The organism is Flavobacterium adiutor (genome assembly GCF_048282555.1).
Lineage (GTDB): Bacteria > Bacteroidota > Bacteroidia > Flavobacteriales > Flavobacteriaceae > Flavobacterium.
The window spans coordinates 4032014-4147356 of record NZ_CP182487.1 but is presented as its reverse complement, the minus strand read 5'-3'; the positions used below and the strand labels follow the sequence as shown (position 1 = coordinate 4147356).

The window sequence follows — 115343 nt, the reverse complement described above, 5'->3', positions numbered from 1 at the left end:
GGGAAAAAAAGTAATTTTTGTAAACTGTTCTGGTTCTGCTATTGCTTTAACGCCTGAAACTTCGAGCTGCGATGCCATTTTGCAGGCATGGTATCCGGGAGAATCAGGAGGTCAGGCTGTTGCCGATGTACTTTTTGGAGATTACAATCCGTCAGGAAAGCTTCCGGTTTCATTTTATAGAAATTCAGAAATATTAGGTGATTTTGAAGATTATTCCATGAAAAACCGTACCTACAGATACACTACAGATGTTTTATTCCCTTTTGGTTATGGTTTAAGTTATTCAAAATTTAATATTGGAGCAGGTAAACTGAGTAAAACAAATATAAAACCAACTGAAAACACACAGTTAAGTTTTCCAATACAAAATATCAGTAAGCGTGAAGGAACTGAAATTGTTCAGGTATATGTCAGAAAAGTAAAGGATACTGACGGTCCTTTGAAAACATTAAAAGCTTTTAAACGAATCAATTTAAAAGCAGGTGAAAAGCAGAATGCAACTATAGATTTGCCGGCATCTTCATTTGAATTCTATGATACAAAAATCAATCAGATGAATGTAGCTCAGGGCGAATACGAAGTTCTTTATGGGAATAGTTCAGATGCTAAAGATTTAAAAATACTAAAAATTTCAATTCAGTAAATTCAAATCATTAATCCGATTGTAAGAATTTATAAATATTAAAAAACGTTTGTTTATGAAAAAGGTATATTTCACATTACTGACCATATTTTTAATGAGCTTAGCAGCTAAAGCTCAATCTTATCAAAAAACACAATTAGGATTAAAAGCAGTCATTAATGCAACAGTTGTAGAAATTCAGATTTACAGTCCTCAAATTGTCAGAGTGATCAAATATCCTGAAAAAGACAATTTTCAGAAAAAAAGTTTGTCGGTAATTAAAAACCCGGAAAAAACAAGATTTAGCATTGACAAAAAAGCGGATAAGATTTTATTAAAAACGGATGCATTGCAAGTTATTCTCAATAGTAATTCCGGAAGTGTTTCATTTGCAAGTCATACAGGAAAAGCATTGTTGAACGAAAAAGAATCAGGTACCGTTTTTACTGATTTTAATGATAGTGGAAGCAAAACGTACACCGTAACACAATCTTTTGTTCTGGATAAAAAAGAATCTGTTTATGGACTGGGGATTCTGCAAAACGGAAAAATGTCCCAACGAAATCAAAAAGTACATATGGTGCAGAATAATACGTGGGATTTTGTCACTTTTTTTCAGTCTGATAAAGGATACGGATTGTTTTGGGATAATTATTCACCAACTGATTTTAGCGATAATCCGGAAGAAACTTCTTTTAAATCAGAAGTTGGAGACGGCATTGATTACTATTTTATGGGTGGCGGGAATGCTGACGGAGTAATTGCTAATATGCGTGACTTGACCGGTCAGGTACCCATGTTTCCCAAATGGACTTTTGGTTTCTGGCAAAGCCGTGAACGCTATAAAAGTCAAAATGAAACGGTTGAGGTAGTAAAAAAGTACCGTGATTTAGGAGTTCCTCTTGATGGCATTATTCAGGATTGGCAGTATTGGGGCGATAATTATCATTGGAACGGGATGAATTTTTTAAATCCTGAATTTTCGAAACCGCAGCAAATGGTTGATGATATCCATAATCTAAACGCACACCTGATCATATCAATCTGGTCCTCTTTTGGACCCAAAACACCTCAATTTCAGGAGCTGAAAGAAAAAAATATGCTGATGGATTTTCAAACCTGGCCACAGTCAGGAAAAGATGTCTGGCCACCTGATATGAACTTTCCTTCTGGAGTGCAGGTTTACGATCCTTATAACCCCGAGGCAAGAGATATTTACTGGAAATACCTGAATAAAGGATTGTTTTCTTTTGGAATCGACGGCTGGTGGATGGATTCTACAGAACCTGATCACTTAGACTTTAAACCAAAAGATTTTGATAATAAAACCTTTTTAGGATCATTCAGAAAGGTTAGAAATGCTTTTCCATTAATGACCGTTGGCGGAGTTTATGATCATCAGCGTGAGGTAACTTCAGACAAGAGGGTGTTTATTCTAACCCGTTCAGCTTTTGCAGGTCAGCAGCGTTATGGTGCCAATACCTGGTCTGGAGATGTTAATTCGTCCTGGGAAATGTTGCGCAATCAAATCCCTGCCGGATTAAACTTTTCTTTATGCGGAATTCCGTATTGGAATAGTGATATTGGAGGTTTTTTTGCAGGTGCCTACAACAGAGGGGGAAATGCAGGTTCTGGAGCAAAAAATCCTGCTTATCAGGAACTATATGTAAGATGGCTGCAATTTGGGGCATTTACTCCAATGATGCGTTCACATGGTACGGATGTTCCAAGAGAAATATATCAGTTTGGAAAAAAAGGAGAACCAATCTATGATGCTATTGAAAAGACAATCAATTTACGATATGCCTTATTGCCTTATATTTATTCAAATGCATGGAAAATAACCAATGGGCAATCGAGCATGATGCGCGCTTTGATGATGGACTTTGAAGATGATAAAGTAAAAGATCTGAATAGAGAATATTTATTTGGCCAGTCCATATTGGTAGCTCCTGTTATCAATGCACAATATACTCCTGAAACAATTGTAAAAACAAATGAAGATACCGGCTGGGATAAAAAAGACACTTCTGATAAACCTAAAACACTGGCTGTTGATTTCGCTCAGAAAAAATCGAAAAAAGTCTATTTACCGGCAGGTGCCATTTGGTATGACTTCTGGACAAATAATAAATACAATGGCGGACAGGAGATAGAACAGGAAACAACAATAGATAAAATACCATTATTTATTAAAGCAGGTTCCATCATTCCAATAGGACCTAAAGTGCAATATGTTAATGAAAAAAAATGGGATGATCTTGAAATTAGAATTTATGAAGGAGCGAATGGTGAATTTACTCTTTATGAAGATGAAGGAGATAATTATAATTACGAAAAAGGAAAATACGCAACTATTACATTTAAGTGGAATGATTCGAAAAAAATACTAACTGTTAGTAAGCAAAAAGGATCTTTTTCCGGAATGATAAAAGAACGAAAGTTTAAAGTTGTAAAAGCTTCTTCAAAAACAGGAATATCTGATACAGCAAGTGAACAAACTGACAAAGTTATCAGTTATAGCGGGAATGAGGTTTCAATTAAATTGTAAAGAAAAATATAATAAACAATGAATAAAAAAAATAAGATTACAACGCTTTGCATGTTTATTATGGCCGTTTTAAACGGAACTGCCCAAAGTAATATTAAGCAACAGCCTATTATTCAGACAAAGTACACAGCAGATCCTGCCCCAATGGTTTACAAAGACACAGTTTTCTTGTATACTTCACATGATGAGGACGATGCAAAAGGTTTCAAAATGATTGATTGGCAGCTTTATACTTCAACTGATATGGTGAACTGGACGGATCACGGTACAGTTGCTTCTCTGAAGGATTTTAGCTGGGTAAAACATGATAATGGAGCCTGGGCAATCCAGTGTATTGAGAGAAACGGCAAATTTTATCTGTATGCACCAATGCATGGACAAGGAATAGGTGTGTTGGTTTCGGATAGTCCTTACGGCCCGTTTAAGGATCCATTAGGAAAGCGTTTGATTGAAGACAATCACCTATGGAATGATATTGATCCGAGCCCATTTATTGATGATGATGGTCAGGCTTATTTATACTGGGGAAACCCTGATGTATATTATATAAAACTAAATGAAGATATGATTTCGACTTCAGGAGAAATTGTGAAAGAACCTACTAAACCAAAAAACTATCAGGAAGGTCCTTGGATATATAAACGTAAAGGACATTACTATATGTCATATGCGTCTACCTGCTGTCCTGAGGGTATAGGATATGCAATGAGTAAAACTCCGACAGGTCCATGGGAATATAAAGGAATGATTGTTGAAGCGAGCGAAAAAACAAGAGGCAATCACCCGGGAATCATTGATTACAAAGGCAAATCATATGTTTTCGGACATAGCTACGATCTAATAAAAAGAGAAACTTCTACTTTCTATGAAAGACGTTCAGTGGATATGGACGAAATCATTTACAATGAAGACGGAACTATTAAAACATTATCTTACTGGTCTGAAAACGGACCTGAAGCAGTTGGAACAATTAATCCTTTTAAACGTGTTGAAGCTGAAACTATGGCATGGAGCGAAGGAGTAAAGTCGGATAAAAATGATAAAACCGGAGTATTTATAACTCAGATAGATAATAATGACTTTGTAGAGGTCCGGGCTGTTAATTTTGAAAAAGCAGCGAAAAGCTTTCAAATAAGTGCGGCTTCTGTAGCTGGAGGAAAAATAGAAATTCGCTTAGATAACAAAGAAGGCGAGCTTATAGGCACATGCGATATAAAAAATACAGGGAATCTCGATACCTGGAAGGTTTTTAAATCCAAAGTAAAAAAGGTAACGGGTTTGCACAATGTTTTTTTTGTATTTAAAGGAAACGAAAAAATGTTCAATTTAGACTGGTGGAAATTTGAATAATCTTTTTACAGACAAAGCAATATAAAATTAAGTAATAAAATGCATTTAAATAAAATTCGATTTTTACTCTACATCATTCCGCTGTTTGGGTTTGCACAGAATCCAGTTATCCAAACCAATTATACAGCAGATCCGGCACCTATGGTGTATAACGGAAAAGTGTATTTATATACTTCTCATGACGAAGATGAATCGACCTGGTTTACCATGAACGACTGGAAGTTATACACCTCAGAAGATATGGTAAACTGGACCGACCATGGTTCTGTATTGTCATATAAAAATTTTGGCTGGGCAAAAATGAATGCCTGGGCGCCTCAATGCATAGAACGAAACGGAAAATTTTATATGTATGTACCAATAACTGATCGTCAGGGTAAAAACGGTATTGGTGTTGCCGTTTCAAATTCTCCTTATGGACCTTTTACAGACCCTTTAGGGAAACCATTAATACAAAACAGTAATGCAGATATTGATCCAACGGTTTTTATTGATGATGACCATCAGGCTTACTTATTATGGGGCAATCCGGAATGTCATTATGTGAAATTAAACGAAGATATGATTTCATATAATGACGAAATAAAAGTATTTCCCAATACTATAGAATCATTTGGAAAACGAACAGGAAAAGAAGATCCGCGAAGACCTACTACTTATGAAGAAGGGCCATGGCTTTATAAAAGCAACAAATTGTATTACCTGTTTTTTGCAGGAGGTCCTATTTCAGAACATATAGGGTATTCAACCAGCAAAAGTCCGGTTGGTCCATGGAAATATCAGGGTGTCGTAATGCCTACACAGGGCGGAAGTTTTACCAATCACCCTGGTGTAATTGATTTTAAAGGAAAAACTTATTTTTTCTATCATAATGCTGCTTTGCCAGGCGGCGGCGGTTTTACCCGGTCAGTATGTGTAGAAGAAGCTGTTTTTAATCCGGATGGTACCATTAAACAGATGAATATGACCGAAGGAATTAAAAAAGGCCTGACCACTTTTAATCCTTATGTTAAGTCAGAAGCAGAAACCATGGCCTGGTCAAAAGATGTAAAAGCGATGCAAAATGATGAAGTGGGAGTTTTTATCACAGCCATGAAAAACGATGCTTTTACAAAAATCAAGGATGTAGATTTCCGAAAAGAAGGTGCTTCAAAATTTACGGCACGTGTTGGTACTACTCATAATAGTGACGTATCAATGGAAATTAGGTTAGATGGCTCCGATGGTGAATTGATTGCCACAATAAAAGTCCCAATGACCGGAGGAAATGACAGATGGCAAGTTGTTGCCGCAGACGTGAAGAAAGTAACAGGGATACATGATGTCTATTTTGTATTTAAAGGAAAGGCTTCCAGCAAAATCATGTTTTTCGATTACTGGATGTTTTCTAAATAATAAAAACGGTTCAAACAATTAGATGTATTGACAGGTCTCTAATCATTAATTAACAATAAATTATATAAAATGCCAATTAACTATCAAACTATCATCAACTTCAAGTATATATTATGCCTTTGTTTATTCAGCTTTTTTGCCTCGAATGGACAATCGGTTCTAGAGAGTCCTGACGGGAAATTAAAAGTGTCAGTTTCGTTAAACAATGGAGAAGCTTTTTATAGTGTTGCTTATAACGGAAAACAATTTTTGGGAAATTCACCACTTGGTCTAAAAACGAATGTTGGCGATTTTAGTTCGGGATTGACTTTAGAAACAAACGTCAATCAAAATAAAATTGATGAGACGTATGAGTTGGCCAATATAAAACAAAGCAAGGTACATTATGCAGCAAACGAAGCAATATTTTCTTTTCTCAAAGAGGGTACAAAAGCTATTGATGTAATTTTCAGGATTAGCAATAATAATGTTGCTTTTAAGTACGAAGTACATCCTCAAAAAGAATCACGCTCATGTGTAGTGCAGGAAGAAGCTTCAGGGTTTTCTCTTCCTCAGGGAACAACTACATTTTTGTGTCCACAGAGTAAATCGATGGTAGGTTTTGCCAGAACAATGCCTAGTTATGAAACTTCTTATACACTTGATGGGCCAATGGGTAAAAACGGAACAGGAGAAGGATATACATTTCCTTGTCTTTTTAAGGTAAACGGCAATGGCTGGGTATTAATTTCTGAAACTGGTGTAGATAGTTATTATTGCGCAAGCAGGCTTATGGGGAAGGATAACGGCTTATATACAATAGGATTTCCGATGGCAGGTGAAAATAACGGGAATGGCACAACTTCGCCAGGTATTGCTCTGCCGGGCCAAACTCCATGGAGAACAATTACTGTGGGAGAAACATTGGCGCCAATTGTAGAAACTACTATTCCGTTTGATTTGGTCAATCCGAAATATGAAGCTTCAAAAAAATACGAATACACCAAAGGCAGCTGGAGCTGGATTATGAAAATGGATAGCAATACCACGTTCCCGGTTCAAAAACAGTACATCGATTTTAGTAATGCCATGGGATATGAAACCATATTAGTAGATGCACTTTGGGATACACAAATAGGTAAAGATAAAATTGCCGAATTGACGAAATATGGAGAAAGTAAAGGCGTAGGACTTTATCTGTGGTACAACTCTAATGGGTATTGGAACGATGCGCCTCAGGGACCAAGAGGGATTATGGACAATACAATCATTCGCCGCAAAGAAATGGCCTGGATGAAAAGCATTGGAGTTAAAGGAATCAAGGTTGACTTTTTTGGTGGTGATAAACAGGTAACTATGAAGCTGTACGAAGATATTTTAACAGATGCCAACGATTTTGGTATTATGGTTATTTTTCATGGCTGCACACTTCCTAGAGGCTGGGAACGTATGTACCCTAATTATGCGTCAAGCGAAGCTGTACTGGCTAGCGAGAATCTGCATTTTGGTCAGGGAAGTTGTGACAATGAAGCAAAAAATGCTTCTATACATACTTTTATCAGAAATACTGTTGGAAGTATGGATTTTGGAGGAAGCGCTTTAAACAAGTTTTATAATAGCGACAACATCCCTAATAAAGGTTCAAAAAGAATGACTTCTGATGTTTTTGCTTTGGCTACAGCTGTATTATTTCAAAGTGGGGTGCAGCATTTTGCTTTGGCACCCAACAATTTAACTGATGCTCCCGACTGGGCAATCAATTTTATGAAAGAAGTCCCGACAACCTGGGATGAGGTTCGTTTTTTAGAAGGATATCCCGGGAAATATGTAATTCTTGCTCGCCGTAAAGGAGCGAAATGGTATATCGCGGGTTTAAATGCTCAAAAAGAAACATTAAAAATTAAATTAAAATTACCAATGATTCAGGCTGGAAATGAGTTAAAAATGTATAGCGACGATATGCAGTTAAACGGAAAGATAAGCACTGTAAAAATGAATAAAAACCAACAGCTTGAATTGATAATACCTTGTAATGGAGGCCTGCTGGTAGTCAATTAAACAAAATATTTTTAATGTTATTTACTTAAAAAGCCATGATAAATTTTAGCTATTTTTCTCCGATAGTAACAGGATTGCTTTTAATCAACCATGTTTGTACCGCACAAAATCCGCTTATCAGAGATCAGTTTACTGCTGATCCTTCTGCTAGGGTATTTGGTGACAGGGTTTATGTTTTTCCTTCTCACGATATATTGGCTACCGAAGGGAAAGGCCGTGAAGACTGGTTTTGTATGGAGGATTATCATGTGTTTTCCTCAGTTGATTTAACCAATTGGAAAGATCACGGAACAATTGTCGAGCAAAATAAAGTGCCATGGGTGAAACCTGATAGTTATAGTATGTGGGCTCCGGATTGTATCGAAAGAAACGGGAAGTACTATTTCTATTTTCCAAGTATTCCAAAAGATACTATCAATTATAAAAAAGGGTTTACTGTAGGTGTAGCAATTGCCGATAAGCCAGAAGGGCCTTATGTTCCGGAACCTAATCCCATAAAAGGCGTTAGTGGAATCGATCCTAATGTTTTTATAGACAAAGACGGGCAGGCATATTTGTACTGGTCTGGAGGAAACATTTTTGCAGCTAAATTAAAGGAAAACATGACGGAATTAGATTCTGAGGTGAAGATACTCGAAGATCTCCCTGTAAAAGGTTTAAAAGAAGGACCGTATGTGTTTGAGAGAAACGGAATCTATTATCAGACGTATCCTCATGTCGAAAACAAAATTGAACGTCTGGAATATGCAATTGGTGATAATCCGCTGGGACCATTCAAAGTGGCAGGTGTTATTATGGATGAATCCACAACCGGTTGCTGGACAAATCATCATTCGATTATACAATTTAAAAAAGAATGGTATTTATTTTATCATCATAACGACTTTTCTCCTCAGTTTGATAAAGCCAGATCGATTAGGGCAGATTACCTGCATTTTAATCCGGACGGGAGTATACAAAAAGTCATTCCTACTTTAAGAGGAATTGGAATTACCAAAGCGACAGATCAAATTCAAATAGACAGGTATTCTGAAATAAGTAAAGAAGGAGTTTCAATTTCATTTTTAGACAGCCTGAATACTTTCAATGGCTGGAAAACGACTTTCAATACATCAGGAGCATCAATTCAATACAACGCTGTTGATTTTGGGAAAAAGAAATTAAAATCAATAGTTGTAAAAGCCTCTTCAGAAAAAGGAGGGATACTTCAAATAGCATCTAAAGGTAAAAAACAGACTATAATTGCTGAAGTGATTATTCCAAAAGGAAGTAATTGGGAAGAAATAAAATCACCACTATTAAAATTTGAAGCAGGGATTAAGGATTTGGCTGTTTTATCGAAAAATGAGAATCAGGTTGAGGTTGACTGGATAAAATTTGAATAGTTATTTTAAAAAATTACTCTCCAAAATTCAAAACAACACAAAGAAAAAAATATAAAATCAATAATAAATAAGAAATGAAAAAGAAACCATTAATTTTACTTTCGGTCGTAATGATGAGCTTGTTTTCCTTTACAGGCATAGATGATAAGGATAAACCTAAACCAAAAACAGCCAAAAATCCACCTGTTTTTTCTAAAGTAGTTTATCAGGGAGATGACCAGTTATACAAAAAATATCCATTAAAAGAAGGAGAATTTTATAATCCGGTTCTGCAGGGATGTTATCCGGATCCGGCAATTACAAGAAAGGGAGATGATTTTTACATGGTGTGCTCTTCGTTTGCAATGTTTCCCGGAGTGCCTATTTTTCACTCTAAAGATTTAGTAAACTGGACCGACTTAGGCGGAGTTTTAAATAATGTTAACGAATTTAATCCGCACGATACAGGTATCAGTGCTGGGGTGTACGCACCTGGAATAACTTATAATCCGCATAACGATACTTTTTATATGATTGTAACTGCCTTTACTGGCGGTCTTGGAAACATAATTGTGAAAACAAAAGATCCAATGAAGGGATGGGGAAGCCCTATTAAATTAGCTTTCGAAGGAATCGATCCTTGTATTTTCTTTGATGATGACGGAAAAGGGTATGTTGTGCACAATGATGCTCCTGATAAAGGAAAAGAATTATACAACGGACATCGTGTGATTAAAGTATGGGAATATGATCTTGTGAATGATAAAGTTATTCCTGGTACAGATAAAATCATTGTGGATGGTGGAGTAGATCTTTCTAAAAAACCAATCTGGATTGAGGCTCCGCATTTGTATAAAAAAGACGGTCATTATTATTTGATGTGTGCCGAAGGCGGTACAGGAGGAAATCACAGCGAAGTTGTTTTTATAAGTGATAGTCCAAAAGGGCCTTTTAAGCCATCATCGAATAACCCAATTCTGACTCAGCGACATTTTCCAAAAGACAGACCAAATAAAGTAGACTGGGCAGGTCATGCGGATCTTGTTTTAGGGCCGGATAATAAATATTACGGAGTATTTTTAGGCATTCGTCCTAATGATAAAGACAGAGTAAATGCAGGGCGCGAGACTTTCATGCTGCCTGTTGACTGGTCAGGGACATTCCCCGTTTTTGAGAACGGATTAGTTCCTATGGAGCCAAAATTAAAAATGCCAAACGGAGTTGAAAACAAAACCGGCAAGGATGGCTTTTTTCCTAATGGTAATTTCACTTTTGAAGAAAATTTCACCTCCAGTAAATTAGATTACAGATGGATTGGATTAAGAGGGCCTCGTGAAAATTTTATTTCAATAACTAAAAAAGGACTGCAGATTAATCCTTTTCAGGTGAATATAAAAGAAATGAAACCTACTTCAACACTTTTCCACAGACAGATGCATAATAATTTCACTTTTGCCACCACAATAGATTATAAACCAGCTTCTGAAAAGGATTTGGCGGGTATTACCTGTCTGCAAAATGAGCGTTTTAATTATGTTTTTGGCATTACCAAAAAAGGAAATGATACTTATATTTTGTTAGAAAGAACAGAAAAAGGACAATCTAAAATTATTGCAAGCACTAAAATAGACGTAAAAAAACCGCTTCGTTTGCAGGTCAAAGCAACAGGAGATAGCTATGAATTTAGCTATTCAACGGATGGAACAGATTTTAAAAACTTAGGAGGAGCGGTTTCTGGTGATATTCTTTCAACTAATGTAGCAGGAGGTTTTACGGGGGCATTGGTAGGTTTGTATGCAACAGCTGCCAATGATGCCAAGCCTGAGTAAAAGATAATAGAAATTCTTCAGCATGTTTTTGAAGATATTGCTATAGTACAGATCCTGAAGTCATTTAGATTTTGGGATCTTACACTATCATATATCCTTTATGAAAATGCAAAATAATAGTATAACCTGTAACAAATACCTTTATATATGAAAAATATTTTTTTTAGTGCTATCGCTTTGCTATTGTTTGGTTTTACAGATGGAGCCAAAGAACCTCTTACGACACAAATAGAGGTTAAACAAGGCAGATTATCAGGAATTGAAGAAGATGGATTATTAGTATTTAAAGGAATCCCGTTTGCTCAACCACCAGTTGGGATCCTTAGATGGCGCGCTCCTCAACCGGTAAAAAAATGGGATGGCGTGTTACAGGCAAATAAATTTGCACCTGGTCCATTTCAGGGAGGCAATCCCCCGTCTGGGAAAAGTGAAGACTGTCTCTACCTCAACGTTTGGACGCCGGCTAAATCTGCCAAAGAAAAAGTTCCGGTTTTGGTTTGGATTTATGGTGGTGGATTTGGAGCTGGTGCGACCTCAGAAACAACATATAATGGAAAAAACTTAGCTAAAAAAGGGGTGGTATTGGTGAGCATTGCATACCGTGTAGGGCCATTAGGATTTTTGGCACACCCGGAACTGAGTGCTGAAAATCCAAAAAAAGTTTCAGGAAACTATGGTTTACTAGATATGATTGCAGGATTACAATGGGTAAAAGAGAATATTGCTGCTTTTGGCGGCGATCCAAATAAAGTCACAATTTTCGGAGAATCAGCAGGTGGCATTGCTGTAAGCATGTTATGCGCTTCGCCTTTGGCAAAAGGTCTTTTTAATGGAGCGATATCACAAAGCGGAGGTTCATTTGGACCTACAAGGGCTACTACTTATCCAGGTGAAAACCTGAAAAAACTTAAGGTTGCTGAAAACGAAGGGCTGGATTATATGAAAAATGCCGGTGTCGCTTCAATTGAAAAATTAAGGTCAATTGAGCCTGACAAACTACCTGCAGGACGTGGATGGCCTATTATTGACGGATGGGTAATTTCTGACGAACAGTATAAGCTATATGAATCGGGAAAATATAATGACATTCCAATTCTTATTGGCTACAATTCAGATGAAGGGGCAAGTTTTACAAGAACGAAAGACCCAAAGGAATTCATCAGCAGTGTAGAAACGCGCTATGGTAAATTTGCTGAAAGCCTTTTAAAAGCTTATCCTGTAGGTGAAAATTCGGTTCCAAAAACAGCTCGTGATTTGTTGCGTGATGCAGCTTTTGGCTGGCATACGTGGTCCTGGGCCAGACTACAGGCAAAAACCGGAAAGTCAAAAGTGTTTTTTTACTATTTCGACCAGCATCCGGATCATCCTAAAGACTCACCATATTATGGTTTTGGTTCTTACCATGGACAGGAGGTGGCCTATGTTTTTGAGAATTTGGATAAGTCAAACCCTCAAACAAGCAAATCAGATTTAGAGATTTCAAATCTAATGGCAACCTATTGGACAAACTTTGCCAAGTACGGTGATCCTAATGGCAAAGATGTTCCTAACTGGCCAGCTTTTAGCAATTCAGATCCCAAGTTGCTGTATTTCAATAATGGTGCTTACACGGGGCCTGTTCCGAGTTTAAAATCACTTGAGGTTTTAGATTCTTATTTTTCTTGGAGACGTACACCAGAAGGTGAAGCCTGGGCAAAATAATGTGCATTAAATACAAAAAGGAGTATATAAATAAGGCACAAATCTGAAACGCTTAAACGATAAAAATGAATATGATTTTTACATTTAATCTGCCAAATAAGATTTCACGGATGGAAAGAACAAATAAAGTCTATCGTTACAGAGGCAAGGCAGGATTAATTCTTGTATTTCATTTTCTGATATTAGCTGTATCTCTTCATGCTCAGGAAAAGATTGTTTTATATTCATCTGTTATACCAAATTCAAAACCATCCGCTTTAAAAGAGTCCGGAACAGGTATGTATAAAGATGTAACGATTCCCACTCTTGAATACTTTAGACCCAATGCTGAAAAAGCTTCAGGAGCAGCGATTATCATCATTCCTGGCGGCGGGTATTCAGTCGTGGTGTATGATGGAGAAGGGGTAAGTACCGCTAAAGCTTTGGCTGAAAAAGGGATTGCCGCATTTGTGCTTAAATACAGACTGCCAAATGACGCTATCATGAAAGATAAAAAGACAGGTCCGCTTCAGGATGTTCAGCAAGCTATTAAATTAGTGAGAGATGATGCTGAGAAATGGGGATTAGACAAAAATAAAATTGGCATTATGGGATTTTCGGCAGGAGGGCATCTTGCTTCTACGGCAGCAACCCATTTTGAAAAATCGTACATAGATAATAAAGAGAACACAAGTCTTCGCCCTGATTTTCAAATTCTGGTATATCCTGTCATCAGCATGACAGCTGCTTTGACTCATACTGGCTCAAGGGATAATTTATTGGGCAAAAATCCAAATAATGAAGATGTCGATTTGTTTTCGAACGAGTTGCAGGTTCGGCAAGATACGCCACCGGCATATATAACACATACTGCTGATGATAAGACTGTAGATGTAGATAACAGTATTATTTATTTTGAAAAGTTGAGAAAATATAAAGTTCCGGTTGAAATGCATATTTATCCCAAAGGTGATCATGGTTTCATTTTCAGGCATCCGGGATGGATGGAGCCGCTATTTGGCTGGCTGCAAAGCAATGCATCGATAAAATAAATAATCATCTTATCAAAAAGGTACAATTTTAAAGTTATTTCGTTACTTGAAAATCAAATGAATCAGGCAAAGATTTGTTTTTCAAATGTTAGATTATATGATTGATTTTAAGATAATTACTTTAATGAAATAGTATTACATATTTATGCGTACTTTTGGATTGTAAAAAAACATTTCCATATGATAAGTTCTGAAAATTCATCCGTAAATAATAAAGATTTAAAAGAAAATGAGCCATTAAAAATTATATTGGCTGAGGATGATAATGATGATCAGGAATTATTTATGGATGCAGTAGATGCAACAAATGTTCCCGCTGAAATAATTACGGTTGGAAACGGTGAAGAACTGGTTAATATCTTGAAGGATGATTCCGAAACGAAACCTGATATTATTTTTATAGATATCAACATGCCTGTTAAAGGCGGTAAAGAGGCGCTGGCAGAAATAAAGAACGATAAAGAACTTAAAGACATTCCTGCAGTTATGCTATCGACTTCTAATAGTCAGAAAGATATAGAAGATACTTTGAATAAGGGAGCAGATCTTTATATACAAAAACCCAGTTCTTTTAAAGGTTTTATTCTCGTTTTAAAAAAAGTCTTCGTTCTCTATTGGACAAAAGCGCTGATAAATCCTTTAAAAAATATGTTTTTCATTTCTGAAAAAAATATATCCCCGGAGGATTAGTGACTGCTATCTTTTTCCTATTCGATTGTTTTATTAGATAATTTAATCGTACTAATCTTTTCTATAATAATTACAGCTCCTTTTTATTCATTGTAATTTAATTTTAGGGAACAGCTACTAACAATTAGCAACATGAAAAAAATATTTATAAAATTATGTGTGATATTTTGCTTTTCTTATTGATTATCAGCACAATAGATTGATAAACAAGATTACTCAAATAAGGTTTTGGGAGAGTGGATTCAATTAAATTTCGATGCGGAATCTGGAGATTATAGTCAATCACAAATAGTATATAATTTTAACAGTAATAATACTCTTGAAATCTTTTACAATAATGTTTTGAAAGCAACATATACTTATGAAATAATATTAACAACTAATTATCCAAATATCTTTGTTTCAACCAAAGATAATAAGCAACTCGCTGTATTGAAAGCTATTGATAAGGAAGATAACGATTATGTAGATGTTTATTCAATAAAAATGATATACAATGATTCGAATAAATTAATTATGGGCATGGAATTTCCACGTGGCACATACAATAATATGACTTTAGAGAAAAAATAAAAGAACATTGTGAATCGTACTAAAATTGGTGGACTTATTAATATTAATTTCCCGATTTACATTCAAACATGCCTTATGGATGAGGTAGATAAAGCATAGATAGTACATGAAAAATAATCATTAAAATTGATGCGGAAAAGACGAAAGTTTATGAAGTAATAAATTATACTTCCAGCTTCCATTAGCATGACAAGAATAGAAGCTGTACAAAACAAAAAAGCTCCAGATTTCTCTGAAGCTTTTGTCTTAGTAGCGGGAACAGGACTCGAACCTGTGACCTTCGGGTTATGAGCCCGACGAGCTGCCTACTGCTCTATCCCGCGATGTTTCGGGTGCAAAGATACAGCGTTTTTTTAGATTTCCAACGAAAACTTTAAAAAATGTTTTATTTTCTGTATTAACTTGATATGACTACCTTTGCAGCTTAAAATAATACACAAATGTCACATAAAGCAGGATTCGTAAACATTATCGGAAATCCAAATGTTGGAAAATCAACCCTGATGAACGCCTTTGTAGGAGAACGGTTATCGATCATTACCTCAAAAGCACAAACTACACGTCATAGAATTTTAGGAATCGTAAACGGAGAAGACTTTCAGTTGGTTTTGTCTGACACTCCCGGGATCATCAAACCCGCTTACGAAATGCAGGAATCGATGATGAACTTCGTAAAATCGGCTTTTGAAGATGCTGACATTTTAGTTTACATGGTCGAAATAGGAGAGCAGGACTTAAAAGATGAAGACTTTTTCAAGAAAATCATTCATGCCAAAATTCCGGTTTTACTACTTTTAAACAAAATTGACAATTCGAACCAGGAACAATTAGAAACGCAGGTCGCTTTCTGGAAAGAAAAAGTGCCAAATGCAGAGATTTTCCCAATCTCGGCTTTACAGAGTTTCAATGTTCCGGAAGTTTTTGGAAGAATCATCGAATTATTGCCCGAATCTCCGGCTTATTACCCAAAAGATCAGTTAACAGACAAACCGGAGCGTTTCTTCGTAAACGAAACCATTCGCGAGAAAATCTTGCTGAATTACAGTAAAGAGATTCCGTATGCAGTTGAAATCGTGACAGAAGAATTTCACGAAGATGAAAATATTATCAGAATCCGTTCTGTAATTATGGTCGAACGCGATACACAAAAAGGAATCATTATCGGTCATAAAGGTACAGCGCTGAAAAAAGTCGGAACCGATGCCCGAGCTGATTTAGAGAAATTCTTCGGAAAACAAATTCACATTGAGCTTTACGTAAAAGTGAATAAAAACTGGAGAAGTAATGCGAATATGCTAAAACGATTTGGTTATAATCAATAATAATATGTTATTTCTTTAGATCTGTAAATTCAAATATGAAAAAACTATCGTTGCTATTCATTTGCATCTTAATTTTAAATTCGTGTAAAGAAGAGAAGCTTCAGAAAAAAATCACGACTACAGTAAAAAAAGAAACTGTTAATGCTTCATTGTTAGAAAAGGATAGATTATCAGAAGCTGAGATAGAAGAAAAAAAGAAAGGAGTAAATCATTTGTTTGTTGCAAATGGCGGTTCGATCTTATATATGAAAAATGGAGATTTAAAGGGAGCTGCACGCTTTGATACAGATGGAGATTTCGTGGGAGAGTTATTGCAAATGGACACATACGGAAAGTATAAAGATTATGATAATTATGTGATTGGTCAACATGGCGACACAACTTATTTTTTTAATGAATCGGGCAGGATTATCTCTGATTGGGAAATTTTGAAAGGTGTAAGTGTAGAAAATGATATGCAGGTAATGTCTTTTATTTCTCCTAAAAATGAAAATTCTAATGACACAGAAATAATAAATACAACAAAGCTGATTATTTTTAGACCGGAAATAAAAACATTCACTAATGAAGATTCTCCGGAAGCTGAGGCTTATTTTACTGCTATGGATGATTGGAATTATTACAGTCATGAATTGAATGAATATTTCAAAAAAATGAAAGTAGAAACTTTATACGCAAAAAAAAGATATCTGAAGTTAGAAATCGAAGACGGTAAAAAAATTACAATAGATACAAAAGGTACTATTAACAATTATCACGCACATTGTATATTGTATAAAAAAAATAAAAGGCCTGTCTTGGTTTATTTATTAGTTGGAGATAATGAGGAAAGCGAAATTAGGAACTATTTAAATTAAAATAATTCAGATTTGTTATAATGAAAATTAAAAAGATTACGCTTCTGATTATTTCAGTTTTAGTTTTGGGTTACGCAGGAATAAAAGTCGTAAAAAAAGTAAATTTAAATAGTGATTATGTAATCGGGCAGGCACTTGATAGTTTAAACGGAGTCAAAGTGTATTACAATGGCGGTGTTGATCATGTTCTGGAAAGAAACGTTACAAAAGACAATTACAATTTAGGGCTAAAATACCAATGTGTTGAATTTGTAAAACGATATTATTACGAGCATTACAATCACAAAATGCCAGACGCTTACGGTCATGCAAAGGATTTTTTTGATCCTAAAATCAAAGATGGCGATTTAAACCAAAACAGAGATTTGATTCAATATACAAATTCGAGTAAATCAAAACCAGAAATTGGAGATTTAGTAATTTTTTCAGGATCGCTTTTAAACAGATTTGGACATGTGGCGATAATTTCTAAAGTTTCTGACAATGAAGTTGAGATTATTCAGCAGAACCCAGGACCATTTAGTAGTTCAAGAGAAGTTTTTGTTCTGAAAAAGCGGGAAGGCAAATATAAAATTGAAAACAGCAGATTGCTGGGCTGGTTAAGAAAAGAATAATCTGTTTTTAAAGGGAAACATTCTTAAAACCGTGATTTCCTAGCCCAGATGGGAACGATATCCTTTTGTGGCGGGGTTCGCCGCAAAAGATATAGTGGACAGCTGGAAATAGCTCCTTAAAAAAATAACAAGAGAGAATAAAAATCTTAGGTACTTAGAAACTTAGCATCTTAGCAACTTTTTTTAACTACCTTTGCACAAAATTTAAATAAGGTGTTTTAGATTTATAATTTATTGTGATTTAGTCAGAAACGAAATCTAAAATTGTAAATCCGGAATCTAAAATTCAAAAAAATGAATAACATTGTTGCGATAGTAGGAAGACCTAATGTGGGGAAATCAACCCTGTTTAATAGGCTGATACAAAGAAGAGAAGCTATTGTAGATTCAGTATCTGGGGTTACCCGTGATAGAAACTATGGTAAAAGCGAGTGGAACGGAAAAGAGTTTTCTGTCATTGATACTGGTGGATATGTTCGAGGATCTGATGACGTATTCGAAGGAGAAATCCGTAAACAAGTCGAACTTGCTATCGACGAAGCCGATGTTATTATTTTTGTGGTTGATGTTGAAGAAGGTATTACTCCAATGGATGAAACCGTTGCTAAATTGCTGCGTAAAGTAACAAAACCGGTTTTATTGGCTGTAAATAAAGTTGACAATGCAATGCGTGAAAAAGACGCTGTAGAGTTTTATAATCTTGGTTTAGGCGATTATTATACATTCGCCAGTATTTCAGGAAGTGGAACGGGGGATTTGCTTGATGCCTTAATTGAAGCATTTCCGGAAAAACCAGTAGTTGAGGTTAAAGAAGATTTGCCTCGTTTTGCTGTTGTCGGGCGTCCAAATGCTGGTAAATCGAGTTTTATCAATGCCTTGATTGGTCAGGATCGTTATATCGTAACGGATATTGCAGGAACAACCCGAGATGCCATTGACACTAAATTTGATCGTTTTGGTTTCGAATTTAATTTGGTTGATACAGCGGGAATTCGTCGTAAGGCAAAAGTAAAAGAAGATTTAGAATTTTACTCTGTAATGCGTTCGGTAAGGGCAATTGAGCATGCCGATATTTGTATTTTGGTTATCGATGCAACCCGCGGATTTGAAGGTCAGGATCAGAGTATTTTCTGGCTGGCAGAAAAAAACCGTAAAGGAGTTGTAATCCTGGTAAACAAATGGGACTTGGTAGAAAAAGATACCATGTCATCCCGTGATTACGAAGCAAAAATCCGTAAAGAGTTAATGCCTTTTACTGATGTGCCGATTTTATTCGTTTCGGCTTTAACAAAACAACGTTTGCTTAAAGCGTTAGAAACCACGGTTCAGGTTTTTGAAAACAGAAAACAAAGAATTGCTACTTCAAAATTCAACGAATACATGCTGAAAGTAATTGAATCTTATCCGCCGCCAGCAACAAAAGGAAAATATGTAAAAATTAAGTACTGTATGCAATTGCCAACAGCAACGCCACAATTTGTATTTTTTGCCAATCTGCCCCAATATGTTAAAGAACCGTATAAACGTTATTTAGAAAATAAGATTAGAGAAAATTGGGACTTCGCAGGAGTGCCGATTGATATTTATATTAGAGAAAAATAAATTTTTAAGTCCCGATTTTCGGGACTTTTTTTTATGTTTCTTTTAGTTGAAAACTAATCTGTATTTTATGGAATGGCATCATATTTGAATAAATGTGGAATTTACAATTAAACCATTTTGTTCTTAGGAAGTCTTATGGTTCTAACCAAACAGTTTTATGACCAGATTATATTGCTTTTTATTGCTTTTTGTTTTTGCTTATTCTGCTAATGCTCAGAATGATATTGTTCTTAAAGGTACTGTAATGGATATTAATACACAGCAGCCGATTGAACTTGCCACCGTTTATTTTACTACTGTTAAAGATTCCGCAGTTATTGATTATGCTACAACAGATAAAAACGGATTCTTTAGATTAAATACAAAAAAACTGGATAAACCGGTTTTTCTTAAAATAAATTATTTGGGGTACCAAACCTATACAGAAGAACAAAAAGGTCTTTTGGAAAGTAAAGATTTTGGAAAGTTATATTTGCTTGAAAGTATCAATACTTTGAATGAAGTTGTGGTAAAAAGTGAGGCTCCACCAATTCGCATGAAACAGGATACGCTAGAGTACAATGCTGGTTCTTATAAAGTCCGCCCTGATGCAAACGTAGAAACATTGTTAAAACAATTACCGGGTTTTGATATTGATGAATCTGGAAAAATTACGGTTAACGGTAAAGAAGTGAATCAGCTTTTGGTGAACGGAAAACCTTTTTTTGATAGAGACGGTGCTATAGCGATGAAAAATTTACCTGCCGAAATCATCCAAAAAGTACAGGTGTCTGACTTTAAAACCAAAAAAGAAGAATTATCCAAACAAGAATCTACCTCAGATTATTCGAGTATCAACCTTACTATTGATGAAAAGAAAAATAAAGGCTACTTTGGTAAAATTCTGGGAGGGTATGGCTCTGATGACCGTTATGAAAGCAGTCTGATCATGAATTTCTTTAATAACAAGCAGAAAATTAGTATTCTTGGAGCTTCAAACAATATTAATTCGACAGGTTTTGCACAGGATGAAGTATTTGACAGTATGGGAGGTGGAAGAACTGCCAGAGGGGGCAGGAACTCAGGAGGATCAGGTAAAGGAATTACACAGTCTAATTTGTTGGGGGTTAATTATTCTGATGACTGGACAGAAAAACTCATGGCTTCCGGAAGTTACAATTTTTCGAATACAATTAATAAAAACGAAAGTGAATCCAATGAACTGACTATTTTACCTTCAGGAACTAATTATACTGATGCAAATTCTAAAACCAGAAACGAGAATACGGGCAATCAGGCAAACTTTGAATTAGAATATAAAATTGATCCAACAACACGTCTTGTTATTACGCCAAATGTGGGGCAGACACGTTCAAATGGAGAATCTGACTCCTCGAGTAAAACTTGGCAGGATGATGAAAACGGTCAGCTTTTAAACGAAGGTACATCAGTATCGAACAAAGAAACAACCGCAACGAATTTTGCCAATACAATCAATTTTAATAAAGCTTTTGAGAAAAAAGCCCGAAACATGAGTTTTGTTTTTTCAAACAATAACACCAAGAATGATTCGGATGGGTTTAATATTTCACAGACTTTTTTTACTAAGGAACCAGATAAAAATGTTGACAGATACCAAAAAACAAGTGGTAGGAATGTTTCCGATTCCTACTCGCTGGATCTTGAATATACAGAACCGATTACAGATTCTTTAAGAGTACGTTTTGGTTCTGATTTAGATTGGCAAAGTTCATCAAATGACCAGAAAACTTACGATGTTGATCGTTCGACAGAAGAAATTTTAGATTTGAATTCTTCGTTAACAACTTATACAATGTCTTCACAAAATTCGGTAGCGCCAAAAGTTGGCATAACGCTGAGAAAAAGTAATTATACCTTAAATCTGGATTCGAAAACGACCATTGTCAATTTTGATAACTATTCGTTGTATATGGGGAACGAAACGCAGTTAAATAAAAAATATGTCCTGCCTTTTGCTTCTGCCCAGCTGCGATATAAATTCAGTAAGTCTAAGAATTTGACATTCAAGTACGATTACTCAAATGCAATACCTTCAGCCAGTTATTTAATGCCAATTGTTAATTTAAATAATCCATTAAATAGCATCGTTGGTAACCCTGATTTAGATCTTATTGAGAAAAATTCGATAAATTTTAATTTCAGAAATTTTGATTTCCGTACCCGTTCGGGTTATGCTTTTTCATTAAAAGGAGATTATTTTAATAATGATATTGTATCGACTTCTGTCTTTGATGCAAATGGAAAAAGAACAACAACGTATGTAAATATTTCAGGGAATTATTCCCTTTCTGCAGGAGCAAACTGGAATCAGTCGATCAAGAGGGATGCACATGTTTTACGATATGGAATTGGCTTAAACGCAAGTTATACTTTTGATAAAGGATATACAAATGAGGTTTTATATAATGCAAAATCATCAGCCATTTCACCTAAATTGTATTTTACTTATGAATATGGAGAACTGCTTACCATATCACCATCTTACGGATTGTCATTTAATGAAACACATTACGAAAATACTTCTGCAAATTCGACTTCAGCGGTTGTGCACAGAGCAGGTTTACAAACCACAACATACTGGCCGGCGAATTTAATTTTTGGAAATGATTTTAGCTATACTTACAATTCAAATATATCAGACACTTTCAAAAAAGATTTTTATTTATGGAATGCTAGTTTGTCGTATGGCTTTTTACAGAAAACATTATATGCTAAAATAAAAGTGTATGATGTACTGAATCAGAACCAAAGTGCTACAAGAACCATTTCTGCAACTTCGGTAAGAGATGAACAAAATACTGTTTTAAAACGTTATGTGATGTTTTCTATAGCGTATAAAATTGGAAATTTTGCGGCGGAAAAAGGTTCGAAAAGGAGAGGAGGAGAACGAGGTGATGGAGGCGAAAGAGGAGACCGCGGAGGAAGAGAAAGAGATATTTAATCAACCTCTTTAGAGGCAAATTTTTATTTGTAAAAGGTTAATTTCAAATAAAATAAAAATGATGCAATGAAAACTCTGGTTAATCCGGAGTTTTTTTGTTTGTTAAAAAGTCACTTATGATAATTAGAGTTTAGAATTTTCAATAATTAGAATTTAGTTTTACGATTTAATTTTTCTGTTAATTCGGTGATAAACGGTAAAACGAATAATATCACGATCGTAAAAATCGACACCACTAGACCGCCTCTGAAAGTTTTTTAAATAGCCCAATTCCAAACCCATATTTGGGTTGAAATGGTAACGCAGAGCTGTATAAAACCGGTTTTGGTCAAAAGTATTTTTCTTATTGTCTTTTCCGTGATTAAATAAAATTTCATCAGAAATGGTTCCTTTTAAGCTTCGTTTTTCTTTTTCCCAAAGTGTAAAAGTTGATTGTAACCGGTATCTGAATCGGAAAGAAAAAGAAAAATCATTTAACAGTTCCGTTTTAGTCGATTTTTGTATAAAACGTTCTTCAAGCTGAAAACGGATATGGAAAGTAATTTTTGCTAGATCATGAATAAGCGTGACATCCTGCTGAATACGATATTCGGGTATTGAAAATTCAGGATCAGACAAAGGGGTCTGGGTATTAACGTTAAAATAAGCAAATCCGCCACCTGTATCAATATGCTGACTGGCTCGATATCGTGCCTGTGTCCTGAAAACAAATACATTTTCATGAACAGGATTTATAAAGCTCCGGTTGTCAAGTTCGGAATGCAGTGACCATTTTTCGGATAGAGGAAAAATATTGTAATATCTAATCCATGTCAGTGTTTGGTGTTCGACGTTTTTTGTACTTTGCGCTAAACAGAATTGACCTAAAAATGCCCAAAAAAGAAAGAATCTGAAAAATTTCATCAGCGATATATAAATTCAAGCTGCGAATATATACAAATGAGTGATGATTTTGGGCAGAATAAAAAATGTTTTGAATGCTGTTTTGTGAATTTAAAACAAAAAAACGAGATGCACTTAATAAATACATCTCGTTTTAACCAAACTAACTTTCTTTAATTTTATTACAGCGAATATTTTAGAGTAATTCCATATGTTCTTTGGTCACCTAATACAGCTGCGTAATGTCCTGCATTTCCGCCAGATGGTAATAATTGCTCATAATAATCTTTATTTAAAATATTACGTCCCCAGAAGTGAACAGATAAACCATCAGTTGCACGGAAACCTAAACGGGCATTAAAAATAGCATAACCCGGAACGATTAAATATTTTGATGCAGAAGGACTTGATGAAAATTCAGATCTGGCGTAGCTATCAAGCGCTAAGAAAAATTTACCCGAATTCCCAAAGAATCTGGCGTTTTTAGTATACTCACCTCCTAAGCTCCCGGCCCATTTTGAAACACCAGGTAAATCAGATCCCGAAACATCTTTATAATTTACGGCTTTTCCATCCACAACAAGACCCGTTTCTTCCAATGGGAGTGGTGCATTTGTAAATTTAATGTATTTACCATCGCTATAAGTTGCAGCTCCGTAAACACTAAACTGTCTGTTAATTACAAAACTCGCATCTAATTCTGCTCCTCTTACTCTTACTTTATCAGCATTGGCTAGATATCCACGATTCACACCTAATTCAGCAGCCTGGACGTTGGTTTGAAAATCTTTAATGTCAGTATTGAATACTGTAAGATTTAGGATAGAATTTCTGAAAGGAGAAGTTTTGATGCCTGCTTCGTAATGATTAACGTCTTCAGGTTTAATTACTGCAAGATCACTTAATGTTTGACCAGCTGGTGGAGTAGGAAGCCCGGCAACATTTACACCAACCGTTTTATAGCTTTTTGCATAAGTACCATAAGCATTGATTTTATCGCTAAATTTATATGTCAAAGTCAAATTTCCTGAAAAATCGGTATCGTCTGTACTTGAGTCAAAAGCCTGATCTGTATAGACTAATTTTTTCAGCGCAATTAATGCAGGATCATTTGTCTGAAGCCCTCCGTATGTAGTACGCTTATAATTGGCTTCTTTTTTATCAAAGTTATATCGCAAGCCAGGTAATACATGCAGACGATCTGTTATGGCCCAGTCTAACTGTCCAAATACCGCAGCACTCGATGCTCTGATTCTTGCATCAGTTTTAATTCCGTAACCTTCAAAAAGACCTGGTGTTTTCCATAAATCGCTTGTTGTACTTTGAGAAAATCGCCATTGTGCACTTCCTGATTCTTCTGTACCATCTGTTTGTGATGTCTGGTCGATAAAGAATACACCTGCAACACCACTAATTTTTGACGAAAGCTGACCAGCATATCGAACTTCCTGTGTAATTTGAGTTTGTCTTGTAGGGTTTTGTGATTTTGCCAAAACCTGTAATCCTGTAAAATCCCTGTCATTTGATGGATCCCAGTTCCAAAAACGCCATGCAGTTGTTGATGTTAATGTTCCGCCACCAATTTTAGTATCAATATTTAAGGATATTCCTCCCATGTCCTGTCCTGATCTCCAGGGTGTATCCTGATCAATTTTACGGTCAAATGCATTTCTGCTTGGAAGTTGATAATTTAAGTCGGCAATGATAGCATCAAATTGGCGGTAAGCAGCTCTGTTTGTTGGTGCAACACCTGCGATTACCTGCGCATATCCGTCAGGACGCTGCGTTGTGATATCTGCAGCTAATATAATATTGGTATTTTCTGAAGGAGTATAAAGCAACTGCCCTCTGATTCCCTGGTTATTTAGCGTGTTTGTAGCTCTTCCTGTTGCAATATTATCAACCAGACCATCACGTTGTGTACCAGAAAAAGAAAGGCGTCCGGCAATTTTTTTGCTTAAAGCACCTGTAACAGAAGCTTTAGCCTGAAGGAATGCATAGTTTCCGTAACTCACTTCAAAATCTGCACCGGATGTAAAACTTGGTTTACGAGTTGTAATGTTAAAGGCTCCTGATGTAGTGTTTTTTCCAAACAGTGATCCTTGTGGTCCACGTAAAACTTCAATTCTTTCTACATCCACAAAATCTAAAGTTGTGGCTGCCGGACGTGCATAATAAACTCCGTCAACATAGAAACCAACACCCGGGTCAATACCATCATTAGTAAGTCCGTATGGAGAACCTAAACCACGAATATTGATACCTGTATTTCTTGGATTGGATGAATATAATTGAACAGATGGAACCAGTTCTTTAATACGATTTACATTAAAAGCTCCGGCTTGTTCAGCTTGTTTTCCAGTTACAACTGAAACCGCAATTGGAATATCCTGCACTTTTTCTATTCTTCGTCTGGAAGAAACCACAACTTCGATAAGTTCATTTTCTTCTTTTAATGCGACTTCTAATACAGGAACAGGTAAAGTAGTAACCTCTACTTCGGTGGTTGTATAACCCACATATTGCACTAAAAGCGTAAAAGGAAGATTTTTTCCATTTGTGTCAAGGTTAAATTTTCCGTTTTCATCAGCAATAGTACTTATCGCTGTTCCTTTGATAATGACATTGGCTGCGCCTAGAGGATTTTTTTGTGAGTCTGTAATTTTACCTTCAATATTTTGTGCAAATGAAACGGAGAAAGTTATAATGGAAAGTAGTGTAAATATATTTTTTATAGAATTTTTCATTTTATATTATGTATATGTAATTAGTAGAATTTATTTTTAAATTTTTTTTACAAGCACATACACATCATAGAAGAATTATTTTTCACTGCTGTGAAAATTATATTGTTACTTTTTTTCAAAAGATTTTTCGATAAATAAGACTTGCTTGATTTTACTTTCATTGTTCAAAAAATTGTAATGGTTGTTAATTATTTTTCGGCAAATATATATAAAATCTATCAATTAAGTAGGGTTTAAGAAAAATATTTTTATTTTTTTATCAATGAAGCTATTGTGATGTTTTGCATCGCTTTCAAAGTCTCATCACGAATAATCATCAAACCGTGTCTCAAACTGCATTCTTCCTCAGTTTTACAATCTAAGCAACGCTCATAAAAATTTAAAGATGCACAAGGCAAAAGCGCAATTGCGCCGTCAAATAAACGATGAATTTCTGCCAGAGTAATGTCATTTTTGGATTTTATCAGATAATAACCTCCAAATTTTCCCTGCTTACTGCTCACAAAGCGTCCTCGTTTGAGGTCTAATAAAATTTGCTCCAAAAACTTTTTAGGGATATTAGCACCTTCAGCAATTTCTATAGTTTTAGAAATGTGATCTTCCTCTTGTTCTGCTAGATAAAGTAAGGCTTTAAGAGCATATTTTGCTTTATGTGATAACATCTGTTTTTAATTATGAATTGTTGAATTATAAATTTAATTGGGAACTAAAATATTTTTAAGGATAACCTGAAACTTGAACATCAAATAAAATTTACTTTACCAGCCACCGCTAGAACCTCCTCCGGAGAAACCGCCACCGCCAAATCCTCCGCCGAAGCCACCGCCTCCGCTAAAACCACCTCCGGATGATCCGCCACCGAAACCTCCAAATCCGCCTCCGCTGCTTCTGCCAAGGCTGCTTAAAAGAATAACATCCATTAAACTTGGCCCTCCGCCGTTATTATTGCCTGAATTCCCTCCGCCTCCTCTTTTATTTCGGGACAGCAAAATTAATACGATTACAATAATAATTATAAAAGGGAGTATTGGAAAATCTTTTCCTTTAGTCTGTTTTCGTTCGCCTTTAAATTTTCCTTTAAAAACATCAATTATAGCATCTGTTCCTTTATCAAGACCATTATAAAAACTTCCGGCTTTGAACTCAGGAATAATAATATTTCGAATTATAGTTCCGCCTATTCCGGCAGTTAATCGGTCTTCCAAACCATAACCGGGATTAATTGCAATTTTCTTTTCGTTTTTAGCCAATAAAATAATTACACCATTATCGTCTTGCTTTGTTCCTCCGATTCCCCAGGTTTGCCCCCATTTAGTTGCCAACTGACTTACATCTTCTCCTTTTAAGCTTTCGATTGTTATAACTACAATTTGAGTAGTTGTTGAATCTGAATACCGAATTAGTTTCTCTTCTAATTGTGTTTTTTCTGAAGCACTTAAAATATTAGCATAATCGTAAACTGATGTTTGTTTTTCGGGGATTTTAGGTATTTCAAATTGCGCAAAGATACTATTAGAAATAAAAAGCGCTAACAAAAAGGGAAACAGAAAAATTCCATTGGAATTTGATATTTTATTTTTGGAATTTTTCATTATTTATCCTTTTGAAATTTCGTTAGATAATTCGTTTGTATCACCTTCAGTCCACGGAAAGTACTTTTTTAATTGTTCGCCTGCATTTAAAATGCCATCAACAATACCCTGTTTGAATTTCCCGGCTTTAAATTGTGCTGTCATTTTATCTTTGGTACAATCCCAAAAATCATCGGCGACAAGATCATTTATACCTTTATCTCCACAAATGACAAAATTTTTATCATCAACTGCAAAATAGAACAAAACACCATTCTGAAGCTGGGTTTCATTCATTCGTAATTCATGAAAAACTTCTAAAGCCCTGTCAAAAGGAACTTTAGAAGTCGTTTTTTCTATATGAACTCTAATCTCGCCAGAAGTGTTTTCTTCAGCCATGCGAATAGCTTCAACTATTTCCTGCTCTTCTTCTCTGGTTAAAAAGTCTTCTACTTTTGACATTTGAATTATTTTAGAGTTACGATTTTTTATTTAGAATTTTACTTCAACAGGTTTATCTGCTCCAGTAGAAGCTTCAAAATATGGTTTTTCTTTGTATTCACTAAGGAACCAATTATTTGGAATTTTTAAAACATATCCGTTGTAAACCTGTACAGATTCATTAAAACGGGTTCTTGCAGTTAAAATTTGGTTTTCTGTGCTTGCCAGTTCATCCTGTAATTTCAGGAAGTTTTCATTTGCTTTCAATGTTGGATATTGCTCAACAGATACTAGCAATCTTGATAAAGAAGAGGTTACCCCACTTTGTACCTGATTGAATTGTGCTAATTGTTCCGGAGTTACATTGCTTGGGTCAACCGTTACTGAAGTAGCTTTTGCTCTTGCTTCAATTACAGCTGTTAATGTTTCTTTTTCAAAATTAGCCGCACCTTTTACGGTATTTACTAAATTACCAATAAGGTCATTACGTCTTTGGTAAGCTGTCTGTACATTTCCCCATTCCTTATTTACAGCCTGACTATGCTGTAAAGCAGTATTTTTAATTCCAATTGACCAAAATGCGATAATAGCAATAAGCGCTACAATAATTCCTACAGGGATTAACCACTTTTTCATATTTTTTAATTTAAGTTTATTTCAATTTTTAATTACAATTCGTTTTTTATATCTGTTAGTTGTGTTTTTATGGACTCTAATTTACGTATTATTTCGAATTTATCTAATGTTTTCTTCTGGCCTTCTTTCAGATGTGTTTTGGCTCCTTCAAGTGTAAAACCGCGTTCTTTGACCAAATGATAAATCAATTGTAAATTCGTTATATCCTCAGGCGTAAACATTCTGTTGCCTTTCGCATTCTTTTTCGGCTTCAGTATGTCAAATTCGCTATCCCAAAATCGTATCAAAGAGGCATTGACATTAAATGCCTTGGCTACTTCGCCAATACTGAAATATCTTTTATCTTTAGAAAGCTCAATATGCATGATCTTTGTTTTTCTATTTTATTCAAACTTACTACTTTTTGCAGTATTAATCTAATGATTGGTTTTCCTGATTTGCCAAATGCGAAATCGCCACGTATTCTACAGCCGAAATGTTTCCGTAATAAAAATTCAGCGGATTTACGACTTTCCCATCTTTGTGTACCTCATAATGACAATGTGGCCCTTCTGATCTTCCTGTGCTGCCAACGTAGCCAATCACATCACCACGTTTTACTCTTTGACCCGGGCGGCAGTTGTATTTGCTCAAATGGGCATACAAACTTTCGTATCCAAAACCGTGCCTGATTACTACGTGGTTACCAAACCCTGATGCCGTATTGTCAGCTCTTGCCACAATACCATCACCGGTAGCATAAACCGGAGCGCCAGTATTAGCCGTGAAATCCATTCCGTTATGCATTTTTCGTACTTTCGTGAAAGGATCAATTCTGTATCCAAAACCAGATGCTACTCGTTTTAAATTCTCGTTTTGTACTGGCTGAATGGCAGGAATTGCTGCCAGTAAATTCTTTTTTGTACTGGCCAGCTTTAAAATGTCATCTAATGATTTTGACTGGATAGCCAGTTCTTTCGAAAGCTGATCAATTCGTTTAGTAGTGTTTAGAACCAATTGAGAATTATTAAAGCCTTCTAAATCTTTATATCTTTTGCTATCTTTAAATCCTGCTTTTCTAATAGAATCCGGAATTTCGGTTTTGTTAAAATACGTTCTGTAAATATTATTGTCCCTGTCTTCTAAGGCCTCAGCTACATCATCAATTTCATCCATTCTTTTATTTAAAATCGCATATTGTATTTTTAAATTCTCAATTTCCCGCGCCTGTAAACGATCTTTTGGCGTTTCAAAATAGGGAGTATTGATTAAAAGGACAAATATTAAAAAACCAAACAGTGCTGAAGCCAGTAAAAACAAGAATCCATAACCAATTTTGATTCTCTTTTTTGTTTTTATTTTCGTATACGCCAGATTTTCTGAGTCGTAATAATATTTTACTTTCGCCATATTTTAAAATACCCTATTTTTGCAGCTTGTAAAATTAGTCAGACGGACAAAATTAGTAAATGTTTCAGTTGTTCGCGACTTTTTTTTCAAGAACAAAATTAATGAGATAATTGGGCAATTAGATAATTAGATAATGCGCAAAATAAGGAATTTATTGTTTTAAATTATAAGTTTTTAATTTCAAATTTAAAACGGAGGCATTATTCAAATAGACTGAATTATCTAATGGTCTAATTTTCAAATTGGCACATTAAATTGACACATTTTCTAATTATAATATGAAATCACAAGACGTACGTAAACAATTTCTGGACTTTTTTAAGAGCAACGGACACTTAATTGTTCCATCTGCCCCAATCGTGCTTAAAGACGATCCAACCCTTATGTTCAATAATTCGGGCATGGCTCAGTTTAAAGAATTTTTCTTAGGAAACGGAACGCCAAAAAGTCCAAGAATAGCCGATACGCAAAAATGTCTTCGCGTTTCAGGAAAACATAACGATCTTGAAGATGTAGGTTTTGATACGTATCATCATACTATGTTCGAAATGCTTGGAAACTGGTCTTTTGGAGATTATTTCAAAAAAGAGGCTATTAACTGGGCCTGGACTTTATTGACAGAAGTCTATAAAATTCCAAAAGAAAGTTTATACGTATCTGTTTTTGAAGGAAGCAAAGAAGATAATGTTCCGTTTGATCAGGAAGCTTGGGATATCTGGAAAACATTAATTGATGAAGACCGAATTATTCTTGGAAATAAAAAAGACAATTTCTGGGAAATGGGCGATCAGGGACCATGTGGCCCATGTTCTGAAATTCACGTTGATTTACGTCCGGAATCTGAAAAAGCTTTGGTTACAGGAAAAAGTCTGGTAAATAATGACCATCCACAGGTAGTTGAAATCTGGAATAACGTATTTATGGAATTCAACCGTAAAGCAGATGGTTCTCTAGAAAAACTTCCTGCACAGCACGTTGATACCGGAATGGGATTTGAGCGTTTGTGTATGGCACTACAAGGAAAAACGTCGAATTACGATACTGATGTTTTTACACCGCTTATTGAAAAAGTAGAACAAATTACAGGTTTAAAATATACATCTGATGAAGTAAAAAACATCAGCGAAGAACAAAATAAAACCAATATTGCGATTCGTGTTGTGGTAGATCACGTGCGTGCAGTAGCGTTCGCAATTGCAGACGGACAATTGCCATCTAATACAGGAGCTGGTTATGTAATTCGTAGAATTTTACGTCGAGCAATTCGTTATGGTTTTACATTCTTAAATACAAAAGAACCATTCATCAATAAATTAGTTGAAGTTTTAGCAAATCAAATGGGAGAATTTTTCCCGGAAATCAAATCACAGCAGCAATTGGTAACGAATGTAATTCGTGAAGAAGAAGCTTCTTTCTTAAGAACTTTAGATCAGGGCTTACAATTGTTAGAAAATGTTGTTGCTGAAACTTCTGGAAAAGAGGTTTCTGGTGCAAAGGTTTTTGAATTGTACGATACATTCGGTTTTCCGAAAGATTTAACGGCTTTGATTCTGAAAGAAAAAGGATTCTCTTATAATGAAGAAGAATTCGAATCTGAATTACAAAAACAAAAAGCGCGTTCTCGTGCTGCTTCTGAAGTTTCTACAGAAGACTGGAATGTTTTGATTCCTGGAAACGTTGAGACATTTGTTGGTTATGATAAAACAGAAAACGAAGTTAAAATTACACGTATCAGAAAAGTAGATTCTAAAAAAGATGGTATTTTATACCAAATCGTTTTAGACAACACGCCATTTTATCCAGAAGGAGGAGGCCAAGTAGGAGATAAAGGAACATTGGTTTCAGCTAATGAAACGATTGAAATTATCGATACAAAAAAAGAAAATAATCTGATTCTGCATTTTGCAAAACAGCTTCCGGAAAATGTTGAAGCAGGTTTCGTGGCAAAAGTAAATACTGATTTAAGAACATCAACTTCTAAGAATCACTCGGCTACGCATTTGATGCACTTGGCTTTGAGAAGCATTTTAGGAACGCATGTGGAGCAAAAAGGGTCTTTGGTAAATCCAAATTATCTGCGTTTTGACTTCTCTCATTTCAGCAAAGTTTCTGACGAAGAAATCAAACAAGTTGAAGCTTCTGTAAACGCTCAGATTGAAGCGCAATTGCAATTGGTAGAACACAGAAATATCCCGATTAAAGAAGCGTTAGATAAAGGTGCAATGGCTTTATTTGGAGAAAAATACGGAGAAAATGTTCGTATGATCGAATTTGGAGATAGTAAAGAATTATGTGGAGGTATTCACGTAAAAAACACGGCTGATATCTGGCATTTCAAAATTATTTCTGAAGGTGCTGTTGCGGCCGGAATTCGTCGTATTGAAGCCATTACAGGTGATGCTGTGAAAAACTTCTATCTAAACCAGGAAAATACATTGGCAGAGATAAAAGAAACACTTAAAAATCCACAGGATATTTTAAAATCTGTTGCTACACTTCAGGAGGATAATGCGAAATTGAAAAAACAAGTTGAGCAGTTGTTAAAAGAAAAAGTAAATGCTTTAAAAGCGGTTTTAGAAAATGATTTCCAGGAAGTAAACGGCGTAGATTTCCTTGCAAAACAAGTAGATTTAAGTATGGCTTCAACTAAAGAATTAGCGCAGGCTATTGGAAGTTCTAAACCAAATGCATTTGTTTTCTTGGCTTCTATAGAAGACGGATTGCCAAACATTCACTGTTATATCACAAAAGAAATGGTAGCAGAAAAAGGCTTAAATGCAAATGCAGTTATTAAAGAATTAGGAAAATATATTGACGGAAATGGGGGAGGGCAGCCTTTCTTCGCTTCTGGAAAAGGTAAAAATGCTTCTGGAATTTCGGAGGCTTTGGCTAAAGCTGTTGATTTTGTGAAGTAATATTTTTTATATTCGCGTAAAGATGAAGAGTCGCAAAGTTTTTTTTAAGCTTTGCGATTTTTTTGTTTTATAAATTCATATCTGTAAGTTTTTACTTTAAATTTAAACAAATCACTGAAAATGAAATCTCGGCTATTGTAGTTGATGTTTGTTATAAAATGTATGTAAAACTTGGACCTGGTTTGTTAGAATCAGTTTATGAAGCAATTCTATACTACGAATTAACTAAAAAAGGATTATTTGTAGAAAGGCAAAAAATACTACCCGTTATTTGGGATGAGATTAAACTTGATATTGGTTTTAGAGCCGATTTAATAATTGAGAATAAACTGATTTTAGAAATTAAATCAATTGAAAAAATAACAGAAGTTCATGCAAAACAAGTTATGACATATTTGAAAAATACAAACATCAAATTAGGTTTATTGATAAATTTTAACGTGCCTTTGATTAAGTTTGGTATTACAAGAATTGCTAACAATCTTTAGAGAAAAAGATATATAATCAAAAACTTTGCGGCTATGCGTCTTTGCGCGATTAAAAAATCACTTTCTTTCCCCAATCTGTTGGCGCCACATAGCATAATATAAACCTTTTTCTGCAATTAAATCATCATGTTTCCCTTGCTCAATGATTTTCCCTTGTTCCAAAACAAAAATTCTGTCGGCATGCATAACGGTTGATAAACGGTGAGCAATTAAAACCGTAATTCTGTTTTTGTCTGAAATATTTCTGATAGTAGCATTAATTTCTTCTTCGGTAATAGAATCTAAAGCAGAGGTTGCTTCATCAAAAATCAATAAATTCGGATTTCTTAAGATTGCTCTGGCGATTGATAAACGCTGTTTTTCTCCACCAGAAACTTTAATTCCACCTTCACCAATTGTAGTGTTTAAACCATCTTCAGCGCGAATTAGTAATTTTTCACAGCTGGCTCTTTTGAGGGCATCATACAAATCTTCATCGGTTGCATTTGGTTTTACAAATAACAAGTTCTCACGGATTGTTCCGGAAAATAATTGCGCATCCTGAGTTACAAATCCGAGTTGTTTTCTTAAATCGAGAAGGTCAATTTCTGTCGAATCAATATCATTATAAAAAACCTGACCTTCTGCAGGAGTATATAAACCGACTAATAATTTTACCAAAGTTGTTTTTCCTGAACCAGATGGGCCTACAAACGCAACGGTCTGGCCTTGCTTAATTTCAAAATTAATATTTTCAACGGCTTTAAATTTAGCCGTTTTGTGCTGGAAACTTACATTAGAGAATAGTAAAGACTGAATTGCTCCAACATGTTTTGGCGTTTTTGGACGAAATTCTTTTGGAGCATTTAAAAGGATCCTGAAATTTTCCATTGAAACTTTAGTTTCGTTCAACACGATGATAAAGTTCCCCAATTCCTGTAAAGGCCCAAAAATAAAAAAGGTAAAAAATACCATGGTAAGTAAATCGCCTACAATAATTTTTCCTCCAAAAAGGAAATAATACAAGGTAAAAACAACGCAGGTTCTTAAAAAGTGAACTGTTGTACCCTGAATAAAACTCAAACTTCTGATGAAACGAACCTTTTCTAATTCAAGCTGCAGAATCTTAAAGGTATTTAAATTTAGACGCTTTTCTTCCTGATACGTTAATCCAAGACTTTTTACCAATTCAATATTTCTTAAACTTTCGGTTGTTGAACCTGCCAGTGCATTGGTTTGATTCACAATTTTTCTGGAAACGATTTTTATTTTTTTGCCCAGATAAGAACTTACCAAAGCAATAATGGGTGCTGTAACTAAAAAGATAATAGAAATACGATAATCAATTCGGGCAATGTAAATAATGACAAACACAAATCCGATGATGGTCTGAAAAATAAGCGAAATTGAAAGCGTAATTAGTTTTTCAGAATCAGAACGTACTTTGGTTAGTTTACTTAAAGTTTCACCGCTTCGCTGATCTTCAAATTCGGCATAAGGCAAATCGAGTGATTTTTTAATTCCATCAGTATACATTTGGGCACCTGTACGCTGAATCACAACATTGGTAAAATAATCCTGAAAATTTTTGGTGATTCTTGAAATCATCGCTGCTCCAAGGGAAAGTCCCAACCAAAAAGACAATGATTTTATAAAACCATTTACATTTCCGTCATATTTATGCAAACCAACACCGCAGTCCTGCATTAATTTACCTGTAATGATAGAATCTGATAAACTGAAACAGATGTTTATAGTGGCCATAATCAAAGCAAAAAACAAAAGCATTTTGTGTTTGATTATATAGGAGTATAATAATTTCATGATTGGTTTCAGATTTATTGAGTCGTAAAAATAGTGAATGATTATTTGTAAATCAAAATAGCTAAAAAATAAAAATGAAAGTTAATTATTTATTTTTAATGGTTTTTTAATTGATGATAAGGATTAAGTTATTAATGTTCAAAAATAATTTAGTTTGAATTTTTTTGAATAATAAGAAGTAAATTTATTCAGAAAAGACCTGCGTAATTATACGGTATTTTAAGATTTGATTGTTTTATAAAGCAGGGTATGTATTTTCTATCTTTTTGAGATTTAAATATTTAATGGCTTGCATATATTTTGCCTTATTTTATCAAATGTTTTTCTGATTAAAATATTTAGGTTTCTGTCTTTAGATGTAGTTTATTTGTAGGAAATATTAATAAATCTAATTTATAAAAAATGAAAAAATTTTTATGCTTATTTAGTGCTTTGTCTGTAGTACTTCTTTCTTCATGTTCTAGCGATGATAACAATTCAGATGGAGGGTCATCATCAACAGCATTGCCATCAAAAATTACTGTGACAACTGTAGAAGATGGTGATACAGGAACACTTGATTATACTTTTACTTATGATGGAAACAAATTAAAGCAAATTTCACTTTCTGATGCTTCCAAATATGTTTTCACTTATACTGATAATCTTATTACTAAAGTAGAACTGTATAAATCTGGTATTTTGTTCTCAACTTATGTTTATGCATATGATAATAGTGGTAAATTAAATTCTAGAATAACTACCAGAGCTTTTAGTTCTTACAGCAAGGACAAATTAACTCTTGTATATAATGCAAATGGGACTGTAACTGTAAATGCATCACAAATAGTAGATGGTGAAGAAGGTGAATACTACGAATCAACAATCTATACTTTTGCAAATGGAAATATTACTTCGACAGAAGCTATATATGATGATGAATATAGTAAAAAAATAACAAGTACCTTTGATAATAAAAAAAGCCCTTTTGTTAATGTAACAGGATTAAAACTTTTGTTAGATTTAGATTTAGATACAGATGATGTTTTTGATTTTTACTCTGTCAATAATACATTAACCAATAAAACAGTTGACACAAATGAAGGAGAAGTTGAAACAGCTGAGGTTACTTTCACAAATAAGTATAATTCCAGTGATTTCTTAACCGAAGTATTTTCAGGTGATGCTAATGATTCTTTAAAGATTCAGATTACTTATTAATATTTAGAGCCCTAAAAATCTTAGTATCTGTAATTGGATATTAGGATGTTTTTTATAAAACAATTCATTAAACCAAATACTTCTGTATTTGGTTTTTTGTTTATAAATAATTGGTGAAATTTGTTTAAAACTAAAATCATGCAATTCAGAACACAAATTCCAGTTTCAAAAAGTAACAATCCAATCGATTATAATTCGAAAGTACTTTCTATTGGTTCCTGTTTTGCAGAAAACATGGCAGCGAAATTTGATTATTTTAAGTTTCAAAATGTAACAAATCCATTCGGAATTATATTCAATCCTGTTTCAATTGAAAATTTATTTCAAAGAGTTTGTGAGCAGAAATTATTTGAAGAGAAAGATATCTTCTTTCACAATGAGCGCTGGCATAGTTTTGATGTACATTCGGATTTGAGTAATTCAGACAGAGAAGAATTACTAGAAACATTAAATAAAGCGATTACAGAAACTCATAAAAAACTACTGGAAGCTACCCATATAATTATCACATACGGAACTTCCTGGGTTTACAGGAATATAGAAACGGATCAAATTGTCGCCAATTGCCATAAAGTTCCGCAAAAGCAATTCACAAAAGAATTATTGGATATAGAAATAATTACAAAGAGCATTCAAAATACAATAGTATTAATTCAGAATTTAAATCCGGATATAAATTTCATTTTTACCGTTTCTCCCGTGCGTCACATCAAAGATGGTTTTGTAGAAAATCAATTGAGCAAATCACATTTGTTTTCGGCTCTCCATAAAACCATCAGTCATCAACCGTCAGCCATCAGCTATTTTCCTTCTTATGAAATCATGATGGACGAACTTCGTGATTATCGCTTTTATGCCGAAGATATGCTGCATCCTAACCAAATTGCTATTGATTATATCTGGAAGCTTTTCAGCGAATGCTATAGTTCAGAAACCAGTTTTTCTATTATGAAAGAAGTCGATGAAATTCAAAAAAGCCTTCGCCACAGAAGCTTTAATCCAGAGTCAGAGCAACACAAAAAATTTCTGGAAAAGTTACAACAAAAGATAAAATTGCTGAATAAAAAATCACCGAATATAAGGTTCTAAATTTCAAAAATTTTAGGCGTCTAATAAAACCATTTTATTTTCTGAATCTTTTTTGAGGTAAGAAAATTAACTAATTCACAGTGTAATTTTAGAATAATTGACTGTAATTATGTAAATTGTTAAGACTTAAAAATTACAATTTTGTAAACTGTAAAAATACAGCCTTACAATAGTGTAACTTCAATCTTAATGTGTTTTATTGACATATGAATAAAAAGAACATTCATTATTTAAAAAAAACACTACGTATCCTCCTATGGTGCGTAGGCTCTATAGTTTCACTTTTATTACTTCTTATTATTTTAATTCAGGTTCCGTCAGTCCAGAATTTTGTTAAGGATAAAGCAGTAACCTATCTGAATAAAAAGATTAAAACCAAAGTTTCGTTAGATCACATTTCGATAAAATTTCCAAAAGATGTAGTGCTGGAAGGTTTTTATTTTGAAGACCAGAAAAAGGACACTTTACTTGCAGGAAAACGTTTAGAAGTTGATGTTGATTTGTTCAAACTGATAAGCAGTGAGCTCGAAATTAATTCGGTTTCACTTGAAAATGTAAAAGCAAATATTTCCAGAAATAAGGATGGTGTTTTTAACTTCGATTATATTATTAAAGCTTTTGAATCAAAAGAGACAAAAGTGGATGATCCGGATGCAAAATCTTTCAAAATATCCGTTGTAAAAGTCAATCTGGATCATGTAAAATTCAACTTTAAAGATGATTTTTCAAAAAATGATATTACGGTAAACGTTTCACATTTTGACACAAAATTCAATGCTTTTGATTTAGACAAAATGAATTTTGATATTCCCAAAATTAATCTTAATGGATTAAAATTGGTTTTAAATCAGGAAGCGGTTGAAAAAGTGGCTGAAGTGTCTGTCGAAACTGTTGATACTATTTCAAAACGTAAAGACTTTAAATTAAAATTAGATAAAATCAGTTTGTCCAAAATTGATATTTTATACGATAATAAAGATTCCAGATTAAATTCCGGAATCCGATTAGGAACCTTAAATTTAACAGTTAATGAAATCGATCTTAATAAACAGCTTTTGGATTTTAATGCTTTTGAAATTAAAAATCTTAAAGGAAATTTACGACTGGGTGCAAAGGATAAGCAGATTAAGGCACCAAGCCTCGACACAACCGCAATAAAACAAGCAGGCTGGAAAGTAAAACTGGTCGATGTTGACATACAGAATATAGATTTTAAATTTGATGATATGCAGTCAAAACCTGTTCAAAAAGGGATTGATTACAGTCATTTGGATTTGGATAAATTCAATTTGAAAGCCGATAAATTATATTATGCAAACGATACGATTTCGGGAAATATTAAAGCATTGGCGATTACAGAAAAAAGTGGTTTAAATATTCAGTCTTTAAAAACAGACTTCTTTTACGGGCCAAAAAATGCATATCTCAATAATTTATATGTAAGAACACCCCAAACGCTTGTTAAGGATAAGATCAAAGTGACGTATAAATCTATTGCTTCGCTAAAAAAAGATCTTGGAGATCTGTCTGTTGATGCCAATTTAAGTCAGTCCCAAATCGGATTTAAGGATATTTTGCTTTTTGCTCCTGATTTGCAGAAGCAAAATCCGTTTAAAAGTAATCCAAATGCAATCTTGTATCTAAACACACGTGTAAACGGAAAAGTAAAAGACCTGAACATTTCAAAGTTCGAAATGAGTGGAATCGGAACGACAAGGGTTTCTCTTTCAGGGAAAATTAAAGGGCTTCCGGATGCTCAGAAATCGTATTATGATTTGGATATTAAAAATCTTTCAAGCACATCCAAAGACATAAATACCTTTGTCCCGGCCGGAACAATCCCTACAACTATTCAGCTGCCATCACAAATTAATTTAAAGGGGAAATTTAAAGGTTCGGTTCAGAACTTTAAAACCAATCTGGCTTTAAACAGTAGTTTCGGTAATGCAAAAGTTGACGGTATATTTGATCAGCGTGTGAAAAATCGAGAGCGATACGATGCTTCAGTAAGCCTTACAGAATTTGATTTGGGAAGATTAATCAAAAATGATTCTATCGGAAAAATTACGTTTCAAGCCAAAGTTAAAGGAAATGGATTAAATCCAAAAACAGCAAATGCAGCGGTTGATGGTTTAGTGCAGAAAGCCGTTTTTAACAGATATATATACAGAAATTTAGCTTTAAAAGGAAATATAGAAAACGGTTCTTTTGCTGTAAAATCCGGGATGAAAGATCCAAATCTGATTTTTGATTTAACAGCAAGCGGTGATACAAAGCAAAAATACCCAACCATAAAACTAAAACTCAATCTTGATATTGCCGATCTTGAAAAACTGAATCTTCATGCCGGACCAATGAAACTTCGCGGTAATGTTGATGCTGATATTGCCAACAGTAATCCTGATTATCTAAACGGAAAAGTGTTTCTTTCGAATATCCAGATCTTGCAAAAAGAGGAACCAATTGTTTTAGATTCCATCAGAGTTTTGGCTTTTGCCGATAAAGACAGCAATTCGATAAAAATTTCATCACAGTTTTTAAAAGCCGAAGTAGTAGGAAAATATAAACTGACAACCCTGACTACGGCAATTAAAAAGTCAATTTCTAAATACATTGATCTTAAAAATCCGAAAGTAAATGCAGAATCTGACGAACAACGTCTTGCTTTTACCTTAAAAGTAGATAATGATCCTGTATTATTTAAACTAATTCCGAAACTTACAGGTTTAGAGCCTTTAACCATTACTGGAAGTTATAGTAACCAAACAGACTCTCTTCGGGTTAAAGGAACTATCCCGAGAATTGTGTATGCAGAAAATACTATTTCTGATGGAAAAATAAATATTGAAGCGAAAGAAAATGCTTTAGAATATTCGGTTTCTGTGGCTACGATAGAAAGTGGATCGATAAAAATTCCGTTTACGAGTTTATCTGGAAAAGTAGAAGAGAATATTCTGGATTATGCTCTTGAAATAAAAGATGCAAAAGACAAACAGCAATACTTTGTTGGCGGTGAATTTAAGGCCGAAGATTCTAAAAATATCTTTAAAATAGATGCTGAAAATTTCGTATTGAATTATGATAAATGGAATATTGATCCTGAAAATGCAATTGAATTTGGAAAAAATCAACTGTATGTTACTAAATTTTTTCTGGAAAATGCCGGAAATGAATTGAAGATTCAATCAGAAGGAACTCAAAATAATGCTCCAATTGAAGTTGATTTTGTGAATTTCAAAATCGAAACCATCATGAATATTGTCAAAAAGGACAAATTACTGATGCAGGGCCTTATGAACGGAAATGCTATTGTCGAAAATGTTATGACAAATCCAATTTTTACTTCTGATCTAAAAATTGATGATTTTACTTTTAAAGGTGAAAAAGTAGGCGATTTAGAAATAAAAGTAGACAATAAAACGGCTAATGTGCTTGCTGCAAAGGTAAAGTTGAGTGATGAAGGCAATGATGTAAATCTTACAGGTGATTATGCTATTAAAGGAGGAACTTTTGATTTTGATGTAGCAATAAACAAACTGAATATAAAGAGTATTCAGGGATTCAGCATGGACAATATTTCTGAAGGGAAAGGATATTTGTCAGGCAATTTTAAGGTTCAGGGTACTACAGCTGCTCCTAAAATTAACGGAGAACTTAGTTTTAACGACGCTGCTTTCCGTGTAACACAGTTGAATTCTTATTTTAAAACCGATCAGGAAAAAATCACTTTTGATAACGGTACCATCACTTTTGATAAATTTACATTTCAGGACGAAAATGACAATGAATTATCGCTGGACGGAACTATTCAGTCACCTGATTTCAGGAAATATAATTTTGCATTAAATATCACCGCTAATGATTTTAGAGCTATAAATTCTAAGGCTGCTGACAATGATCTGTTTTACGGGGATTTGTTTTTGGATACAAAACTGAATGTAAAAGGGACACTTGAAAACCCTGTAATTGGCGGTACAATTAAAGTGAATAAAGAGACGAAGTTTACGGTGGTTTTGCCACAATCAGATCCGTCTATTGCTGACAGAGAAGGTATTGTAGAGTTTGTTGATGAAGACAATCAATATTTGAGACAAACTGCTGAAATGAAGCAAAAGCTAAATCAGTCAGAATTGATCGGAATGGATGTTAGTGTTGATATTTCGATTGATAAAGAAGCTGAACTTACCCTTGTTATTGACAAAGGAAACGGTGATTATCTGAATTTAAAAGGCGAAGCGCAATTAACAGGAGGGATTGATCCTTCTGGAAAAACAACCTTGACAGGGAAATATGAATTTACCGATGGCGCATACGAAATGAATTTCAATATGATCCGTAGAAAATTTAATATTCAAAAAGGAAGTTCTATTATATGGAACGGTGAGCCTACGATGGCAACTTTAAATATTACGGCAATCTATAACGTAAATACAGCACCAATTGATTTGCTCGGAAATCAGTTAGGGGGTGCAAGCCAAACAGTTAAAAATACTTACAAACAGAAAATCCCGTTCAAGACTTTATTGAAAATGGAAGGCGAATTATTGAAACCGGAAATCACATTTGATATTATTCTTCCAGATGGGAATTATGATGTCTCAGCTGATATTGTTACAGCTTCTCAGGCAAAACTGGAGCAATTACGACAAGAACCGGCCGAATTAAATAAGCAGGTTTTTGCACTCTTATTATTAAATAGATTTATTGGTGAAAATCCGTTTGCAAGTGAAAGTGGTGGTACAAATGCAGAATCATTAGCCAGACAGAGTGTGAGTAAAATCCTTTCGCAGCAATTAAATGATTTTGCCGGAGAATTAATCAGTGGTGTTCAATTAGAATTTGATTTAGAATCCACCCAAGATTATACAACCGGAAGTATGGAAAACAGAACCGACCTGAATGTAGGGGTTTCTAAAAAACTATTAGATGACCGATTGAAAGTTACCGTTGGCAGTAGTTTTGCAGTAGAAGGTAAAGAACGGGCCAACGAGCAAAGTACCAATATTGCCGGAGATGTTGCTTTGGATTATCAGCTTACCAAAGATGGAAGATATATATTCAGAGCTTATCGAAAAACTGAATATCAGGTAGCGGTTGAAGGTCAGGTGGTTGAAACTGGAATTGCTTTTATTATTACGATGAGCTACAATAAATTCCGTGAACTTTTTCACAGAAGTGCGAAGGAAAAGGAAATAATACAGGAAGAAAGAATTCGTAAGGAAAGAAAAAAACAAAAAGACCAAGAATCAAAAGACAAAGAGAATCTGGAGGAAGAAGATAAAATTGAAGGCAATGAAATTAAAACATAAAAATATGCGAAACAAATATGTGAAATATTTTGTTGTGTTGTCCCTATTTTTTGTTTTTGGATGCCGCAACACCAAATATTTACCGGAAGGCGAATTGCTGTACACAGGCGGTTCTGTAAAAGTAAAAGATTCTGTAATTAAAAGGAAAGACAGAAAAGCATTAGAAAAGGAATTAGAAGGATTGCTTCGTCCAAAACCTAATAAACAATTTTTGGGCCTTCGACCTAAACTATGGTTCTACAATATTGCAGGAGAACCTAAAAAAGAGAAAGGATTTAGATATTGGCTTCGAACAAAAGTAGGAGAGGAACCAGTGCTTTTTAGTAAAGTAGATTTGGATTACAATGCTTCTGTTTTAAGGAATTTTGCTGAAAACAAAGGCTATTTCAAAACCCGGGTAAGTGCAGATTCGACAGTTCGAAATAAAAGAGCAACAGCAGAATATATTGTAGTACCCAAAAAAAGATATATCATTAAAAGTGTTACTTTTCCTGATGATTCTCTGCCAATGTCAAGAATCATTGGAAGATCGAGTAGAAGAAGTTTATTGAAGGTTGGTAATCCTTATGATCTGGATGTTATAAAAGCAGAAAGAGAACGAATCGATGCAAGACTGAAAGAACGAGGATATTATTATTTTAACCCTGATTATATCCTGGCTAAAGTAGACAGCAGTAAAGGAGATCATGAAGTAAAAATCAGATTAGTGATAAAAGATGATGCGCCCCCCAAAGCACTTACATCTTATAAAATTGATAAGATTTTTGTTTATCCTAATTTTTCTATTTCCAAAGACAGTGTCAAATATAAGTCTGAAGATGTCGTGCAATATAAAGATTTTACAATTATTGATACAGCTCATACTTTTGAACCGAGGGTTTTTGACCGTACGATATTATTTAAAAAAGGAGATTTGTACAATCGAAAAGACCATAATCTTACTTTAAACCGATTTGTAAATCTGGGTACTTTTAGTTTTGTAAAAAACGAATTTAAAGTTTCGGATAGTTTGCCAAAGACCCTGAACTCTTATTATTATTTAACACTTTTACCTAAAAAATTCATTCGTGTCGAGGTGTTAGGGAAAACAAATTCGGCCAGTTATACCGGAAGTGAAATTAATGTCAACTGGAACAACAGGAATTTATTCAGTGGAGCTGAATTATTGACAGTTTCTGTTTTTGGCGGAGCCGATTTTCAGCTTTCCGGAGCTAATAATGGTAAAAATATTTACAGATTAGGAGCAGAAACCAGTTTAACATGGCCAAGATTTATTGTGCCATTCTTCCCTATTCAGGGTTCCAGTGAATATATTCCAAGAACAAAAGTTTCTGTAAGGTATGAATATCAAAACAGGACACAATTGTATGCATTGAATTCTTTTAAAGCTTCGTTTGGTTATTTATGGAAAGAAAATATCCGCAAAGAACATCAGCTAAATCTGCTTGATGTTACTTACGTAAGTCCAAATCATGTTACACAACAATATTTGGATGATATCCAGAAAGATGAAGCACTAGAAAGAGTTATTGAAAAGCAATTAATTTTTGGCCCAACCTATTCGTATACGTACACCAATACAATGCAGAAACGTAAAAAAAGTACTTTTTACTTTAACGGAGAATTAGATTTAGCTGGTAATATAACAGGTTTGCTTTCAGGCGCAAATACAAAAAAGAATGATACGAAAGAACTATTTGATGTCCCTTTTAGCCAATATGCAAAACTCAAAACTGATTTCAGGCATTATTTAAAATTGAGTAAAGAAAGTGAATTGGCCAGTCGGTTTATTCTAGGACTTGGATTGCCATACGGGAACTCAACTATTTTACCAACTTCAAAACAGTTTGTGGTTGGAGGGACTAATAGTATCAGGGCTTTCAGGGCGAGATCGCTTGGGCCGGGAAGCTATTTAAATTCAATAACAACAAATAATTATCTTCCGGATCAATCAGGAGATTTGAAACTAGAGTTTAGCACAGAATATCGCGCAAAGCTTTTTAGTATTGTCCGGGGAGCCGCTTTTGTTGATGCTGGAAATATTTGGCTTGTAAATGCAGACCCAAATAAACCTGGTGGAGAATTTTCTAAAGACTTTATGAAAGAAATTGCGGTAGGAGCAGGTGTTGGTCTTCGATTTGACGTATCTTTTTTTATTTTAAGAACAGATTTGGCACTCCCATTAAGGAAACCATATTTGCCTCAAGGAGAGCGTTGGGTAATTAAAGATATTGATTTTGGAAGTAGTTCCTGGAGAAAAGATAACCTAATTTTAAATATTGCTATTGGTTATCCTTTCTAATGAAATATCGAATAGGATTGAAAATAGATAAAGCAAAGAAATAAATCTATTATATAATGTAAAAAAACGTTATAAAACCGGGTTTAATGTGGTGATTTTCTTTTAATAAGTTTTTTAATTGTAATATTAATACTATTTTTTTGTATTTTTAAAGCGTTGTAAACAATATTAAAGTCGAATAAAATGAAAGAAGATTTTCTTCATTATCTTTGGAGGTTTAAAAAATTTGACACCCTGAATTTAAAAACGGTAAACGAGGAAGAAGTTACAATTATCAATACAGGGAATTACTTAGAACTCGCAGGACCTGATTTCTTTAATGCCCAAATAAAAATAGGAGATCAAAAATGGGCAGGAAATGTTGAAATACATTTAAAAGCTTCAGACTGGTATTTGCATCTTCATGAAAAAGACAAAGCTTATGAAAATGTAATATTGCATGTGGTCTGGGAATATGATGCTGATATTTACAGACGAAATAATGCAGAAATTCCGGTATTAGTTTTAAAAGATTACGTATCTCAGGAAACTATTTTAAATTACAATAAACTAAAAGCTCCAAAATCATGGATTTATTGTGAAAAACAAATTGCCAATATACCAGGATTTGTTTTTAAAAACTGGCAGGAACGCTTATTCTTTGAACGTCTGGAAAGAAAATCACAAGTTATTTATGATTTGCTTGAAGAAAAAAATCAGGATTGGGAAGCAGTCTTGTTTTGTTTATTAGCGAAGAATTTTGGCTTGAATACAAATGGAAATGCATTTCTGCAGTTAGCAAAAGCAATTCCGTTTTCCATTATCCGAAAAGAAAGTTTTGAACTTGAAAACCTAGAAGCTTTATTTTTTGGTACAACTGGTTTGCTAGATGTAGATAAAGAAGATGTTTATTTTAAGGATTTGAAATTCAGGTATTTTTATCTCTTGCACAAATATCAAATCGAAAAAGTCTATGTAGAGCCAGTTCAGTTTTTTAAGCACAGGCCGGATAATTTTCCTACAATTCGACTTTCGCAGTTAGCTGCTTTATACCATCAGTACCAAAACTTGTTCTCTAAAATAATAGAGTTAAAATCTATAGATAGTATTTATAAATTATTTGATGTCTCAACCAGTTTGTACTGGAAAAATCACTATCAATTTGATAAAGAAAGTCCAAAAAGAACAAAATCATTGTCTAACTCATTTATAGATTTATTGGTCATAAACACCATTGTTCCTTTGCAGTTTGCCTATTCTAAAACAATAAATGAATCAGTAGCAGAAGATTTAATATCTATTTTGGATAGCATATCTCCTGAGAAAAATTCCATCATCGAAAAATTTAATTCATTTGGCATCACTTCTCAAAATGCCTTTGAAACACAATCTTTAATACAGCTAAAAAGTCAATATTGTGATGTTAACGGTTGTATGAAATGTGCTGTTGGTATGGAATTATTAAAAAGCAATTAGAATAAGAAATATGGCAATTGTAAAATGTTGTATTTTTGCATAACTTATTACTTCAAATGATGTCACTGATTTTAAAACTGAAATTCTTTTTCGAAAAATATGGTTTTCACGTATCTTCCAGATTAGCAGATAAACTTGGAATGCGTGTTACAAATGTTCGTCTCTTTTTTATTTATATTTCATTTGTTACCGCTGGTTTGGGTTTTGGAGTTTATCTTACCCTTGCATTCTGGATTAAGCTGAAAGATTTAATTAGGGCAAAAAGAACGTCGGTGTTTGATTTGTAAACTATCAAATTTATGTCATAAAAAAAGGATTATAAAGCGAAACTTTATAATCCTTTTTTCTATTTGGATAATTCTTTATTCAGGATTATTCAATTTACTGTTTTTCTTACCGTATATAAAGTAAATAAGAATTCCTAATGCCATCCATATTACAAGCCTTGCCCAGCTTTCGTTTGGCAATGAATACATTAAGGCAAAACAGATAACAATACCGGTTATAGGGACAAATGGAACCCACGGAGTTCTGAAAGCTCTGGGCGCATCCGGCATTTTTTTACGCATAACCATGACGCCAATACAAACTAAAACAAAGGCTAATAAGGTTCCAATGCTTACCATATGACCTAAATCACTAACAGGAACAAGGCCTGCAAATAAACTAACGAATACTAAAAAGAAAAGATTTGTTTTCCATGGAGTACGGAATTTTGCATGAATTTCGCTAAAGAATGGAGGCAGTAAACCGTCTTTACTCATGGTGTAAAATACACGGCTTTGCCCCATTAGCATTACCAGCATTACGGAAGTATATCCTGCTAAAATAGCGATAATTAAACCAGTCTGCAAAAAGTCATATCCAGTTACAGCAAAAGCAGTAGCTGCAGGTTTCGCATCACCAGCAAATTTATAGTAAGGCACAAGTCCGGTCATCACATGAGAGAATAGTACATACAACAATGTGCAGATTATTAGTGAACCTAAAATACCAATCGGCATTCCTTTTTGAGGGTCTTTAGCCTCTTGTGCTGCAGTTGAAACGGCATCAAATCCAATAAAAGCAAAGAAAACGGTGCCGGCACCTGCGGCAATTCCAGACCATCCAAATTTTCCAAAAACGCCGGTGTTTTCAGGAATGTAAGGAGTGTAATTAGTTGTGTCTATGAATTTCCATCCTAACACTATAAATATAACAACCACTGCGACTTTTACCACAACTAATATATTATTTATTGAGGCTGATTCTTTTGTTCCTTTAATTAACAATAAAGAAAGTAATGAAACAATGAAAATTGCAGGTAAATTAACTATTCCTCCTTCTACCACTGTACCATCACTTAATGTCAGAGTTTCCCAGGGAGAACAGATTAAATCGGGAGGAAGGTGGATATTAAATTTTGCGAGTAGTTCAAGCAGGTATCTGGACCAGCTTACTCCTACAGTTGCTGCTCCCAAAGCGTACTCTAAAACCAAATCCCACCCAATTATCCAGGCCATAAACTCTCCCATAGTAGCATAAGAATAAGTGTAGGCACTACCAGCAACAGGAATCATTGAAGCGAATTCAGCATAACACAACCCTGCAAATGCGCATCCTATTGCAGCTAAAACAAATGATAAAGTAACAGCCGGACCAGCATGGTCTGCAGCTGCAATTCCTGTTAGAGAAAATAGTCCTGCCCCAATAATTGCTCCAACTCCAAGTGCAACAAGCGAACGTGAAGATAAGGTCCTTTTTAATCCTTTTTCAGATTCGGATGCTTCACCAAGCAGTACCGAAAGAGGTTTAGTTTTCCAAATTGACATATTAAAATATGGGTTTATTGTTATTAAGTTCCAAATGTATTGTTTTTTATAAAAAATAAAAACAATTAAGGACTTTTAAGTTATAAAATATTTAATTTTTAGTTAGAAATGATAAAAAAAGTTCTGAGTATTCCTCATTGCTTTACTTTATTAGTAAATTATTTTTTTAAATATTTTTATTTGAAATAATAAAATTAAGGTATTTTTCTTATAAATTAGTATCCGATTATTCGTTAAACACCTGAAAAATGAATTTTAAAAATATTGCACTTTATTTAAAATATACAAGCCAACAACGCAAAGGGATTTTTTGTCTGTTTATTTTGATTGTTGTTTTACAGCTATTTTATTTTTTCTCTGATTTTAGCAAGCCTGAGAAAGCAAATCCTGAAGAACAGAATTGGCTGGCTTTACAATCTGAAATTGACTCCTTAAAAATAATCAAGAAAGGTTATGAACCTAAAATTTATCCTTTTAATCCCAATTTTATTTCAGATTATAAAGGATATAAACTCGGAATGTCAATAGATGAAATTGACAGGCTGTTTGCCTTTAGAAAAGAAAATAAATATATTAGTTCTGCTGAAGAATTTCAGAAAGTAACCAAAGTTTCAGATTCTTTATTAGATGCTATTTCGCCTTATTTTAAATTTCCGGATTGGGTGCAGAATAAAAAGACTTTCATATATTCCAGTAAAGAACCTGTATCACAAACATTCTCTAAAAAAGAAAAGCTAATTGTTTTGGATATTAATCAGGCAAGTCAGGATGATTTAATGAAAATTAAGGGAATTGGTGAAGGATTGTCACTCCGAATTTTAAAGCAAAAAGAAAGTCTGGAAGCTTTTGTTTCAATGGAACAGATAAATGATGTCTGGGGACTTTCTCCGGAAGTTATACTCGAATTGAAAAAATATTTTGAGGTTTCATCTTTCCCAAGAATAAAAAAAATCCCCATAAATGATGCATCCTTAAAGGAATTGTCTAAATTTCCATATTTTAAATATACGTTGGCAAAGCAGATTGTAACCTTTAGAAGCATGAACGGAAATATTAAAAATATTGAGGATTTGATAAATATTAAAGGCTTTCCTGTTGAAAAAGCAAATATAATTAGTTTATATTTGGAGTTCTAAAACAGGTTACAAATGAATTTTGATTATAATGAGACGCAATCTATGATTGCGCAGTCTATAAAAGATTTTGCCGAAAAAAACATAAGACCTTATATAATGGAATGGGATGAAGCCCAAGTTTTTCCAATTCCGTTGTTTAAGAAATTAGGTGAAATGGGGTTTATGGGGGTTTTGGTTCCTGAAGAATACGGAGGGTCTGGTTTAGGATATCATGAATATGTAACAATAGTCGAAGAAATTTCAAAAGTTGATCCTTCAATAGGATTGTCAGTAGCGGCACATAATTCATTATGTACGAATCATATTCTGACTTTCGGAAATGAAGAGCAAAAGAAAAAATGGCTGCCAAAACTTGCAACAGCAGAACATATTGGGGCTTGGGCATTGACTGAACACAATACGGGTTCTGATGCAGGAGGTATGAATACAACTGCTGTTAAAGATGGTGATTTTTGGATTGTAAACGGTGCAAAAAACTTTATAACTCATGCAATTTCAGGAGATATTGCTGTTGTAGTGGTTCGTACGGGAGAAAAAGGTGACTCAAAAGGAATGACAGCTTTTGTGTTTGAAAAAGGCATGCCGGGATTTACTTCAGGAAAGAAAGAAAATAAATTAGGGATGCGTGCCAGCGAAACAGCTGAACTGATTTTTGATAACTGCCTTGTGCCAGATGCAAATAGATTGGGTCAAGTAGGTCAGGGCTTCGTTCAGGCTATGCAGATATTAGATGGAGGCAGAATTTCTATTGGAGCTTTATCACTCGGAATTGCAAAGGGAGCGTATGAAGCTGCACTTAAATATTCTAAGGAAAGGCATCAATTTGGACAGCCAATTAGTAATTTTCAGGCAATTTCATTCAAATTGGCAGATATGGCAACTGAAATTGAAGCTTCTGAATTGTTGTTGCACAAAGCGGCTTTCTTAAAGCAAGAACATAAGCCTGTTACGAAATTAGGGGCAATGGCAAAAATGTATGCATCAGAGGCTTGCGTGAAAATTGCAAATGAGGCAGTTCAGATTCACGGAGGTTATGGTTATACAAAAGATTTTCCGGTAGAGAAGTTTTACAGGGATTCTAAGTTGTGTACTATTGGCGAAGGTACGACTGAGATTCAAAAATTAGTTATTTCCAGAAATTTGTTGAAAGAATAAACAATGAATTTATTTGTGGATAAAAATCTGTTGTTTTATCTGAGTTCTTTTCTTTTTAAAATAATTCATATTTATAACCTGTAATTCAGAATTAATACATACTTTTGCAGCCTTAACGAAAGGAGGTGTCTATATTATGTTAATTATACCAATTAAAGACGGAGAAAATATCGATAGAGCATTAAAGCGCTATAAAAGAAAATTTGATAAAACAGGAACTGTTCGTCAGCTAAGAGCACGTACTGCTTTTATTAAGCCTTCTGTTATCAAAAGAGCTCAAATTCAAAAAGCGGCTTACATCCAAAACTTGAAAGATAGTTTAGAGAGTTAGTAATAGCTTTTGTAAAATAATTACCGTTAGTCATCAAAATAATTTAACTTTGATGCTAACGGTTTTTTTATGCTTAATTTTTTAAGATGTATAATGGTTTGAAAAGATGTCTTTTTATGAAGTCAAATAAAGATGCGTTTCGTGATTATCTTCAGCTGGAGAAAAAATATTCGGCACATACTGTTAAGGCTTATTTGAATGATATTTCATTTTTTGAGGAGTTTAATAAAGCTCATTTTGATCAGGATAGTATTGAGGGAGTGAATTACAGTCAGATAAGGAGCTGGATTGTTTCTTTGGTTGATGAAGGGGTTTCGAATGTGTCTGTTAATAGAAAGATGGCTTCTTTGAAGTCTTTTTATAAGTTTCTTTTAAAAACAAAACAAATAGAAATTAGTCCAATGCTGAAGCATAAGGCACTAAAGACTCGTAAAATTGTTCAGATTCCTTTTTCTGAAAAAGAGTTAACTGATTTGATGCAGGAATTTGGGACTCCGGTTGGTTTTGAAGAAGTAAGAGATAAGTTAATTGTGGATCTTTTTTATACAACTGGAATGCGAAGGGCTGAATTAATACATTTAATGATGGTTAATGTAGATTTATCTTCAAATGTGGTTAAAGTTTTAGGGAAAAGAAATAAAGAACGTATTATTCCGGTTTTGCCAATCATTGCTGAACAGTTTAAAATGTATGTGCTTGAGCGTTCTGCTGTTGAGCAAATAGTAGATGATGATTATTTTTTTATTTCTAAAAAAGGGTTAAAATTGAGCGAATCTTTTGTGTATCGTTTAATAAATTCTTACTTTAGTAGGGTCTCTGAAAAGGTAAAAAAGAGTCCTCATGTGCTTCGGCATACATTTGCGACTCATTTATTGAACAACGGAGCAGATTTAAATTCAGTTAAAGAATTATTAGGGCATTCTAGTTTGGCGTCTACGCAGGTTTATACTCATAATAGTTTGGCGGAACTTAAAAAAGTATATGCTGGCGCACATCCGAGAAGTAAATAATGGTTCTGAAATGTTTAATCCTAAAATTAGTATTATGAAGGTAGATGTTCATGCCGTTAACTTCACTGTTGACAGAAAGTTGGTAGATTTTATTCAGGAAAGAATGGATAAGTTGGAAAAATATTACGATCGGGTTGTCTCGGCAGATGTTTTTTTGAAGGTTGAGAGAACAAGTGATAAAGAGAATAAAGTTGTCGAGATCAAGATTAATGTTCCTGGAGATGAATTTTTGGTAAAAAAGCAATGTAAGACTTTTGAAGAAGCGGTTGAACTTTCGGCGGAATCATTAGAGCGTTTACTGGTAAAAAGGAAAGAAAAGATAAGAGCTCATGTATAATTGAAATTTTTTTTCGAAAAATGTTTTGATACAAAGATAAAATAGCTACATTTGCAGTCCGTTAGAAATAGCGGACTTTTTTATTGTATTCGCCGATGTAGCTCAGCTGGCTAGAGCAGCTGATTTGTAATCAGCAGGTCGTGGGTTCGAGTCCCTCTATCGGCTCAATATATTTCAAATAGGATTTGGGATAGGTTCTTTAAAATAATGAGATTTAAAAATTAGGGGAGATACTCAAGCGGCCAACGAGGGCAGACTGTAAATCTGCTGTGAGAACTTCGCAGGTTCGAATCCTGCTCTCCCCACAAATAAATTTTAGATGGTTTTTCAGGTTTTGATTGTAATTAAACAAAATGCTGAATTGAAGTTTTTAAATCAAGTGTTCTGCCGGTGTAGCTCAGGGGTAGAGTGCTTCCTTGGTAAGGAAGAGGTCTCGGGTTCAAATCCCGACATTGGCTCAAGTAAGTAGGAAATTGAAAATTAATATATAACTAAGATTAAAAATTAAGTAAAATGGCAAAGGAGAATTTTAATCGTTCCAAACCGCACTTAAACATAGGTACAATTGGACACGTGGATCACGGAAAAACTACATTAACTGCTGCAATTACAAAAGTATTGTCAGATGCTGGTTACTGTCAAGCAAAATCGTTTGATCAAATCGATAACGCTCCAGAGGAGAAAGAAAGAGGTATTACTATCAATACGTCTCACGTAGAGTATGAAACAGCTAACCGTCACTATGCTCACGTTGACTGTCCAGGTCACGCGGATTACGTAAAGAACATGGTTACTGGAGCTGCTCAAATGGACGGAGCTATCTTAGTAGTTGCTGCTACAGATGGTCCAATGCCACAAACTCGTGAGCATATTCTTTTAGGACGTCAGGTTGGTATTCCAAGAATCGTTGTTTTCATGAACAAAGTGGATATGGTTGATGATGCTGAGTTATTAGAGCTTGTTGAAATGGAAATTAGAGATTTGTTATCTTTCTATGAGTATGATGGAGATAATGGTCCTGTAGTTCAAGGTTCTGCTTTAGGAGGATTAAACAATGATCCAAACTGGGTACCTAAAATTATCGAATTAATGGAAGCTGTTGATAACTGGATCGAAGAGCCGGTACGTGACGTTGCTAAACCATTCTTGATGCCAGTTGAGGACGTATTTACAATTACAGGTCGTGGAACTGTTGCTACAGGTCGTATCGAAACTGGAGTTGCTAACACTGGAGATCCTGTTGAAATCATTGGTATGGGAGCTGAAAAATTAACTTCTACTATTACAGGAGTTGAGATGTTCCGTAAAATCCTTGATAGAGGTGAAGCTGGAGATAACGTAGGTTTATTGTTAAGAGGTATTGATAAGTCAGACATCAAAAGAGGTATGGTTATTATTAAGCCGGGTTCAGTAAAGCCACACGCTAAATTCAAAGCTGAGGTTTATATCTTGAAAAAAGAAGAAGGTGGACGTCACACTCCATTCCACAATAACTACCGTCCACAGTTCTACGTACGTACAACTGACGTAACAGGAGTTATTTCTTTACCAGCAGGTGTAGAGATGGTAATGCCAGGTGATAACTTGACAATTGAGGTTGCTTTATTAAGCCCAATCGCAATGAACGTAGGTTTACGTTTTGCTATCCGTGAAGGTGGTAGAACAGTAGGTGCTGGTCAGGTTACTGAAATCGTAGAATAATTTCTATAAATATTAAAAACAAAAGCCAGTTGCTTTTCTTGATGAAACAACTGGCTTTAATTACGGGCGTAGTTCAAGGGTAGAATAGCGGTCTCCAAAACCGTTGATGGGGGTTCGAATCCCTCCGCCCGTGCAATAAAAAATATATCAAATGACAAAAGTTACGAATTATTTATCAGAGGCTTTCGAAGAGTTGAAGTCAAATGTTACTTGGCCTGCTTGGGCTGAGGTTCAGAAATTGACAATTGTTGTGGCTGTATTTTCGATTCTGTTCGCTTTGGCAACTTGGGGTGTAGACGAATTTTTTGCAAAAGCTTTGGCTGGATTTTTTAACTGGTTAAAAGGATAATTTTTTTGTGATGGCAGATAATAATGTGAAGAAATGGTATGTAGTTAGAGCTGTAAGTGGCCAGGAAAATAAGGTAAAAGCTTACATTGAAACTGAGATTGCCAGATTAGGGATGGAAGATTATGTTTCCCAGGTTTTAGTGCCTACTGAAAAAGTGGTTACTGTGAAAGAGGGGAAAAAGATGTCTAAGGATAAGGTATATTTTCCTGGATATGTAATGATTGAAGCTAACTTGGTTGGTGAAATACCTCATATTATTAAGTCTATCACTAGTGTTATTGGTTTCTTGGGGGAAATTAAAGGAGGAGAACCTGTTCCTTTGAGATTATCTGAAGTAAATCGTATGTTAGGTAAGGTGGATGAGCTTGCTGTAAATACAGATACAAGATCGATTCCATTTAGCTTAGGTGAAACTGTAAAAGTAATTGATGGTCCTTTTAATGGGTTCAATGGTACGGTAGAAAAAATCAATGAAGAAAAGCGTAAACTTGAGGTAATGGTTAAGATTTTCGGAAGAAAAACACCGTTAGAACTAAGTTTTATGCAGGTTGAAAAAGTATAATTTTGTTACATCTATAATATCCACTGTAATCGCTTCCAAATGATTATGGTGTTAAATTTTTAAAAAATGGCTAAAGAAATTAGTAAGGTAGTTAAACTACAAGTTAAGGGAGGTGCTGCGAACCCGTCGCCACCGGTTGGACCTGCTTTAGGAGCTGCTGGGGTTAATATCATGGAGTTTTGTAAGCAGTTTAATGCTAGAACTCAGGATAAACCTGGCAAAATTTGTCCAGTGCAAATCACTGTGTACAAAGACAAATCATTTGATTTTGTTGTTAAGACTCCTCCAGCTGCAGTACAGTTAATGGAAGCAGCAAAGCTAAAGTCTGGATCAGGTGAACCAAATCGTAAAAAAGTAGCTAGCGTTACTTGGGATGTTATCAAAGCAATCGCTGAAGATAAAATGGTAGATTTAAATGCATTCACAATCGAATCAGCAATGAGTATGATTGCCGGAACTGCTAGATCTATGGGTATAACTGTATCAGGAGAAGCTCCTTTTTAATTAAGAGAAAGAAATGGCAAAATTGACAAAAAAGCAAAAAGAGGCTGCTTCAAAAATTGAAAAGAACAAATTGTACTCTTTAAAAGATGCTGCGGCATTAATTAAAGTGGTTGCTTCTGCAAAATTTGATGAGTCTGTTGATATCGCAGTTCGTTTGGGTGTAGATCCAAGAAAAGCGAATCAAATGGTAAGAGGTGTAGTTACTTTACCTCACGGAACAGGAAAAGATGTTAAAGTATTAGCATTGGTTACTCCAGATAAAGAGGCTGAGGCAAGAGAAGCTGGTGCAGATCACGTTGGTCTTGACGATTACCTGCAAAAAATTAAAGATGGTTGGACAGATGTTGATGTTATCATCACTATGCCGGCTGTTATGGGTAAATTAGGTCCATTAGGTCGTATTTTAGGACCTAGAGGTTTAATGCCAAACCCTAAAACAGGTACTGTAACTATGGATGTTGCAAAAGCTGTTCAAGAGGTTAAAGCTGGTAAAATTGACTTCAAAGTTGATAAAACAGGTATCGTTCACGCAGGAATTGGTAAAGTTTCTTTTGGAGCAGAGCAAATTGTTGACAACGCACACGAAATTATTCAAACATTAATAAAACTTAAACCAACTGCTGCTAAAGGTACATACATTAAAGGTATCCACCTTACAAGCACTATGAGTCCTGCTATTGCATTAGACCCAAAAGCAGTATAATTGGTAGTTAAAAATTTTTAGTATGACTAGAGAAGAAAAATCAATCGCGATTGAAAATTTAACTGCGCAGTTAGCTGGTACAAATATCATTTACATTTCTGATATTTCTGGTTTAAACGCAGAGACAACTTCAAACTTGCGTAGAGCTTGTTTTAAAGCAGGCATCAAATTAGAAGTTGTGAAGAACACTTTGCTTGCAAAAGCAATGGAAGCTTCTGCTAATGACTATGGTGATTTACCTACGGTATTAACAGGTAATAGTGCTATATTTATTTCTGATGTTGCTAACGCACCTGGAAAAATTATCAAAGATTTCCGTAAAAAATCGGATAAGCCACTTTTAAAAGGAGCTTACATCAATTCTGAGGTGTACATTGGAGATAATCAATTAGATACATTAGCTACAATTAAATCTAAAGAAGAGTTACTTGGAGAACTTATTGGATTATTACAATCTCCAGCTCAAAGAATTATTTCTGCTTTACAAAACAAATTTGCTGGTAGCGAAGAAGAAACTGAAGCATAATAATCGAAACAGAGAGAATTTAGTTGCTCTGTTGCTTAATTAGCGCACAATAAACAAAATATAATTTTACAAATCATTTTAAACGATAGAAAAATGGCAGATTTGAAACAATTCGCAGAACAATTAGTTAACCTAACAGTTAAAGAAGTTAACGAATTAGCAACAATATTAAAAGACGAGTATGGTATCGAGCCTGCTGCTGCAGCTGTAGTAGTTGCTGCAGGTGGTGGAGAAGGTGCTGCTGAAGAAGCACAAACTGAATTTACAGTTGTATTAAAAGAAGCTGGTGCTTCTAAATTAGCAGTTGTTAAATTAGTAAAAGAGCTTACAGGTTTAGGTCTTAAAGAAGCTAAAGATGTAGTTGATGGTGCTCCAAGTACTGTTAAAGAAGGTGTTTCTAAAGAAGAGGCTGAAGGTCTTAAAAAATCATTAGAAGAAGCTGGAGCTGTAGTTGAATTAAAATAATTTAACTCGGTTTTAAGAACTAGGTTTAGGTCCTGAGTTAACACTCAAAGGCCTAAACCATTTTTCGTATAATAAAATACATTAAATTTTATTATCAAATAGTTTAATATACGAAAGAGTTTTTGATCAATACGAAGAAAAAAAATGAAACTGCTTTTTCAGTTTATTTTTAAAGATGTATTGGTTTTAAAAAGAAAGTATAAACTAAGCAATGTGTTTTTACACAAAAAAATTACTTTTTTTTAATCAAAATTTTGTCCATTGATGATAACAAATCAGACTGAAAGATTGAATTTTGCCTCTACCAAAAACATTCCTCAATATCCGGATTTTCTAGATGTTCAGGTAAAATCGTTTAAAGATTTTTTCCAATTGGAAACTAAATCTGACGAAAGAGGCGACGAAGGGTTGTACAATACCTTCATGGAAAATTTTCCAATTACAGATACCAGAAATAACTTTGTATTGGAGTTTCTTGATTATTTTGTAGATCCGCCACGTTATACCATTCAAGAATGTATAGAGAGAGGTCTTACTTATAGTGTGCCTTTAAAAGCTAGGTTAAAACTATATTGTACAGATCCGGAACATGAAGATTTTGAAACAATTGTACAGGATGTTTATCTTGGAACAATTCCTTACATGACTCCAAGTGGTACTTTTGTAATCAATGGTGCCGAACGTGTTGTAGTATCGCAATTGCATCGTTCTCCAGGGGTTTTCTTTGGACAGTCATTCCACGCAAATGGAACCAAACTTTATTCTGCAAGAGTTATTCCTTTTAAAGGATCTTGGATAGAATTCTCTACTGATATTAACAGCGTAATGTACGCATATATCGATAGAAAGAAAAAATTACCTGTAACAACTTTATTCCGTGCTATTGGTTTCGAAAGAGATAAAGATATACTTGAAATTTTCGACTTAGCTGAAGAAATTAAAGTTTCTAAAACTGGTATTAAGAAATATATTGGAAGAAGACTTGCTGCACGTGTATTGAACACATGGCACGAGGATTTCGTAGATGAGGATACCGGAGAGGTAGTTTCTATCGAGCGTAACGAAATCATCCTTGATCGTGATACCATTATCGACAAAGATAATGTTGAAGAGATCATCGATTCTAACGTAAAATCTATTTTGTTACACAAAGAGGATAACAACCAGGCAGACTATGCTATTATCCACAACACATTACAAAAAGATCCAACAAACTCTGAAAAAGAAGCTGTAGAGCATATTTACCGTCAATTGCGTAACGCTGAACCGCCTGATGAGGAAACTGCTCGTGGTATTATAGATAAATTGTTCTTCTCTGATCAACGTTATAACTTAGGTGAAGTTGGTCGTTACAGAATGAACAAAAAATTAGATTTAGATATTCCTATGGATAAGCAAGTGCTTACTAAAGAGGATATCATTACAATCGTTAAATATTTGATCGAGTTGATCAACTCTAAGGCAGAGATTGATGATATCGACCACTTATCAAACCGTCGTGTTAGAACAGTTGGTGAACAATTGTCTCAACAATTCGGTGTTGGTTTAGCACGTATGGCTAGAACTATCCGTGAGAGAATGAACGTTAGAGATAACGAGGTGTTTACACCAATTGATTTGATTAATGCTAAAACATTATCATCAGTTATCAACTCTTTCTTTGGTACTAATCAGTTATCTCAATTTATGGATCAAACAAATCCATTAGCTGAGATTACACACAAAAGAAGACTTTCTGCACTTGGACCAGGTGGACTTTCGAGAGAGAGAGCTGGATTTGAGGTTCGTGACGTTCACTATACCCACTACGGACGTTTATGTCCAATTGAAACGCCAGAGGGACCAAACATTGGTTTGATTTCATCTCTTGGTGTTTATGCAAAAGTAAACGGAATGGGATTTATCGAAACTCCATACCGTAAAGTAACAAATGGTGTAGTTGATTTAGAAAGTACTCCAGTTTACTTAAGTGCTGAGGAAGAAGAAGGAAAAATGATTGCTCAGGCAAACATTGAAATGGACGAAACAGGTAAAATTACAGCTAGTAATGTAATTGCTCGTGAGGAAGGTGACTTCCCAGTTGTTGAACCATCTGCAGTTCATTATACAGACGTTGCTCCTAACCAAATTGCTTCGATTTCTGCATCTTTAATTCCTTTCTTAGAGCACGATGATGCGAACCGTGCGTTGATGGGATCAAACATGATGCGTCAGGCGGTTCCTTTGATCCGTCCAGAAGCACCAATTGTTGGTACAGGTTTAGAGCGTCAGGTAGCTTCTGATTCAAGAGTATTGATCAATGCTGAAGGGCATGGAACTGTAGAATACGTAGATGCTAACATCATTACTATTAAATACGACCGTACTGAAGAAGAAAGAATGGTAAGTTTTGATGCTGATGAGAAGACGTATAACTTAATTAAATTTAGAAAAACCAATCAAGGTACAAGTATCAACTTGAAACCTATAGTAAGAAAAGGTGACAGAGTTGTTCCTGGACAAGTGTTGTCTGAAGGTTATGCTACTCAAAATGGTGAATTAGCTTTAGGTAGAAACTTAAAAGTTGCGTTCATGCCATGGAAAGGGTACAACTTCGAGGATGCGATTGTAATTTCTGAGAAAGTAGTTCGCGATGATATTTTTACCTCTATTCACGTTGATGATTATTCATTAGAGGTTAGAGATACGAAGTTAGGAAATGAAGAGTTAACAAACGATATTCCTAACGTTTCTGAAGAGGCTACTAAAGACTTAGATGAAAACGGTATGATCAGAATTGGAGCAGAGGTTAAACCTGGCGACATTTTGATCGGAAAAATTACCCCAAAAGGAGAATCAGATCCAACTCCAGAGGAGAAATTGCTTCGTGCAATCTTCGGAGATAAAGCTGGTGATGTAAAAGATGCTTCATTAAAAGCTTCTCCATCTTTACATGGTGTAGTTCTTGACAAAAAATTATTTGCAAGAGCCGTAAAAGATAAACGTAAACGTACTCAGGATAAAGATGCTTTAGGAGCTTTAGAAATGGAGTTCGAAACTAAATTTGTTGAATTAAAAGACAGATTAGTTGAGAAATTATTCTTGATTGTTAACGGAAAAACATCTCAGGGTGTAATGAATGATTTAGGTGAGGAAGTTTTACCAAAAGGTAAAAAATATACTCAAAAAATGCTTTACGCAGTAGAGGATTTTGCTCACTTAAGCAAAGGTCAGTGGGTTGCTGATGATGCTACTAATAAGATGGTTAATGATTTGATTCATAACTATAAAATTAAGCTGAACGACTTACAAGGAGCTTTAAGAAGAGAGAAATTTACTATTACAGTTGGAGATGAATTACCATCTGGAATCTTGAAATTGGCTAAAATCTATATCGCTAAAAAACGTAAGTTAAAAGTTGGTGATAAAATGGCGGGTCGTCACGGTAACAAAGGTATTGTTGCTAGAATCGTTCGTCATGAAGATATGCCATTCTTAGAAGATGGAACACCAGTAGATATCGTATTGAATCCACTTGGGGTACCTTCACGTATGAACATTGGTCAGATTTATGAGACAGTATTAGGTTGGGCTGGTATGAACTTGGGTAGAAAATTTGCTACTCCAATTTTTGACGGTGCTTCTTTAGACGAGATCAATGCTTTGACTGATGAGGCTGGAGTACCACGTTTCGGACATACTTACCTATATGATGGTGGTACTGGAGAGCGTTTTGCACAAAAAGCAACTGTGGGTGTAATTTACATGCTTAAATTAGGACACATGGTTGATGATAAGATGCACGCACGTTCTATCGGACCATACTCATTGATTACGCAACAGCCACTTGGAGGTAAGGCTCAATTTGGAGGTCAGCGTTTTGGAGAGATGGAGGTTTGGGCACTTGAGGCTTATGGAGCTTCTAGTACACTACGTGAGATCTTAACTGTTAAGTCTGATGACGTTATTGGTAGAGCTAAAACTTACGAAGCTATCGTTAAGGGAGAAACTATGCCAGAACCAGGTTTGCCAGAATCATTCAATGTATTAATGCACGAATTGAAAGGTCTAGGTTTAGATCTTCGTTTGGAAGAATAATGTTTTTAGTATTCAGTGTTCAGTATTTAGTAATCAGTGATGAACTGAACACTAAATTCTGAATACTGAACACTTTTTTATAATAAGTTTTTAAAGATTTATACCCGTAAACCGTTCCGATTTTTTATAATAATGCGAGGCATTTTATAACTAGCACTTCAAATTTAAATTTGAGGTTTAGAGAAGTAACCCGAGGTAGTGTTTTAAGTCGAAAGTTTGAAAGTCCAAAGTCAGCAATGACTTTAAAACTTTATAACATTTGACTTTAGGCTAGGATAAGAATCAATTTTTTAATTGCAAAATAAATCAATAGTAAAAACTATGATGAATAACAGAAACAATAAAGATAAAAATCCAGTAAAAAGATTTAACAAAATCTCTATTGGATTGGCTTCACCAGAATCGATCCTAAAAGAATCAAGAGGAGAGGTTTTAAAGCCGGAAACAATTAACTATAGAACTCACAAACCTGAACGTGACGGGCTTTTCTGCGAAAGAATCTTCGGACCAGTAAAAGATTTTGAATGTGCTTGTGGTAAGTATAAAAGAATTCGTTACAAAGGTATCATCTGTGACCGTTGTGGTGTTGAAGTTACAGAGAAAAAAGTACGTCGTGATAGAGTAGGACACATCAATCTTGTTGTGCCTATTGCTCATATCTGGTACTTCCGTTCTCTTCCAAACAAAATTGGTTATATCCTTGGTCTTCCATCTAAGAAATTAGATATGATCATTTACTATGAAAGATACGTAGTAATCCAAGCGGGTATTGCTAAAAATGCAGATGGAGAATCTTTACAAAGACTAGATTTCTTAACTGAAGAAGAATATTTGAATATTTTAGATACTCTTCCACAAGAAAACCAATATTTAGATGATTTAGATCCTAATAAATTTGTTGCCAAAATGGGAGCAGAGTGTATTATGGATTTATTAGCGCGTATTGACTTAGATGCTTTATCTTATGAATTAAGACACAGCGCTAACAACGAAACATCTAAACAACGTAAAACTGAAGCTTTAAAAAGATTGCAAGTTGTTGAGTCTTTCCGTGAGTCTAACGAAAACCGCGAAAACCGTCCAGAATGGATGATTATGAAAGTGGTTCCAGTTATCCCGCCAGAATTACGTCCGCTTGTACCGCTTGATGGAGGTCGTTTTGCAACTTCAGATTTGAACGATTTATATCGTCGTGTAATTATCCGTAACAATCGTTTGAAAAGATTAATGGAGATTAAAGCTCCAGAAGTTATCTTAAGAAATGAGAAACGTATGTTGCAAGAATCTGTAGATTCATTATTTGATAACACACGTAAAGCTTCTGCTGTTAAAACAGAATCAAACAGACCATTAAAATCATTATCTGACTCTTTAAAAGGTAAACAAGGACGTTTCCGTCAAAACCTTTTAGGAAAACGTGTGGATTATTCTGCTCGTTCGGTAATTGTCGTTGGTCCTGAGTTAAAATTATATGAGTGCGGATTGCCAAAAGATATGGCATCTGAGTTATACAAACCATTCGTTATCCGTAAGTTGATCGAAAGAGGTATTGTAAAAACTGTAAAATCTGCTAAGAAAATCATTGATAAGAAAGAGCCAGTAGTTTGGGATATCCTTGAAAACGTAATTAAAGGACACCCAGTATTACTGAACCGTGCTCCTACTTTGCACAGACTTGGTATTCAGGCATTCCAGCCAAAATTAATTGAAGGAAAAGCAATCCAGTTACACCCATTAGTATGTACGGCTTTCAACGCCGATTTCGATGGTGACCAGATGGCGGTTCACTTACCATTAGGACCAGAGGCTATTTTAGAGGCACAATTATTAATGTTGGCTTCTCATAATATCCTGAACCCTGCAAATGGTGCTCCAATTACTGTACCTTCTCAGGACATGGTCTTGGGTCTATACTATATGACCAAAGAGCGTATTTCTACAGAAGATCACAAAATTATTGGTCAGGATTTGACTTTCTATTCTGCTGAAGAAGTAAACATTGCATTAAACGAAGGAAGATTAGAATTAAATGCTCGTGTGAAAATTAGAGCAAAAGATTTTAATGAGCACGGAGAATTAGTGTACAAAATCATCCAGACAACTGCAGGGCGTGTATTATTTAACGAAGTAGTACCTGAAGCAGCTGGATATATCAACGACGTATTGACAAAGAAGAACCTTAGAGATATTATCGGACACATTTTAAGTGTGACTGATGTACCTACAACGGCAGCTTTCTTGGATAATATGAAAGATATGGGGTATAAATTCGCATTTAGAGGAGGATTGTCATTCTCTTTAGGTGATATTAGAATTCCAGAACAAAAAACGAAGTTAATTGCAGATGCCAGAGAGCAAGTTGAAGGTATCTCGACAAACTATAACATGGGTCTTATCACAAATAACGAGCGTTACAACCAAGTTATTGATGTATGGACTTCAGCAAATGCTCAGTTAACAGAATTAGCAATGAAAAATATTAGAGAAGACCAGCAAGGTTTCAACTCTGTATATATGATGCTTGACTCTGGGGCGAGGGGTTCTAAGGAACAGATTCGTCAGTTAACTGGTATGCGTGGTTTGATGGCTAAGCCTAAAAAATCTACTGCTGGTGGTGGTGAGATTATTGAAAACCCGATTCTTTCTAACTTTAAGGAAGGTCTTTCCATCCTTGAGTACTTCATTTCTACTCACGGTGCTCGTAAAGGTCTTGCGGATACGGCTCTTAAAACAGCTGATGCTGGTTACTTAACAAGAAGGCTTCACGACGTTTCTCAAGATGTTATTGTTAACATCGAGGATTGTGGAACATTAAGAGGTGTTGAAGTTTCTGCATTGAAGAAAAATGAGGAAATTGTTGAATCTTTGGGAGAGAGAATTTTGGGGCGTGTTGCATTACAAGACGTTATAAATCCTCTTACTAATGAAGTGATGGTTGCTTCTGGTGAACAAATCACGGAATCAATTATGAGAGTTATCGAAGCTTCTCCAGTTGAAAAGGTAGAGGTTAGATCTCCATTAACATGTGAGGCTACAAAAGGTATTTGTGCTAAATGTTACGGTAGAAACTTAGCTACTGGTAAGATGACACAAAGAGGTGAGGCCGTAGGAGTTATTGCAGCTCAGTCTATTGGTGAGCCAGGTACACAGTTAACACTTCGTACGTTCCACGTTGGAGGGGTTGCCGGAGGTATCTCTGAAGAGTCAAGTATTGTTACAAGATTTGCAGGTAGACTTGAAATTGAAGATTTAAAAACGGTAAAAGGAGAAGACAGCGAAGGAAATTCTGTTGATATTGTGGTTTCACGTTCAACGGAATTGAAATTAGTTGATGAGAAAACCGGAATTGTTTTAAATACACATAACATTCCTTACGGATCTAGTATTTTTGTTAATGATGGAGATACTGTTGCTAAAGGAACTGTAATCTGTAAATGGGATCCATATAACGGTGTAATTGTTTCTGAGTTTACTGGTAAGATTGCTTACGAAGACTTAGAGCAAGGACAAACATTCATGGTTGAAATTGATGAGCAGACAGGTTTCCAGGAAAAAGTAATTTCTGAGGCAAGAAATAAAAAATTAATTCCAACTTTATTGGTTTACGGTAAAGAAGGTGAATTGATTCGTTCATATAACTTACCAGTAGGTGCACACTTGATGGTTGAGAATGGAGAGAAAATTAAAGCAGGTAAAGTTTTAGTTAAGATTCCACGTCGTTCTTCTAAATCTGGAGATATTACAGGAGGTTTACCAAGAATTACAGAGTTGCTAGAGGCTCGTAATCCTTCTAATCCAGCTGTAGTTTCTGAAATCGACGGTGTTGTTTCTTTTGGAAAAATTAAAAGAGGTAACCGTGAGATTGTAATTGAATCTAAATTTGGTGATGTTAGAAAATATCTTGTAAAATTATCAAGCCAAATTCTGGTTCAGGAAAATGACTTTGTAAGAGCAGGTGTACCATTGTCAGATGGTGCAATTACTCCGGATGATATCTTGAGAATTCAGGGGCCGGCAGCTGTACAGCAGTATCTTGTAAATGAAATTCAGGAAGTTTACCGCTTACAAGGGGTAAAAATCAATGACAAGCACTTTGAGGTAGTTATTCGCCAGATGATGCGAAAAGTAAGAGTTCAGGATCCTGGAGATACTTTATTCTTAGAAGATCAATTGATTCATACTAAAGATTTCATCGTTCAAAATGATAAATTATATGGTATGAAAGTAGTTGAAGACGCAGGTGATTCTTCAGTGTTAAAACCAGGGCAGATTATTTCTCCTCGTGAGTTGCGTGATGAAAATTCATTATTGAAACGAAATGATAGAAACCTTGTAGTAGCAAGAGACGTAATTACAGCAACTGCAACACCAGTTTTACAAGGTATTACAAGAGCATCGTTACAAACGAAATCATTCATCTCTGCTGCATCATTCCAGGAAACTACTAAAGTACTTAACGAAGCTGCTGTAGCAGGTAAGATTGATGACCTTGAAGGATTGAAGGAAAATGTAATTGTTGGACACAGAATTCCTGCGGGAACTGGTATGAGAGAATACGATAATACAATCGTAGGATCAAAAGACGATTACAATGAAATGATGGCAAACAAAGAAGAATACATTTATTAATTCTTATCAATTCCCTCTTTTTCCGAAAGGAGGGAAATTGAAAAAAATATTGAAATTATGAGTAATCCGAAACAACAAGAGCAAATTAATATTGAATTAGACGAGACTATTGCAGAAGGGATTTATTCTAACCTAGCAATTATCAATCACTCATCATCTGAATTTGTTTTAGATTTTGTAAATATTATGCCGGGTACTCCTAAAGCAAAAGTAAAGTCAAGAATTGTATTGACGCCACAGCATGCTAAAAGATTATTGAGAGCTATTGGTGAAAATATTCATCGATTTGAGGCTGCTCATGGCGAAATCAAAGAAACTGAACAGGCACCAATTCCGCTTAATTTCGGTCCGGCAGGACAAGCATAAATTTTTAAAAAGCTCCGTAAAAGGAGCTTTTTTTATGAAGTTATTTTCATAAAATGTGCATTTTGTCTGATTTAATTTACTTTCAACGAATATGTTTTAATACATTATTGTTTACTTCTAATTTTGACTTAACATAAAATAAAGAAAATTAATTTTTCCAAATAAAAATTAATTTAATACCATTAAAAAAGCGCCAATTTTTCAAAGTTGGCGCTTTTTGATACTATATTGTTTGATGTAGCTTATTCAAATTCTGAGGTGAAAAATAATTTCACATTTGGATATTTGCTTTGAGTCATTTGAATAGTAAAGTCAGAATCTGCTAAAAATACTAATTGACCATATTTGTCATGAGCCAGGAATTTTTGTTTGATCCTTTTAAATTCTTTAAATTCCTCACTTTTAGGATCATTAGGCTTCACCCAGCACGCTTTGTGAACCGGGAAATTCTCGTAAGTACACTTTGCCCCATATTCGTGCTCCAGACGATATTGAATTACTTCGTATTGTAGTGCTCCAACTGTACCGATAATCTTACGATTATTCATTTCTAATGTGAATAACTGCGCAACACCTTCATCCATTAATTGGTCAATTCCTTTGTCCAACTGTTTTGCCTTCATCGGATCCGCATTGTTGATGTATCTAAAGTGTTCAGGTGAGAAGCTTGGAATTCCTTTGAAACTCATTAATTCTCCTTCGGTCAAAGTATCACCAATTTTAAAATTTCCAGTATCATGTAGGCCTACAATATCACCTGGATAAGAAATGTCTACTATTTCTTTCTTCTCTGCGAAAAAGGCATTCGGACTAGAGAATTTCAGGTTTTTCTTTTGTCGAACATGATAGTAAGGTTTGTTTCTTTCGAAAGTTCCGGAAACAATTTTAATAAAAGCTAATCGGTCTCTGTGTTTAGGATCCATATTAGCATGGATTTTGAAAACAAAACCAGACATTTTTTCTTCTGAAGGATCAACTGTACGTGTTTCAGAATCCTTTGGTCTAGGTGAAGGGGCAATGGTAATAAAGCAATCTAATAACTCGCGAACACCAAAATTATTTAAGGCAGAACCAAAAAATACGGGTTGAATTTTTCCGTCTAAATAATCCTGACGTTCAAATTTAGGATATACTTCATCAATTAATTCTAATTCTTCACGAAGTTTATCAGCTGCTTTTTGTCCCACGATTTTATCTAATTCCGGATTGTTCTGAACATCTGAAAAAGCAATTGTTTCTTCGATGTTTTTACGGCTGTCTCCGCTAAAAAGATTGATGTTTTCTTCCCATAAATTGTAAATTCCCTGAAAGTCATACCCCATTCCGATAGGAAAACTTAAAGGTGTAACTTTTAAGCCTAATTTTTGTTCTACCTCATCCATTAAATCGAAAGCATCTTTACCTTCACGGTCTAATTTGTTGATGAAAACAATCATTGGAATGTTACGCATTCTACAAACAGCAACCAATTTTTCCGTTTGCTCCTCAACCCCTTTTGCAACGTCAATTACAACAATAACACTGTCTACAGCGGTTAAAGTTCTGAATGTGTCCTCAGCAAAATCCTTGTGCCCAGGTGTATCGAGGATGTTGATTTTTTTATCTTTATAATTAAAAGCAAGTACAGAAGTCGAAACCGAAATACCTCTCTGGCGTTCGATTTCCATGAAATCACTCGTTGCTCCTTTTTTTATTTTATTATTTTTTACGGCGCCTGCTTCCTGGATTGCACCTCCAAAAAGTAATAATTTTTCTGTCAATGTTGTTTTACCGGCATCAGGATGCGAGATAATTCCAAAAGTTCTTCTGCGTTGTATTTCTTTTAAAAAGCTCATATTTTGTATAAATAGGTTTGCAAAAGTACTATTAATTAATACGATTTAAAAATAAATGGTATTCTGTTTTGGTTTAGATGGTTTTCCTTTTTTGTTATTTATGACAGTGAAAATTAGTAAGATGTTTTTAATTATCTGTGTTCTGTATAATTTTTTGTTAATAGTATGGCAGATAGTTGGATTGTGTAATTGAATTGTTATTTTTGTTCGTTATAAGTTGTGAAAACCGGATACAGTTTTTTCTATTTTCTATAATTTTGAAAATATTGATTTAATTAATTTCAGTTTTAAAGAAAAGACTAAAGCAGGCCTTACATTCAAAATTAAATTTAAAATAATGTTATTAAAAAAATTACAGCTAAAAACGATTGATTACAGATTAGCACTGACAATATGTTTTTTACTTTTTTTCAACTTAGTTATTTCTGCTCAGGAAGTGATTAAAGATGTTGTAGCAGAGAAACCGGTTGAAGCGGCTTCAATCAATAAACAAAAGGTGGATGGTATTATTGCGACGGTTGGGGATTATATTGTTTTAGACTCAGATATTGATAAAGGGTATCTTGAGATCACTTCTCAAGGAGGATCGGTAAAAGACATTACCAGATGTCAGATGTTAGGGAAGCTTTTAGAAGATAAGTTGTATGCGCATCAGGCTATTCAGGACAGTATTATTGTTAGTGATGCCGAAGTAAAAAGTATGATGGATGAAAGGCTTGCTTATATGATGAGGCAGACTGGTGGGGATATCAATAAAATTGTAGAGTTCTATAAAAAGAGTTCGGTTGAGGAATTTAAAACCTATTTTGCAGATATCTTAAAAGAGCAAAAACTATCTTCTGAAATGCAAAAGAAGATTGTTGATGCAGTTGAAATAACACCAGAAGAGGTTCGTAATTTTTTTAAAAAAATACCAAAAGATGAATTGCCAACTTTTGGAGCTGAAATGGAAGTAGCACAAATAGTAGTAGAGCCTAAAGTTTCAGATGCTGATAAACAGAAAGTTAAAGATAGACTGAATTCTATTCGAAAAGATGTTTTAGAAGGTTCAAGTTTTGCTACAAAAGCGGTTTTGTATTCTCAGGATCCAGGGTCTTCACCTAATGGAGGTTATTATAAAATGACCAGAAAAACTCCTTTTGTGAAAGAATTTAAAGATGTTGCTTTTAGCCTTGGAGAAGGCGAGATTTCAGAACCTTTTGAAACACAATATGGATACCATATTATAATGGTTGATAAAATAAAAGGGCAAGAAGTAGAATTGCGTCATATTTTAATTTCGCCAACAGTTTCAGAAACAGCTTTAAAAGAAGCAAAAGAAAGAATTACAAACATCAGAAATAAGATTGTAAATAAAGAAATTTCTTTTGCAGATGCTGCCAGAAATGATTCTGATCAAAAAGAAACAAGAGCAAATGGGGGTACTTTGGTTAATCCGAATACTCAGGATACACGTTTTGAATTGACTAAAATGGATGCTACATTATATAGTCAGGTTTCTAATTTAAAAGATAATGAAATTTCTCAGCCACTTTTGGATACAGATGATAAAGGTAAAAAAACATATAAATTAATTACTGTAACAAACAGGATTGATTCTCATGTTGCTGACTATGCTAAAGATTATACTAAAATCAAAGAGTTAGCATTAAAAGAAAAACAAATCAATGCCATTGCAAAATGGTTTGATACAAAAATTAAAGACACATATATTAAGATTATTGGCGAATACAGAGATTGTACCTTTACTAATAATTGGTTGAAAAAATAATTTTTATTAAATAAAGAAAAGAGTTAGTTTTATGAATTCATAGAGCTAACTCTTTTTAATTTAAAATATATTCATAAATGTCTGACGTAGCAGCAATTCATAATTTAGTTCAAAAAAGAAACGAATTAAAAACCGAGATAGCAAAAATCATTGTAGGGCAGGATGCCGTTGTAGATCAAATTTTACTTTGCATATTTTCAGGAGGACACGCACTTTTAATTGGAGTTCCCGGTTTGGCAAAAACCCTGATGATAAACACACTTTCTCAGGCTTTGGGGCTTGATTTTAAACGGATTCAGTTTACTCCTGATTTGATGCCTTCGGATATTTTAGGAAGTGAAATTCTGGATGAAAACAGGCAGTTTAAGTTTATCAAAGGACCAATTTTTTCCAACATCATCTTAGCTGATGAGATTAACAGAACTCCTCCGAAAACTCAGGCTGCTTTATTAGAAGCAATGCAGGAACGCTCTGTAACAATTGCTGGGCAAAATTATAAATTAGATTTACCTTATTTTGTACTGGCAACCCAAAACCCAATTGAGCAGGAGGGGACATACCCTTTGCCAGAGGCTCAGTTAGACCGTTTTATGTTTGCTATAAAATTAGAATATCCAACATTTCAAGAAGAAGTTCAGGTAGTTAAACAAACTACTTCGGATGTAAAAACGAAGATAAATCCATTGTTTACAGCTCAGGAGATAATAGACTTCCAGCATTTGATCCGTAGAATTCCTGTGGCAGATAATGTTATTGAATATGCAGTCACTCTTGTTACTAAAACACGTCCTGGTAATAGTTTGACTAATGATTTTGTTAGAAATTATCTGGATTGGGGAGCAGGACCAAGGGCTTCACAAAACTTAATTTTAGCGGCCAAAGCACATGCAGCTTTCAATGGTAAGTTTTCTCCTGATATCGAAGATGTCAAAGCAGTTGCAACCGGAATTTTGCGTCACAGAATTATCAAAAATTATAAAGCAGATGCTGAAGGAATAACAGAGGAAATTATTATTCAAAAGTTAATGTAAAAAATATATAAACTATCAATTGCCTGAGAAAACTTAAAAATTTCTCAGGCTTTTTTTATAAAGTCAATTTACTTGTTTCATTTATAAGTCGGACAGGTTTGTTGTAAAAAAGTTTTATTAGTAATACCTCTGTGATTGAAGTATATTTTTTCTGATCACATTCATACCACCAATATGAAAGATATTGAATGTGATTTTTTTCTAATTTCACAAACCATATTTTAGACTTATTTTTTATAATTCTTTTTGATTCAGTGATTTTATAGCCATCTCCTGTCCAACAAATTGTAGGATTGTGGGTTATTGTTTTAATATAAATGAGTTTTTCAGGAGATACGATTTTAAAAACTTCCTTATTTATCCATATCCCGTTCTCAATTTGATATTCAGGATTTAGATTTTCCAATAGATCGTAATGTGTTTCTTTTTTGATTTCCAGACTAGTAATAAAAATAATTACTGTGCCTATCAAAAAGGGTAGTACAGCAGGTAATGATTGTGTTTTATGAATAGTTTTTTTTTGTTCAGTTTTAAAAAAACGAATCAAAAATAGCATGGGGGCAATTTGATAAAATATAAAACAAAGTAACCCAATACTATGATGCAAAACATTCTCTTCAGTACAATCAAATAAAATCAGCGATAGAATCCTGAAATAATTCGAAATAATATTCAAAACAATTACAACGAAACAAAACGTAAGAATTTGTCTTATACTGAAATATGTTTGTTGTTTCCGTTCTTCTAAAGTCAGTAATAAAGCACCGAAGAGTAATCCTGTTTTAAACATAGATAATCCCATGCAGGCTGTATCAATGGTAATTTTGGTGTTGTTAATATAAAAATTAACGCCTTCAATTTTGTCTATTATAATGAAATTCTTCAGGGTTAAATAAACAGTATAACAGAGTGTCTGTTTTATTTCAGTTGTCAAATAGTCGAAAAAAGTATTAAAAAGAGATGAAAATAACAGGATACAGATAAAAGCTATAAATGAAAATTTTCGGGTGAAGCTATAATACAGAAAGCAAATCAAAAATGACAATGCTAAAAAATGCAACGATTTTGTGTGTATACGAAAGCTTATGAATTCCAGTATAAAAATCATTCCTAAAAGAGGATAGTTCATGTTGAGTGAAGTTTTTCTACCCCCGATAAGAAATAATAATATTGAGAAAACAATTCCGAAAAGGTTACTGTCAAGACCAGCAACAACAATATTATAATTTATGATTAACAGAATAAACAAAATCAAAATTAAAATTACTTTTTTGTTCTGTGATAAAAAGTCTTTCATTAGATAACTTGCTTTTTGTTTTTTCTGTAATAGAAGAAAAGTGTTGTAAAACCAATAATGATTAAAAGCCATTCATGAGGTTCCGGAACAGATCCGTCATTATTGATAGAAGCATTTCCTAAAGTATCAATATTTTTTTCGATTCCTTTATTTTTATAATCTTCATCGGTTTCCAGAACAATTAAAGACGAAATTGGTGTAACAATATTAGCATCTTTAGCTAAATCAACATATTTGTTTTGTTTTAATGAGTCATTTTGAATTTCTACCTGATTATTTAAAACTTTTCCAAAGCAAAACATTCTGTACAGATGATTAGATCCTTTGCTGGTGGTTTTTTCAAGAATAGGATTTTCTTGAATTGCAATTCCGGCTGTTTCTATATTAATACTGTTTTCGAATGTTTTAAATTTTATAAAACTATTTGTGCCAATAATATTTGAGCAGTTTTTAATATCGGTTTGAAGATATTCAACATAACGCTGTTCTTTTACCGTCTGCCAAAAAGGATTTATTTCATCAGAAATATTAATGACTTTTAAATGTTTGCTTTTTGTGGATGTTTTAATCTTTTTCAAATAATCAGAAGATTCTAACTCCTCAAAATTAGAAGAAAATGTACCACATTTTGTTATAATTAAACTATTGTTCTTCATTTTGAATAAAGGTAAAAGAGAATAATTGAGTTCATGAAACTGATCAAATATGTATTCATAATTTGTGGTATTGATTTCTTGTTTGGCATTGTTGATTATGACAAAGTATTTTTTGTCAGCGATTTTCAGGAGAGATAAAACTTCTTCGATATTCCAATTGTTAGTCAGATCTAAGATTATTTCAGACGGATAAAATCGAATTTTTTCTTTTTGGATTGGCTTTGCTTCATAACTTTTATTTTTCCAGACAAAGGTGCTATTGGAGGGCTGTGTGGTTAAAGGAAGTTCCGCTTGCCATTCATCTAAGCCTTTAGAATTGTTGATGTAATAATTATTTTCAAAATCAAAATCTTTTGAAGCTTCAAATGCGGTATTTCCGCTTATCTGAATTCTTGAAATTGTAGCGGCATTGTTAATATTTGGGCCTTTGATGTTCAGACTTTGATAAGTCATTTTGGTGTCTTTGACTTTTAAGGGAGTCGTGAAACCACATTTAAAAGTCCTTGGCGTTTCATTTGTAACAGGAAAAACCCGAACTGTTACCCTGTTTCCTTCTTTCCATTGCATTAAAGAGGGATCGCGTGCTTCGATACCAACAATTTGATTGTAGGCAGCTTTTGCTTTTTCTTTTGTGGTGAGAACTCCTTTTCTTTCTATTCCGTTGACCCATAATGATAATGAGGTAGCTACAGAACCTTCTGGAAGCTGAAAAGAATAAATAGCTTCCTTTTGTCCCCAGCTTTTTTCATCGCAGGCGATATCCATTGTAATTTCGGTGTATGCTAATCTTTCATTAGGGTAAATTTTTACATCTTCTTTAATGTTTTTGGTAATGAGGTCATTCCCGCTCCAGAGTTGCTCTTCAGTTTCGAGTCTTTTGTTAAAATTAGATTTGAGTATATTTATTTGATCATCAGTACTTAAGTCTGGATTTTCTGTAAAATAATAAGCAATATTTAAAAAAGGATTGTGCGTTTTTCTTTCATTGTACTGTTGATTGCTTCCAATACCATCAAGGCCTCTTAAAATAAAGAATTCATCAGTGGCAGTATACACGATGTTCTTCTTTAGTAATATTTCGTTGAAAAAATTTGGTTTTAGATTTTGAGAAATTCTAATATATGCCGGCAGATCATTGTTTTCATCAAATGTTTTTGTAATACTGTATCGGTTTATTTTTTGGCTTTCTATATTTAATAATAAGGTAAACAGAATGAAGCCAAATAAAACAGAGCCTATTCCGGCACAAAAAGCGTACATGTTTCTTTTATGATCTAAAATTACTTTTGAAAGTATAATGGTGTGAGTAATAATTACAATACCAGGGACTAAACCATAAAATCCAATTCCTAATACAATAATTCCAATTAGAGAAATAAAGGATAAAGGAATAAGAAATATGGCATAATATAAAATTAACAAGCAGGAAAACCCATTGATAAAATAGGAAAAAATGTTAATGTATTTGTCTTTAATGTCGCTGTAAATGACAAAGTTTGAAAAGCAAAACAGGAAGGTTGTGCAATAGACCCAAATGGGAAGATTTTCGAATATATTGATTAAAATATTTGCGCAGAAACATCCAATAAACCAATTCAGAAATAAAAAAGGAATTAAATGCTGGTACTTTTCCTTATTTCTTAAAACATTAAAACTAAGAATTACAGCATAGGGAAGTATAATAATAAGATTGATTATAGAAATCATTTCAAAGCTCTCAAAATCATATTTACTGCCTATTAATAATAAAATTAAGAGAGAAGCACTAAAAGCTGTGATAAAAAGGCTAATCGTAGCGCCAATTCGATTTTTAAAAAGATAATTTATTTCGTTCATTTCTATGTAAAGTTATTTTTAAATAAAAGTACTTTGAGTTACAAAGTTATAAGAATATTTGAAATATGAGGATTTAAATTTTATTTTTTTATAAATAAGTTGTTTTACGTGTAAAATAAGTTGGGATGTAAAACTACAACGATGTAAATGCTTATTTAGAAAAGTTCTTTCTTAAAATGAGGTGAAAATTTCACTTGCTTTATAACATTAATTTTTTAGTTTGTTAAAGAAAGTTTTTTAAATTATTGATAATTTATTTTATTGATATAAAATTTATTTTTTATCATTTTTTGAAGGTGATAATTGTTTTTTTGCAATGATAATTTTTGAAAAACCTCGATCCATTATATTTTTTTTAATTCTCAGCTTTAATTCCTAAATTTGCGTACAAAAAAATAAAAATACCTATTTATAAAGACTTCTATTATGAATATTTACAAGGATTACATTCAAGAGATTGAAGAAAGAAAAGCCCAGGGTCTTCATCCGAAGCCTATTGATGGTGCTGAATTACTAAGCGAAATCATTGCGCAAATTAAAGATTTAAATAATGAATATAGAGACGACTCTCTTAAGTTTTTTATTTACAACACTTTGCCTGGGACCACTAGCGCAGCTAGTGAGAAAGCTAAGTTTTTAAAAGAAATCATTCTTGGTGAATCTGAAGTAAAAGAAATTTCACCTGCTTTTGCCTTCGAATTATTGTCACATATGAAAGGGGGACCTTCTATTGAGGTACTTCTTGATTTAGCTTTGGGCAATGATACTGCAATTGCTAAACAAGCGGCTGAAGTTTTAAAAACTCAAGTTTATTTATATGATGCTGATACAGCTCGCTTAGCAGAAGCTTACAGCGCTGGCAACACAGTTGCAAAAGAAATTTTAGAAAGCTACGCAAAAGCTGAATTTTTTACAAAATTACCTGAAGTTGCCGAAGAAATTAAAGTGGTTACTTACATCGCTGCAGAAGGTGATATTTCTACTGATTTATTATCTCCGGGTAACCAGGCACACTCTCGTTCTGACCGTGAATTACATGGAAAATGTATGATTACTCCTGAAGCTCAGGCAGAAATTAAAGCATTGCAAGCACAGCATCCAGATGCTTCTGTTATGTTAATCGCTGAAAAAGGAACAATGGGGGTTGGATCTTCTCGTATGTCAGGTGTGAACAACGTAGCTTTATGGACAGGTAAACAAGCATCTCCATACATTCCTTTCGTGAACATTGCTCCAATTGTAGCAGGTACTAACGGAATCTCTCCTATCTTCTTAACTACTGTAGACGTTACAGGTGGTATCGGTATCGACTTACAAAACTGGGTAAAGAAAACAGATGCAGAAGGAAACGTAGTACGTAACGAAGCAGGTGATCCTGTTTTAGAAGAAGTTTATTCTGTAGCTACAGGAACTGTATTGACAATCAATACAAAAACTAAAAAATTATACAACGGTGATAAAGAATTAAAAGATATTTCTAAATCTTTTACTCCTCAAAAATTAGAGTTTATCAAAGCGGGTGGATCTTATGCTATCGTTTTTGGTAAAAAAATCCAAACATTTGCTGCACAGACTTTAGGAGTTGCTGCTCCAACAGTATTTGCACCAGCTAAAGAAGTTTCTATAGAAGGTCAAGGATTAACTGCTGTTGAAAAAATCTTCAACAAAAATGCAGTTGGTGTAACTCCAGGTAAAACATTACATGCGGGATCAGACGTACGTGTGAAAGTTAATATCGTAGGTTCCCAAGATACTACAGGTTTAATGACTGCTCAGGAATTAGAGTCTATGGCGGCTACAGTTATTTCTCCAATTGTTGATGGTGCTTACCAATCAGGTTGTCACACAGCTTCAGTTTGGGACAAAAAAGCGCAAGCTAATATTCCTAAATTAATGAAGTTCATGAATGATTTTGGTGTTATTACAGCGAGAGATCCTAAAGGTGAATATCATTCAATGACGGACGTTATTCATAAAGTGTTAAATGATATTACAATTGATGAGTGGGCAATTATCATCGGTGGAGATTCACATACACGTATGTCTAAAGGGGTTGCTTTCGGTGCCGATTCAGGAACTGTAGCTTTAGCTTTAGCAACAGGTGAAGCTTCTATGCCAATTCCAGAATCTGTAAAAGTTACTTTTAAAGGTGAGATGAAACAGCACATGGATTTCCGTGATGTAGTTCATGCGACGCAATCTCAAATGTTGAAACAATTTGATGGTGAGAACGTTTTCCAAGGTCGTATTATTGAGGTTCATATCGGAACTTTATTAGCTGATCAGGCGTTTACATTTACAGACTGGACAGCCGAAATGAAAGCGAAAGCTTCTATCTGTATTTCTCAGGATCAAACATTAATTCAATCCTTAGAAATTGCTAAGTCTCGTATCCAAATCATGATTGATAAAGGTATGGACAACAAAAACCAGGTTTTACAAGGTTTAATTAATAAAGCAAACAAACGTATCGAGGAAATTAAAACAGGTGTTAAGCCAGCTTTAACTCCAGACGATAATGCAAAATACTATGCTGAAGTTGTTATCGATTTAGATTTAATCGAAGAACCAATGATTGCTGACCCAGACGTTAACAATGTTGATATTTCTAAACGTTATACACACGATACCATTCGCGAATTATCTTTCTATGGAACAGATAAAAAAGTAGATTTAGGTTTCGTAGGTTCTTGCATGGTTCATAAAGACGATTTAAAAATTGTTTCTCAAATGTTACGTAATGTTGAAAAACAAAATGGGGAAGTTAAATTCAACGCACCTTTAGTAGTTGCAGCTCCTACGTATAACATCATCGACGAATTAAAAGCTGAAGGTGATTGGGAAATGTTACAAAAATATTCAGGTTTCGAATTCTCAGATGCCTTACCTAAATCTACAGCACGTACAGAATACGAAAACATTATGTATTTAGAGCGTCCTGGTTGTAACTTATGCATGGGTAACCAGGAAAAAGCTGAAAAAGGAGATACTGTATTAGCTACTTCAACTCGTTTGTTTCAGGGACGTGTAGTAGAGGATAGAGAGGGTAAAAAAGGAGAATCTTTATTAGCATCAACACCAGTAGTTGTACTTTCTGCAATTTTAGGGAGAATGCCATCTATCGGAGAGTATAAAGCTGCGGTTGAAGGTATCAACTTAACAAAATTCAAACCAATCTCTACTAAATTATAATAGTAACAACTTCATAATTTCTGAAAAGAGGCAATCTAGTATAGGTTGCCTCTTTTTTATTTATTTATTTGGACTGGGGTATTTGCGTGTAATATTAATCCGTTCTTCACTGCGGGTTAAACGCTTCTTATTTTTAAAGGTGGAGGTGTAATTACAATAGGTTATTGTAAAAGCTAAAAAATCATATTAGATTGATTTTTAATTTACTCCCTCTCAAGAAAAATAGAATAGTTTTAAATAATAGTATTAACAAATATTTTGGCATAAACCATAATAAAATCCTTAAATTTAAGCTGATTTACACTAATATAATTAATATATAACTATGGCTTTTGATATTGAAATGATTAAAAAAGTGTATGAAAACATGCCCGGTCGTGTTGATGCAGCACGTCAGATTGTTGGTCGTCCACTTACTTTAACAGAGAAAATTTTGTACAATCACCTTTGGGAAGGAAACCCAACCAAGGCGTTTGGAAGAGGAGTTGATTATGTTGATTTTGCACCGGATCGAGTAGCCTGTCAGGATGCAACGGCACAAATGGCATTATTGCAATTCATGCATGCCGGAAAATCTAAAGTAGCAGTCCCAACAACTGTGCATTGTGATCACCTTATCCAGGCAAAAGTAGATGCTGCTACCGATTTGGCAAGAGCCAAAACACAAAGTAACGAAGTTTTCGACTTCCTTTCTTCAGTTTCTAATAAGTACGGAATTGGTTTCTGGAAACCTGGGGCTGGAATTATTCATCAGGTAGTATTGGAGAATTATGCTTTCCCGGGCGGAATGATGATTGGTACGGATTCCCATACTGTAAATGCAGGAGGTTTAGGAATGGTAGCGATTGGTGTTGGAGGTGCTGATGCTGTAGACGTTATGTCAGGAATGGCCTGGGAATTGAAATTCCCTAAATTAATTGGAGTTAAACTTACTGGTAAATTATCAGGGTGGACTGCTCCAAAAGATGTGATTCTTAAAGTTGCCGGTATTCTGACTGTAAAAGGAGGAACTGGAGCGATTGTAGAATATTTTGGCGAAGGCGCAACAGCGATGTCTTGTACAGGTAAAGGTACCATTTGTAACATGGGAGCCGAAATTGGAGCTACAACTTCAACTTTTGGTTATGATGATTCTATGAGTCGTTACCTTCGCTCTACAAACAGGGCTGATGTTGCTGATGCTGCAGATAAAATAGCTACTTATTTAACCGGAGATCCTGAGGTTTATGCTGACCCTGAAAAATACTTTGATCAGGTTATCGAAATCAACCTATCTGAATTAGAGCCGCATTTAAACGGACCTTTTACTCCGGATTTAGCTACTCCAATTTCTAAAATGAAAGAAGAAGCCATTAAAAACAACTGGCCATTACAGATTCAGGTTGGTTTAATAGGTTCGTGTACCAACTCTTCTTATGAGGATATATCACGTGCCGCTTCTTTGGCAAAACAGGTTTCAGAAAAAAACTTAAAAACTAAAGCGAAATTTACCATCACTCCAGGATCTGAAGTTGTTCGTTCTACAATTGAAAGAGATGGATTTATCGATACTTTTAATAAAATTGGTGCAACAGTTTTTGCCAATGCGTGCGGCCCATGTATTGGTATGTGGGACAGGGAAGGAGCTGAAAAAGAAGAGAGAAACACTATTGTCCACTCTTTCAACCGTAACTTCTCAAAACGTGCAGATGGTAACCCAAATACTTTGGCTTTTGTAGGCTCTCCGGAACTGGTAACAGCTTTGGCTATTGCGGGTGATTTAGGATTCAATCCTTTGACTGACAAATTAATTAACGAAGATGGTGAAGAGGTAATGCTCGATGAACCAACAGGAGATGAATTGCCTGAAAAAGGTTTCTATGCCGAAGATCCGGGATTTCAGGCTCCTGCCGAAGACGGTTCAGGAGTTCAGGTTGTAGTAAGCCCTACTTCAGAGCGTTTGCAATTGTTAGCTCCTTTTGATGCCTGGGATGGTCAAAATATTACTGGCGCTAAATTACTAATCAAAGCTTTTGGAAAATGTACCACAGACCACATTTCAATGGCAGGTCCATGGTTGCGTTTCCGCGGACATTTAGATAATATTTCAAATAATATGCTGATTGGAGCCGTAAATGCATTCAACCAGAAAACAAACTCGGTCAAAAATCAATTGACTGGTGCTTATGATGCTGTACCTGCTGTAGCCCGTGCCTATAAAGCGGCTGGAGTACCTTCTATTGTTGTGGGTGATCACAATTATGGTGAAGGTTCTTCTCGTGAACACGCAGCAATGGAGCCTCGTTTCTTAGGTGTTAAAGCGGTATTGGTAAAATCTTTCGCCCGCATCCACGAAACAAATCTAAAAAAACAAGGCCTTTTAGGGTTAACTTTTGCAAACGAAGCAGATTACGATAAAATTCAGGAAAATGATACGATCAACTTTACTGATTTAACTGAGTTTGCTCCGGGAAAACCATTAACGTTAGAATTCGTTCATGAAAATGGAACAAAAGATATTATTCTGGCAAATCACACTTACAATGAAGGTCAGATTGGCTGGTTTGTTGCAGGTTCAGCATTAAACTTAATTGCGGCCGGAAAAGCATAATTTCAAAGCTATTATACAAAAAGCGCTCTGTGAAAACAGGGCGTTTTTTATTTTGGGAGCTGTTCCTGCTCGCTGTATCTTTTGTCCCGATAACTATCGGGACAAAAGGATGACGCTTCCATCCGGGCTATAATTCCTGTTTTCAGCACAATTTTATTTTAAACTTTATGATTCCCCGAATAATTTATAACTCACACAGAAACTTTGAGTTAGCTGCGAAAACATTTTTAGTGAGGTATTTTGACATAAATTTGTTGTTAAAAAACGTGTATTTTTTACTTTAAAAAGTTAAATTCGCTTTTTTGGTAATAAAAACTTTCTTTTTTGAGTTTAAAATCAAGAAGGAATAGTAGTATAGAAAATTAAAATTCCCCAAATAATGATTTTCAAATTTGTCTTTATATTTTTGCTTTTTTCAGTAAGTGCATTTTCTCAGGATAATTACATCAGGCATACTATTTCAAAAGGTGATAATCTTTACAATATTGCTAAAAAATACGGAGTAAAGCCAAAAGATATAGCAAACGCTAATCCTGATGCGCCGAAAATTTTAAAATTAAATTCGGTTTTATTGATTCCAAATTCTAATCCATCTCAGGAAATAAAATCCAATCAAGACTTTGCTCAGACAAATCCCGGTTCACATGAAGTTTTAGCCAAAGAAACACTTTGGGGGATATCAAAAAAATATAAAGTTTCAGTTGAAAATTTGAAAAAAGCTAATCCTTTATTAGAAAGTGAAGGACTAAAAATAGGGCAGCAGATTGTTATTCCTTCCAACGGGTATTCAGTAGTGCAGCAGCCGATTGGAAATGCTCCATCAGAATTAGTTGAAGTTTCCAGAGAAGTTTTGCCTAAAGAAACTAAATATGCTATTGCAAAGGAATTCGGAATCACAGTAACTGAACTAGAAAAACAAAATCCTGAAATCAAGAATAAACTGCCTATTGGCTATCAGTTAAAAATCCTTGCTTCTAAAGAAAAAGCAGCTTCTCTTCAGTCTTCAAAAGCTAATCAGGAAACATCAAATACTGTAAATCCGTCAGTTCTGGCAGCTGATGATACATCAGTCAAAAAAGATTCCTCAACGGTAATCAGAGTTAGTAATCATCCAGAGTTAGTTGATCAGCTAATTATAAATGCTACTGAAAATATTGGTACCCGTTATCGCTCAGGCGGGACAACAAAAGCGGGTTTTGATTGCTCTGGGTTGATGTATTCAACCTTTGGTAATTTTGATATCAGACTCCCAAGAAGCTCTATTGAACAATCGAGAATTGGTACAAAAGTCAATCCGGAAGAAGCACAAAAGGGGGATTTAATTTTCTTCAAGACTAATGGAAGACGCCAAATTAATCATGTTGGAATGGTGATAGAGGTGGTAGATGAAGAAATTAAATTCGTTCATTCTTCAACTCATGGAGGAGTCATTATTTCTTCAACCAAAGAACCTTATTACGAAAGATCTTTCTCGCAGGTAAATCGTGTTTTAGAATAATGTTTTAAGTTTTTAAATCTTTTTTTATTTTAAAAAGAGATTTAAAAAATGAAATTGCAGTAAGCCACATCATAACTTTTTGATCCTTCACTAAACTCGTTTTAGTCAAAATTAAATCTTACATTATCAATACTTAAGATAGTATAAGGCATTTCCTTTTTGTTAGTAATTATTCTCTTGTGAGTTTAAAATGTAATCTGTTCTTTGGTTTTTTATATCTGACAATCTAACTGCCTAATTAAAAAGTTTCTAAAAAAAGTATATCTTTAACCAACCAAAAAACCAAAAAAATGCAGGATAACAACCAGGAAAGTTTTAAGAGAGAACTCGGATTATTAGACGGAACCATGCTTGTGGTAGGTTCTATGATTGGCTCCGGGATATTTATTGTAAGTGCCGACATTGCAAGGCAAGTAGGTTCGGCTGGATGGCTAATATTAATCTGGTTAATTTCAGGACTGATTACCATTATTGCCGCTGTAAGTTATGGAGAATTAAGCGCAATGTTTTCTAAAGCAGGAGGGCAATATGTGTATCTGAAAGAAGCATACAATAAACTAATTGCCTTTTTGTACGGTTGGAGTTTTTTTGCTGTGATTCAGACCGGCACAATAGCTGCAGTAGGAGTAGCTTTCTCCAAATTTGCAGCCTATCTGTATGAACCGCTTAGTGACGAAAATATAGTATTTGAATTAGGAGATTTTAAACTAAATGCGGCGCAAATCGTATCCATTATTACTATTGTTCTGCTTACATTTATCAATAGTCGTGGTGTAAAAAATGGAAAGGCTCTTCAAACAGTTTTAACCATTATTAAAATATTGTCATTGTTAGGTTTGATCGTATTTGGATTAACACTTGCAGCGAAAGTTTCAATTTGGGATGCGAACTGGACTGCGGCATGGACGCCACATTCTTATGATGCGGATAATACTTCGTGGATACCAATTAGTGGAAAAGCTTTAATTACAGGTATTTCAGCCGCAATGGTTGGATCATTATTTTCAAGCGATGCCTGGGTTGGTGTGACTTTTATTGCCGGAGAAATTAAAAATCCCAAGCGTAATGTGGGCTTAAGTTTATTTTTAGGAACTTTCATCGTTACGATTATTTATGTGCTTACAAATCTGATGTATCTGGCGGTAGTGCCGATGAATGAAATTGCAACAGCAAAATCAGACAGGGTAGCGGTGGTGGCTTCTCAGTATATTTTTGGCGATATCGGAACTTTAGTTATTGCCATCATGATTATGATTTCAACTTTTGCCTGCAATAACGGCTTGATTATGGCGGGAGCCAGAGTATATTACACAATGGCAAAAGACGGTTTATTCTTTAAAAAAGCAGCAGTACTTAATGAATTTAGTGTTCCTTCCTGGGCTTTATGGGCACAGTGTATCTGGGCTTCGATTTTGTGTCTTACCGGTAAATACGGTGATTTATTAGACTTTGTCATTATTATTGTATTGATATTTTACATCTTAACAATCTACGGAATTTTTATATTGCGTAAAAAAATGCCAGACCTGGAGAGGCCTTACAAAGCGTTCGGGTATCCATTTTTGCCATTACTGTATATTGTATTGGCTTCGGCAATTAGTGTTTCATTGCTTCTCACAAAATTTACCACTTGTGGATGGGGAATTTTAATTATGCTAATTGGCATTCCGGTGTATTATTTGACAAAACCAAAACAATAAAATTTTAGTATAAAATAAATATTAAATGCCTTGTTTTTTAGCAGGGCATTTTTATTTTTCAGTACTAAACCTTCAATGTAAACCAAAAAGTACTTCCCAATCCTAAATTGCTCTCTACACCAACGCTTCCGTTTTGCGCTTCAATAAATTCTTTGCTGATCGCTAAACCTAATCCTGTTCCTGATTTCTGACTGCCGGGAATCTGGAAGTATTTATCGAAAACTCTGTCTTTGTATCTTGGCTCAATTCCTTTTCCGGTATCGATAACCTGAAAAACAATCTGGTCATTTTCTTCTTTTAATTTAATGAGAATCTTACTTTTTTCAGGCGAATACCGAATCGCATTTGATAAATAATTAATCAAAACCCAGCCTGTTTTTTCAGCATCGGCTTTTACGTTTTTAAGGCTTTCATCGGCATCAACAATTAACTGAATTTGTTTTTGATCTGCCTGAACTTTTACGGCTTCAACAGCATATTTTACAATTTCCTGTGGGTTGCTTTTGCTAATATTCAGCTGAATATTCCCCGTTTCTAATTGCGATAAATTCAGTAATTCGCCTGTGATTTTCAACAAACGCTGACTGTCTTCTTTAATGCTTTCAACCAATTGTTTCTGGTCATCGTTCATATCGCCTGTTTTAGCATTTTCAAGCAATTGAAGACTTAATTTTATAGAAGCAATAGGTGTTTTTAATTCGTGTGAAACGGTGGCAATGAAATTGGTTTTAGCAAAATCCAGTTCTTTAAAAAGCGTAATATTTCGCAGAATAATGACATCACCAATATTGATTTCTTTTTCTTCGCCTGTTGGTGTTATCGTGATATTGTGAATTTCCTTTTCGAAATAACTTTCCTTTCCGTCAGCAAAAATTTTGAGAGGCTGTTTTTTCGGTGTTTCACTTTCTCTCAGAATTAAAGAACGAATTAAATCATTAGAAATTGCCAATTCAGATGCAGTTTTTCCGATAATGTCTTCCGATTTCAAACCGGTAATTTTCAACGCTTCATCATTCACAAACAAAAGAATTCCTTCATGATCCAAACCAATAATCGGATCGTTCATATTATTGATAAGCGTTTCCAGTCGTTTTTTCTCGAAGAGAAGTTTATAAACGTTGCTGTCGTGATATTCTTCCAGCTTTTGCGCCATGGTATTAAACGATTTGGCAAGATCTCCAAATTCGCTGTGACTCGTAAAATGAACACGTTCAGAGTAGTTTTTATTCGCAATTTCCTTAATACTTAGTGTTAATTCCTTAATCGGATTTGCAATATTATTCGGAAGGTTAACCAATAAATTAAAAGCGATTAAAAAACATAAAGTCCCCACAATGGCAATAGAGAAATTCGATGTTTCAGCCGTTTTTTTAGCGATGTCGCTTTTCTGTTTGATGGCATCAAGATTCAGTTTCATAATCGCAAAAATGTCCTGGCGAATCTGCGCCTTTGCAGTTTCATCAGTATTATTTTTAGTTAAAAGAGCAAAACTTTCCTTCAGTTTTTCGGTCGCTTGTTTTTCGCCAGGCTCCGTAATATTTTGAGTTTGCTTCTCTAGATTTTCCTCAAAATTCTGAATATTTTCTTTAGATCCTGATTTAATTTCATCCAAAGCAGAAATCATATTTCGGGAATATTCCAGTGTATTGTAATTGGATTTCAGAATATTCTCGGTATCCTGCTTAATTAAAAAAACAGAATAAGCACTCAATAACGAGAGAATGATAATCATTAAAAATAACAATCCAACCCCCAGATTCAATTTGGTTTTAATTCTCATTTTATAAAACAATTTTTTGAACCATATAAGTGATATAAGGAAATTTAAGCTTTGTTTTTTAACCGCAAAGTTCGCTAGGTTTTTTGCTCGTAAGGTCGCAAGGGGGCAAAATTTTTTAATTTAATCTTTGCGTGCTTTGCGTAAATCTTAGCGCCTTTGCAGTTAAACTTCAACGTTCACTAATTTAAATGAACTTATATAACTTATATGGTTTAATATTTTTTCATGACAAGATTACAAGGTCAACGTTTGATAACGACAATTTATTTAGCAGACGCCTGAAAATTGTTGTAGACAAAATTACTTTAAATAAATTCAAATGCGGTTTACCGATGCAGACAGTTGTAATTTGTTTTTCTTCTACAGTTGTCAAAATCGCATTTGTAATATTCGAATTTTCGAGTTTAATAACTTCTGCTCCCAATTGCACGGCGAGTTTAAAGTTATTAATTAAATGCCTTTGTTTGTCAAGTGCAATTCTTGTAGGGCTTTCCTGCGGAGTTTCGACATACAAAACATACCAGCTTCCATTGTAATAACCTGCCAGACGAGCCGCTTTTCTAATTACGATTTTAGCAGTTTTATCGTTACTGCTTATACAAGCCAACAATTTCTCATGACGCAAAGCATGAAGACTTGGGACTTCGCTTTCTACTTTTCGAACTACCTGACTTGCTACTTCTTTCAAAGCCAATTCACGCAACTGCAGAATTTGTTCAGACTTGAAAAAGTTCTGCAAAGCCATCTGAATTTTATCTGCTGTATAAATTTTTCCTTCTTTCAACCGGGCAATCAAATCTTCCGAAGTCAAATCGATATTTACAACTTCATCAGCCAGACGCAAAACATTATCTGGAATTCTTTCCTGAACATCAATTCCAGTTATGCGTTTTACGTCTTCATTTAAACTCTCAATATGCTGAATATTGACAGCCGAAATTACATTAATTCCAGCTTCCAGAATCTCCAGAACATCCTGCCAGCGTTTTTCGTTTTTGCTTCCTTCAACGTTCGTGTGCGCCAATTCATCAACAATAACCACTTCTGGTCTAAGGTTGATGATTGCCTGAACGTCGAGTTCTTCGAGTTCTTTTCCTTTATAAAAAATAGTTCGTCGCGGAATAATGGGTAAACCAGACAATAACTCATGGGTTTCCTTCCGCATATGCGTTTCGATGTAGCCGATTTTTACATCGATTCCATTTTTCAATAACGAATGTGCTTCCTGAAGCATACGGAAAGTCTTGCCCACACCGGCGCTCATCCCAATGTAGATTTTAAATTTTCCTTTTCGGGATTTCTGAATCAAATCCAGAAAGTGCTGTGCATTATTTTCGTTTTCCATGTTTTTTTGCTACGAAGGTGCTAAGTCGACAAGTTTTTTGTTTCACCCAGATTTTAAAAGATTTAAGCAGATATTCGCAGATTATTTGATTAAAAATCTAATTAAATCGGCTATAATCTGTAGAATCTGCATGAAATAAATTTTAATCACTAAGATTTTTTTCTAGAAACTAATAGCTAATGCTGTTGTCACAAACGTATTAGTGTCTGTTGGCAGATTGTTTTTGGTGAAAATTTCATCTTTACTTGACAGGTTTCTCGCTTCAATTCTAAACAGCACATTATCCGTAATTAAGTAATCAAAGTTAGCTGAAAATCCGTATGTTTTGAATCCGTTTGGGGTTGAGGTTGCGATAATTACACCTTTTTCGTCGCTGTAATATTCACTTCGTGCTGACAGCTGAATTTTATCTGTTGGTTTGTATTGCAGAATTACAAGAGGCGAAAACCAAATGACATATTTATCGCTTCCTTTAGCTGATTGTTGAGAACCAATATCAAAACCAGTGGTCAGATTCACTTTTTGGGCTACTTTAAATTGTCCATAAAAATTATTGAAATAACGCCATTTTTTATCAATATCGGGTTGTTCGTTTCCCATATAGGTACTCCAATTTAAAACGACTTTTTCAGTAGGTTTATACGTAATCTGCGTTCCAAAAGCCGGAGTTTGATTGCCGTCGATTTTCTGAATTCTCTGCCAGCCGTTCAAATACAGCGCAGCCAAATACCATTTTCCAGAATCAGACGTATAGCCAATTTTTACACCCGCTTCATAATAAGGCGAATTTTCAGCCAGCATGCTTCGGGTTAAATTCGCACAATCTTTTCCAATCGCACTTTCAAAACCAATATGCGATGGCATAATTCCAGCATCAATCCATAAATCATGCTTTTGCGAAATCTTTACACCAACATTCGCTTCATAAACATTTTGCAATAAATCCTGCTCAGCCGACATATTATATTGAGCATAAGTTCCCGCCATCAAGGCAAAATTCCCTCGGACATTTCCTTTCGAATAATTCACTTTTGCTAAACCCAAATTCAGGTTCACTTCGTTGCTTTGGTTATAATTATAAAAAAAGTTTGGTCGAGTATGATTTTCCGGTTTCCCGAAATCGTAACTATAATAAACGTCTACATATCCAGAAAACGTAAACGGACTTTTTGATGCTGACTGTGCCTGTAAATTGCTAAAACCAAAAACGATTAAAGCGGTAAGTACTATTTTTTTCATTGTTAATTGTCATTGTGAGGAACGAAGCACTCAAGCAACAGCGAACTGAGCGTAAGCTAATCTCATTCTCTTAAGTTATTTAGTAGATTTTTTAGGAGCTAATCCCGCTATCCGTTTCAATCTTTTCCTGGCTAAAGGAGCCAGAAAAAGGATTTCCACTACTATCGGGGCTAGGGGATTTGGGCTAAAAAGGCGTGTCATTTCCTGCAAGGTTTTCAAAACCTCGTAGGTGTTTAATTTTTTAAAGCTTAGATTTTACATCTAGTTTGTCATTTCAACGAAGGAGAAATCTCCGCAAGAAACTCCGTACAGTTTTGACGTCAATGTCGAATTACGAGTGCGATTTCTCCTTCGTCGAAATGACATAAAAACAACTTTGTCACACCTACAAGGTTTTTAAAACCTTATAGGATAAAACTTAGTACCGATTACTATCTGGATAGTATCTCAGAACCTTAGCATCTTTTAGCGAAGCTTATCCAAAGCCAAATTCAACTCCAAAACATTCACCGTTTCAGGACCGACAACAGCCGTATTAATTTTAGATTCTACCAAAGCTTTTACTTTCGCTTCAGCTAAATTTCGTTCTTTAGCCACACGTTTCACCTGAATCAAAGCACCTTTCGGGGAAATATTTGGATCTAAACCGCTTCCTGAAGCGGTAACCATATCAGCTGGAATTTCAGCTTTTTTCAAGTACGGATGAACAACAAGGAAAGTATCGATTCTCTTTTGAACCAAAGCTAAATACTCCGCATTGCTCGGACCTTTATTGCTTCCGGCACTTCCTGCAGCATTGTAATCAACTGCCGAAGGTCTTCCCCAGAAATAATTTGATTTATCGAACTTCTGTCCGATTTTTTGATAACCAACCACTTTTCCGTTAACCGAAAGCGTTTCTCCTTTTCCTTGATTGGGAGCCATTTGTGCAATTCCGTAAATCGCAAGAGGATAAATAACTGCGAATAATATTAAAGTAACCGCAGTAAGTTTTATGAGTGAGAATATAGATTTCATTTCTTTAAAGTTTCTAAGAGACTAAGTCTCTAAGTTTCTAAGTTTTTTTAATTGTGATAAATAAGTTTTAAAGATTCTAAGAAAAAAACTTAGAATCTTAGCAACTTAGCGCCTTAGCATCTTACATAAATAGTGCTACAAGCAAATCAATTAGTTTAATTCCAATAAAAGGAACAATCAATCCGCCTAATCCATAAATCAAAAGATTACGTTTTAAAATGGCGCTTGCTCCAATCGGACGATATTCAACACCTCTCAATGCCAGTGGAATCAGGATCGGAATGATAATAGCATTGAAAATTACAGCTGATAAAATCGCGCTTTCCGGACTGTGCAAACGCATGATGTTCAAACCTTCTAATGCTGGAATCGCACTAATAAAAAGAGCAGGAACAATCGCAAAATATTTGGCAACGTCATTCGCAATAGAGAAAGTAGTCAACGTTCCTCGAGTCATTAAAAGCTGTTTTCCAATTTCGACAATCTCGATTAGTTTTGTTGGGTCATTGTCCAAGTCAACCATGTTTCCAGCTTCTTTTGCTGCTTGCGTTCCGCTGTTCATCGCAACACCAACATTGGCTTGGGCAAGGGCAGGAGCATCATTTGTCCCGTCTCCCATCATCGCAACCAGGCGGCCTTCAGCTTGCTCTTTTCGGATATAATTCATTTTATCTTCAGGTTTTGCTTCGGCAATAAAATCATCTACTCCGGCTTTTTCGGCAATAAACTTTGCTGTAAGCGGATTATCTCCCGTAACCATAACCGTTTTGATTCCCATTCTGCGTAAGCGCTCAAAACGTTCTTTCATTCCGGTTTTAATGATATCCTGCAATTCTATAACACCTTGAATTTCGTTGTTTTTGATGACCACTAAAGGTGTTCCTCCATTAGAAGAAATTGTGATTACCTGTTGCAAAGTATCTTCAGGAAAAGTGTTCCCAGCTTGTTCTGCAATTTTTTTAGCAGCGTCTTGCGCACCTTTTCGAATGTTGGTTCCATCTTTTAAAATCACACCCGAAGTTCTGGTTTCAGCAGTAAATTTGATGGTGTGTGAAATATCCGAAGTAGTTTGTAAAAAGCTGGCTTTCGCTTCATTTTTTACATCGATCATTTCACTTAATTCTAAGATACTTTTCCCTTCTGGCGTATCATCAGCAAGCGAACTCAATACAGCAGATTTAACGAAATCTTCAAAAGAAATGCCTTTTGTTGGGTAAAAATTGGTTGCTTTTCTGTTTCCAATGGTAATTGTTCCCGTTTTATCCAAGAGCAAAACGTCAATATCTCCCGCCGTTTCAACTGCTTTACCTGATTTTGTAATTACGTTGGCGCGTAAAGCTCTGTCCATTCCCGCAATTCCGATCGCAGAAAGAAGTCCTCCAATTGTAGTTGGAATCAAACAAACGAACAATGCAATAAAAGCAGCAATGGTAATAGGAGCGTTCGCGTAATCGGCAAAAGGCTTTAAGGTAACGCAGACAATCACGAAGATTAAGGTAAAAGCCGCTAACAAAATAGTCAGCGCAATTTCGTTTGGCGTTTTCTGACGGCTTGCCCCTTCAACCAAAGCAATCATTTTATCCAAAAAGCTTTCGCCAGGTTCTGATGTTACTTTTACTTTGATTTTATCAGACAAGACTTTTGTTCCTCCTGTTACAGACGATTTATCTCCGCCTGCTTCGCGAATTACAGGGGCACTTTCACCCGTAATCGCACTTTCGTCAATCGTTGCCAAACCTTCTATGATTTCTCCATCGGCAGCAATTAAATCGCCCGCTTCACAAATGAAAACATCGTCTTTTTTTAATTGAGAAGAACTAATGTTTCTGATTTCTCCATTTGGCAGAATCTGTCTTGCAGGAGTTTCTTCACGGGTTTTTCTTAAGCTGTCGGCTTGTGCTTTTCCTCTTGCTTCGGCAATAGCTTCGGCAAAATTGGCAAACAAAAGCGTTACAAACAAAATTAGGAAAACAATTAAGTTGTAAATAAAACTGCCCTGATCGGTTGCGCCCATTAAGATTGAAACGCAAACCGCAAACATAATGGCAGTTCCAATTTCTACGGTAAACATTACCGGATTTTTAATCATCATTTTTGGATTCAGCTTCACGAAAGACTGCCATAAAGCTTCTTTTACCTGGTTGCTTTCAAATAATGATGTGGATTTATTAGTTGTCATTTTCTTGTAAAAAGTTAAATGTTATTTGTTAAATATTATGCGAAATAGACACACAGATTATAGAACACAGTCAACGGTTTCAACCGTTGGGACACAACGTATATTCAAAATCTTTGTCCCCAAGGTTGAAACCTTGGGCTATGTTTCAAATATTTTATGGATATTCAAATCGAACATTACTTTAGTGTGAAATATTCTGCTAAAGGTCCTAAAGCCAACGCTGGAAAGAAAGATAACGCCGCAACAATAGCAATCACAGCAAAAATCATGATTCCAAAAATTGTGGTATCTGTTTTTAAAGTTCCAGCACTTTCCGGAATGTATTTTTTATTAGCTAATAAACCAGCAATTGCCAAAGGCCCGATGATTGGAATGAAACGGCTTAGCAGCAAAACAATTCCTGTTGTGATATTCCAAAACGGATTGTTATCTCCTAAACCTTCAAAACCAGAACCGTTGTTAGCAGCGCTCGAAGTATATTCGTATAACATTTCAGAAAATCCGTGATTTCCAGGATTATTTAGCCAGCCTGTTGCATTTCCGCTGAACCAATAGCCCATTGCAGTATCATGTGCAGCAAAATAAGAAGCTAAAGCGGTTCCGGCTAAAATCAATAAAGGGTGAAGGATGGCAATAATAGCAGCAATTTTGACTTCCCGGGCTTCAATTTTCTTTCCGAGAAACTCAGGAGTCCGACCCACCATTAAACCTGAAATGAAAACAGCCAGAATAATAAAAATGTAAAAGTTGAGGTACCCCACACCGCATCCGCCATAAAAAGCATTAACCATCATCGCCAATAATTGCATAGCTCCTGAGACCGGCATTGAACTATCGTGCATACTGTTTACAGAACCTGTAGAAATCACCGTTGTCGCAATACTCCAGAAGCCTGAAATAGCTGGGCCAAAACGGACTTCTTTTCCTTCCATTGCTCCGTTTAACTGAGAAATCCCCATTTTTTCGATAGCAGGATTTCCACTGATTTCACTTGAGATTGTTGGAATTACCAAGAGTAAAAATCCAAGTGTCATTACACCAAAAATGATATAAGAAAATTTTCTTTTGTTAAGGAAAAATCCAAGTGCAAAAATCATTGCAAAGGGTACAATAAGCTGCGCCCAAAGTTCAACCGCATTTGTAAAATAAGTTGGGTTTTCTAAAGGATGAGTAGAGTTGGCTCCGAAGAATCCACCGCCGTTTGTACCAATATGCTTAATGGCAATAAAAGCTGCAGCAGGTCCTCGTGAAACTTCTACATGATCGCCTTGTAAAGTGGTAATCGCATCTTTTCCTTCAAAAGTCATTGGAGTGCCGCTAAAAACTAAAGCAGTTGCTACAATTACCGAAAAAGGCAATAAAATACGAGTACAGCTTTTTATAAAATAGTTATAGAAATTTCCCAGTTTGTCTGTGGCTCTTTCGCGCATAGCGGTAAAAACCATTACAGCAGCAGCAATTCCTACACCAGCCGAAACAAATTGTAAAAACATCAAGACCATTTGCGATAGGTACGAAACTCCGGTTTCGCCAGAATAATGCTGTAAGTTGCAGTTTACAACAAATGAAATGGCGGTATTAAATGCCAAATCAGGCGGCATCGATGGATTGTTGTCGGGATTTAAAGGTAGACAACCCTGAAAAAGCAGTACAAAAAAGCAGAGAAAGAACCAAATCATATTGATGCTTAAAAGTGCTTTTAAATGCTGTTTCCAGTTCATTTCTTCAGCTGGATTGATACCGCTGATTCTAAAAATAAATTTTTCAAGCGGATTGAAAATCGGGTCAAGAAGTGTTTTGTTTCCTAAAAATACTTTAGCAATATATTTTCCGAAAGGAATCGCTAAAACAATAGTTAGGAGAAAAATACCGATGACACCTAGTAATTCTGTATTCATAATATGTGAGTTTTGTAAAATGTGAATTGTAAAATGAGAAATGTGAATTGTAAAATGAATTTATCTAACTTTTACATTTCACATAAATATTTTACTTTTTACATGATTTAAAATTTTTCAGGTTTAATTAATACATAAACCAAATACACGAAAACGGCAATGGAGACAATAAAGAGTGCGGTCATGATTTAGATTTTTTCAAGGAATTCAACAGATTTAAAACAAATCGCAAACAGAAAAACTGTGAGTGCGAGTAAAAGAATTGTAACTATCATTATTTTAGATTTGTGAAATGTGAGAAGTAAAATGTTATTTGTGAAAAGTGATCAGTAGATCTCATATCTTACAAACAACATTTCACACTATACTCCCGAAGCATTTACCTGTTTGATATATTCTGCTTTAAGCGTTTGTGGGAAAAGATGCGAAATGTTGCAGTGCCGCATTTCCATAAAAGACGAAACGGAAAAGATATACACGTTAGAAATAGCATTTTTAGTTTCGATACTTCCAGTAATAAATAACCGTTCAGCAAGTGCTAAACACTTTTTAGCCCGAACGATATTGCCGCAGATAATATTTTTTTTAGTGATCTCAGCAAAGCGTTCCGCTTGTTTGTAAATCGAATTAACCTGATTTTTCATGAGAATGAATTTTGATGTTCTTCCTCCTTATGCCAAAAGATGTTCCGAAAAAATGAAGTTGTATCTAAAGTGTTGTAAATAAAAGGAATGTATTTGGGTACTAAAAATTGGGCACAAAAAAAGCCTATCATTTTGATAAGCTTTTATTGAAATGATAGTGTATCTAAATTAAATCGTTCAAATAATTACGAGGCTTTTTTCAATATATTTGATAAACTTAAATATGAACTTATGGAAATTTTTATAGGTATAGCAGGTCTAATAATAGCTTGGTTAACATATCAGAAAACTTTTAATTCTAAACCTGATGAAGAAAGAAATAATTTGTTGGCTGTTTTTAAAGTTACTCAAAAATTACATTTAGAAGTACAATCCATAATTCAAAAATATATTGATGAGAATAACGGAGCAGATCACTTATTATATCCTGACATAACCTTTCAGCATTATCTTAATGTAGCTAAAGAAGAATATCGAAAAGGATTATCTGAAAAAGTTTATGAAGATTTGAGAACAAATAAGCATTACACCAAAAGTAATATTGCTACTTTTCAAAACATGATTGACACACAGCACGATGCTTTATTAAAGTTTAGAAACCAATTATTATTTTTAAAACCGCCCATGGAAAACTAGAGAATTAAGGAACCGGAACAAATTTGGAATTTAAATTTTCTCTATCCCATATTCTTCCAATTTTCTGTACAAAGTCGCAATTCCAATTTCCAATAATCTGGCCGTTTCAGCTTTATTTCCTTTAGTATAATTTAAAACCTTTTGAATATGCAGTTTTTCAACACTCTGCATAGAGAAAGCTGACATTGATTTTGTGTTTTTTTCTGTTTGATGCTGCATTTCATAAGGCAGGATATCAGAAGTCAAAGTATCGCCATTGCTTAAAATCACTGATCTTTCAATTACATTTTTGAGTTCGCGAATGTTTCCCGGCCAGGAATAGTTTTCTAATTTCTGAATAAAATCATCTGAAATCGCTAATGTTTTTTTATTCGTTTTTTCAGAAAACTGTTTCACATAATAATTAGCCAGCAACGGAATATCTTTAGCTCTTTCACGAAGTGAAGGAAGTTTGATTTCGAAAATATTCAAACGGAAATACAAATCAGAACGGAAGCGATGCGCTTCACTTTCTTCTTTTAAATCTCGGTTTGTTGCAGCAATCAATCTAAAATTAGATTTTTTAGAAGTCGTGTCTCCAACAGGAATATATTCGCTGGTTTCTAAAACACGCAATAATTTTGCCTGAAGATCAATTGGCATTTCGCCAATTTCATCTAAGAATAAAGTTCCGCCATTTGCTTCTTCAATAAAGCCTTTTTTATCTTTTACAGCTCCCGTAAAAGCACCTTGTTTATGACCAAAAAGCTCGCTTTCTAAAATTTCTTTTGTGAAAGTACTGCAATTCAAAGCCACAAATGATTTTCCTGCACGGTTGCTGTTTTCATGAATGGCCTGTGCAAAGACCTCTTTTCCAGTTCCGGTTTCCCCAGTCAATAAAACAGTCGAATCGGTTTTGGCTACTTTTTGAGCCAAATCGATAACCTGTTCAATTCCTTTTGACTTTCCAATGATGGTATTAAAGGAATATTTATCGCCAATACGTTTTTCAAGCTGTTTTACTTTTTTCTGCAAAAGCACTTTTTCTACTGCTTTATAAAGAAGCGGAATAATTTTATCATTGTCATCCCCTTTTACAATATAATCGAAAGCGCCATTTTTCATTGCCTGAACACCGTCGGGTATATTTCCGAAAGCGGTCAGCAGAATAACTTCTGCCAAAGGGAAACTGCTTTTTATGTTTTGAACAAAATCAATACCGTTTCCGTCGGGAAGCTTTACATCACACAAAACAACATCAATATCGGTTTGCTCCAGTTTTTTAAAACCAGATTTTAAATCTTTCGCTTCAAAAACTTCAAATCCTTCCGATTTTATAATACGAACCAGCAGGCTTCTCAGTTTTTCTTCGTCGTCTATAATTAAAACTTTGTGTGTCATTTGTAGAGGTGCTAAATCAAATTTTGGCATTTGATTTACAAATTTAGGTTTAAAATCATTTGGGTTTTACGTTTTAATTTAAAAAGTTAGAGTACATTTTAAATATTATAATTCAATTAACACAGCATAATTTAGGCTTTCATTTTAAATGAATTAATTTTGCAAAAGATATTTATTTACATGAAAAAACCAATTTCACTCTCCATATTAGAACTCGCTATTATCAACAATGACAGCAATGCAGCTGAAACATTACATAAAACAAAAGAAATTGCCCAATTAACAGATGCTTTAGGATACAAAAGGTTTTGGCTTGCCGAACACCACAATATGGCACATGTCGCCAGTACGGCAACCGTAGTGTTGATTGGATATATTGCCAGTCATACGCAAAATATTCGTGTAGGATCTGGCGGAATTATGCTGCCTAATCATTCGCCTTTAATTGTAGCTGAACAATTTGGAACTTTAGAAACATTGTATCCGGGCCGAATTGATTTAGGTTTAGGAAGAGCGCCTGGAACCGATCAGCCAACTGCAGAGGCAATTCGAAAAGATTTCTTCGAACAGGCACAACGATTTCCGCAAAACGTATCAAAATTACAGGAATATTTTTCAGAAGAAAATGCTACAGCAAAAGTACGTGCCTTTCCAGCAGAAGGTACAAATGTGCCTATCTGGATATTAGGTTCCAGTATGGAGAGTGCTTCTTTGGCAGCGGCATATGGCTTCCCTTATGCTTTTGCAGGACATTTTGCACCACGCCAAATGTTACAGGCTTTTGAGTTTTACAGGGACAATTTTCAGCCTTCAAAATTTTTGGATAAACCGAAAAAGATGGCTTGTGTGAATATCATTGCTGCTGATACTGATGAAGAAGCAGAAAGGCTTTCAACAAGTTTATATCAAATGTTTTTGAATTTAATACGGAATGATCGTAAAGGACTTCAGCCCCCTGTGGATTCGCTAGACGATATTATGAGTGAAGAAGAACGTTTTCACGTCAATCAGATGACAGCATGTTCGTTCGTGGGAAGTAAAAATCAGCTCGCAGAAGATTTAAAAAAGTTTATTGATTATTCGCAAATTGATGAATTGATGATCACCAGTCCAATTTTTGATCATAAAGCGAAACTAAAAAGTCTGCAATTGACCAAAGAAGTAATAGACGAACTAAATGCAAAATAATAAGCATCAATTAAAAGAGAGGCCTTCGAGCCTCTCTTTTTATAGTTTTAATTTCCCTTCAACACCAATATCTGCGGTATTTCCAAATAATGCTGATCCGGCCATTTTAAGTAATGAAATAACTTTCCCGTCTTTTGTATCCCAGTAATAAGCATCCGAAGGGACTACTTTTATGACCGTAACATTCGGGTCATTTTTGCCTTCTTCAAACCAGGCTTTGGCAACAGGTGTCCATAATTCGTCAATTATAGCCTGATCTTTATATATTGACGCTGCTCCGTATATTGAAATGTATTGCGAGCTTGCATTGTTAGCAAAAAATAATTGAACCTGATCGTCTTTTGAAATTTCAAAATTCTTATTGCTGTTTGCAGAACTAATAAACCACAAATTTCCCTCATCATCAATATCCTGAATACTCATAGGGCGTGATTGAAGAGGTGTTTTTGTTAGTTCAGTTACAAAAATTCCTGTTTTAATTTCTTTTACTAATGAAATTATTTTTTCTACTGCTTCTTTATTATCTAAATCTTTATGCATGATATCGTTATTTATAGTTTAATCCAGATCAATTTTCTCCGATGTCCATTCTATAGCCAGCATATAATCTTCTTTTTTGAATCCTTTGAATTCTCCCGGCATAATTCTATTGAAAACTTTAGTGAAATTAATCATTCTCTGACAGTCCGTTACGATAGCGGCTCTTGTCCATTTTGTAATGTTTCTAAAGCTTAACAGAGATTCGTGAAGCCAGGCGCCTAAAGCAAAATCAGTTGGAGACTTCTCAAAAAATAATAAATAGTTTAGTTTTGGGGTATCATCGATTAAAAGACGCACTTCTGATTTGACAAAATCAACATCGCCTTTCACTACGTGACCAGCTGTTTTAAAACCAATCATATTTTCTGGTAATTCCTTAATTTTTTCAATCATAACATTTAAATTTTGCAGGTTAAATTCATTTTTACAAAAGTACCTGACTAGTAAGTTTCTGGGTTTATGTTAAAAGCGGATTATCTTATATAATTCCAATGTGAAGCTAGTTTTTATCAAACACATTTGAAATTGATAAGGAATTCTACTTAAAAAAGTATTAAATTAGCTATCATTATAAAATGTAAATCCAAGTTATGCTCAAGAAAATATTAGTAGGTTCCGGAATTGTACTTGCCATTATTTTGGCTTTCAGATATTGTGAATTCAAAAAAAATGACGATACCGGAATTGAGTATAATACAAATCTGATTCAGCAGCAAATCTTAAATGTTGGAAAACTAGTTGTGACCGAAGGGCATTTTTCTGAAGTCATCACCTATAAAAATCAGCAGAAATATTTCATGAATATGATTTCGTTTGAGAAGAAAGCACTTGTTGTCGTAAATGCAAATGTTACAGTTGCTTACGATTTACATAAAATGAAATATGATATTGATGAAAAGAATAAAACGATTACCATTCTTAATATTCCAAAAGAAGAAATTACCATCAATCCGGATATTCAGTTTTATGATGTGGAGCAAAGCAAACTGAATCCTTTTACGGGCGATGATTACAATAAAATCAATAAATCGGTAAAAGCTAATCTGGCTAAGAAAATTGATAAATCGACACTTAAAACAAACGCCCAAAACAGGTTGATAAGCGAATTATCTAAGATCCTAATTATGACTAATTCTATGGGTTGGAAATTACAATACAATGGAAAAACGATTGAATCGGAGAGTGAGTTGAATCAGGATTTGAAGTTGTAGAAGGAGTTTTTCACGATCTTGTCACTTCGACGGAGGAGAAGTCACATCCAGTGAGCAACGAAACGTAAATACTTTATGTGACTTCTCCTCCGTCGAAGTGACAAAAAAACTTAGAAAATATAATTATTTAAAACTATGTTTAATCCTCAGGAAGGTTTTCATTCTTATTATGTTTACATCCTAACCAATAAATATCGTTCAACTTTCTATATTGGAGTTACCAATAATTTGAAAATAAGATTGGAACAGCATAAAGACAATTTAGAAACTGGTAATAAAACTTTTGCCTCAAAATACAGTTTAGAATTTCTGGTTTATTATGAAAAATTTGTTTGGATTCAGGAAGCAATTTCCAGAGAAAAAGAATTAAAAAAATGGAGAAGAGAAAAGAAGATTGAATTAATAAAAGATTTTAATCCAAAATTAGAATTTTTAAATTATCATTTTGATTCAATTTAACTCATCTTTTTTGTCATTTCGACGAAGGAGAAATCACACTAGAAACTCCGCAATCAAAATCGCCAATCTTTGTCGAATTCCGAGTGTGACTTCTCCTTCGTCGAATTCCGAGTGTGACTGGTTTGCTCAGTAAAAAAACTTTGCATCTTTACGATATTAAAAAACCTATGAGCAATATTTTAAACCGCTTCCTGATCAAAAATCAGGTCCAGTCCACCCAAAATTAAATGGGCAACTTCAGGACGTTTTTCTTTCAATTGCTCCAGATAAACCAAGACCTCCTGTAGAAGCTGTTTTTCATCAGAATCTTTTAAAAGTTCAGTAATTTCAACGGCAAGAAGCCAGTCGTTAGGGTGATTGTTTTTTAATTTTTCAAAAACCGATTGGAGTTCAGATTTAGAGTCTTTGTTTTCTCTAATGTTTCGTACTGTCGAATATAAAATTTCCAAACCATCACGTTCGTCTGTATGTTTTGCTTTGATGGTTTTAGAAGTCGGAACAATATTAATCAGGTCAAAACTATTTACATCAGCAGGGCCTGAAAAAGCTGAAACTACTTTTTTACCAATCGCCATATCATAATTGCCCCATTCCGGCTGAAAAAGAATCGTTTCGCCATGTGTTACGGTACAATTTCTAAAACTGATTAAAATAATTTCGCCATGCAAATTTCTGGAGCCGGTAATAATTTCTCCTTCAACTATGATATTGCCTTCAAATTCCAGTTTTACAGTTTCGTTTTCTACGATGCGGTATGCCTGTAAATCCTTAGGACTCATATCTTCAATGGTCAAATTGAAACCTTTTAATTTTCCAATCGGACTTCCAAAACCATGAGGATGTGTTAAAGTTCCGTGACCAACCAATTCTTTTTCACGGTATGATAAAGCGGTCTTTCCGGTTGTCTGAATATAAACCGGTTTTCCTTCTTCTTCAATGACATTTGTGAAAACACCTGAAATTTGCAGACCGGTACTCAGTTCAATTGTTCCCAAAGCATTCGATTGAATCAGTTTTTGAATACCTGATAGTCCTCCTGTTCGCAAAGCCATTTTATTGGCAAATTCTTCTAAAATCAGACTCAGGTGCGAAAACGTAGGCGTTACATACAATTGTGGCTGCAGCTGCGTAATATCAAAATTTTGATTGGCAGCCGAGATATCATAAGGGATTTTCTTCACACTGTCAGTCATACAGTGAGCACTTTCGCCAATAGAAGAAAGCAGTCCTGCGCCATAAATTTTAGGATTTTCGACAGTTCCGATTAATCCATATTCAACCGTCCACCAGTGTAGATTTCGAATTTGAGCCATTTCAGATAATTCCCCCATATTATTTTGTAAATCGGCCACTGCTTTTTCCGCTTCCTCAATTTTTTCCTGTGGTGTACCTTCGGCTTCTTTCAAGATCGAAAGCAGTCTGATCGCTTCATACATCTGATAATCTTTGTCAGAAGAAATCGCTTTGCAGCCAATTTCTCCAAAGCGTCTTAAATATTCAGCATATTCAGGATTGGCAATGATGGGAGCGTGGCCTGCACCTTCGTGAATGATATCAGGCGCAGGAGTATATTCGATATGTTCTAATTGTCTGATATCCGAAGCAATAACCAAAACATTATACGCCTGAAATTCCATAAAAGCATTGGGCGGAATAAATCCGTCAACCGCAACGGCAGCCCAGCCAATCTCGGTCAGAATCCTGTTCATACCGTACATGCTAGGAATAGAGTCAATTTCGATTCCGGTTTTTTTCAAACCATCCAGATAAGAATGATGGGCTACTTTCGATAAATAATTTACATTTTTACGCATCACGTAACGCCAAACTGCTTGATTAATGGGGGTATAATCGCTGTAATCCTGAGGTTTGATGAATTGCTTTAGATGTTTAGGCAATCTTTCTAATAACGGATTTGTTTCAATGTTCGGATTCATTTGGAAAAACTGTAGGTTCAAATGTAAAATTACAAATTTTAGGTATTTAAAACGACTTTTTTAATATTTAATTCGCATAAAAAGTGTCTTTTGTTGTCAAATTATTAGTTTTTTCCGCTTGCGTTTTTAGAATTATTTTTTAAGATAAATAATAGTCTAAAGGTAAATTAGACCTAAAAAAAATAATAATAAATTACTTAGTTTTACAAAAAAGTAAGGTATTCATAATAGTATGAAAGTTTTTTTGATCATTTTAATAATAGCGGTGTTGGTTTTTCTGGGGATAAGATATTTTTTATTCAGGATAGGAGATCCGGTAAATAGTAAAGTTTCTGATTCGTATTTCTATCATTACAGAAAAAATTTGATTGTCCATTCGCCAATGGGCAATTGGTTTGAACTGGGATATTTTGAATCTGATGCTGATGTTGAATCTTTTCAGCCCATAAACAGGGATTTTGGAAAAGATAAAAAGAATGTTTTCTGGAAAGGAAGAAAGCAAACTGTTGATTATGCAACTTTTCAGGTGGATGCTTCTGGAATTATTAAAGATAGAAACCATGTTTATACTACAAACGGAAAAGAATATAATTTTTTAGGAATTATAGAAGGAGCAGATCCTAAAAGTTATCAGCTGCTGGATTCCTCACTTCCGGATTATAAGCGGATTAGCTGGTTCAGGGATGCTAATGCAGTTTTTTACAGGGGTAAAAAAACAGAAGGAGATCCGGTAACTTTTAAGCCTTTAAACGATGCAATTGCTATAGACGCAAATTACATTTATTCGATTATTCATCAAAGAGGAGATGGTTTATATGCTTTTGAAGTTGATGAAGTAATCCGAAAACATAAAAGAATTGCAGGTGAAATCAAGGTTGTTAACGAATCATACGTCCAAATCGGAAATGCTGTAGTTTCTGCTTTTACGAAAGATGAATTTACGCTTCATACTTTCGAAACTATTAAAAGCACCAAAGTAGTTAATTATTTTACAATAGTGGTTAACGACACGTTAATTTACAAAGGAATAGCATACCCTGAAATTGATATTCAATCTTTTGAGCCATTAGATTATGGCTACTGCAAAGACAGCAAAAATGTGTATTATTCAGGCAAAAAAATAACCGGTGCTGTTATTTCAGCTTTTGAAATCCTCTCCCCGGATTATGCCAAAGACAGTAAAAACGTATTTTACAAAACTAGTGTTGTTGAAAAAGCAGATCCAAAAACATTTAAAAAGACTTCTGAAAGTGATGTTTGGGAGGACGGAACAAATAAATTTAGAGAAGGAAAAATCCTTTAAGGGAAATTGAAATAAATTTATGACTATGAAAATAACGACTTTTCTAACAATCGTTATTTTCATAATTTACTTTCTCCATTTTATCCTCGTAAGTTTCAGTTTCTTTTTTGGTCATACGAACTTCTTTCAGATTTACTTTTAATTGTTTTTTACTGTCAGGACTGATCCATGATCCATTAAAATTTGTCCCTTCCTTCTTTAAAATCATAACTCCTGAAAATCCATATTCAACGAGGACAAACTGGTTTTCATTTTTTTTATTTTGGGTAATATCTAATTGGATCCAGCTGCCGGATTTGTCGTAGCGGTACATTGATGTGTACATTAAACCTGCGGTACAAGGGTTTTCTTCTTCTTTTATATAAACTGTTACGGCTATTTTTCCGTCAATAGTACCTTTATAAAGCATATTTTTGGCAGATTGTGCCTTTGTGGCGACAGCAAAGAACATACAAAGAAGAAGAATTAGTTTTTTCATATTTTAAGTAAATTGTTATTTTAAAATTATTGCAATTTATTGATTTCCCGCATTCCTGAAATATTCAATCTTATAATTGAACATATAAGCCATATTTGCCGCACGGATTTTGGCTTCTTCTGCTAATTTTCCAATAAATAAGGAATCAACAGTTTCGGTAAAAATTTCCATCCAGCGGTCAAAATGAGTTTGGTTTACTGGTAATTGTTTGTGTGGTGGAAAAGGGCTTCCGGAATACGTATGTTCTTCTAAGAGTATAGTCTGCCAGAAACGATACATTTTTTCCAAATGTTCCGGCCATCTTCCTGTCATTCTTTCGTTAAAAACAGGTCCAATTAAATCGTCGCTTTGTACTTTTTCATAAAACATATTTACCAAAAGTTTAATATCGTCTATGTTTGAAATATCCTGAAGGGCCATTTTTTTCTAATTAAATTTGAGTTGCAAAAATACGATATAGCGTCTTTTTTATTTGCTGATATTTGTCATAGCAGAAATTTTTCAACCAATTAACTGGGTGAACAAACTGGGATTATCATTGAGATATTGAAATTCAAAACCGTTTTTAGTCATATTCAGTTTAATATTCAGAATGTCTTTTTTGTTTTTTAATTCTAGCCCAACCACAACAGACCCCATTTCACGGCTCGTTTTTTTTGCAAACTGGAAATAAGTAATATCATCATCTGGTCCTAAAATGTTGTTTACGAATTCTTTCAGAGCACCCGGACGCTGGGGAAACTGAATCATAAAATAATGCATCAGCCCTTCGTAAAGTAAAGAACGTTCTTTTATTTCGGCTGTTCTTTCAATATCATTATTGCTTCCGCTCACTACGCAAACAACTGTTTTGCCTTTAATTTTCTCTTTATAAAAATCTAAAGCCGCAATTGTTAAAGCTCCAGCGGGCTCGACTACCATAGCTTCTTCATTGTACAATCTTAAAATGGTAGTGCAGACTTTTCCTTCAGGAACCAGAATAATGTCTTCAAGATTATAACGGCAGATTTCAAAGGTTTTGTCTCCCACTTGTTTTACAGCTGCTCCATCCACAAATTTATCAATCGTTTTTAATGCCGTGTTTTTATTTTCTTCAATAGAAGTTTTCATCGAAGGAGCACCTTTTGGCTCAACACCAATTATTTTGGTATTCGGACTTAAATGTTTAAAAACCTCAGATAAACCGGAAGCCAGCCCGCCACCGCCAATTGGTACAAAAACATAATCGATTGGTTCTTTATAAGTTTCCAAAATTTCTAAACCCACCGTTCCCTGACCTGCAATTACTTTTTCATCATCAAACGGATGAATGAATATTTTATGATTTTTGATGGCGTCTGCAGTCGCCGAGGCATAAGCATCGTCAAAAGTATCTCCTGTCAAAACAATTTCAACAAATGATTTCCCGAACAATTGTACTTGTTTAACTTTTTGTTTCGGAGTAGTTTTTGGCATATAAATTTTGCCTTTTATCTGCAGTAAATGGCAGGAATAAGCAACGCCCTGGGCGTGATTCCCGGCACTGGCGCATACCACTCCAATTTGTTTTTCGGCATCGGTTAATGAAGAAATTTTGTTGTAAGCCCCTCTGATTTTATACGAACGGACAATTTGTAAATCTTCTCTTTTTAATAAAATAGCTGCTTTAAATTCATCAGAAAGATTTAGATTCTGCGTAAGCGGAGTAGAAACTACAACATTTTCAAGCTGTTTTTTCGCATTCAGTACCTCGTTGAATAAATTCATAATTTTAATTTTGAAAATAAAAAACCTCCCGTTTTGGGAGGTTCATAAATTGTATATCCTTCTTTATATAACACCTCGCCATCACTGCACAATTGCAATAATGCTGATAATAGCGATAATAATGTTATTACAGTTTTTCATTTTTATTATTGAATAAGCAAATATAATAATTATTTTTTTGCCTGATTTATCTGAGGCGGATATTGAGCTAAAATTTTGTTTACAAATTCAGCAATTCTTTCATCTTTTTTATCGATGTTTCGGGTTAAAAGTCCAATTCCTTCTCCCTGCCAGATCATTTCTTTCTTTTTGGCATCAATCAGATCGATGTATAAAGTTCCTTCAGTAGAAGTTGAAACCGAAGTCTGGTTACCGTACATCATCCATGGATTCCATCCCCATCCCCAGCCATAACCCCATCCGGCGTTAAATTGGTTTACATCAACCTGTTCTCTTGATTTCGTAAAAATGTTTACCAGTAAATCAGGTTTTTCACTTTTTGTGAAGCCTTTAGACTGCATTTCTTTATCAATTGCATGAAGAATACGTCTTTTATCCAAATCAGAAATCTCTACTTTATCAATTCCGGGTTTGAAGAAGGCATAGGTTTTGTAAGGCGTAAAATCGACATTTTTGTCGTAATCAGAATAAACAGTAACACTGCTGCATGAAGTAAGGATTAATAACAGCAAAATCGGAACTAATTTGAATGTTTTCATAATTTTATAGAATTAAATGTTTTGTTTATAGTAAGCTTTCATCAACCATGTTGGGTAAAGTTACTTTCAATAACGGCTGAACTTTCATGGCACGTTTTATTGCAAAAACGGCACCTTCGTTTCGGGCCCAGCTTCGTCTTGAAATTCCGTTGTTTACATCCCAGAAAAGCATTGAAGCTAAACGGTTTGAAGCCTCTGTAGAGCCATCAAGAACCATACCAAATCCGCCGTTTATAACCTCTCCCCAGCCAACGCCGCCACCGTTATGAATGGATACCCAGGTTGCTCCCCTGAAGCTGTCTCCAATTACATTCTGAATCGCCATATCGGCCGTAAAACGGGATCCGTCATATATATTAGAGGTTTCTCTGTAAGGCGAATCTGTTCCTGAAACGTCATGATGATCGCGGCCTAAAACAACCGCTCCGATTTCACCTTTTGCAATCGCCTGATTAAAAGCTTCTGCAATGTTGATTCGGCCTTCTGCGTCAGCATACAAAATACGGGCTTGCGAACCTACAACCAGTTTATTTTCCTGAGCACTTTTAATCCATTTAATATTATCCTGCATTTGCTGCTGAATTTCATTTGGGGCAGTTTCTGCCATTTTTTCTAAAACTTCGCAGGCTATGGTGTCAGTTTTTAATAAATCTTCAGGTTTTCCGGAGATACAAACCCAACGGAAAGGACCAAATCCGTAATCGAAACACATTGGTCCCATAATATCCTGAACGTAACTCGGATATTTAAAATCGATATTGTTTTCTGCCATTACATCTGCACCGGCGCGGGAAGCTTCTAATAAAAAGGCATTTCCGTAATCGAAAAAGTAGGTTCCTTTTGCAGTATGTTTGTTAATAGCAGCTGCATGGCGACGTAAACTTTCCTGAACTTTTTCTTTGAATAAATCCGGATTTTCAGCCATCATTTTGTTAGCATCTTCAAATGAAATGCCAACCGGATAATACCCTCCGGCCCACGGATTATGAAGCGAAGTCTGGTCTGAACCTAAATCAATTTTGATTTTTTCCTGATCGAAACGTTCCCAAACGTCAACCACATTTCCTAGATAAGCAATCGAAACGGTTTCTTTGTTGGCTTTCGCCAAAACTACTCTCGCCACCAATTCATCTGTAGAAGTTACAACTTCATTTATCCATCCCTGCTCGTGACGGATTTTAGTAATCTTCGGATTTACTTCGGCACAAACCGTAATACAGCCTGCAATATTTCCCGCTTTTGGCTGTGCTCCAGACATTCCGCCAAGACCCGAAGTTACAAATAAACGTCCTTCAGGATTTTGTTTTATTTTTCTGAAACCATTCAGAACCGTAATCGTAGTTCCGTGAACAATTCCTTGTGGGCCAATATACATATAACTTCCTGCGGTCATTTGTCCGTATTGAGAAACTCCAAGAACATTCATTCTTTCCCAGTCATCAGGTTTCGAATAATTTGGGATTACCATTCCGTTGGTCACCACGACTCTCGGTGCTTCTTTATGGGAAGGAAACAATCCCATTGGATGTCCGGAATACATCGTTAATGTCTGCTCATCTGTCATTTCAGATAAATATTGCATCGTCAATAAATATTGTGCCCAGTTTTGAAAAACGGCTCCGTTTCCGCCATACGTTATCAATTCATGCGGATGCTGTGCCACAGCATAATCCAAGTTGTTCTGAATCATGTGCATAATCGCTTTCGCCTGCAATGATTTTCCCGGATATTCGTCAATTGGTCTTGCGTACATTTTATAATCCGGACGAAAACGATACATATAAATTCGGCCGTAAGTTTCTAATTCTTCTGAAAATTCAGGAAGTAATTCGGCGTGGTGTTTTGGATCAAAATAACGTAAAGCATTTTTCAGTGCCAGTTTTTTTTCTTCTGCCGAAAGAATTTCTTTTCGTTTTGGAGCATGATTAATTGCCGGATCATATTGCTTTTTCGGTGGTAATATAGAAGGAATTCCTTGTTGTATTTGCTCTTTGAAAGTCATTTTTTTAAGATTCTAAGCTTCTAAGTTGCTAAGGTATTTTTATTAGATTAACAACAGATTAATTTTTTGTTTTTTAATTTTGTCTAGCTGAGACTGGCTTTTGAAATTTACCAATATTTTACTCCTAAAGATGTTTGTCAAATCTTGGTATTTGGTATTTTTAGATTGGGATTTTATTTAAATTATCTAATTCTAAAATTGATACATTATCTAATTGACTTTCTTTCTGATTTCTCCCGTTCGTTTATCAAAACCGTACGGACAATGACGACAGCCGCTTTTGCAGCAGTAACCACGTTTTAAATGATGTTTTTCAGTAAAGCACTTATAACCTTCGGGCGTATAGTAAAAATCTTCGTCCTCAATTAATTTATTTTCATTACTTTGTTCTTTCATAAACTATTTTGTAAGAATTGTTGTTTCATTAAAAACCAAAATAACGTAGGCGATTGTGATTTTGTTGAAATTGAACAAGTTTATCACTACAAATTTATAAATTTTACAGCCAGTGTTTCTAATTGTTGCTAAATATTTAATTCCGAAGGGCTATCGTGGAATGGCTATATTTCCATTTGTTTTAGTAAAATATTATAAAGATCAGGTAAATGTTGTTTTTTTAAATCACGAAAAAATACATTTAAGACAGCAAATAGAAATGCTCATTCTACCGTTTTTTATCTGGTATATTGTAGAGTTTTTTATTCGTTTTATCCAATACAAAAACAGAGATTTAGCCTATAGAAATATTAGTTTTGAAAGAGAGGCATACGAAAATGAAACTGATTTTAATTATCTGAAAAACCGCTCTTTTTTTCAGTTCTTGCAATACATAAAATTAAAATGAATCCAGTTTTCAATCAATCCATAGATATCCAATTTCCAAACGACATTTCTTTGACCATAAAGCGTGAAGATATGATTCATCCTTTTGTATCGGGAAATAAGTTTAGGAAACTGAAATACAATTTGCTTCAGGCGAAAGCCGAAAATAAAACGACTTTATTAACTTTTGGAGGCGCATTTTCGAACCATATTGCAGCGGTGGCTTATGCAGGAAAAGAGCAGGGGGTTAAAACAATCGGAATCATTCGCGGCGATGAACTTTTGGATAAAATAAAAGAAAATCCAACTCTGAAATTCGCTCAGGAAAACGGAATGCAATTTGAATTTGTGTCAAGAGAAAATTACCGCTTAAAAAACGAAGAATCGTATATCGAAAATTTAAAACAGAAATTTGGCGATTTTTATTTGGTTCCCGAAGGTGGTACAAATGAACTTGCCGTAAAAGGATGTGAAGAGATTTTGACTGATGAAGATTCGGTTTTTGATTACGTTTGCTGCGCTGTTGGAACAGGCGGCACGATTTCCGGATTGATAAATAGTGCGTTGCCACATCAGAAAATTTTAGGGTTTTCGGCGTTAAAAGGTGATTTTTTAAAAGATGAAATTTGTATTTTTGCACAGAAAGATAACTGGAATTTGATTTCTGACTATCATTTTGGAGGTTATGGCAAGATAAATTTGGAATTAATTGAATTTATCAATGCTTTTTTTGAAGAAAATAAAGTGCCCTTAGATCCAATTTATACTGGAAAGATGGTTTTTGGCGTTATAGATTTAATCCATAAAAACTATTTTCCTGCACATTCAAAAATTTTACTCATTCACACTGGCGGACTACAGGGAATTAATGGAATGAATTTAAAATTGAAGCAGAAAAAAATACCAACACTCAAAATTGATGCTTAAAAAAATAATTACACTCTTCGTAGTCGCAGTATTGGCAAGCTGTTCTTCCAGCAAGCCTACTATAGCAACCACTAAAAAACAGGCAGCGGTTCAAAGACCAAGAACAGTTGCGACTAAAAAAGGAGTTACTTCCAGACCAACTACTAAATATCCTTCTACAAATAATACAACTGAGGTTATTCAATCGACTTCCAAAACAGTTGTTACCAGCAGTTTAATTACTGATTATGTTTTGCAGTATAAAGATATTGCAATGGGAAACATGAAAACGTATGGTATTCCGGCAAGTATTATCCTGGCCCAGGGAATTCTGGAATCGGGAGCTGGAAGAGGGGATCTGGCGGTGTCGGCGAATAATCATTTCGGAATAAAATGCCATAAGGACTGGCTTGGGGAAAGTGTTCGTCATGACGATGATTCATCTCAGGAATGTTTTAGAAAATATAAAGAACCATCAGAATCCTACCGGGATCACGCTTTATTTTTAGTTGGTAAAAACCGATATGCTGTTTTGTTTACGTATGAAAAAGACGATTATAAAGCCTGGTCAAAAGGGCTGAGGGCTTGTGGTTATGCAACAGATCCCAATTATCCGGATAAATTAATCAGTTATATTGAGCGTTATAATCTGCATCAGTACGATTGTCAGGTTACAGGGAAAAGCTACACGTCAATTAATAAGTCAGCAACGGTAAAGAGTTCCTCTTCGTCTTCATTTTCAAATTCAGACGATCCGAATTTATACGAAGTACAAAAAGGTGATACTTTGTATTCGATATCCAAAAAATTCAACATTCTGGTTGACGAATTAAAACAGAAAAACAACCTGACGGACAATGCCCTTTCGATAGGTCAGAAACTGAAAGTGAAGTAATTATTAGTTGTAAAATATTAATGAAAAACAAAATCGTAATTGGAGTTTTTATTTTGGCAATATCGATAACAATTCGATTTTTTTGTGGAATTTACCATCATGATGAATTTGGGCAAAATCATTTTTTCATAAAACATAGCCCAATTTGGAAATGGGAATTTTACTCTCCTCAGGGAATGTCCGACTTAAAATTTGAAGACCTTTCGAAAGAAGAACAAATCGAACAAAAATATTTTAATGAATATATAAAAGACAGAGGTCTTAGTTTGTGATCTAAAAAATCTAAGAAGTCTAAAATCTAATAATCTAAATAAAATGATTTATAAAAGAAGTAGCCAGCTTTTTGCTGAAGCAGAAAAAGTAATTCCGGGAGGCGTAAATTCACCGGTTAGAGCATTTAAAGCCGTTGGAGGAACTCCGATTTTTGTAAAAAGTGCCAAAGGTGCTTATTTGTACGATGAAGACGGAAATAAATTAATAGATTACATCAATTCCTGGGGACCAATGGTTTTGGGACATGCCTATCAGCCGGTTGTGGATGCGGTAATCGAAAAAGCGAAACTAGGGACATCATTTGGAATGCCAACCGAACTGGAAACAGAAATTGCTGCTTTAGCGGTTTCAATGGTTCCGAATATTGACAAAATCCGTTTTGTAAATTCGGGAACAGAAGCTTGTATGAGTGCGATTCGTCTGGCTCGTGGGTTTACAAAAAGAGACAAAATCATCAAATTTGCCGGCTGCTATCACGGCCATTCTGATTCCTTTTTGATTCAGGCCGGAAGTGGAGCTGTAACTTTTGGATCACCAAACAGTCCCGGAGTTACAGAAGGAACTGCAAAAGATACCTTACTGGCGAAATACAATGATTTAGAGAATGTAAAAACTTTAGTTGAAGCTAATAAAGGCGAAATCGCAGCCATTATTATAGAACCCGTTGCCGGAAATATGGGGTGTATTCCACCTCAAAAAGGTTTCCTGCAAGGCTTAAGAGATTTGTGTACGGCAAACGGAATCTTATTGATTTTTGATGAGGTAATGACAGGTTTCCGTTTAGCAAAAGGCGGCGTTCAGGAGTTATTCAATATCGATGCCGATATTGTTACTTTCGGAAAAGTGATTGGTGGCGGATTGCCAGTTGGAGCATTTGCGGCACGTGAAGAAATTATGAATTATTTGGCACCTCTTGGTCCGGTTTATCAGGCAGGAACATTATCCGGAAATCCGTTGGCAATGGCTGCCGGATTAGCGATGCTGAAATCTTTAAATAATGATGCTGAAATTTTTACCCGATTAGAAGAAAAAACAGCGTATCTGGAAGCAGGAATTGACAGGGTTTTAAAAGCGAATAATGTTGTTTTTACCATTAATAGAGTTGGTTCTATGATTTCGGTGCATTTTGATGCTGATCCCGTTACCGATTTTCAAACAGCTGCAAAAGGAGATAACGAAACGTTTAAAAAATTCTTTCACGGATTATTGCAGGAAGGTGTTTACATCGCGCCTTCTGCTTATGAAACCTGGTTTATTACAGATGCTTTGACCTATGAAGATTTAGATTTTACCATTAATGCAATTGATAAGGTTTCTAAAACCTTCTAATGACGAGGGTTTAAAAAGCTAACTTTATCTGCACAGCAGTATCATTTTGTGTTGATAAAATACAGATTCGATATCTTGAATTTAAAAATAACAAGCGATTGGGGACAACAATTATGTTCTCAATTGCTTGTTTGCTTATAAGGTTATTCAGTTCATCCGTTTAGATTTGGTACTATTTAGAGATGTATTATATTATAGACTTTTGCCAGTTTTATGCTTTAGAAATAATAAAGGCTATCTTTTGGACAGCCTTTAAAAACTAATTAAAAATAAAAAAATCAATAAGAATTACAAATCAGGAACTGACTTATAAAAATTCTTATTTTGCTTTCATAAGTACCTGTACACTGTTAGATTTTTTTAAAGAACTAACGATGAAATCTTTCAGGTCTTTTGCAGTTATGTTGTTTAAAGTGTTTTTTAGAGTTTCTGTATCCTGAGGTTCTTCGTTATTTCGAACATAAGAAGTCAAAACATTCAGCCAGTAATTGTTTTGTTTAATCTGTTCCTGATGATTTTTTAGAATAGATTGCTTGATGTCTTCGAGTATATTTGCCGGAATATTTTCAGTCTGAACTCTTGCAAGCTCGGCGTGAACAATTTTCACCAAAGCATCTGCTTTATCAGGATTACAATCGAAATTGATCTCTAAAGAAAATAATGGGGAAGGAGACTGTGATAAATTGGCTCCAACCTGGACGCCGTAACTACCGCCTTCTTCTTCACGAATCGTTTCTAAATAACGTTTTGTCAGCCATTCAGATAACATATAACTTAAGATTTTATTCTTTTTGTTATAAGCAACATCTTTATTTTCTAAATGAAGATACACCGTTGTTTTTGGCGTATCCATCGTTCTGAAAATCGTTTTTTCTACTTTTCCGTCTTTCATAAAAATTTTATGATCCACATAGTTTTCTGCTTTTTCGTTTGACGGAATATTTCCTAAATAGGTATTGATCAAAGTAATGTCTTGTTCTGAAATATTTCCTACGAATAGAAACGTAAAATCTGCCGCGTTTGAGAAACGTTCTGTATAGATTTTTTTAGCTTTATTAAAATCCAGAGCATTGATAAAATCTTGTGTTAAAAGCCAGTTACGTTTGCTGTAATTGGTATTTAAATTTGAAATCGTATCATTTAAAGCTTTTTCGTTGCTGTTTGGAGCATTGTTGAGTTTATTTTGATATTGTTCTTTTATTTTATCGAAAGTGCTGTTGTCAAATCTCGGATGCTGGAAATACAAATAAGTAAGCTGTAATAAAGTCGTTAGCGATTCTTTGTTGCTGGTTCCGTTAAAACCTTCGTACAAACCACCAATATACGGACTCACGGAGGTAGTTTTACCAGTCAGTTTCTTTTTTAAATCGGTAAATTTATAATCGCCTAAACCAGAATATGTAGCTAAACCAGCAGCAATTTGACCCGACGGAAGGTCTTTCCAGTCAGCCAGAGAGTTTCCTCCAGCGCTGTAAGCAGTAAACAAAATTTGGTCTTTGCTCAAATCAGTTGGATAAATAATCACTTTTGCGCCGTTTGCCAAAGTGTATTTTCTCGCATTTGCAAAAGCTTTAATATCTTCTGTTTTTGCAATTGGTTTTTCTGTCAATTGCTCTTTTACCAAAGAAGCCGTTAATTCTTCCTCTTTATATGGTTCTAATTTTGTGTCAGAAATAGTTTTGATAATATTCCAGTATTCATTTGCTTCCGGGAATTTTGCTGCTGCATCTTCCGGAGCAGAAACCGATAACACTAAATTATCTTTTGGATTTAGCGCTTTAAAAGCAGTATTTACCTCAGCTAAAGTAACATTGTTCAAGAAAGTATTGATCCATTCGTGTTCACCTTCAACAGAAAAAACAGGATTGGCTTCTAAGAAATACAACTGTAATTGTTCTGCCCAGTAACTGTTCCCAATTTTATCTTTATTTGTTAAACGATTGTCGTAGGAGGTGCGCATTTTAGTTTTCAAACGGTCTAATTCCTGCTGCGTGAATCCGTTTTGCATGGCTCTTTCAAATTCTCTGTAAGCTTCTGTAAAAGCTTCGATGAATTTTCCTTTTTTCGGAGTAACCATAAGTGAAAATTTACTATCTAATCTCGAAAGATTTTCATTTGAAATTCCGAATGCCAAACCTGCTGTTTCGTTATTAATGATGTATTCGTTGAAACGAGTATTCATCATCTGCATCGCCAGATTTTCCTGCATACTTTTAGTCATTTCGGCCTGATCCTGTACTAAAGGTTTCGATTTGTTGTATGAAAGAGAAATTCCGGAACGCTGTAATTCTTTGTCGGTAGCCAAAACGTAGCGATTCCCTTTCTGTACCGGAATTGTTTCGTATTCTCTTTTATTGATTTTTTTGGGAGTCGGTATCGAACTAAAAATTTCTTTAACCCGTTTTTCAATTAAAGCGATGTCAATATCCCCTACGATTACGACAGCCTGATTTTGTGGTTGGTACCATTTTTTGTAATAATCTCTTAATACCTGATATTTGAAATTATTGATCACATTTAAATCTCCGATTACATTTCGTTTTGCATATTTTGAACCTTCAAATACGACTTTGTTGATTTTTTCTCCCGTTCTGTAATCTGCATTTCTTCTCGTACGCCATTCTTCACGAATTACACCTCTTTCAGCATCAATTTCGTTATTGGCAAGCAGGAGAGAACCCGACCAGTCGTGCAGCACATACATACAAGAATCCAATAAAGTTTTATTTTGCGAAGGAACATTGCTGATGTTGTAAACGGTTTCGTCATAAGCCGTGTAAGCATTAATGTCTTTACCGAAAGAAACTCCTTGTTTTTCTAACATATTGATGATTCCTTTTCCTTTAAAATGTTCGGTTCCGTTAAAAGCCATATGTTCTAAGAAATGTGCTAATCCGTCCTGATCATCATTTTCCAGGATAGCTCCAACGTTTTGAACAAAATAGAAATCAGCCCTATCTTTAGGCCATTCGTTGTGCATGATAAAATATTGCATTCCGTTGGGAAGCGTTCCGTGTGCCACTTCTTTTGGCAGCGAAAAAGTAGTTTTAAACTGCGCAGAAACCTGAGATAAACCGAGAATCAGGAAATGCGCCAGAATTAATTTTGTTTTCATTTGATCGTTATTGTTGTTTTTTGATTGAATTTTGGTTTTTAAAAAGTATAAGAAGCCCCTGCTGTTGCTTTGAAGGTCTCATTTGAAACCTTCAAATAACAGTTATTGAAGACGGATAATCTGGTTATTTTTTTGCCACTGATTGCACAAATTTCTCGAATTATTAATTTGTGAAAATTTGCGAAATTTGTGGTTTTCTTTTTAAACACATAGAATAATAGCTTTTCTTAATCTCAAAAAGGCATTTCATTTTTCTAAATTCACATAGTTCTATGTGTTCAAATCTAGATTTGTTTTCAGCTATTTTTATTTTTTTTAAATTCTATGTTTCTATGTGTTAGAAAAAAAATCACATCCACTCCGGGCGTGAGGCCCCTTTTAAATAGTAGTCAAAATACTGTTGCATTTTTTGTGTCCAGTCTTTTCTATTGGCAGTATCATCTAAAGTATGTCCTTCTTTTTTGTAGTTAACCAATAAAGCAGGTTTACCTAAACGGCGGAGTGCAA

88 protein-coding genes and 5 tRNA genes (2 of these 93 running past the window's edge) are annotated in these 115343 nt (G+C 34.7%); 59 read left to right on the top strand and 34 right to left on the bottom strand.

Annotated elements, in window-relative coordinates:
- The 11 genes from xyl3A to ACNC7R_RS17465 form a co-directional block, all read left to right on the top strand.
- Nucleotides 1-643, top strand: the 3' portion of a protein-coding gene (gene xyl3A, locus ACNC7R_RS17515) for a xylan 1,4-beta-xylosidase (RefSeq protein WP_417942309.1). The gene continues 1952 nt to the left of window position 1, outside the view; only the last 643 of its 2595 coding nucleotides appear in the window; its start codon lies beyond the left edge, outside the window; the stop codon is at nt 641-643.
- Nucleotides 644-698: 55 nt separating this feature from the next.
- The gene (locus ACNC7R_RS17510) at nt 699-3173 is read left to right on the top strand and encodes a TIM-barrel domain-containing protein (RefSeq protein WP_417942308.1); all 2475 of its coding nucleotides are present in this window, start codon (nt 699-701) and stop codon (nt 3171-3173) included.
- Between the two features lie 18 nt (nt 3174-3191).
- The gene (locus tag ACNC7R_RS17505; protein ID WP_417942306.1) at nt 3192-4523 is read left to right on the top strand and encodes a glycoside hydrolase family 43 protein; all 1332 of its coding nucleotides are present in this window, start codon (nt 3192-3194) and stop codon (nt 4521-4523) included.
- A gap of 39 nt (nt 4524-4562) precedes the next feature.
- Complete coding sequence (locus ACNC7R_RS17500; protein WP_417942305.1) at nt 4563-5918, top strand: glycoside hydrolase family 43 protein; 1356 nt, start codon at nt 4563-4565, stop codon at nt 5916-5918.
- A 69-nt stretch (nt 5919-5987) separates the two neighbouring features.
- A complete protein-coding gene (locus tag ACNC7R_RS17495; protein WP_417942304.1) occupies nt 5988-7955 on the top strand; it encodes a glycoside hydrolase family 97 catalytic domain-containing protein in 1968 nt (655 codons plus the stop codon).
- Nucleotides 7956-7990: 35 nt separating this feature from the next.
- Nucleotides 7991-9340 carry a family 43 glycosylhydrolase gene (locus ACNC7R_RS17490; protein ID WP_417942303.1) on the top strand — a complete coding sequence of 450 codons (1350 nt, stop codon included), beginning with the start codon at nt 7991-7993 and terminating at the stop codon, nt 9338-9340.
- A 74-nt stretch (nt 9341-9414) separates the two neighbouring features.
- Nucleotides 9415-11148 (top strand): glycoside hydrolase family 43 protein, encoded by a 1734-nt coding sequence (locus tag ACNC7R_RS17485; protein WP_417942302.1) that lies wholly within the window; start codon nt 9415-9417, stop codon nt 11146-11148.
- Between the two features lie 147 nt (nt 11149-11295).
- Nucleotides 11296-12849, top strand: coding sequence for a carboxylesterase/lipase family protein (locus ACNC7R_RS17480; protein WP_417942301.1), 1554 nt, complete (start codon nt 11296-11298; stop codon nt 12847-12849).
- 110 nt (nt 12850-12959) lie between these two features.
- On the top strand, nt 12960-13880 hold the full coding sequence (locus ACNC7R_RS17475) for an alpha/beta hydrolase (RefSeq protein WP_417942300.1): 921 nt from the start codon (nt 12960-12962) through the stop codon (nt 13878-13880).
- 180 nt (nt 13881-14060) lie between these two features.
- Nucleotides 14061-14570, top strand: a complete 510-nt coding sequence (locus tag ACNC7R_RS17470; protein WP_417942299.1) for a response regulator — start codon at nt 14061-14063, stop codon at nt 14568-14570.
- A 228-nt stretch (nt 14571-14798) separates the two neighbouring features.
- Nucleotides 14799-15143, top strand: a complete 345-nt coding sequence (locus ACNC7R_RS17465) for a hypothetical protein (protein ID WP_417942298.1) — start codon at nt 14799-14801, stop codon at nt 15141-15143.
- Between the two features lie 250 nt (nt 15144-15393).
- Here the strand turns inward: ACNC7R_RS17465 and ACNC7R_RS17460 are convergent.
- Nucleotides 15394-15466 (bottom strand) — tRNA-Met (locus tag ACNC7R_RS17460).
- Nucleotides 15467-15583: 117 nt separating this feature from the next.
- Between ACNC7R_RS17460 and era the strand changes: the two genes are divergently transcribed.
- From era to ACNC7R_RS17435, 5 genes are all read left to right on the top strand, one after another.
- The gene (gene era, locus ACNC7R_RS17455) at nt 15584-16465 is read left to right on the top strand and encodes a GTPase Era (RefSeq protein ID WP_417942297.1); all 882 of its coding nucleotides are present in this window, start codon (nt 15584-15586) and stop codon (nt 16463-16465) included.
- A gap of 35 nt (nt 16466-16500) precedes the next feature.
- Complete coding sequence (locus ACNC7R_RS17450; RefSeq protein WP_417942296.1) at nt 16501-17322, top strand: hypothetical protein; 822 nt, start codon at nt 16501-16503, stop codon at nt 17320-17322.
- Between the two features lie 20 nt (nt 17323-17342).
- Nucleotides 17343-17936: a CHAP domain-containing protein gene (locus ACNC7R_RS17445; protein ID WP_417942295.1), complete on the top strand. Its 594-nt coding sequence runs from the start codon at nt 17343-17345 to the stop codon at nt 17934-17936.
- 294 nt (nt 17937-18230) lie between these two features.
- Complete coding sequence (gene der, locus ACNC7R_RS17440) at nt 18231-19538, top strand: ribosome biogenesis GTPase Der (protein ID WP_417942294.1); 1308 nt, start codon at nt 18231-18233, stop codon at nt 19536-19538.
- 157 nt (nt 19539-19695) lie between these two features.
- Nucleotides 19696-22500, top strand: a complete 2805-nt coding sequence (locus ACNC7R_RS17435; RefSeq protein ID WP_417942293.1) for an outer membrane beta-barrel protein — start codon at nt 19696-19698, stop codon at nt 22498-22500.
- 159 nt (nt 22501-22659) lie between these two features.
- On the opposite strand, the gene ACNC7R_RS17430 is transcribed toward ACNC7R_RS17435, so the two are convergent.
- From ACNC7R_RS17430 to ACNC7R_RS17395, 8 genes are all read right to left on the bottom strand, one after another.
- Nucleotides 22660-23403: a DUF2490 domain-containing protein gene (locus ACNC7R_RS17430; RefSeq protein WP_417942292.1), complete on the bottom strand. Its 744-nt coding sequence runs from the start codon at nt 23401-23403 to the stop codon at nt 22660-22662.
- Nucleotides 23404-23564: 161 nt separating this feature from the next.
- On the bottom strand, nt 23565-26129 hold the full coding sequence (locus ACNC7R_RS17425) for a TonB-dependent receptor (protein WP_417942291.1): 2565 nt from the start codon (nt 26127-26129) through the stop codon (nt 23565-23567).
- A gap of 248 nt (nt 26130-26377) precedes the next feature.
- Nucleotides 26378-26791 (bottom strand): RrF2 family transcriptional regulator, encoded by a 414-nt coding sequence (locus ACNC7R_RS17420; RefSeq protein WP_223678727.1) that lies wholly within the window; start codon nt 26789-26791, stop codon nt 26378-26380.
- Nucleotides 26792-26887: 96 nt separating this feature from the next.
- Nucleotides 26888-27721, bottom strand: coding sequence for a TPM domain-containing protein (locus ACNC7R_RS17415; RefSeq protein WP_417942290.1), 834 nt, complete (start codon nt 27719-27721; stop codon nt 26888-26890).
- 3 nt (nt 27722-27724) lie between these two features.
- Nucleotides 27725-28162, bottom strand: a complete 438-nt coding sequence (locus ACNC7R_RS17410) for a TPM domain-containing protein (RefSeq protein ID WP_417942289.1) — start codon at nt 28160-28162, stop codon at nt 27725-27727.
- Between the two features lie 30 nt (nt 28163-28192).
- Nucleotides 28193-28777 (bottom strand): LemA family protein, encoded by a 585-nt coding sequence (locus tag ACNC7R_RS17405; RefSeq protein ID WP_417942288.1) that lies wholly within the window; start codon nt 28775-28777, stop codon nt 28193-28195.
- Between the two features lie 32 nt (nt 28778-28809).
- Nucleotides 28810-29142, bottom strand: coding sequence for a MerR family transcriptional regulator (locus ACNC7R_RS17400; RefSeq protein ID WP_269234921.1), 333 nt, complete (start codon nt 29140-29142; stop codon nt 28810-28812).
- A gap of 46 nt (nt 29143-29188) precedes the next feature.
- Nucleotides 29189-30166 carry a peptidoglycan DD-metalloendopeptidase family protein gene (locus ACNC7R_RS17395; protein WP_417942287.1) on the bottom strand — a complete coding sequence of 326 codons (978 nt, stop codon included), beginning with the start codon at nt 30164-30166 and terminating at the stop codon, nt 29189-29191.
- A gap of 278 nt (nt 30167-30444) precedes the next feature.
- Between ACNC7R_RS17395 and alaS the strand changes: the two genes are divergently transcribed.
- Together alaS and ACNC7R_RS17385 are read left to right on the top strand one after the other, a co-directional pair.
- Nucleotides 30445-33081 carry an alanine--tRNA ligase gene (gene alaS, locus ACNC7R_RS17390; RefSeq protein ID WP_417942286.1) on the top strand — a complete coding sequence of 879 codons (2637 nt, stop codon included), beginning with the start codon at nt 30445-30447 and terminating at the stop codon, nt 33079-33081.
- A gap of 110 nt (nt 33082-33191) precedes the next feature.
- A complete protein-coding gene (locus ACNC7R_RS17385) occupies nt 33192-33569 on the top strand; it encodes a GxxExxY protein (protein WP_417943192.1) in 378 nt (125 codons plus the stop codon).
- Nucleotides 33570-33626: 57 nt separating this feature from the next.
- Here the strand turns inward: ACNC7R_RS17385 and ACNC7R_RS17380 are convergent, their stop codons facing one another.
- A complete protein-coding gene (locus ACNC7R_RS17380; RefSeq protein WP_417942285.1) occupies nt 33627-35372 on the bottom strand; it encodes an ABC transporter ATP-binding protein in 1746 nt (581 codons plus the stop codon).
- A 402-nt stretch (nt 35373-35774) separates the two neighbouring features.
- On the opposite strand from ACNC7R_RS17380, the gene ACNC7R_RS17375 reads away from it, so the two are divergent.
- The 6 genes from ACNC7R_RS17375 (at nt 35775) to ACNC7R_RS17350 (ending at nt 47014) form a co-directional block, all read left to right on the top strand.
- Entirely contained in the window at nt 35775-36572 is a 798-nt protein-coding gene (locus ACNC7R_RS17375; RefSeq protein WP_417942284.1) for a hypothetical protein, read from the top strand.
- A 138-nt stretch (nt 36573-36710) separates the two neighbouring features.
- Nucleotides 36711-37661 carry a GSCFA domain-containing protein gene (locus tag ACNC7R_RS17370; RefSeq protein WP_417942283.1) on the top strand — a complete coding sequence of 317 codons (951 nt, stop codon included), beginning with the start codon at nt 36711-36713 and terminating at the stop codon, nt 37659-37661.
- A 206-nt stretch (nt 37662-37867) separates the two neighbouring features.
- Nucleotides 37868-42970 carry a translocation/assembly module TamB domain-containing protein gene (locus ACNC7R_RS17365; RefSeq protein ID WP_417942282.1) on the top strand — a complete coding sequence of 1701 codons (5103 nt, stop codon included), beginning with the start codon at nt 37868-37870 and terminating at the stop codon, nt 42968-42970.
- Entirely contained in the window at nt 42954-45272 is a 2319-nt protein-coding gene (locus tag ACNC7R_RS17360; protein ID WP_417942281.1) for a BamA/TamA family outer membrane protein, read from the top strand. Before ACNC7R_RS17365 ends, ACNC7R_RS17360 begins: the two co-directional genes overlap by 17 nt.
- Nucleotides 45273-45455: 183 nt before the next feature.
- Nucleotides 45456-46727: a DUF2851 family protein gene (locus ACNC7R_RS17355; protein WP_417942280.1), complete on the top strand. Its 1272-nt coding sequence runs from the start codon at nt 45456-45458 to the stop codon at nt 46725-46727.
- 59 nt (nt 46728-46786) lie between these two features.
- Nucleotides 46787-47014, top strand: coding sequence for a PspC family transcriptional regulator (locus ACNC7R_RS17350; RefSeq protein WP_025571258.1), 228 nt, complete (start codon nt 46787-46789; stop codon nt 47012-47014).
- Nucleotides 47015-47089: 75 nt separating this feature from the next.
- Here ACNC7R_RS17350 and ACNC7R_RS17345 read toward each other — a convergent pair whose 3' ends face one another.
- Entirely contained in the window at nt 47090-48538 is a 1449-nt protein-coding gene (locus ACNC7R_RS17345) for an amino acid permease (protein WP_417942279.1), read from the bottom strand.
- A 248-nt stretch (nt 48539-48786) separates the two neighbouring features.
- On the opposite strand from ACNC7R_RS17345, the gene ACNC7R_RS17340 reads away from it, so the two are divergent.
- From ACNC7R_RS17340 to ACNC7R_RS17250, 19 genes are all read left to right on the top strand, one after another.
- Nucleotides 48787-49674, top strand: coding sequence for a ComEA family DNA-binding protein (locus ACNC7R_RS17340; protein ID WP_417942278.1), 888 nt, complete (start codon nt 48787-48789; stop codon nt 49672-49674).
- A 12-nt stretch (nt 49675-49686) separates the two neighbouring features.
- The gene (locus ACNC7R_RS17335; protein ID WP_417942277.1) at nt 49687-50829 is read left to right on the top strand and encodes an acyl-CoA dehydrogenase family protein; all 1143 of its coding nucleotides are present in this window, start codon (nt 49687-49689) and stop codon (nt 50827-50829) included.
- Nucleotides 50830-50965: 136 nt separating this feature from the next.
- Nucleotides 50966-51160, top strand: coding sequence for a 30S ribosomal protein S21 (rpsU, locus tag ACNC7R_RS17330; RefSeq protein WP_025571153.1), 195 nt, complete (start codon nt 50966-50968; stop codon nt 51158-51160).
- Between the two features lie 116 nt (nt 51161-51276).
- Nucleotides 51277-52170, top strand: coding sequence for a tyrosine-type recombinase/integrase (locus ACNC7R_RS17325; RefSeq protein WP_417942276.1), 894 nt, complete (start codon nt 51277-51279; stop codon nt 52168-52170).
- 34 nt (nt 52171-52204) lie between these two features.
- On the top strand, nt 52205-52507 hold the full coding sequence (gene hpf, locus ACNC7R_RS17320) for a ribosome hibernation-promoting factor, HPF/YfiA family (protein WP_417943191.1): 303 nt from the start codon (nt 52205-52207) through the stop codon (nt 52505-52507).
- A 91-nt stretch (nt 52508-52598) separates the two neighbouring features.
- Nucleotides 52599-52672, top strand: a tRNA-Thr gene (locus ACNC7R_RS17315).
- A 59-nt stretch (nt 52673-52731) separates the two neighbouring features.
- A tRNA-Tyr gene (locus ACNC7R_RS17310) sits at nt 52732-52812 on the top strand.
- A gap of 81 nt (nt 52813-52893) precedes the next feature.
- A tRNA-Thr gene (locus tag ACNC7R_RS17305) sits at nt 52894-52965 on the top strand.
- A gap of 55 nt (nt 52966-53020) precedes the next feature.
- Nucleotides 53021-54208: an elongation factor Tu gene (tuf, locus tag ACNC7R_RS17300; RefSeq protein WP_417942275.1), complete on the top strand. Its 1188-nt coding sequence runs from the start codon at nt 53021-53023 to the stop codon at nt 54206-54208.
- Nucleotides 54209-54270: 62 nt separating this feature from the next.
- A tRNA-Trp gene (locus ACNC7R_RS17295) sits at nt 54271-54341 on the top strand.
- A gap of 18 nt (nt 54342-54359) precedes the next feature.
- A complete protein-coding gene (secE, locus tag ACNC7R_RS17290) occupies nt 54360-54557 on the top strand; it encodes a preprotein translocase subunit SecE (protein WP_008466927.1) in 198 nt (65 codons plus the stop codon).
- A gap of 10 nt (nt 54558-54567) precedes the next feature.
- Entirely contained in the window at nt 54568-55119 is a 552-nt protein-coding gene (nusG, locus tag ACNC7R_RS17285; RefSeq protein ID WP_012024012.1) for a transcription termination/antitermination protein NusG, read from the top strand.
- 66 nt (nt 55120-55185) lie between these two features.
- Complete coding sequence (gene rplK / locus ACNC7R_RS17280) at nt 55186-55623, top strand: 50S ribosomal protein L11 (protein WP_025572417.1); 438 nt, start codon at nt 55186-55188, stop codon at nt 55621-55623.
- 13 nt (nt 55624-55636) lie between these two features.
- A complete protein-coding gene (rplA, locus tag ACNC7R_RS17275) occupies nt 55637-56326 on the top strand; it encodes a 50S ribosomal protein L1 (RefSeq protein WP_025572415.1) in 690 nt (229 codons plus the stop codon).
- A 22-nt stretch (nt 56327-56348) separates the two neighbouring features.
- Entirely contained in the window at nt 56349-56852 is a 504-nt protein-coding gene (rplJ, locus tag ACNC7R_RS17270) for a 50S ribosomal protein L10 (protein WP_417942274.1), read from the top strand.
- Nucleotides 56853-56945: 93 nt separating this feature from the next.
- On the top strand, nt 56946-57317 hold the full coding sequence (rplL, locus tag ACNC7R_RS17265; RefSeq protein WP_025572412.1) for a 50S ribosomal protein L7/L12: 372 nt from the start codon (nt 56946-56948) through the stop codon (nt 57315-57317).
- A 264-nt stretch (nt 57318-57581) separates the two neighbouring features.
- Complete coding sequence (rpoB, locus tag ACNC7R_RS17260) at nt 57582-61394, top strand: DNA-directed RNA polymerase subunit beta (RefSeq protein ID WP_417942273.1); 3813 nt, start codon at nt 57582-57584, stop codon at nt 61392-61394.
- 321 nt (nt 61395-61715) lie between these two features.
- Nucleotides 61716-66023 carry a DNA-directed RNA polymerase subunit beta' gene (rpoC, locus tag ACNC7R_RS17255; protein ID WP_417942272.1) on the top strand — a complete coding sequence of 1436 codons (4308 nt, stop codon included), beginning with the start codon at nt 61716-61718 and terminating at the stop codon, nt 66021-66023.
- 57 nt (nt 66024-66080) lie between these two features.
- Entirely contained in the window at nt 66081-66389 is a 309-nt protein-coding gene (locus ACNC7R_RS17250) for a DUF3467 domain-containing protein (protein WP_025572408.1), read from the top strand.
- 242 nt (nt 66390-66631) lie between these two features.
- On the opposite strand, the gene ACNC7R_RS17245 is transcribed toward ACNC7R_RS17250, so the two are convergent.
- A complete protein-coding gene (locus ACNC7R_RS17245) occupies nt 66632-68224 on the bottom strand; it encodes a peptide chain release factor 3 (protein WP_417942271.1) in 1593 nt (530 codons plus the stop codon).
- A gap of 337 nt (nt 68225-68561) precedes the next feature.
- Between ACNC7R_RS17245 and ACNC7R_RS17240 the strand changes: the two genes are divergently transcribed.
- Together ACNC7R_RS17240 and ACNC7R_RS17235 are read left to right on the top strand one after the other, a co-directional pair.
- Complete coding sequence (locus ACNC7R_RS17240; protein ID WP_417942270.1) at nt 68562-69995, top strand: peptidylprolyl isomerase; 1434 nt, start codon at nt 68562-68564, stop codon at nt 69993-69995.
- Nucleotides 69996-70072: 77 nt separating this feature from the next.
- On the top strand, nt 70073-71026 hold the full coding sequence (locus ACNC7R_RS17235; RefSeq protein WP_417942269.1) for an AAA family ATPase: 954 nt from the start codon (nt 70073-70075) through the stop codon (nt 71024-71026).
- Between the two features lie 55 nt (nt 71027-71081).
- Here the strand turns inward: ACNC7R_RS17235 and xrtN are convergent, their stop codons facing one another.
- Together xrtN and ACNC7R_RS17225 are read right to left on the bottom strand one after the other, a co-directional pair.
- Nucleotides 71082-72323, bottom strand: a complete 1242-nt coding sequence (xrtN, locus tag ACNC7R_RS17230) for an exosortase N (protein ID WP_417942268.1) — start codon at nt 72321-72323, stop codon at nt 71082-71084.
- Complete coding sequence (locus ACNC7R_RS17225; protein WP_417942267.1) at nt 72323-74815, bottom strand: XrtN system VIT domain-containing protein; 2493 nt, start codon at nt 74813-74815, stop codon at nt 72323-72325. Before ACNC7R_RS17225 ends, xrtN begins: the two co-directional genes overlap by 1 nt.
- A 426-nt stretch (nt 74816-75241) precedes the next feature.
- Between ACNC7R_RS17225 and ACNC7R_RS17220 the strand changes: the two genes are divergently transcribed.
- From ACNC7R_RS17220 to ACNC7R_RS17205, 4 genes are all read left to right on the top strand, one after another.
- The gene (locus ACNC7R_RS17220; RefSeq protein ID WP_417942266.1) at nt 75242-78007 is read left to right on the top strand and encodes a bifunctional aconitate hydratase 2/2-methylisocitrate dehydratase; all 2766 of its coding nucleotides are present in this window, start codon (nt 75242-75244) and stop codon (nt 78005-78007) included.
- A 325-nt stretch (nt 78008-78332) separates the two neighbouring features.
- A complete protein-coding gene (locus ACNC7R_RS17215) occupies nt 78333-80597 on the top strand; it encodes an aconitate hydratase (protein ID WP_417942265.1) in 2265 nt (754 codons plus the stop codon).
- A gap of 379 nt (nt 80598-80976) precedes the next feature.
- A complete protein-coding gene (locus tag ACNC7R_RS17210) occupies nt 80977-82095 on the top strand; it encodes a LysM peptidoglycan-binding domain-containing protein (RefSeq protein ID WP_417942264.1) in 1119 nt (372 codons plus the stop codon).
- Nucleotides 82096-82385: 290 nt separating this feature from the next.
- Nucleotides 82386-83795, top strand: a complete 1410-nt coding sequence (locus tag ACNC7R_RS17205) for an APC family permease (RefSeq protein ID WP_417942263.1) — start codon at nt 82386-82388, stop codon at nt 83793-83795.
- A 64-nt stretch (nt 83796-83859) separates the two neighbouring features.
- On the opposite strand, the gene ACNC7R_RS17200 is transcribed toward ACNC7R_RS17205, so the two are convergent.
- From ACNC7R_RS17200 to ACNC7R_RS17165, 8 genes are all read right to left on the bottom strand, one after another.
- The gene (locus ACNC7R_RS17200; RefSeq protein WP_417942262.1) at nt 83860-85575 is read right to left on the bottom strand and encodes an ATP-binding protein; all 1716 of its coding nucleotides are present in this window, start codon (nt 85573-85575) and stop codon (nt 83860-83862) included.
- Between the two features lie 223 nt (nt 85576-85798).
- On the bottom strand, nt 85799-86920 hold the full coding sequence (locus ACNC7R_RS17195) for a sensor protein KdpD (RefSeq protein WP_417942261.1): 1122 nt from the start codon (nt 86918-86920) through the stop codon (nt 85799-85801).
- A 162-nt stretch (nt 86921-87082) separates the two neighbouring features.
- Entirely contained in the window at nt 87083-88159 is a 1077-nt protein-coding gene (locus tag ACNC7R_RS17190; protein ID WP_417942260.1) for a porin, read from the bottom strand.
- 465 nt (nt 88160-88624) lie between these two features.
- A complete protein-coding gene (locus ACNC7R_RS17185; protein WP_417942259.1) occupies nt 88625-89176 on the bottom strand; it encodes a K(+)-transporting ATPase subunit C in 552 nt (183 codons plus the stop codon).
- Between the two features lie 121 nt (nt 89177-89297).
- Nucleotides 89298-91355 (bottom strand): potassium-transporting ATPase subunit KdpB, encoded by a 2058-nt coding sequence (kdpB, locus tag ACNC7R_RS17180; RefSeq protein ID WP_417942258.1) that lies wholly within the window; start codon nt 91353-91355, stop codon nt 89298-89300.
- Nucleotides 91356-91531: 176 nt separating this feature from the next.
- Nucleotides 91532-93253, bottom strand: a complete 1722-nt coding sequence (gene kdpA, locus ACNC7R_RS17175; RefSeq protein WP_417942257.1) for a potassium-transporting ATPase subunit KdpA — start codon at nt 93251-93253, stop codon at nt 91532-91534.
- A 107-nt stretch (nt 93254-93360) separates the two neighbouring features.
- Nucleotides 93361-93438 carry a K(+)-transporting ATPase subunit F gene (gene kdpF, locus ACNC7R_RS17170; RefSeq protein ID WP_073489533.1) on the bottom strand — a complete coding sequence of 26 codons (78 nt, stop codon included), beginning with the start codon at nt 93436-93438 and terminating at the stop codon, nt 93361-93363.
- Nucleotides 93439-93615: 177 nt separating this feature from the next.
- The gene (locus ACNC7R_RS17165) at nt 93616-93897 is read right to left on the bottom strand and encodes a DUF7674 family protein (protein WP_198857495.1); all 282 of its coding nucleotides are present in this window, start codon (nt 93895-93897) and stop codon (nt 93616-93618) included.
- A gap of 231 nt (nt 93898-94128) precedes the next feature.
- Between ACNC7R_RS17165 and ACNC7R_RS17160 the strand changes: the two genes are divergently transcribed.
- The gene (locus ACNC7R_RS17160; protein ID WP_417942256.1) at nt 94129-94533 is read left to right on the top strand and encodes a hypothetical protein; all 405 of its coding nucleotides are present in this window, start codon (nt 94129-94131) and stop codon (nt 94531-94533) included.
- Nucleotides 94534-94563: 30 nt separating this feature from the next.
- Here the strand turns inward: ACNC7R_RS17160 and ACNC7R_RS17155 are convergent, their stop codons facing one another.
- Nucleotides 94564-95913: a sigma-54-dependent transcriptional regulator gene (locus ACNC7R_RS17155; protein WP_417943190.1), complete on the bottom strand. Its 1350-nt coding sequence runs from the start codon at nt 95911-95913 to the stop codon at nt 94564-94566.
- Between the two features lie 180 nt (nt 95914-96093).
- On the opposite strand from ACNC7R_RS17155, the gene ACNC7R_RS17150 reads away from it, so the two are divergent.
- A complete protein-coding gene (locus ACNC7R_RS17150) occupies nt 96094-97101 on the top strand; it encodes an LLM class flavin-dependent oxidoreductase (protein WP_417942255.1) in 1008 nt (335 codons plus the stop codon).
- A 39-nt stretch (nt 97102-97140) separates the two neighbouring features.
- Here the strand turns inward: ACNC7R_RS17150 and ACNC7R_RS17145 are convergent, their stop codons facing one another.
- Together ACNC7R_RS17145 and ACNC7R_RS17140 are read right to left on the bottom strand one after the other, a co-directional pair.
- Nucleotides 97141-97641, bottom strand: coding sequence for a pyridoxamine 5'-phosphate oxidase family protein (locus ACNC7R_RS17145; RefSeq protein WP_417942254.1), 501 nt, complete (start codon nt 97639-97641; stop codon nt 97141-97143).
- 18 nt (nt 97642-97659) lie between these two features.
- Nucleotides 97660-98034 carry an STAS/SEC14 domain-containing protein gene (locus tag ACNC7R_RS17140; RefSeq protein ID WP_417942253.1) on the bottom strand — a complete coding sequence of 125 codons (375 nt, stop codon included), beginning with the start codon at nt 98032-98034 and terminating at the stop codon, nt 97660-97662.
- 197 nt (nt 98035-98231) lie between these two features.
- On the opposite strand from ACNC7R_RS17140, the gene ACNC7R_RS17135 reads away from it, so the two are divergent.
- Both ACNC7R_RS17135 and ACNC7R_RS17130 read left to right on the top strand, forming a co-directional pair.
- Nucleotides 98232-98852, top strand: a complete 621-nt coding sequence (locus ACNC7R_RS17135; RefSeq protein WP_417942252.1) for a DUF4230 domain-containing protein — start codon at nt 98232-98234, stop codon at nt 98850-98852.
- A gap of 135 nt (nt 98853-98987) precedes the next feature.
- Nucleotides 98988-99311, top strand: coding sequence for a GIY-YIG nuclease family protein (locus ACNC7R_RS17130; protein ID WP_417942251.1), 324 nt, complete (start codon nt 98988-98990; stop codon nt 99309-99311).
- 179 nt (nt 99312-99490) lie between these two features.
- Here the strand turns inward: ACNC7R_RS17130 and ACNC7R_RS17125 are convergent, their stop codons facing one another.
- The gene (locus tag ACNC7R_RS17125) at nt 99491-101248 is read right to left on the bottom strand and encodes an aromatic amino acid hydroxylase (protein WP_417942250.1); all 1758 of its coding nucleotides are present in this window, start codon (nt 101246-101248) and stop codon (nt 99491-99493) included.
- A 232-nt stretch (nt 101249-101480) separates the two neighbouring features.
- Here ACNC7R_RS17125 and ACNC7R_RS17120 point away from each other — a divergent pair, with 232 nt between their 5' ends.
- Nucleotides 101481-102551, top strand: a complete 1071-nt coding sequence (locus ACNC7R_RS17120; protein ID WP_417942249.1) for a DKNYY domain-containing protein — start codon at nt 101481-101483, stop codon at nt 102549-102551.
- Between the two features lie 43 nt (nt 102552-102594).
- Here the strand turns inward: ACNC7R_RS17120 and ACNC7R_RS17115 are convergent, their stop codons facing one another.
- From ACNC7R_RS17115 to ACNC7R_RS17090, 6 genes are all read right to left on the bottom strand, one after another.
- The gene (locus ACNC7R_RS17115; protein ID WP_417942248.1) at nt 102595-103029 is read right to left on the bottom strand and encodes a hypothetical protein; all 435 of its coding nucleotides are present in this window, start codon (nt 103027-103029) and stop codon (nt 102595-102597) included.
- Nucleotides 103030-103065: 36 nt separating this feature from the next.
- Nucleotides 103066-103449, bottom strand: coding sequence for a group III truncated hemoglobin (locus tag ACNC7R_RS17110; RefSeq protein WP_417942247.1), 384 nt, complete (start codon nt 103447-103449; stop codon nt 103066-103068).
- Between the two features lie 81 nt (nt 103450-103530).
- The gene (gene ilvA, locus ACNC7R_RS17105) at nt 103531-104775 is read right to left on the bottom strand and encodes a threonine ammonia-lyase IlvA (protein ID WP_417942246.1); all 1245 of its coding nucleotides are present in this window, start codon (nt 104773-104775) and stop codon (nt 103531-103533) included.
- 170 nt (nt 104776-104945) lie between these two features.
- Nucleotides 104946-105494 (bottom strand): DUF4136 domain-containing protein, encoded by a 549-nt coding sequence (locus ACNC7R_RS17100; RefSeq protein WP_417942245.1) that lies wholly within the window; start codon nt 105492-105494, stop codon nt 104946-104948.
- Nucleotides 105495-105519: 25 nt separating this feature from the next.
- On the bottom strand, nt 105520-107496 hold the full coding sequence (locus tag ACNC7R_RS17095) for a urocanate hydratase (RefSeq protein WP_417942244.1): 1977 nt from the start codon (nt 107494-107496) through the stop codon (nt 105520-105522).
- 210 nt (nt 107497-107706) lie between these two features.
- The gene (locus ACNC7R_RS17090) at nt 107707-107892 is read right to left on the bottom strand and encodes a DUF5522 domain-containing protein (protein WP_417942243.1); all 186 of its coding nucleotides are present in this window, start codon (nt 107890-107892) and stop codon (nt 107707-107709) included.
- Nucleotides 107893-108004: 112 nt separating this feature from the next.
- Here ACNC7R_RS17090 and ACNC7R_RS17085 point away from each other — a divergent pair, with 112 nt between their 5' ends.
- Genes ACNC7R_RS17085 through hemL form a run of 5 tightly spaced genes read left to right on the top strand, consistent with a single transcriptional unit; the run spans nt 108005 to nt 111721 of the window.
- Nucleotides 108005-108340: a hypothetical protein gene (locus ACNC7R_RS17085; RefSeq protein ID WP_417942242.1), complete on the top strand. Its 336-nt coding sequence runs from the start codon at nt 108005-108007 to the stop codon at nt 108338-108340.
- Nucleotides 108337-109245 carry a 1-aminocyclopropane-1-carboxylate deaminase/D-cysteine desulfhydrase gene (locus ACNC7R_RS17080; RefSeq protein ID WP_417942241.1) on the top strand — a complete coding sequence of 303 codons (909 nt, stop codon included), beginning with the start codon at nt 108337-108339 and terminating at the stop codon, nt 109243-109245. Before ACNC7R_RS17085 ends, ACNC7R_RS17080 begins: the two co-directional genes overlap by 4 nt.
- Nucleotides 109238-110119, top strand: a complete 882-nt coding sequence (locus tag ACNC7R_RS17075; protein WP_417942240.1) for a glucosaminidase domain-containing protein — start codon at nt 109238-109240, stop codon at nt 110117-110119. The genes ACNC7R_RS17080 and ACNC7R_RS17075 overlap by 8 nt, the downstream gene beginning before the upstream one ends.
- A 20-nt stretch (nt 110120-110139) precedes the next feature.
- Entirely contained in the window at nt 110140-110391 is a 252-nt protein-coding gene (locus ACNC7R_RS17070; RefSeq protein ID WP_417942239.1) for a hypothetical protein, read from the top strand.
- 43 nt (nt 110392-110434) lie between these two features.
- Nucleotides 110435-111721 carry a glutamate-1-semialdehyde 2,1-aminomutase gene (hemL, locus tag ACNC7R_RS17065; RefSeq protein WP_417942238.1) on the top strand — a complete coding sequence of 429 codons (1287 nt, stop codon included), beginning with the start codon at nt 110435-110437 and terminating at the stop codon, nt 111719-111721.
- Between the two features lie 319 nt (nt 111722-112040).
- Here hemL and ACNC7R_RS17060 read toward each other — a convergent pair whose 3' ends face one another.
- The gene (locus ACNC7R_RS17060; protein ID WP_417942237.1) at nt 112041-114836 is read right to left on the bottom strand and encodes a M16 family metallopeptidase; all 2796 of its coding nucleotides are present in this window, start codon (nt 114834-114836) and stop codon (nt 112041-112043) included.
- A gap of 349 nt (nt 114837-115185) precedes the next feature.
- Nucleotides 115186-115343: the end of an alpha/beta hydrolase family protein gene (locus ACNC7R_RS17055; protein ID WP_417942236.1), read on the bottom strand. 2440 nt of this gene lie beyond the right edge of the window; 158 of the gene's 2598 nt are visible here — the last part of the coding sequence; its start codon lies beyond the right edge, outside the window — the gene reads right to left on this strand; its stop codon occupies nt 115186-115188.

What these genes read in the sequence shown, in the direction of transcription:
- ACNC7R_RS17240 (WP_417942270.1), top strand. Translation starts at nt 68,562, where the DNA reads ATGTTATTAAAAAAATTACAGCTAAAAACGATTGATTACAGATTAGCA.
- ACNC7R_RS17120 (WP_417942249.1), top strand. Translation starts at nt 101,481, where the DNA reads ATGAAAGTTTTTTTGATCATTTTAATAATAGCGGTGTTGGTTTTTCTG.
- ACNC7R_RS17075 (WP_417942240.1), top strand. Translation starts at nt 109,238, where the DNA reads ATGCTTAAAAAAATAATTACACTCTTCGTAGTCGCAGTATTGGCAAGC.
- ACNC7R_RS17150 (WP_417942255.1), top strand. Translation starts at nt 96,094, where the DNA reads ATGAAAAAACCAATTTCACTCTCCATATTAGAACTCGCTATTATCAAC.
- der (WP_417942294.1), top strand. Translation starts at nt 18,231, where the DNA reads ATGAATAACATTGTTGCGATAGTAGGAAGACCTAATGTGGGGAAATCA.
- ACNC7R_RS17195 (WP_417942261.1), bottom strand. Translation starts at nt 86,920, where the DNA reads ATGGAAAACGAAAATAATGCACAGCACTTTCTGGATTTGATTCAGAAA.
- ACNC7R_RS17185 (WP_417942259.1), bottom strand. Translation starts at nt 89,176, where the DNA reads ATGAAATCTATATTCTCACTCATAAAACTTACTGCGGTTACTTTAATA.
- alaS (WP_417942286.1), top strand. Translation starts at nt 30,445, where the DNA reads ATGAAATCACAAGACGTACGTAAACAATTTCTGGACTTTTTTAAGAGC.
- rpoC (WP_417942272.1), top strand. Translation starts at nt 61,716, where the DNA reads ATGATGAATAACAGAAACAATAAAGATAAAAATCCAGTAAAAAGATTT.
- ACNC7R_RS17245 (WP_417942271.1), bottom strand. Translation starts at nt 68,224, where the DNA reads ATGAGCTTTTTAAAAGAAATACAACGCAGAAGAACTTTTGGAATTATC.
- ACNC7R_RS17375 (WP_417942284.1), top strand. Translation starts at nt 35,775, where the DNA reads ATGAAAAAATTTTTATGCTTATTTAGTGCTTTGTCTGTAGTACTTCTT.
- ACNC7R_RS17210 (WP_417942264.1), top strand. Translation starts at nt 80,977, where the DNA reads ATGATTTTCAAATTTGTCTTTATATTTTTGCTTTTTTCAGTAAGTGCA.
- ACNC7R_RS17200 (WP_417942262.1), bottom strand. Translation starts at nt 85,575, where the DNA reads ATGAGAATTAAAACCAAATTGAATCTGGGGGTTGGATTGTTATTTTTA.
- secE (WP_008466927.1), top strand. Translation starts at nt 54,360, where the DNA reads ATGACAAAAGTTACGAATTATTTATCAGAGGCTTTCGAAGAGTTGAAG.
- ACNC7R_RS17485 (WP_417942302.1), top strand. Translation starts at nt 9,415, where the DNA reads ATGAAAAAGAAACCATTAATTTTACTTTCGGTCGTAATGATGAGCTTG.
- ACNC7R_RS17100 (WP_417942245.1), bottom strand. Translation starts at nt 105,494, where the DNA reads ATGAAAACATTCAAATTAGTTCCGATTTTGCTGTTATTAATCCTTACT.
- hpf (WP_417943191.1), top strand. Translation starts at nt 52,205, where the DNA reads ATGAAGGTAGATGTTCATGCCGTTAACTTCACTGTTGACAGAAAGTTG.
- ACNC7R_RS17190 (WP_417942260.1), bottom strand. Translation starts at nt 88,159, where the DNA reads ATGAAAAAAATAGTACTTACCGCTTTAATCGTTTTTGGTTTTAGCAAT.
- ACNC7R_RS17145 (WP_417942254.1), bottom strand. Translation starts at nt 97,641, where the DNA reads ATGCATAAAGATTTAGATAATAAAGAAGCAGTAGAAAAAATAATTTCA.
- ACNC7R_RS17450 (WP_417942296.1), top strand. Translation starts at nt 16,501, where the DNA reads ATGAAAAAACTATCGTTGCTATTCATTTGCATCTTAATTTTAAATTCG.
- hemL (WP_417942238.1), top strand. Translation starts at nt 110,435, where the DNA reads ATGATTTATAAAAGAAGTAGCCAGCTTTTTGCTGAAGCAGAAAAAGTA.
- ACNC7R_RS17425 (WP_417942291.1), bottom strand. Translation starts at nt 26,129, where the DNA reads ATGAAAAATTCTATAAAAAATATATTTACACTACTTTCCATTATAACT.
- ACNC7R_RS17140 (WP_417942253.1), bottom strand. Translation starts at nt 98,034, where the DNA reads ATGATTGAAAAAATTAAGGAATTACCAGAAAATATGATTGGTTTTAAA.
- tuf (WP_417942275.1), top strand. Translation starts at nt 53,021, where the DNA reads ATGGCAAAGGAGAATTTTAATCGTTCCAAACCGCACTTAAACATAGGT.
- ACNC7R_RS17095 (WP_417942244.1), bottom strand. Translation starts at nt 107,496, where the DNA reads ATGACTTTCAAAGAGCAAATACAACAAGGAATTCCTTCTATATTACCA.
- ACNC7R_RS17125 (WP_417942250.1), bottom strand. Translation starts at nt 101,248, where the DNA reads ATGAATCCGAACATTGAAACAAATCCGTTATTAGAAAGATTGCCTAAA.
- rpsU (WP_025571153.1), top strand. Translation starts at nt 50,966, where the DNA reads ATGTTAATTATACCAATTAAAGACGGAGAAAATATCGATAGAGCATTA.
- ACNC7R_RS17110 (WP_417942247.1), bottom strand. Translation starts at nt 103,449, where the DNA reads ATGGCCCTTCAGGATATTTCAAACATAGACGATATTAAACTTTTGGTA.
- ACNC7R_RS17430 (WP_417942292.1), bottom strand. Translation starts at nt 23,403, where the DNA reads ATGAAATTTTTCAGATTCTTTCTTTTTTGGGCATTTTTAGGTCAATTC.
- ACNC7R_RS17500 (WP_417942305.1), top strand. Translation starts at nt 4,563, where the DNA reads ATGCATTTAAATAAAATTCGATTTTTACTCTACATCATTCCGCTGTTT.
- rpoB (WP_417942273.1), top strand. Translation starts at nt 57,582, where the DNA reads ATGATAACAAATCAGACTGAAAGATTGAATTTTGCCTCTACCAAAAAC.
- ACNC7R_RS17415 (WP_417942290.1), bottom strand. Translation starts at nt 27,721, where the DNA reads ATGAAAAATTCCAAAAATAAAATATCAAATTCCAATGGAATTTTTCTG.
- era (WP_417942297.1), top strand. Translation starts at nt 15,584, where the DNA reads ATGTCACATAAAGCAGGATTCGTAAACATTATCGGAAATCCAAATGTT.
- ACNC7R_RS17355 (WP_417942280.1), top strand. Translation starts at nt 45,456, where the DNA reads ATGAAAGAAGATTTTCTTCATTATCTTTGGAGGTTTAAAAAATTTGAC.
- ACNC7R_RS17360 (WP_417942281.1), top strand. Translation starts at nt 42,954, where the DNA reads ATGAAATTAAAACATAAAAATATGCGAAACAAATATGTGAAATATTTT.
- kdpA (WP_417942257.1), bottom strand. Translation starts at nt 93,253, where the DNA reads ATGAATACAGAATTACTAGGTGTCATCGGTATTTTTCTCCTAACTATT.
- ACNC7R_RS17405 (WP_417942288.1), bottom strand. Translation starts at nt 28,777, where the DNA reads ATGAAAAAGTGGTTAATCCCTGTAGGAATTATTGTAGCGCTTATTGCT.
- ACNC7R_RS17090 (WP_417942243.1), bottom strand. Translation starts at nt 107,892, where the DNA reads ATGAAAGAACAAAGTAATGAAAATAAATTAATTGAGGACGAAGATTTT.
- ACNC7R_RS17435 (WP_417942293.1), top strand. Translation starts at nt 19,696, where the DNA reads ATGACCAGATTATATTGCTTTTTATTGCTTTTTGTTTTTGCTTATTCT.
- rplJ (WP_417942274.1), top strand. Translation starts at nt 56,349, where the DNA reads ATGACTAGAGAAGAAAAATCAATCGCGATTGAAAATTTAACTGCGCAG.
- ACNC7R_RS17235 (WP_417942269.1), top strand. Translation starts at nt 70,073, where the DNA reads ATGTCTGACGTAGCAGCAATTCATAATTTAGTTCAAAAAAGAAACGAA.
- ACNC7R_RS17205 (WP_417942263.1), top strand. Translation starts at nt 82,386, where the DNA reads ATGCAGGATAACAACCAGGAAAGTTTTAAGAGAGAACTCGGATTATTA.
- ACNC7R_RS17220 (WP_417942266.1), top strand. Translation starts at nt 75,242, where the DNA reads ATGAATATTTACAAGGATTACATTCAAGAGATTGAAGAAAGAAAAGCC.
- ACNC7R_RS17155 (WP_417943190.1), bottom strand. Translation starts at nt 95,913, where the DNA reads ATGACACACAAAGTTTTAATTATAGACGACGAAGAAAAACTGAGAAGC.
- ACNC7R_RS17480 (WP_417942301.1), top strand. Translation starts at nt 11,296, where the DNA reads ATGAAAAATATTTTTTTTAGTGCTATCGCTTTGCTATTGTTTGGTTTT.
- ACNC7R_RS17340 (WP_417942278.1), top strand. Translation starts at nt 48,787, where the DNA reads ATGAATTTTAAAAATATTGCACTTTATTTAAAATATACAAGCCAACAA.
- ACNC7R_RS17420 (WP_223678727.1), bottom strand. Translation starts at nt 26,791, where the DNA reads ATGTTATCACATAAAGCAAAATATGCTCTTAAAGCCTTACTTTATCTA.
- ACNC7R_RS17505 (WP_417942306.1), top strand. Translation starts at nt 3,192, where the DNA reads ATGAATAAAAAAAATAAGATTACAACGCTTTGCATGTTTATTATGGCC.
- xrtN (WP_417942268.1), bottom strand. Translation starts at nt 72,323, where the DNA reads ATGAAAGACTTTTTATCACAGAACAAAAAAGTAATTTTAATTTTGATT.
- rplA (WP_025572415.1), top strand. Translation starts at nt 55,637, where the DNA reads ATGGCAAAATTGACAAAAAAGCAAAAAGAGGCTGCTTCAAAAATTGAA.
- kdpF (WP_073489533.1), bottom strand. Translation starts at nt 93,438, where the DNA reads ATGACCGCACTCTTTATTGTCTCCATTGCCGTTTTCGTGTATTTGGTT.
- ACNC7R_RS17400 (WP_269234921.1), bottom strand. Translation starts at nt 29,142, where the DNA reads ATGCATATTGAGCTTTCTAAAGATAAAAGATATTTCAGTATTGGCGAA.
- ACNC7R_RS17325 (WP_417942276.1), top strand. Translation starts at nt 51,277, where the DNA reads ATGAAGTCAAATAAAGATGCGTTTCGTGATTATCTTCAGCTGGAGAAA.
- ACNC7R_RS17445 (WP_417942295.1), top strand. Translation starts at nt 17,343, where the DNA reads ATGAAAATTAAAAAGATTACGCTTCTGATTATTTCAGTTTTAGTTTTG.
- rplL (WP_025572412.1), top strand. Translation starts at nt 56,946, where the DNA reads ATGGCAGATTTGAAACAATTCGCAGAACAATTAGTTAACCTAACAGTT.
- ACNC7R_RS17475 (WP_417942300.1), top strand. Translation starts at nt 12,960, where the DNA reads ATGGAAAGAACAAATAAAGTCTATCGTTACAGAGGCAAGGCAGGATTA.
- ACNC7R_RS17060 (WP_417942237.1), bottom strand. Translation starts at nt 114,836, where the DNA reads ATGAAAACAAAATTAATTCTGGCGCATTTCCTGATTCTCGGTTTATCT.
- ACNC7R_RS17215 (WP_417942265.1), top strand. Translation starts at nt 78,333, where the DNA reads ATGGCTTTTGATATTGAAATGATTAAAAAAGTGTATGAAAACATGCCC.
- ACNC7R_RS17225 (WP_417942267.1), bottom strand. Translation starts at nt 74,815, where the DNA reads ATGAACGAAATAAATTATCTTTTTAAAAATCGAATTGGCGCTACGATT.
- ACNC7R_RS17365 (WP_417942282.1), top strand. Translation starts at nt 37,868, where the DNA reads ATGAATAAAAAGAACATTCATTATTTAAAAAAAACACTACGTATCCTC.
- ACNC7R_RS17470 (WP_417942299.1), top strand. Translation starts at nt 14,061, where the DNA reads ATGATAAGTTCTGAAAATTCATCCGTAAATAATAAAGATTTAAAAGAA.
- ACNC7R_RS17070 (WP_417942239.1), top strand. Translation starts at nt 110,140, where the DNA reads ATGAAAAACAAAATCGTAATTGGAGTTTTTATTTTGGCAATATCGATA.
- ilvA (WP_417942246.1), bottom strand. Translation starts at nt 104,775, where the DNA reads ATGAATTTATTCAACGAGGTACTGAATGCGAAAAAACAGCTTGAAAAT.
- ACNC7R_RS17135 (WP_417942252.1), top strand. Translation starts at nt 98,232, where the DNA reads ATGCTCAAGAAAATATTAGTAGGTTCCGGAATTGTACTTGCCATTATT.
- ACNC7R_RS17080 (WP_417942241.1), top strand. Translation starts at nt 108,337, where the DNA reads ATGAATCCAGTTTTCAATCAATCCATAGATATCCAATTTCCAAACGAC.
- ACNC7R_RS17345 (WP_417942279.1), bottom strand. Translation starts at nt 48,538, where the DNA reads ATGTCAATTTGGAAAACTAAACCTCTTTCGGTACTGCTTGGTGAAGCA.
- ACNC7R_RS17370 (WP_417942283.1), top strand. Translation starts at nt 36,711, where the DNA reads ATGCAATTCAGAACACAAATTCCAGTTTCAAAAAGTAACAATCCAATC.
- ACNC7R_RS17160 (WP_417942256.1), top strand. Translation starts at nt 94,129, where the DNA reads ATGGAAATTTTTATAGGTATAGCAGGTCTAATAATAGCTTGGTTAACA.
- ACNC7R_RS17350 (WP_025571258.1), top strand. Translation starts at nt 46,787, where the DNA reads ATGTCACTGATTTTAAAACTGAAATTCTTTTTCGAAAAATATGGTTTT.
- ACNC7R_RS17510 (WP_417942308.1), top strand. Translation starts at nt 699, where the DNA reads ATGAAAAAGGTATATTTCACATTACTGACCATATTTTTAATGAGCTTA.
- rplK (WP_025572417.1), top strand. Translation starts at nt 55,186, where the DNA reads ATGGCTAAAGAAATTAGTAAGGTAGTTAAACTACAAGTTAAGGGAGGT.
- ACNC7R_RS17490 (WP_417942303.1), top strand. Translation starts at nt 7,991, where the DNA reads ATGATAAATTTTAGCTATTTTTCTCCGATAGTAACAGGATTGCTTTTA.
- ACNC7R_RS17335 (WP_417942277.1), top strand. Translation starts at nt 49,687, where the DNA reads ATGAATTTTGATTATAATGAGACGCAATCTATGATTGCGCAGTCTATA.
- kdpB (WP_417942258.1), bottom strand. Translation starts at nt 91,355, where the DNA reads ATGACAACTAATAAATCCACATCATTATTTGAAAGCAACCAGGTAAAA.
- ACNC7R_RS17115 (WP_417942248.1), bottom strand. Translation starts at nt 103,029, where the DNA reads ATGAAAAAACTAATTCTTCTTCTTTGTATGTTCTTTGCTGTCGCCACA.
- ACNC7R_RS17380 (WP_417942285.1), bottom strand. Translation starts at nt 35,372, where the DNA reads ATGAAATTATTATACTCCTATATAATCAAACACAAAATGCTTTTGTTT.
- ACNC7R_RS17165 (WP_198857495.1), bottom strand. Translation starts at nt 93,897, where the DNA reads ATGAAAAATCAGGTTAATTCGATTTACAAACAAGCGGAACGCTTTGCT.
- ACNC7R_RS17410 (WP_417942289.1), bottom strand. Translation starts at nt 28,162, where the DNA reads ATGTCAAAAGTAGAAGACTTTTTAACCAGAGAAGAAGAGCAGGAAATA.
- nusG (WP_012024012.1), top strand. Translation starts at nt 54,568, where the DNA reads ATGGCAGATAATAATGTGAAGAAATGGTATGTAGTTAGAGCTGTAAGT.
- ACNC7R_RS17250 (WP_025572408.1), top strand. Translation starts at nt 66,081, where the DNA reads ATGAGTAATCCGAAACAACAAGAGCAAATTAATATTGAATTAGACGAG.
- ACNC7R_RS17395 (WP_417942287.1), bottom strand. Translation starts at nt 30,166, where the DNA reads ATGGCGAAAGTAAAATATTATTACGACTCAGAAAATCTGGCGTATACG.
- ACNC7R_RS17495 (WP_417942304.1), top strand. Translation starts at nt 5,988, where the DNA reads ATGCCAATTAACTATCAAACTATCATCAACTTCAAGTATATATTATGC.
- ACNC7R_RS17130 (WP_417942251.1), top strand. Translation starts at nt 98,988, where the DNA reads ATGTTTAATCCTCAGGAAGGTTTTCATTCTTATTATGTTTACATCCTA.